Here is a 115,343-nt window from a genome sequence, read left to right as displayed (position 1 = left end):
CACGATATTGTGCATTATCTTTATGAACAATAAGCGCTAACGCATCAACACGATCACCGTTAATCATAATATCAACACGAACCATATCTGCTGTTTGGAAACGTTTAAAACCATAGTCTAATGATGCATAACCACGTGAGGTTGATTTTAAACGGTCAAAGAAGTCTAGCACCACTTCGCCCATTGGGATTTCATAGGTTAAAGCAATTTGATTACCGTGATACACCATATTCGTTTGCACACCACGTTTTTCCACGCATAACATAATAACGTTACCCAAATATTCTTGCGGTACAAGCATATTACATTCAGCGATAGGCTCACGAATTTCACTAATGTTACTAATCGGCGGTAATTTTGCCGGGCTATCGACATAAATTATTTCGCCATTGGTTTGTACAACTTCATAAACTACCGTTGGCGCAGTGGTAATTAAATCAAGATCATATTCACGCTCTAAACGCTCTTGAATGATCTCCATATGCAATAAGCCTAAGAAACCACAGCGGAAGCCAAAGCCTAATGCGGTTGAGTTTTCCGGTTCATAGAATAAAGAGGCGTCATTTAAACTTAATTTACCTAAAGCATCACGGAACGCTTCATAATCATCTGAACTAATTGGGAACAAGCCGGCATAAACCTGTGGCTTCACTTTCTTAAAGCCCGGTAATACTTCGGTTGCACTGTTATGGTGATGAGTTAAAGTATCGCCAACCGGTGCGCCTAAAATATCTTTAATTGCACAAACAACCCAACCTACTTCGCCCGTTTTAAGCTCTGTTGTATCCACTTGTTTTGGCGTGAAAATCCCTAAGCGATCGACATTATAGGATTGCCCTGTACTCATCACTTTGATTTTATCGCCTTTCTTGATCGAACCATTTTTCACACGAACAAGAGAAACAACACCTAAATAGTTATCGAACCAAGAATCTATAATAAGCGCCTGTAATGGTGCTTCAGGATCGCCCTCTGGCGCTGGTATTTTATGGACGATTTCTTCTAATACATCTTCAATACCTACACCAGTTTTAGCAGAACAACGTACTGCTTCCATCGCATCGATACCGACAATATCTTCGATCTCTTCTGCAACACGCTCAGGATCAGCCGCAGGCAAGTCGATTTTGTTTAAAATCGGCACAACTTCTAAATCCATTTCAATTGCGGTATAGCAGTTAGCAAGGGTTTGTGCTTCAACGCCTTGTCCTGCATCGACCACTAATAAAGCGCCTTCACAAGCAGCTAATGAGCGAGAAACTTCATACGAGAAGTCCACGTGCCCCGGCGTATCAATGAAGTTTAATTGATAGGTTTCGCCATCTTTCGCTTTATAATTTAATGTTACACTTTGTGCTTTGATGGTAATACCACGCTCACGCTCAAGATCCATTGAGTCTAACACTTGAGCTTCCATCTCACGATCAGATAAACCGCCACAAGTTTGAATTAAACGGTCTGATAATGTTGATTTACCGTGGTCAATGTGAGCGATAATTGAAAAGTTACGAATGTTCTTCATATTCATCGGGCAATAAATGTCCTGTTTTGTTATAAATTTAATAAAAAGGAGTATGCAACAACTGCCCAAAAATTTAAAATCTATTGTAGGGGCGAATTACATTCGCCCTAAATTCCAACCATTGTTTTTGGGCAAATGTAATTTTCCCCTACAAGATATTTTGTGCAATTGCAGCATAAACTGATAAAAAATGTAATCGACCAATTCTACTTGAAATTACTAAACTTTGAAAGAAAAGCAACTAAAAAAGCCGATTATTCACACGAAATTTGCCACGCTAGCTGGCTAAACAGTAGCGCTAATCGAGCAAGCTCAGGTTGATAAGCGGTCAAATTTTGTTTTTCTTTTGCTGAAATTAACCGCTTGTCCGAATACTGCATTTGCCCATAGCCACATTGTAAAGTTCTCCCTCTTGAAACTTCCAATAAAACGTCATTAAAACGTTCTGTTGGTGGGAACAATACCTCGCTCTTAAGCTCTTGCCCGACAATTTCTATCTTTGCTTTTGTCTCTTTTTGCTTATTAAAGCTATTTTGTCGTAATGCAACACGATCAGCTAAAGTAATATTTTTGCTATTTTTGTCTAAGAAAAGCAAAATACCTTTATTCCAATGATTAGGATCTTTCGCTTCATCATCAGGCAAATAGAGTAATTGTTGCATTTCATCAATTTGGCTATGAGTCACTTTTTCAAATGTTTTACCTTGAAATTTAATGGATTTCGGCACAGAAAATTGTGGTTCGGTAAGCTGACAAGCGGTTAAGAAAAGTGAAAGAAATGCAATTTTAAGTAATGAAAATTTCATTATTGCTCCTCACGCTTAAATACAAGCTCTGTTTCAGTTGAAGCATCTTCATCAAACCAATAGCCACCATAATTGAAAGCTTTTAGTTGCTCAACAGAAGTCGATTGTTCAATAAGCATAAAACGAACCATCATTCCTCGTGCTTTTTTAGCATAGAAACTGATTTGCTTATATTTACCATTCTTCTCATCTAAGAAAATCGGCTTAATAATGGTAGCTTGTAGATTTTTTGTTTTTACTGCATTGAAATACTCATCGGAAGCTAAATTGACTAGTACACTGTCGCCTTGCTCATCAATCGCATCCTGCAATGCTTCTGTAATGCTATTCCCCCAAAAGGCGTAAAGCTCCTTACCTTTCGGATTAGTCAATTTTGTTCCCATTTCTAAGCGATAAGGTTGCATTAAATCAAGTGGGCTTAATAAACCATAAAGCCCAGACAACATACGTAAATGCGTTTGGGCATACTCAATCTGTTCTTTACTAAGCGTTTCTGCCTCTAAGCCCGTATAAACATCACCTTTAAAAGCAAATAACGCCGGTTTTGAATTTTGTTCGTGATGGGTAAGTTCCCATTCGGCAAAACGAGCGACATTCAAACTGGCTAATTTATCACTAATAGACATTAAAGAAGCCAATTCTGCCGGCGAAAATTGTTTACAAATATCGATCAACTCTTGGCTATAAGCGGTTAATTTTGGTTGTGTTTTTGCAAGTCCTAAATCCGGAGAAGGGGTTTCAAAATCAAGTGTTTTAGCGGGAGAAATTATGGCTAGCATTGAATATACCTTTGTTAATAATTTGTATTATTTTATCACTTACGGAACGATAAAAACAGAAAAGGCAGGAATAAATCCTGCCTTCTGCTGATAATACTTTCGTATATCTGAAATACTCGAAATTAACGTTTTGAGTATTGTGGACGACGACGTGCTTTGTGTAAACCCACTTTTTTACGTTCAACGCGACGTGCGTCACGAGTAACGAAGCCAGCTGCACGAAGTGCTGGGCGTAAAGTTTCGTCGTATTCGATCAATGCACGAGTGATACCGTGACGGATCGCACCTGCTTGACCAGAGATACCACCACCTTTAACAGTGATGTATAAATCTAATTTGTCTAATAACTCAACTAATTCTAATGGCTGACGAACGATCATACGTGAAGTTTCACGACCGAAGTAAACGTCTAAAGAACGTTGGTTAATAGTAATGTTACCGCTGCCCGGTTTGATAAATACACGAGCTGAAGAGCTTTTGCGGCGACCTGTGCCGTAGTTTTGATTTGCTGCTGTCATTTTTCTGCTCCGTGATTAGATGTCTAAAACTTGTGGTTGTTGTGCAGCGTGGTTGTGTTCGTTACCTGCGTAAACTTTTAATTTACGGAACATTTCACGGCCTAAAGGACCTTTTGGTAACATACCTTTTACTGCGATCTCGATCACTGCTTCTGGACGACGTGCAATCATTTCTTTGAAGGTTGCATCTTTGATACCACCTACATAGCCAGTGTGCCAGTAGTAGATTTTATCAGTTTCTTTTTTACCTGTTACAGCTACTTTCTCTGCGTTGATAACGATGATGTAATCACCTGTATCTACGTGTGGAGTGTACTCAGCCTTGTGTTTACCACGAAGACGACGTGCTAATTCAGTAGCTAAACGACCTAAAGTTTTACCTGTCGCATCTACTACATACCAGTCACGTTTTACTGTTTCTGGTTTTGCTACAAAAGTTTTCATTAATTAAATACCAAAATTTAAAGTTTAAACCCAATATCTTTTCAGATATTACCTATAATTTTACGGCTAAATCCGACCCCTTCGAGTCTAATCTAGACCAAACTTGTTTGGCGGGAAAGTCCAAACAAAAACAGGGTGTGAGGATTATACAGATTTTATTGACAAAGATCTAATCTTTTCCGCATAAATTTTTGATTTTGTCGCTTACTTCTCATTTTTAAATATTTCGCCTTCCCTATTTCAAAATAAAGTGTTAAAAGTAAGTGAAGTTCAATAACAATAAGGAGTTGATTATGACAGAATGGACAACGGCAGTATGGGGAGCAGTTGGTTCTGCTTTTGTTGTGGGATTAATTATCGGTGTGATTTTTGTGCGCTTTACCAGTCGAAATGTACAAAAGCAGTTAGAGCTTGAAAGTGATTTGAAAGCTATGAAATCAAAAGTGGAAGAACAAAAACATCAATTAGAGCAACATTTTGCACATTCTGCAACATTACTCTCAACCTTAGCAGAAGACTATAAGAAACTTTATACACATCTTGCGCAAAGTTCATCAAAATTACTTCCGGAAGAACAACAAACTGAATTTTTCAAACTCACTCAAAAAGATACGCCCGATGAAAATCAACCTCGTGATTATTCAGAAGGATCTTCCGGGCTACTAAAACACTAGTGTTAAACTCACTAATTAAAGCGCTGATTTTTATACCTAAAAACTTTATCTTCCAACCAACAAGTTACTTTTCATTACCCCTAAATAAAAGGACTAAGTTTTATAAAATACAACCCTTAGTCCTTTTGAATGAAACACAATAATTTAATTTAAAGCACTACTTCGTCAAATCAATCTGATAAATCGCAAATCCTGTTTCATCCGTGCCAACGAATGACATTGGATATTGTGCTTTTTCTGCAATAAAGGCTTTTGCTTTATCGCTTGGCGAAGTTTCAAAGCGTACATCTAATTTGCCTTTAGCGGCAATTGGAGCAATACGCCAGTTTTTGTCTGCAGCTGGACTGACTTGACCGTTGGCTTTACTTTCAGCAGTAATATAATTCGCTAAAATTTGACGGTTTTCATCTGGTGCAGCAAAGACAATATGACTTTCACCTGTGCCAGGGAATTTATTGCTATATGCACGGTAGTTGTTGGTCGCAATTAAGAATTCTGCTTTTGGATCAACTGGTTTACCGTTATAGGTTAAATTCATTACACGGTGAGCTTTATCGTTGATTAACTTACATTCGCCATCATAACGTGCTGGTTGAGTAATATCATATTGATATTGAACGCCGTCAATCACGTCAAAGTTATAAGTGCGGAAACCTTCCCAGTCTAATAGACTTTGTGGCTGTTCGTTCGCTGGATCAATTTGTTTAAACATACCAGCACTGCACTCTAACCACTCTTTTAACTCTTCGCCTGTGACTTTAACCACAACAAGGGTATTTGGATAGAGATATAAGTCAGCTGCGTTACGGAATGTCAATTCACCTTTGTTTACTTCGGTATAACCATTCGGATCATTTTTACGACCGCCAGCTTTAAACGGTGCACCCGCACTTAAAATTGGTAACCCTGCTAACTGCGGCAATCCTTTCACGATATTTTCTACATAGGCTTTTTGTGCTTGGTTCACAATTTGTACTGTTGGGTCATCTTGAACTAAAGCAAGGTAGCTGTACATATTGTCTGTCGCTTTACCGATTGGTTGTGACACGAATTTACGAGTTGCTTCGTGAACAGGTTGTAATAAAGCAGCGACTTCAGGGTGATTTTCTACCGTTGCAGCTTTTTTCTCATTATCATAGATTGGGCGTAGCACGGCTTTACCATCAACCACAAGCCATTTGCCTTTTTGTTTTGCCAGAGTTAAGTCCACAACACTGATATTGTTCGCCCAGTAACCTGCCATTGACTCTGGAATACCTTTCACTGTTCCTTTTTCAATATCCACATTTGGCGATTTTGCAAACTCTTTATTTGGGAATAGGCGGTGTGAGTGTCCAAAAATCACCGCATCAATGCCTTTTACATCAGCAAGATAGAATGCTGAGTTTTCAGCGCCTTCTTTATAAGGCTCATCAGATGGACCTGTATGAGCAAGTGCTACGATTAAATCCGCCCCTGCTTTTTTCAGGATTGGCACATATTTTTCAGCGATTTTCACAATATCACGAGCTTCCACTTTGCCGTCTAAATGGGCTTTATCCCACACCATTACTTGTGGTGGAACGAAACCGATATAACCGACATTTAAAGTATGTTTCACACCATCTTCATCAACCACTTCTTTTTTCTGAATGAAGTATGGTTGGTAAACTGGCTCATCTGTACCTGGTTTAACGATATTCGCATTGATGATCGGGAATTTTGCTTCTTTGATTGCGTCATCAAGGTATTTTAAACCGTAGTTAAATTCGTGGTTACCTAATGTCCCTACATCATATTTCATTAGGTTTAATGCATCAATCGCAGGGTTAGATTTCCCTTCTTTATAACCAACCGCTGCTTGATAGTCCGCAATCGGATTACCTTGAATTAAGTCACCATTATCAACAAGAACGCTGTTTTTAGCCTCTTTGCGAGCTTGTTCAATTAACGTTGCCGCACGAGTAAAACCAAATTTTGTTGTTGGTGCATCTTTGTAGTAGTCAAAATCCGTTAAGAAACTGTGAATATCCGTTGTGCCAATAACACGCAAAGAAACTTTGCTATCGCCTGCAGCAAATGCAAAACGGTTTGCACTAATCGCTAATACGGTGGTAGCACCGATTTGAAGAAAACGTCTTCTGTTCATCATAATGAGTAATCCTTATAGAAATTAAGAAAGGAGTATTATTATAGGGAATATTAGGTGTAAAGACTGAATATTTTTATAAAATTTGTGAACGTTATCACAAAATAGTAGAAAATAGGGAATGAAGTTATCTCCATCCCCTATTTTTTATTCGTACTCTTCTAACCAAATCGTTAAAATTGCTTCTAAAATTTGTTCATTTGATGCTTCCGGATCATCATCAAAATCTTCCATTTCGCAAATCCATTTGTGCATATCGGTAAAACGTACGGTAGTTGGATCTAAATCTGGGTTCATATCATACAGATTTTCTGCGATCATTCTTACATCAGTCCATTTCATTAGTGTGCTGCCTCATTTGCGTGGTTAAGATTATATTTTGGAATTTCAACAACTAAGTCTTCATCACCAATAACACATTGGCAACTTAAACGACTTTCCATTTCTAAACCCCAAGCTTTATCTAACATATCTTCTTCTTGATCCGAGCTTTCATTTAATGAATCAAAGCCTTCACGAATAACCACGTGGCAAGTCGTACAAGCACAAGAACCATCACAAGCGTGATGAATTTCAACCCCTGCATTGTGAGCAACTTCTAATAAGTTTTCACCCGTTTGAGCTTCAACAACCATACCCTCTGGGCAAAATTCTTCGTGTGGAAGAAAAACTACTTTTGGCATAATATCCTCTATATTTTCTGTTTATTGTAGGGGCGGGCACATCGCCCCGCCCCTACCATTCTTTCTATTGATTTTAATTCATCACTTCATCTACCGTTTTACCCGCTAAGGCTTTTTGGATAGATAAATTCATTCGTCTTGCCGCAAATTCTTGCGTAGCAAGATCTAAATCTTTAATGCCTTGTTGAATAGCAAAGCGATCCGTTCCTTTTTTCAAATCCAATAACTGCTGAATTTGAGCTTCAATCGCCTTGAACTCATCAATGCTTAATACTTCTGCTCCATCTTGTTGTAAGGCTGAAATCACGGTGTCAATCGTACGATCTGCTTCAACTCGCTGTTCAGCAAGCTGACGAGCTTCCATATCTTCTTTAGCATTCACCATAGATGACTTAATCATTTGCGTGACTTCTTCATCGGTTAAGCCGTAAGAAGGTTTAATTTGAATAGAAGCTTGTACTTTCGTACTTTTTTCCATTGCCGTGACACTTAACAAACCATCAGCATCCACTTGATATGTAACTCGAATTGTCGCAGCTCCTGCCACCATAGGTGGAATACCGCGCAATGTAAAACGACCAAGTGAACGGCAATCTTCAACTAATTCACGTTCGCCTTGTAGCACGTGCACCGACATTGCAGTTTGCCCATCTTTAGCTGTCGTAAACTCTTGAGCTCGAGCAACAGGGATTGTCGTGTTACGAGGAATAATTTTTTCAACCAATCCTCCCATTGTTTCAATACCTAATGATAATGGAACTACGTCCAGTAATAGCATATCGCTATCAGGTTTATTCCCTACCAAAATATCAGCTTGAATGGCTGCGCCTAATGCAACTACTTTATCTGGGTCGATAGAAGTTAAAGGTGTTTTCCCGAAAAACTCGCCAACTTGTTCACGTACAAAAGGCACTCTCGTTGAACCGCCAACCATAACCACTTCTCTAATTTCTTCGTTTTCAACGTCGGCATCTTTTAAGGCTCGACGGCAAGTCAGTAAAGAACGTCTGACAAGCGGTTGAATAAGTTCATTAAATTGTAAACGAGAGATGTTACCTTGCCAATTTGCAAACTTCACATCAATTTCATCCGCTTGCGAAAGTGCGATCTTGGTTTGAGTGGCTAATGTTAATAACTCACGTTGTTCATTTGCTGTTTGTGGTTTATGACCTGCCTGTTCAGAGATCCAATTTGCTAATAGATGATCAAAATCATCACCACCTAACGCAGTATCGCCTCCAGTGGCTAACACTTCAAATACGCCTCGACTTAAACGCAAAATTGAAATATCGAAAGTACCGCCACCTAAATCGTAAACGGCAATAACGCCTTCCTGCCCACTATCCAAACCATAAGCAATTGCTGCTGCGGTTGGTTCATTTAATAAACGTAAAACATTCAAGCCAGCTAAACGAGCAGCATCTTTTGTGCTTTGACGTTGCGCATCATCAAAGTAGGCTGGTACTGTAATAACCACACCAGATAATTCGCCCCCTAAACGTTGCTCTGCAAATTGATTTAAGTGGCTTAAAATATCAGCAGACACTTCAATCGGGCTTTTATTACCTTGCTTCGTTTGAATAAGAGGTAAACCGTTATCGGTTGCCGAAAATTGATATGGCAGATCAGGATAACGAGCTTGAACATCACTCAAAGAACGACCGATTAAACGTTTCGCAGAAATAATTGTATTCTGTGGATCTATTGAAGCCTGCGCAAATGCTTCTACGCCAACAAGTTTGTGTTCTGTCGCATAATGCACCACTGACGGTACTAATGCTCGCTCTTTCTCATCAAGTAGTACCGTTGCCGTACCACTACGCACACTTGCGACTAATGAATTGGTTGTACCAAGATCAATCCCGACTGCCAAACGATGTTGGTGCGGAGCTGCGGTTTGACCCGGTTCCGCAATTTGAAGTAATGCCATTATTTATTTTTCTCTAGTAAATGATTTCCCTTTTAGGGAGGAAATAGTCCTAATGTTAAATAGTGCTTGTTGATGTTTTGAGGTTGCAAAATCATCAAGAGGTGTTTATTTAATATCCCAGCACGGCAGAGCCGTACTGGGTTACGCATAATTCAGCCCCTTTGGGGCTGAGAATTAGAGTGGCAAAGCCACTCAACTATACATAACCTAGTACGCATTTTGCGTGCTAGGTATAAAACAGCATATTTTATAAGCATAAAACATCAACACGCCTTAATTAAATGTTTATAATTTGTAGAAGATACAACTCTCTCCCCTTGTGGGAGAGAGTTTAAAACTGAGCTTATTTAAAACTTAGTTATGCTACTGAATACCCCATATTTTCAGGTGCGAATTCATTTTGATAATGTCTTTCTACTGGAACGGCAATATGGTTTTCACCGCTTAAAATTTGGTGACCTTGCAATTTTTCAACATCTGCTTGCCAATTATCCCAACGAAGATCTTGATAGAAAGCATTTAAATCGCCGGCTAATGCCCAACCTAAAAATTCAGAGTAACCCAAGTTGGTATTTTGCCAAGCTTTTTTTAGCGGGTGATAATAAAAAACTTTGCCTATATCAGCCCCTAATCCGCCAGCGTTAATTGCAAAATAACCACCTATAGCATCATCAGCGATCAGTAAATGGCTTGGTTGTTCGCCAGATTGTTTAAAAGTTTTACCAAAGTTCCAATCGAAAAGCCCTCTTGGCAGTTTCTCATTACCCGAACCTAAAATACGTAACCAACCGTGATCAATCAACACACCGCCTGTTTCATACACCATTGCACCAAGTGGCGAACGGGTTGAAAGTTGCATGCCAACTAACGCCGCACCAGCATCTTCGGGATAGCTCACTAAAATTTCATAATGATTTTTAGCCTGTGTAAACCAATCTCTTAAAATTAGCCATGCGGAGTTTTTATCTAATAATTCTTCTAAATTTTTCACTATTTATCCTTGTATATTATAATGTCGGGCAATAATATCCGCCCAATTTAACCTATAGTAAAACCAATAATATTCTCGAAATGGTACACCATCTATTGGCAACCACGGTTTATATTTTGTATTAAAATGCAAGATAAGAGGAACATCATCTTCTTGACGGCGAATATATTGAGTTACTCCATTTCTCCGATAAAGATATTCTGCACCAACTAAATAATTTAAGTAAGGATTTAATTCTATCCATTTATTTTGAAATAAGATATTTAATACTTCTTGATCGCCTTCTTCAAGTTTTTCATTAAGTCTATCTGTTAGCTCCAGTGCTTTTAATGTAATTTCTTGTTTGCGCCAAAGTTTATTATTAATTAACAACACGCCGGCATTAAAATGTTTTTTCTGATGAAAATTAAAAGCTATATCATCTAATGATGCAGCAACATAATGATCATTAAGTTCTAAATCAAAAAAGATCGAGAGTGAACCATTTACAACCAAATCACAATCTAAATAAAGAACTTTATCATCATTTACAAATGCTGGAATAAAATATCTAAAAAAGGTCGAAGCAGATGAAATATGAGGTAATGTTTTATATTCTTCAAGTTGATTACAATTTACCTTTACATCAATAATTTCACAATTTATTTGATTTAAATATGTGTTTAAATATTCAAACCACTCTTTTGAGAAATCCCGATTTAACAGAACAATATACAAATTAGCATTATGATAACAAATAGACTTAATCGTTGTTTCTAATTGTTCCGCAAATTTTATATCTGCTGCTAATATAATTGTTTGTTTGTTTGTTTGTTTGTTTGTTTGTTTCACAGTATTCCATATCGGTAAGTTTAGCAATAGCTAATTTAGCTAAAAATTTAACAATTTCTCTTCAACTTTCTCAATCTGAAAAATTAGCTTTTTGAAGTAGCGAAGTTTGTCTGTTAAAGCATTTGCAATCGCCCATTCTGCTTCTTCTAAAGCATTTTCTAACTGTTGCAAAACATACTTTTGTTCCGTTTGAACAAACTTTAAAAAAGAGAACAATTCTTCTTCATTTTGCTGATGCTCTATTGCTTCTAATTTTTCGTGCCATTCCATTTGTTGCATTAGAAAGTCAATATCTTTCATACTTTTTTCTTCTAAATTTTTTTCTTTACCGGTATGAATTTTGATTATTTCTTCAGCCCTTAAAATCGGATCTTTTAAAATTTGTAGCGCTTGATTAACATCTGCAGATTTCTCAATTGCCAAACGTTGTTCTGCCGAAGAATGGTTTGCAAAGTTATCTGGATGGAGCTCTTTTTGCAAATTTAAATAACGTTCAGAAAGTAAAGCTTGATCAAGCTGAAATTGCACGGGCAATCCGAAAAGCTCAAAAGGATTATGCATAACAACCTCTAAACACTAAAACTTTCGCCACAACCGCACTCGTTTTTAACATTTGGGTTGGTATATTTAAAGCCTTCATTTAAGCCTTCTTTTACAAAGTCTAATTGCGTGCCATCGAGATAAGTTAAACTTTTTTCATCGACAATAACTTTTACGCCGTGTTGTTCAAAAACGTGATCATCTTCATTTAAAACATCAACAAATTCAAGTACATAGGCTAATCCTGAACAACCTGAAGTTTTCACACCTAAACGTAATCCAATACCTTTTCCTCGATTTTCAAGGAAAGTTTTTACACGGTTTGCTGCGGCTTCTGTAAGGGTAATTGCCATTATTTCTCCTTAATATAATCAATTCCAAAAGAATTGAAATCGTTTCAATCATTTTGGAAATTACTATAAAAAATTGTAAGCGGTCGGATTTCGCAAATTCTTTGCAAAATACAACCGCTTATTAAATACTACTTACCGTTTTTTTCTTTGTAATCTGCAATTGCTGCTTTAATTGCATCTTCCGCTAAAATAGAACAGTGAACTTTTACTGGCGGTAATTCTAACTCTTCAGCAATATCACTATTTTTAATTGCACCTGCTTCTTCTAAAGATTTACCTTTTACCCATTCGGTAATTAAAGAACTTGAAGCAATTGCAGAACCACAACCGTATGCTTTAAAACGCGCATCTTCAATAATACCTTGATCGTTCACTTTAATTTGTAAACGTAAAATATCGCCACACGCAGGCGCGCCAACCATACCGGTACCAATATCAGCTGCTTCTTTATCGAATGTTCCTACGTTACGTGGATTTTCGTAATGATCGATTACTTTTTCGCTATATGCCATTTTTGTATTCCTCTATCTTTCTGCTTCCACAGAATTTCGTAAGAGTGGAGGTATCCCCACCCTATTTCATATCAATGAAAAATTAGTGGTGGTTCCACTCAATTTTTGATAAATCTACACCATCTTTGAACATTTCCCATAATGGAGAAAGATCACGTAATTTCACAATTGCTTTACGTACGATTTCAATGGTGTAATCAATTTCTTCTTCTGTTGTCCAACGTCCTAATGAGAAACGAATTGAGCTATGCGCTAATTCATCATCACGACCAATCGCACGTAAGACGTAAGATGGCTCTAAACTTGCTGATGTACACGCAGAACCTGATGATACGGCAATATCACGTAATGCCATCATTAAAGATTCGCCTTCAACAAAGTTGAAGCTGATGTTTAAATTGCTATCAACACGTTTGCCTTCTTCCATAGAACCATTTACATAAACTTCTTCAATATCTTTAAAGCCTTTATATAAACGATCACGAAGTGCTTTAATGCGAGGCATTTCAGTTGCCATTTCTTCTTTTGCGATACGGTACGCTTCACCCATACCCACAATTTGATGTACAGGTAATGTCCCTGAACGCATGCCTCGCTCGTGTCCACCACCATGAATAATCGCTTCAATACGAACTCGAGGCTTACGGCATACATATAAACCACCGATACCTTTTGGCCCGTAAAGTTTGTGGCTAGAGAATGACATTAAATCCACTTTTAACTCTTGTACATTAACCGGAATTTTACCGACAGATTGGGTTGCATCAACGTGGAAAATAATTTTCTTCGCACGGCACATTTCGCCTATGGCTTTGATGTCTTGAATCACACCGATTTCATTGTTTACGTGCATCACTGAAATTAAAATCGTATCCGGACGAATTGCAGCTTCTAATTTCGCTAAATCTAACAAGCCATCAGTTTCAGGCTCTAAATAAGTCACTTCAAAACCTTCACGCTCTAATTGACGGCAAGTATCTAATACCGCTTTATGCTCTGTTTTTACGGTGATAATGTGCTTACCTTTTGTTTGGTAAAAGTGTGCTGCACCTTTGATTGCTAAGTTATCAGACTCTGTTGCGCCTGATGTGAAGACGATTTCACGGCTATCTGCACCGATTAAATCAGCAATATGGTTACGAGCGACATCAACAGCTTCTTCCGCTTCCCAGCCGAATTTATGTGAACGAGATGCTGGGTTACCAAAGATACCGTCTTTGGTCATATATTCCATCATTTTTTTTGCAACACGTTCGTCCATTGGCGTTGTTGCTGCATAATCTAAATAAATAGGTAATTTCATTATTACTCCTAAATTTACGACAAGCGGTCGTTTTTTATCGAAATTTGCAATTTAGTGTTTATGAGGATGTTCATGACAATGTGATTTCTCACAATCGTGATCCGAATTCTCTTTAACTAAATCTTCTAGTGAAACAGTATTTAGAAAAACACCGATTTGTTCTTCTAAACGTTCCCACAATGTATGAGTTAAACATTTTGAATCTTTACGGCAATTACCGCTGCCTTTGCATTTGGTCACATCAACATTTTCATTCACAGCCGCAATAATCATACCCACCGAAATATCTTTCGGCGATTTTTCTAATTTATATCCACCGCCAGGACCTCGAACACTATGAACGATACCATCACGGCGTAATTGTGCAAAAAGCTGTTCTAAATAAGATAATGAAATGGCTTGACGATCTGCAATATCTGCAAGGCTAACCGGTTCTTCTTTGCCATGAATAGCAATATCTAAAATTGCCGTTACTGCATAACGTCCTCTTGACGTTAATCTCATAAATTTGCCCTCATTTAAATGGCGTTCAAGAAAGACTTGAAAACGATATTGATTTTGATTGACTTGACTATTTTAGTCAAGTATTTTGGTTTGGTTTAAACTTATTGATTTGAAAGGTTTTACAAATGAGAGTAAAACAAAAAAATAATTCCCTACTATTATAGATGTTTTTTACTTGAGTTTAAACTGAAAAACAGAAGAACAAATTATCTATTTCAAAAATTAAGCAAAGTTCACTCCAACTGGTCGGAACAGCCTGATTTTCCCTATCAAAAGATTGCAATCTCTGCTTTCGCTCCGTAAAATCCGCGAGAATTTTTATCAATCCCTTTAAATATCAATAACAAAGGATCTACAAATGTCTAAATTTTCTAAAACATTACTTGCAACAACTATCGCACTCACTGCAGGTGGTGTAAATGCAGCCGCATTCCAATTAGCTGAAGTTTCAACCTCTGGTTTAGGTATGGCGTATGCCGGTAATGCCGCTGTTGCAGATAATGCTTCTGTGGTTGCCAATAACCCTGCATTAATGACCAAATTCAAACGTTCAGAGCTTTCTGCTGGTGGCGTTTTAATTGATACGGATCTTCATGTAAAAGGTACAACAGCGCAAGGAAATAGTGCAAATCAAAATAATATTGTACCGACATCACTTGTTCCAAATGCTTATTTTGTTACTCCAATCACAGATAAATTCGCATTAGGTTTAGGCTATAACGTGAATTATGGTCTTAAATCTGAGTATTCAAACAATTTTAATGCGGGTTCAATGGGAGGGGAAACAGAATTAGCCGCTCACAACTTTAATGTAAGTGGTGCTTATGATTTAGGTCATGGTTTCAGCTTCGGTGCTGGTGTGAACGCTGTTTATTCTAAAGCTGAGCTTCGCCGTACACTAGGGGATATAACAGAAAGAGCAGACGTTAAAGCTGGTGTAGCTCGTGCTAACGCTGGTGCAGCCATTCTAGAGCGTTTACCTAATCAATCTATGACACTTTCGCAGTTAGTTGCAGCAATTCCTGTTAGCCCAGCTTTACAAGCTGTTGCAGCACAAAATCCAACTGCTGTTAGTGCTTTACAAAGTTTAGCTGCTCGTTCTCCAAATGCAACTGTGGGACAAACCGCCAATTCATTAAGAGCTACAGCAACATCTCTTTCAAGCAAAGAAACGGAACTTATGCGTTTTACTGGCGATGAATGGTCGTTCGGTTGGAATGCTGGTTTAACATACGAACTTAATGAAAATCATCGTTGGGGCTTAGCATATCACTCTGCTATTGATGTTAAATTTAAGGGACATTATCGCAACTCTCTCCAAAATGATCTAGGTACTGTCATTGCAACACAAGGCTCTGAGAGAGAAGGAAAATTAACTCTCAATCTTCCTGCTTACTGGGAGTTATCAGGTTTCCATAAATTAACAGATCGTTGGGCTGTACAATATAGCTGGAAACGTACCGAATGGTCACGCTTAAAACAGTTAGATGCTTATAGCATTGACAACCAGTATCATTATTTACATAAAGATGAAAACTTCCGCGATTCCAATCGTTATGCGTTAGGTACCTCTTTTGATGTGAATACAGATTTAACACTTCGTGCAGGTGTTGCCTTTGACCGCAGTGCAAGCGTAGCAAACCCATCAATCTCAATTCCAGACACAAACCGTGTATGGTATTCAGCAGGGGCAACGTATCGCTTTACCCCGGATCTTTCAGTTGATGGTGGTTTCGCCTTCTTACGTGGTACCAGCTTTAGCTTCAACGAAGATGGCGCAGCATTTAAAACGAAAGCACGTGGCTATCTCTACGGCTTAAATCTTAACTATAAATTCTAACCATAATACGTGAATAAAATTTAAAAGGCGTGTAAACTTAGCTTACACGCCTTTTAATTTTAATGAATGCATGAAATCAACAATTTATTACCATTATTATCAAAGCCCGGTCGGGCGCTTATTATTGCTTGCTCAAGAGTGTGGACTTACCTATATTGAATTTGAACAAGAGCAACAAACCACAGATATCTCATCTTTTACCAAAGCAACGCCGACAAGCGGTCAAGTTTATGAAATTTTTTGCAAAACAACGGAAATTTTAGACCGCTATTTTGCAGGTGCTCCCATAGATTTTTCTCAATTAGATTTTCTCGCCCCTCAAGGTACCGACTTTCAGCACGCTGTTTGGCATATTCTTCGCACCATTCCTTACGGAAAAACAACGAGCTATGGCGAAATAGCTCATCAACTCGGTAAGCCAAATGCTATGCGTGCCGTAGGCGGTGCTGTTGGGCGTAACCCTATTTCAATTTTGATACCCTGCCATCGTGTTTTAGGTAAAAATAGTGCTTTAACTGGCTTTGGTGGAGGCTTGCCAAACAAAAGATTTTTACTTCAATTAGAAGGCATCTCATATCAAAACAAAGGCATTGAGTTTGTTACACCCAAAACGAAAAAATGGTAAAGAAGTGGACAGATCATTCAGTCCATATTTTTTGTAGCTCTGCTAAATCAGATTGCCAAAGTGCGACCATTTGCTCTACCCAAAAGGCGATATGTTCTGTCCATTCTGTTCCATTATCCGTTTGCGCGAGTTGTGCTATTTCTTGTAAGCGTTTTAACCCAACCGAAGCAAAAGCACCTTTCATTTTGTGAGCTTGAGTTGCTAAAATTTGTCTATATTCAGGCGAATCTTCCGTTTTCCATTGCTGAAAAGCATACTGTAATTCAGCAACGTATTCTGGCATTAGCTTTTCAAATAAAGCGAGGTTTGCTTGAACGCCTGATTTTCCCAGAACATTTACCAATTCATCTAACATCGGCTTATTATAAATTTCTTCATTTAGTTGAAGGATCCCTTCAAGCGGTTGTTTTTCTGATTCATTTAACAAAAATACTTCGCCAAAATGCTCATTTAAACAATTCGCTAAGGCTTCTAATGAAAGCGGTTTACGCAACACATCATCCATTCCTTGAGATTGGTATTCTGATTTGGTTTGCATAATATTTGCTGTTAAAGCCACCATTAAAGGCAAATAATCAATTTCTTCATTTTCATAGCGGCGGCGAAGCTCTTGGGCAATCAATGTTCCCGTTGTATCGGGTAATTGAATATCCAATAAAATGAGATCATAACTATGTTGCTCAAATTGGCGATAGGCTTCAGCTCCACTCATCGCAACATCAATTTCACAACCAAATTTTTCTAACATGGCTTTTGCGACAATAACATTAACTTCAACATCTTCCACAAGCAATACTTTCAATCCTAAATGTTGAACTTGAATATCTTGTTCTGCATGTGTAGCTTCCGCTTGAATGGTTAATGTAAATGCTGCCCCCTCTCCTAATTGACTTTCAACGGTTAAATCGCCCCCCATCAACTGAGCAATGTGTTTTGATACGGCTAAACCTATACCACTTCCTTGAGCCTTATTACCATCAGAACGTTCTGATTGATAAAACATATTAAAAATTTTATCTTGCTCTTCTTTGGCGATACCAATACCAGAATCAATAACGATAAATTGAAAACAAGAAGGCGACAGTTGATTAATTTTTAAAGTAATATCCCCTTTTTCTGGCGTAAATTTAACCGCATTACTTAATAAATTCCAAATAACTTGGCTTAAACGAGCATTATCTACATTGATATAATGAGGCAGTTGTTTGGCATACTCTAAGTGAAATTTAATCTCTTTTTTACCTGCCATTAAATTGGCAAAATGATTGATGTCATTGATTAGCTGAATAAACTCAACGGGTTTATTAAATAACTCAATTCTTTTGCTATCAATTTTTTCTAAATCAATAATATCGCTAAAAATATGGCCTAATGATACGGCGCTGATATTAATTGTTTTTAAGTATTCACGCTGTTTAGGTTCAAGCTCGCCCTCTAATAAAATACGGCTTAAACCGATGATCCCATTTAACGGCGTGCGCAATTCATGGCTAATCGTTGCCATTAATTTGGTTTTATCTTGGCTATTCTTTTCTAAACGTTTATTTAAAATAAAATCTTGTTCTCGAAGAGTACCTAATTCATAAATACTCTGTTCAAGTTTTACTCTTGATTTCTCGAGCTTTTCTACAATCACATTAAAGAAATAGATCACAAACGGGGCAGAAATAAGCCCAAATAAAACAGAACGCAAAATATCATGAACAAGAACTTTGCCTAAAAATAAATAATCTAGAAAAATTTGAACAAGAATGGCAAATATACATAATACAACAAAGCCCAAAATTGCCGATTTCGTTTTTCCTAATTTAATGACCCAGTTTACGTAATTTTCAGTACATTTTTTAAAGAGATTCATCTGCATAGATAGAAAAGCTTAAAGGTAGGTAAATAAAATTATAAAGATTTCTGATGATTCCTCAAGCAATAAAAAAGGTGGAAAATTCCGCCCAGACCGCTGACAAACCTCTAGACATCTCTCTAGAGGTTTGATCTAATAGGCATATCGAAAAAAGGAAATGCCTATGCTTAAATGTTGGGCTAGATGCCGGCTATTTTACTGCCCCTATCGCAGAAAGTTTGGTTCGCCGAGAGATTATTGGGTGTTCGGTTATCGCCGTCCGACCAAAGGGAAAAAACTCTACAAACGTTGAGCCAAAACCGTAGAGCGTAGCTTTGCGGACGCCAAGCAACACCGCAATGCCCGTTACAGAGGGTTGTCGAAAGTACAAATGCAATGCTTCCTAGCGGCAATGGCACAAAACATCAAGAAGATAGCCCTTATGCTGTGGGCTTTTTTACGCTTTTTATAGCTCAGCCTTTATCAATATGCGGTAATGGTAAAAATCCACAAAACTGACCGCTTGAATGGCTATCCGAAGTGAAATGCAAAAGAAAGAGATAAAACAGCAAAAAAATAACCCCACCTTTGACAGAAGGTCTGTAAAGGTGCGGTTGTCAGTGGTCTGATAGGTGTTTATATCAAGATATAAACACCTATCTTTGGCTATTTCACCGTATTAATAGTAGAAAGGTCTACTATATGGGTTGATTTCACAATCTGGTAATGCCTCTTGTAACTGAGAAATTAGAACTCCAGTATCAATCCCCGTATTTCTTATCCAAAGCGACTCTAAATTTTTAAGAGGGAATAATTGAACGATCTCTCTAGCAGGATCCTCCAATTCATTATCGCACAAATTTAACATTTTTAATTGAGTCAACTTATCAATACCAGCAGGAAGAGAGCTGGCTTCAAATTGCCCTAAATCAAGTGTAACCATGAACTTCAAATGTGCTAATTTCTCAACACTATCCAATCCCCACGCATCACGAGGAACTGTAATTTTAAACTCACTATCGGGACCTACAAACTCGCCTTCTTCATATCCACCTGTAATCCATACTAGTAACCAATAACCTGCATTATTTACGTCATCAGTACTTCTCTCCGTGAATTTGAATTCAGTATCGGCAAAACTGTCATAGTCACTATCCCATTCCGGAAATGGAACACCTTCTTCCTCAAATACATCTTTAAAACTATACAATACAGTATATTTCAATACATCGGGTAAACTGATCCACCATTCCCAATCCTCATCAGAAACACCATCTGTATTATTATTGGCTTGTTCTACTTCTTTACTTTTTCTCGTAGTATCTACACCATTAATAAAATTGATAAGTCTATGACCAAAATACTGTGTATTCCAGTCTGAATCAAACTCCATTCCTATCTCATTTGCGATGTCTCTTAAAGCTTGTTTTGTATTATCACAAATAATAGAAATACTATCATTTTCAGCTTGTTGTATAACAAAGTTGCCATGTTTGGCGGATTTTTTAATTTCTGACATAATATTTTTCCTTTATAAAAATGCCATTTCAATTTAAACAATAAGATAGCCCCGTTGAATAGGGGCTACCTACGATACAAGAAATCAGCTTGTTATTTTTACTATTTGAAGTTTTTCATTATAAACTTTAACTCGGTTTCCCTTCACTTCCCGTACAAGTACCTCAGTTGTCGTATAACCTACTAAAACTCCTGTTACTATGGTAGGATCGCGATTTTCATCACGATAAATAGCAACTCTGCCATTTTGTTGTTGTATTGCTCGTGCAATAGCCATAAAAAACTCCTATTTTTTATTTTAGCTAGAATGATTTAGTTGTTATGTCAATAACAACTAAAAGCAGTATACTGCTTTGAAAATTTCGATTAAAAAACAAGCGGAAAGATTTATAAAAAAGAGGGAGATACAGACTGTGTGTATCCGCTTAAATACAAGGTTTATGATGTGTATTCTCGCGGGAATAAATACGAGGTTTATGAATATGTGAAGGGCACACTCAGTGTGTCCCCAGACCGCTAACAAACCTCTAGACATCTCTCTAGAGGTTTGATCTAATGGTACAAAATCCACAAAACTGACCGCTTGAATGGCTATCCGAAGTGAAATGCGAGAGAAAGAGATAAAACAGCAAAAAATAACCCCACCTTTGACAGAAGGTCTGTAAAGGTAGGTTTGTCAGCGGGCTGAGCGGAAAATTCCGCCCTCATATCAATATTTATTTAGCAATACCATCAATCCATTGGAATAACTCATCAAGATCGTAATCGCCGCTATGTCCGACTCCCCAAGGTAATGCATAATCCACTTGCTTACCCGACATTTTAAGTTTAATGGCTAGCATTGCACCAATAGCGTGTGAAGTATCACGATCCATAGAGCCGACACGAATTCGCCAGTTTTGGGCTGCCTCTTTATTATCAACATAGTTCATCGCATTAACCATTTTGATAATATCGGCAGAAGCTAACATCGCATTTTCTGCGGTTGAATGTTTTTCGGCAAATGCAGTAAAGTGTTTATTATTGACTTTAGCATCGCCAAAGAAATTATTTTCTCCTGAGCTGAGATCTAATGCATCAAAAGCCGGTGGAGATTTCATGCGTTTTGCTGAGTGAACGTAGCCATGCCAATCAATATCGGTCACTTTGCCATTATCCATTTTAATCCAACTTTCTTTAGTAAGATCCGTACCGTTTTTAACCGCTTGATTCGCACTTTGAACTAACACAGAAACCAAATAATCTTTAAATGAGCCATTAAATATTTTAAACATTTCATAAACCGTTTTTTTGACTTTGCAGGCGGTTAAAAAGTTCAGAAAAAAGCCCAAGTCAAAACTTGAGCCAAAATAAAAAGCATTAAGCGAAAAGTTTTTCTGCATAGAGCAACACAATGGCAATAAGACCTAATAAAATCCCCACGCCATTAAGTTTACTGATTTTTTCTTTAAAGACTAACGCTCCGGTTAAAGCCCCTAAACAGATTACACCTAAATCCATACCGGCAAAAACAATCGTTGGACTATCACTAAAATGCTGATGTGCTTTGATATAAAAGAGAATATTAAAGAAATTTAATACGCCTAATAAAATACCGCCAAAGAAACTCGGTACAGTCCATTGAGTACGTTTAATCATCAAATAACTAAACATAATCGCACAAGCTAACACAAAAGAGATAAAAAGCGTTGTTGGGAAAGCTCCACCCATTTTAGCAATCTGTTTAAACAAAATACCTGTCGTACCATATCCCAACCAAACAAGCGCCAAGAAAAGCATTCCCTTTCCTGCATTGCCCATTTCATTGGTAGGTTTAGAAAGCAAACAGAAAAGCGCAAGAAACGCCACAATGACACCGACAACACGTAAATCACTCAACGTTTCATTAAATAAAAAGACCGCAGCAATAATTTGTAGGAATAACGCTAATCGTTGCGCTGCGTCTGCCCTAACGATCCCGGCATACTCCACTGCTCTTGACATAAAAATAAAGACGGTTGGCAATAAAATCCCCATCGCCAGAAAAATAGGCTGTGCCTCGCTTTGAATAAAAAAGTCTGTAAAACCTAACCCTTTAAAATCGGGTTTAAGTAAGAAATAACATAATCCAATTGCCGTAATATAATTAAATGCAATCGCCTGTTCGATCACAATATTTTTAGCCCGTGCAACTTTAAGTAAGACCGAGACCGATACGCTACATAAAATCGCAAGAATAAGAAATGTCATGCTTGAAAATCTCCTTTTTTAAAATGAAATGGTGTGTATTTTAACGATTTTTGCCAAATAAAATAGTGTTCAAGCGGTCGGATCTCTGCAAAATTTTGCAAAAAACGGCCGCTTGAAAAAGGATTTTTATCTTTCAAATAATCTTCTTTCTAAACTTTCCGGTTGCTCTACCAAAATCAGAATAGAAGCATCACCGCCCCATTCTCTTGGTGCTTGATGAAGTGCTATAACTTTAGGGTGCTGAACTAGCCAGCGAGGGATTTGATCTTTTAATGTTCGAGTCCCAAAGCCTGTCATAATACTTGCACAATACACTCGCTCTCTTTCACAGGCTAAAATTAAAGCCGCCAACTCCCGTTTTGCTTGCTCGCGTGTTAAACCATGTAAATCTAAAAAAAGTTCGGGTTGGAAATCGCCACGGCGTAGTTGTTTTAAAATATAGGGATCAATATCTTCACGTAGATACTTAATTTTTTCATTTTCTTCTTTTAACAACGGCTCATATTCATCCGAGAAGAAAAATTCTGTATCCTTTTGTTCCTGCATTTCTCGTAATTCACTTACTTTCTTACGTGGTGCAGTTTTAGGAATAAAAGTATCTTGCTTTATCTTCTTCGTGCCTTTAATTGCTTCATGAAACAAGGCTAAATCATCATTTTCTAACATTCTGCTCTCCTTAAATTTCGTTATTTTAACATAATAAAAAGGGTTGATACATCTCAGCCAAAAAGCGATAATGCGGCAAATTTTAGTGAAAGGAATACTTATGTATCAACATAATTTAGAACTTCTTGGGGAAATTTCAGCCTCAAGTGCTTTAACTGATTTAAAAACCATTCAAGATATGATGCGTTGGGCATATAGCTATTTCAATGCTTCTGATCTTTATTACGGTCATGGTTATGACAATGCGTGGGATGAAGCTCAGCAACTTGTTCTTAATGCGTTATATTTACCTGCTGATGTGCCAGAAGCAATGTATCAATCTCGTCTAACTGATGTCGAAAAAACACGTGTTTTTCATTTTATTCAAGAGCGCTTAGGTTCTCGTAAGCCGGTTGCTTATTTAACGAATTCATCTTGGTTCTGCGGTTTGGAATTCTATGTTGATGAGCGTGTTATTGTTCCTCGTTCTCCAATTGGCGAGCTAATTAGCCAACAATTTAACGGGCTTATTTCAACCTCACCTAAACGTATTTTAGATATGTGTACGGGGAGTGGCTGTATCGCTATTGCTTGTGCTGTTGCTTTTCCTGACGCAGAAGTAGATGCCGTAGATTTATCTTTAGATGCATTAGATGTGGCGCAAATTAATATCGAACGTCATCAACTTTCTCATCGGGTATTCCCGATTAGCTCGGATCTGTTTAACGATATTCCTCAAGATAAATATGATTTAATTGTGACTAATCCGCCTTATGTCGATCAGGAAGATTTAGATGATATGCCGGAAGAATTCCACTTTGAGCCGGAATTAGCATTAGGTTCTGGTGAAGATGGTTTAAATATTACTAAACGTATTTTAGCTCAAGCGGCAGATTATTTATCCGATAATGGTGTCTTAGTTTGCGAAGTGGGTAATAGTATGATTCACTTAATGGAACAATACCCATCTGTACCATTTAATTGGATTGAATTCCCAAATGGAGGCTTAGGTGTATTCAGCTTAACCAAAGCCCAATTACTTCAATATCGAGATCTATTTATGGTATAAAAGAACAAGCGGTAAAATTTTCTTAAAATCTTACCGCTTGTTTTCTATCTTCGTTACGTATTAGATATATTCAACATCTACAATATCAAATTCAACTTTACCGCCCGGAGTTGTAATTGATACCGAATCGTCCACTTCTTTTCCGACTAAACCACGTGCAATCGGAGAATTTACTGAAATTAATCCTTCTTTGATGTTCGCTTCATCATCGCCAACAATGCGGTAAGTGACTTCTTCATCTGTATCCACGTTTACTAAACTCACCGTTGCACCAAAAATCACTTTACCGTTATTTTGCATTTTAGTGACATCAATAATTTGTGCATTGGCTAATTTACCTTCAATCTCTTGAATACGCCCTTCACAGAAGCCTTGTTGTTCACGAGCGGCATGATATTCTGCATTTTCTTTTAAATCGCCGTGTTCACGTGCCTCTGCAATAGCGTCAATGATTTGTGGACGGCGCACATTTTTTAAAAAATCTAACTCTTCACGTAGTAATTCTGCACCACGCACTGTCATTGGGATTTGTTTCATTAGTTATCCTCTAAAATACTTTACCAAATTTATGATTTACAAATTTGTCGTTTACGAACAGAAATGAAAGGGCTATTATTCAATTTCTAATAAAAAATATCAATAGATTAAATACACAACTATGTTCTTTAAATTCTCACGCTTTCTAAAAAACAGCATTCTTCTCGGGTTATGTTATAGCGCTTGTAGCTCAGCTGAAATCAATACAACGCAGCTACTAAGCTATCTCCCTTCCGGTACTTCAGCAACCTTTATCGCTAAAAATCTTGACACCAATCAGATTATTACCCAACATCAAAGTGATATTTTTATGTTGCCTGCCAGTACGCAAAAAGTCTTTACTGCTTTAGCTGCAAAATTGGCGCTACCGCAAGATTTCCGTTTCCAAACCGCTTTACTGACTAATGGAAAGATTGAAAATAATGTCTTAAAAGGCGATTTAATTGTGAAATTTACGGGCGATCCTGATTTAACAAGCGGTCAATTTTATCAACTTTTTAGCGAATTAAAAAAGCAAGGTATCCAAAAAATTGAGGGAAATTTGCTTTTAGACACTTCGGTCTTTGCTAGCCATGATAAAGCTTCAGGTTGGATCTGGAACGATTTAACCATGTGCTTCAATGCTCCGCCTGCTGCAATCAATATCGATCATAACTGCTTTTATGTAAATTTAAATGCAGACCAACCCGTTGGCGATTATGCAAAAGTAGACGTGCCTTCCGCTTATCCTGTTCAGGTTTTTAGCTCGGCATATATCGTCAGCAAAGAAGATTCGCCTTATTGCCAACTTGATGTGGTGGCGCATGATAATAACCGCTATCAAGTGAAAGGTTGTATGGCGCGCCAGCCTACCCCCTTTGGTTTAAGTTTTTCGGTTCAAGACCCAACAAGTTATGGCGCAAGCATCAGTTTAGCCAATCTCAAAAAATTGGCGATAACCTTTGATGGGCAGGTAAAAGAAGCGCCTCATGCTCAAAAAGGCACTTTGCTCGCAGAACATTTTTCAAAACCACTCCCCGATTTACTCAAAAAAATGATGAAAAAATCGGATAACCAAATTGCCGATGCTCTTTTTAGAACGGTCGCTTATCATCAGCAAAACCGCCCTGCTTCATTCCAATTGGCAAGCCATGTTGTTCGCCATTTATTAAACACAAAAGCGAATATAACCTTCAATAACAGCATTATTGCAGATGGTTCCGGTCTTTCCCGACATAATCAGGTTAGTGCAGAAACCATGCTTCAAGCACTTGAATATATTGCCAAAAATGAAGACAGTTTACAGCTGTTAGAAACATTTCCGATTGCTGGTGTTGATGGCACAATTTCCGGCAGAGGCTCTATGATCAACGAGCCGTTAGTCAAAAATATCATTGCCAAAACGGGATCTTTAAAAGGCGTCTATAATCTTGCTGGTTTTATGAAAAATGCGAAAGGCGAAAGAATTGCCTTCGTTCAATTCATTAACGGCTATTCTACGGGCGATTTAGAAAGTAAAACCAAACGAGCGCCGTTGGTTAATTTTGAACATAATCTGTTTATGGCGCTTTACCAAGAGTGATTACCTCTAAGGAGGTAATCTCATTGTGATAAATCAAATCAATCTCTACAATTATTTGCAGCCTTATAAACGATTCGCTAGAATGCGGTAAATTTTATTTCTGATACTGTATCTGTTTAATTTGTGAGACTTGAATGACCATTCTAGCTTTAGGCATTAACCATAAAACCGCATCTGTTGGATTAAGAGGAAAAGTTGCATTTGACGATCAAAAACGTCAGCTTGCTCTTAGTCAAATTCAGCAACAAGATTTAGCGGAAAGCGTGGTCATTCTCTCGACCTGTAACCGAACAGAACTTTACTTTCATCAACCGAATATCACACCGCGAGAAGAAGAGGCGGCTAACCTCGAATGGCGAGAAAAATGCTTTAATTGGTTTGCGAATATTCATCAACTTGATCATGATGAATTACGCGAATGTATTTATTTTAAACAAAATATGGAAGCTGCTCGCCACCTCATGAAAGTGGCTTGTGGGTTAGATTCACTGATTTTGGGCGAACCACAAATTTTAGGGCAGGTTAAACAAGCCTATCACGATAGCGAGCATTTTTACCAAAAACAACATATCGGCATTTCCAGCAAGCTTTCCCGATTATTTCAACGAACCTTTTCTACCGCTAAACGCGTTCGTTCTGAAACGGAAATAGGTTCGAGTGCGGTCTCCGTTGCTTATGCCGCTTGTGGTCTTGCTCGCCAAATCTTTGATGATTTTGGTAAACTCCGTTTTCTCTTAGTCGGTGCAGGCGAAACTATTGAATTGGTGGCTCGTTATCTAATTCAGCACGGCGCAAAAAACATCATGATTGCGAACCGAACGCATATCCGCGCGGAAATGTTAGCCGAAAAGCTTAATGTTCCAATGCAAATTCTTTCTCTCAGTGCATTACAAGTCGGGTTAAATCAAGCGGATGTTGTGATTAGCTCTACGGGTAGCCCTGATATGCTCATTAGCAAAGAGATGGTAAAAGAAGCCCAAAAACAACGACAATTTGATCCGATGCTATTAGTTGATATTGCTGTACCTCGAGATATTGATGAAAATGCCGGCGATATTGATGGCGTTTATTCTTATAGCGTTGATGATCTGCAAAATATTATTCAACGCAATCTTGCCCAACGCCAACAAGCGGCGGAACAAGCGGAAATGATCGTGGATGAAGAATGTAAATCTTTCTTTGAATGGTTAAAACAACAGCAATCCAGTGATTTAATCAAACGCTACCGCCAAGATGCAGAAACGATCCGCCAAGAATTACTCTCAAAAGCAATGCAGGCGCTCCAGAGTGGGCAAGATAGTGAAAAAATATTAAATGAATTAAGTTATAAACTCACTAACAGTTTATTACATATTCCGACTCAAGCGCTTCAATCAATGGCAAAAGAAGGTAATTCAAAGGGCTTACAAAGTTTTTCTAAAGCACTTAAAGCAGAACAATAATAACTCAAGCGGTCAATTTTTGGTAAATTCTTACAGAAAATCGACCGCTTTTCTGATCATATTTCCGATCTTATCTTGATTTAGTATATAATATGTCAATTTTGCAATACGCAAGAACCCTATTGATAAGAAAGGAATAATATACCTATGACTCCAGTTGTTGCCCTTGTCGGCAGACCTAATGTTGGTAAATCAACACTCTTTAATCGCTTAACTCGCACACGAGATGCTCTCGTGGCAGACTTCCCCGGCTTAACACGAGACCGAAAATATGGCCATGCGAACATTGGCGGTTATGATTTCATTGTTATTGATACCGGTGGTATTGATGGCTCCGAAGAAGGTGTCGAAGAAAAAATGGCTGAACAATCGTTATTAGCGATTGAAGAAGCGGACGTTGTACTCTTTTTAGTGGATGCACGTGCCGGACTATTACCTGCTGATGTGGGTATTGCTCAATACCTTCGCCAACGTGAAAAAACCACGGTCGTGGTAGCCAATAAAACCGATGGCATTGATGCAGATTCCCATTGCGCCGAGTTTTACCAGTTAGGTTTAGGCGAAGTTGAGCAAATTGCGGCGGCGCAAGGTCGAGGTGTAACGCAACTTATCGAGCAAGTTTTAGCACCGCTAGCTGAAGAACTCGGTGGTTCACAAGCGGTTGAAAATGAAGATGAATTTGCAGATCACGAAGAAAATGAGACAACTCAAGATGAGTGGGATCGTGATTTTGATTTCGAAAATGAAGAAGATGCGGCATTATTAGACGAAGCATTGGAAGAAGAAAATACTTCTATTGAAGATAAAAATATCAAAATTGCCATTGTGGGACGTCCTAACGTTGGAAAATCAACTTTAACTAACCGTATTTTAGGCGAAGAGCGTGTTGTTGTTTACGATATGCCGGGCACTACGCGTGATTCTATCTATATTCCAATGGAACGAGATGGGCAGCACTATACAATCATTGATACTGCTGGTGTCCGTAGACGTGGTAAAGTGAACCTTGCCGTGGAAAAATTCTCGGTAATCAAAACCTTACAAGCGATTCAAGATGCCAATGTGGTGCTATTAACCATTGATGCTCGTGAAGGGATTTCAGATCAAGACCTTTCATTGTTAGGCTTTATTCTCAATGCTGGACGTTCACTTGTTATTGTCGTTAATAAATGGGATGGATTATCACAAGATATTAAAGACCAAGTGAAATCCGAGTTAGATCGCCGTTTAGATTTTATTGATTTTGCCCGTGTGCATTTTATTTCGGCTTTACATGGCTCAGGTGTTGGTAATTTATTTGAATCTGTGAAAGAAGCCTATGCTTGTGCGACACAAAAAACATCAACCTCTATGCTTACCCGTATTTTACGTATGGCTGCGGACGAACACCAACCGCCTCTCGTCAATGGCCGTAGAGTGAAATTAAAATATGCTCACCCAGGTGGTTATAACCCACCGATTATTGTGATTCACGGTAATCAAGTTGATAAATTAGCAGACTCTTATAAACGCTATTTATCTAATTATTATCGTAAGAGTTTAAAAATTATTGGCTCGCCAATTCGTATTCAATTCCAAGAAGGTAACAATCCTTTTGCTGGTAAACGAAATAAATTGACGCCAAGCCAATTACGTAAACGTAAACGCTTAATGAAATTTATTAAGAAAAATAAAAGATAAATTTGTCCCTTTTCTCGTTTTAAAATAAGAGAGATGTAAATAAATGATGCAATACTTCCCTAAATTTAATCAAGCTAAAGTATTAGTGCTTGGTGATGTAATGCTAGATCGCTACTGGTTTGGTGCAACAAATCGTATTTCGCCGGAAGCACCTGTTCCGGTGGTAAAGGTTCAGGATATTGAAGAGCGTGCCGGTGGTGCAGCAAACGTTGCAATGAACATTGCCAGTTTGAATGTTCCAGTAGCTTTACATGGTTTAATTGGTCAAGATGATGCCGGAAATGCATTAGATAAGCTACTGAACTCACACAATATTCAAAATCATTGTGTTGCATTAACCACACATCCAACCATTACGAAATTGCGTATTCTTTCTCGTCATCAACAATTATTGCGTTTAGATTTTGAGGAAGGATTCCATAACGTTGAAAGCAGTGATTTATTAAATAAATTAGCGCAAAACATTCAGGATTATGGCGCTTTAATTCTTTCAGATTACGGTAAGGGTACTTTAGAATCCGTCCAAGAGATGATCCAAATTGCTCGTAAAGCCAATGTACCGGTGTTGATCGATCCAAAAGGAACCGATTTTGAGCGTTATCGCGGTGCAACGCTTTTAACACCAAACATGTCTGAATTTGAAGCCGTTGTTGGTCATTGTAAAGACGATGATGAGATTGTCGCTAAAGGCTTGAAAATGATTGCAGACTTTGACTTGACCGCGTTATTGGTAACTCGTTCTGAAAAAGGAATGACGTTAATTCGTCCAAATCAAGCACCTTATCACTTACCGACACAAGCAAAAGAAGTTTATGATGTAACAGGTGCCGGCGATACGGTAATAAGTGTTTTAGCAACTGCTATTGCTGACGGTCGTCCTTTTGAAGAAGCATGTTACCTCGCTAATGCTGCAGCAGGCGTAGTTGTCGGTAAACTAGGAACATCTACGGTAAGTCCGGTTGAATTAGAAAATGCAATTCACCAACGTGCAACAACCGGTTTTGGTATTGTATCTGAAGCAGAATTAAAAGCGATTGTGGAAGAAGCTAAAAAACGTGGCGAGAAAATCGTGATGACAAACGGCTGTTTTGATATCCTGCACCCAGGACATGTTTCTTATTTAGAAAATGCTCGTAAATTAGGTGATCGTTTGATTGTTGCCGTGAATACGGACGACTCTGTTAAACGTTTAAAAGGTGAGGCTCGCCCAATTAATGATCTCGATGCACGTATGGCTGTATTAGCAGGATTATCTTCTGTTGATTGGGTTGTTGCATTTAATGAAGATACGCCTCAACGCTTAATTGGCGAAATTTTACCAAACCTTCTCGTTAAAGGCGGTGACTATAAACCTGAAGAAATCGCAGGTGCAAAAGAAGTCATTAACAACGGAGGCGAAGTTCAGGTTTTGAATTTTGAAAACGGCTGTTCTACCACCAATGTGATTAAAAAGATTCAATCTTTAGCATAATAGTATTATATCTAAGTGAACCTTTTAGTATAATCAAACTCTAAAATGACAATTTTAGTGTTTACACAAGTAGGAAAAGAAAAATGAAATTTACCTCAGCCAAATCTTTATTGGTGGCATTTGTTGCAACATTAGGCTTATCACAATCTCTTTTTGCTGCCGAAGAACGTGTTGTTGCAACCGTTGATGGCAATATGATTATGGAAAGCCAAGTTGCTCGAGCATTAGGGAAAAAAGCAAATACGGAAGCAAATCGTAAAGCTGCTCTTGAAAGCATCATTGATGAAATGCTTGTTCAAAAAGCTATCCAGCAATCTGGTGTAAAAGTGGATTATCGCCGAGTAGATCAAGCAATCGAAGAAATTGCTGCTCGTAATGGTTTAACCTATGGTCAATTACTTGACGCATTAGATTATCAAGGTATTAGTTTGAACCAATATCGCCAACAAATTGCGCAACAAATGATGATGGAAGCGGTACGCCATCAAAGTATTGGCAAATCAATTCAAGTAAACCCAGAGGAAGTTCGAGCTCAAGCACAAGCGCTTATGGCAAAAGATAAAGCTGCAGGTAAATTAAAAGCAGTATCTGGCACAGAACCTCGTATCAGTCATATTCTGATTAAAACAACGCCAGTACTCAACGATGCTCAAGCTAAAGCTAAATTAAATAGCATTATTGCTGACATCAAAGCAGGTAAAACAACCTTTGAAGAAGCAGCAAAAGCAAATTCCGTAGATTATGTTTCTGCTGCTGATGGTGGTGACTTAGGATTCAATTTCTTAGATATCTATGATCCTGCATTTGCTAATGCAGCAGCAAAAGCAAAACAAGGTCAAATTACTGCACCATTTAAATCACAATTCGGTTGGCATATTCTGAAAGTAACCGATTCTCGTCAAGGTGATAGAACAGAAGACGCTTATGCACAAAGAGCGTATGAGCAACTAGCTAATCAACAAGCCGAGGCAGCATCTAAAGATTGGGTAAAAGCATTAAGAAAAACAGCTAATATCCAATATGTGAATGCAAAATAAATTGTCTGATTTCAAGAACCTCGCCTAAGCGGGGTTCTTTCATTATTTAATAAGGATAACGATGAGTCATATTAACTCGAAAAAACATCTTGGTCATACTGCGCGTAAGCGATTTGGTCAAAACTTCTTACACGATATGAATGTCATTCACGGCATTGTTTCTGCGATCAATCCTAGAAATGGACAATACTTATTAGAAATTGGTCCTGGATTAGGTGCACTCACAGAACCTGTTGCTGAACTCGTTGATAAATTAACGGTTGTAGAATTAGACCGAGATTTAGCTGAGCGTTTAAGACATCATCCATTTTTAAATCATAAACTTACGATCATTGAGCAAGATGCGCTTCGTTTCAATTTTCGTGAGTATTTTGAAAGTTTAGATTTGAAAGAAAATGAAGGCGTTCGTGTATTCGGTAACTTACCTTATAACATTTCAACACCATTAATGTTCCATCTCTTTAAATTTCATGATCTCATTCAAGATATGCACTTTATGTTGCAAAAAGAGGTTGTTAAACGCTTATGTGCAGCACCAAACAGCAAAGCCTATGGTCGCTTAACCATTATGGCGCAATATTATTGCCAAGTTATGCCAGTATTAGAAGTGCCTCCAACTGCATTCAAACCGGCACCTAAAGTAGATTCCGCTGTTGTTAGACTTGTGCCACATAAACAAATACCACACCCGGTTAAAGACGTTTATTGGTTAAACAGAGTAACCACTCAAGCATTTAATCAACGTAGAAAAACATTACGTAATGCATTATCTACATTATTTTCAGCAGAACAATTAGAAGCGCTTGGTATTGATTTAAATGCTCGTGCAGAGAATTTAAGCATTGCCGATTATGCTCGTTTAGCCAACTGGCTCTGCGATAATCCACCATTAGTGGATAAAGATATTGAGTTGGTGGATGAAGATATTTAAATTTAAATAGAATAATAAGGTAGGCCATTTGCTTACCTTATTTTTTATCTAAAATATCTCAACGTTTCTTTCGTAAAAAGATAAAAAAAACGCTCTACCGAAGTAGAGCGTTAATTTTTAATATTTATTCAAAAACTAGATTAGCCTTTGTAGTTGTGTACTAATGCAACTAAGTCTAATACTTTGTTTGAGTAACCAGTTTCGTTATCGTACCAAGATACTAATTTAACGAAAGTATCTGTTAATGCGATACCTGCTGCCGCATCAAATACAGAAGTTTCTGTTGCACCGTTGAAGTCAGTAGAAACTACTGCATCTTCTGTGTAACCTAAAACGCCTTTCATTTCATTTTCTGAAGCACGTTTGATTTCCGCACAGATTTCAGCGTAAGTTGCTGGTTTTTCTAAGTTTACTGTTAAGTCAACTACAGATACGTTTGCTGTAGGAACACGGAACGCCATACCAGTTAATTTACCGTTTAATGCTGGTAATACTTTACCTACTGCTTTCGCTGCACCTGTTGATGAAGGAATGATGTTTTGTGAAGCACCACGACCACCACGCCAGTCTTTCGCTGAAGGACCATCTACAGTTTTTTGTGTTGCTGTAGTTGCGTGAACAGTTGTCATTAAACCTTCTTTAATACCAAATTTCTCGTGAATAACTTTTGCTAATGGTGCTAAGCAGTTTGTTGTACAAGAAGCGTTAGAAACGATATCTTGACCTGCATATGCATCAAAGTTTACACCGTTTACGAACATAGGTGTGTTATCTTTAGATGGACCAGTTAAAACAACTTTTTTCGCACCAGCTGTGATGTGTTTACGTGCTGTTGCGTCATCTAAGAATAAGCCAGTTGCTTCAACTGCAACATCAACACCGATTTCATCCCATTTTAAGTTTGCAGGATCACGTTCAGCAGTTACACGGATAGCTTTACCGTTTACTACTAATTGACCATCTTTAACTTCAACTGTACCATTGAAACGTCCGTGTGTTGAATCGTATTTTAACATGTAAGCCATGTAATCAACATCGATTAAGTCGTTGATACCTACAACTTCGATATCATCACGTAATTGTGCTGCACGGAATACGATACGACCGATACGGCCAAAGCCGTTAATACCAATTTTAATTGCCATAGATTTTTTCACCTATATAAAAGTTAAACAAAATTGTTCTATCACTCAAAAGGAGTATCAAGATGTGCTAATTATAACACATACTATTACCGTTTTGACAATAAAAAAGAACAGCTCTCAATATAACAGATAAACGTTCCATGATCTATGTCAAAACTTATAAAATTCTTCTTCGCTTCACGTAAAAAAATTGTAAAATACAACCGCTTATATCTTACAAATAAGTCGCAAGGGGATAATATGATAAAAGATATTGATGAACTTACCGAAGAACAAGTCGAAATCTTGTTAAATAGCGGTACAGAGCAGCCTTTTACGGGCAAATTTTTGAACGAAGATCGTGTAGGTACATACCGTTGCGCGAGATGCCATAATGCTCTCTTCCGTTCAGATACTAAATTTGATGCTGGTTGTGGTTGGCCAAGTTTTTATGAAGCTGTTTCAGACAATGCATTACGCTATCTTGATGATTACAGTTTAGGACGTCATCGTACAGAAATTCGTTGTGGCAATTGTGATTCACATATGGGGCACGTCTTTAATGATGGACCTCCTCCAACGGGATTACGCTTCTGTTTAAATTCCATTGCGCTTAACTTTAAATGGGATAAAACCGGCGAAGAAATTGATGGTTAATTTATATAGATGAAAAGCCTGACACTCCATTTGAAGCATCAGGCTTTTCTATTTGTTGATATAAGAATGTTAAATCAAATAATAACAAATAATTGATGAGAATAAATTATCGCCTACATGTTCTCTGTTACGCTTTACGCCAAATAGTGCCGTTTGGTGTATCTTCTAAAACAATATTCATTGCTTTAAGTTTATCACGCACTTCGTCCGCAACAGCCCAATTTTTATTGGCTTTAGCTTCGTTACGTTGTTTAATTAACGCTTCGATTTCCGCAGCTTCATCGCTATTAGTATCGCCTTGTAAGAAACTTTCCGGATCTTGTTCTAATAACCCCAATACGCCGGCAAGCTCTTTCAAGCGAACTGCTAAGCCATTGGCTTTCGCCATATCTTCAGTTTTCAATTTATTTAATTCACGGGCGATTTCAAATAATACCGCTAAAGCCCCCGGTGTGTTGAAATCATCGTCCATTGCGGTTTTAAAGGCTTCAACATAATGTTCGCCGCCTTCAGCAGCACCTGAAACATCACAACCACGTAATGCGGTATATAAACGCTCTAATGCAGAACGAGCCAAATCTAAATTCTCTACGCTGTAATCTAACAAGCTGCGATAGTGTGCTGTTAAGAAGAAATAACGTAAACTTTCGGCATCATATAACCCTAACATATGGCGGATACTAAAGAAATTGCCTAATGATTTAGACATTTTTTCTTTATCTATGGTTAGCATACCAGTGTGCAGCCAATAGTTCACATAATCGCCACCGTGCGCACAGCAAGATTGGGCAATTTCATTTTCGTGATGTGGGAACATTAAATCCGAACCACCACCGTGAATATCAAAATGTTCGCCTAACTCTTTGCTGTTCATTGCAGAACACTCAATATGCCAACCCGGACGACCATTCCCCCACGGGCTTTGCCAGCTTGGTTCGTTTTCTTTTGACATCTTCCATAAGACAAAATCCATCGGATTTTTCTTCACAGATTTAATCTCAACACGAGCACCGGCTTGTAATTGCTCAAGATTTTGACGAGATAATGCGCCATATTGTTTGAAACTTTCCACATCAAACATCACATCGCCATCTTCTGCTACATAAGCGTGTCCGTTTGCGATCAGTTTTTCAACCATCGCAACAATCTCAGGAATATGTTTGGTTGCGCGTGGCTCAACATCAGGGCGTAAAATGTTTAATGCATCAAAATCTTTGTGCATTTCTGCAATCATTCTATCCACCAACTGATCGCAAGTCTCTTTATTTTCTAACGCACGTTTGATGATTTTATCATCCACATCGGTAATGTTACGTACATAGCGCACATTATAGCCCGAATAGCGTAAATAACGCACAATCACATCAAAGGATACAAAGGTTCGACCGTGCCCAAAATGGCAGAGATCATAAACCGTTACCCCACAAACATACATACCAATTTGGTTTGGGTTAATCGGCTTAAATTCTTCTTTTTCACGTTTTAAGGTGTTATAAATTTTGAGCATAATATCCTCTGAATAAAAATAGAAAATTCAAAAATTTCGCAAAGTTTAGCAAATAAGCGGTCAAATTTAGAGAATTTTTTGCAATTTCTCTTAAACTTTTTAATAATAGCGCCTGAAATTTCTTCCCAAAATGATAAGGAACTTAAAATGATTACATTACACACGAATTTTGGCGATATTAAAATCAAATTAGATTTTGATAAAGCACCGATTACCGCAAAAAACTTTGAAGATTACTGCAAAGAAGGCTTTTACAACGGTACAATTTTCCACCGCGTGATTGACGGTTTTATGATTCAAGGTGGTGGTATGACATCAGGTTTAATCGAAAAACCAACCAAAGCACCGATTAAAAATGAAGCGAACAACCGTTTAAGTAACAAACGTGGCACCATTGCAATGGCTCGTACTTCAGATCCACATTCAGCCAGCTCACAATTTTTCATCAATGTGGCAGATAACTCTTTCTTAGACTATCGCTCAAAAGAGATGTTTGGTCGTGAAGTGGTGCAAGAATGGGGCTATGCTGTTTTCGGCGAAGTGGTTGAAGGTATGGACATCGTTGATAAAATCAAAGAGGTAAAAACCGGTAATAAAGGTTTCCATCAAGATGTTCCAACTGAAGATGTTGTGATTGAATCAGTTAGCGTAGCCTAATCATTTTGACCGCTTGTGATAAACAAGCGGTTATTTTTATGACTACAATCTCATTTATTTTCATTTCAGGGGATTATTATGCAAATCTATCTAGTTGGTGGTGCAGTTCGAGATCAATTATTAGGCTTACCCGTCAAAGATCGTGATTTTCTTGTTGTCGGTTCAACACCGGAACAACTCTTATCACTCGGCTACCAACAAGTGGGGGCTGACTTTCCCGTATTTCTACATCCACAGACCAAAGAAGAATATGCCTTAGCCCGTCAAGAACGTAAGCATGGTAATGGCTATAATGGTTTTATTTGTGATTTTTCCCCTGCGGTAACTTTAGAACAAGACCTTATTCGCCGAGATTTAACGATCAACGCAATGGCACAAGACCCGACAAGCGGTCAAATTTTTGACCCTTTTGGCGGGAAACAGGATTTAGAAAATCGCCTATTACGCCACGTCTCTCCAGCTTTTGAGGAAGATCCTCTACGTGTTTTACGTGTTGCACGCTTTGCGGCTCGCTTCTATTCGTTTGGTTTTCGCATTGCCAAAGAAACGAAACGGCTTATGCGAAAAATGGCAGAAGATGGCGAACTCAATCATCTAACAGCTGAACGTGTTTGGCTCGAAACAGAAAAAGCATTTCAAACGGACTCACCACATATTTATTTTGCTGTTCTACATGAAGTGGGCGCTTTAGCCGTGTTATTTCCTGAAATGGAAAAACTCTTCGGGAAGCCTCAACCAGCACAATATCATCCGGAAATTGATTGTGGTATTCATACGCTAATGGTTATTGAACAAGCGAAACAATTAGCAAAAAAAGCAGAAAATCCAACCGCTTTACTTTGGGCCGCACTCTGCCACGACTTAGGAAAAGGACTAACGCCTGATGATATTTTACCTCACCATTATGGGCATGAAATGAAAGGTATTACGCCAGCTCGTGAGTTATCTAACCGCTTAAAAGTGCCAAGTGAAGTAAAAGATTTTGCGTTATTGGTTACCCAATATCATACACATTGTCACAAAATGGCTGAATTACGCCCTGAAACGGTGTTAAAACTTTTTAACGCCCTCGATGTTTGGCGGAAGCCTCAACGTTTCCAAGATTTTTTACTGGCATGTGAAGCCGATAGCAAAGGTAGACTTGGTTTTGAAGAGCGAGCTTATCCACAAGCAGAATTAGCCCTACACTATTTTCAAGTAGCGAATAACGTAGATGTTCAACAAGTTATTGCGGACGGGTTTGAAAAAGCGGATATCCGAACAGAGTTAAATAAACGCCGGCAATCAGCAATTCGGGATATCAAGCATAATGCTTTCAGTTAAATAACAAAAGCAGATAGTATCATATCTGCTTTCTCTTACCTGCTACTCCCTTAGAGTGAAAGCTCATCGAGAATATGTTGTTTTAATTGGTGCTGTTGTTCTTCGCTCAACGCTTCATGAGATAACGTGCTTACGACAAAGAAATCCTCTACTCGCTCACCAATCGTGGTAATTTTTGCGTTGATCAGCACCAATTCTAACTGATTAAAAATATGGCTGAGTTGTGCCAATAGCCCTTCTCGATCCAATGTAAACAATTCAAAAGCGGTCTGATTTGGTGGCGAATTTGCTAAAAAGCGCACCTTCGTTTTACGTTTAAAAGTTTGGTGTTTAATCGGTTTTTTGATCGCTTTAAATGTTTTACTCGCAGGATCTAACAACACTTTTATCAAAGATTGTTGAATTTGCTCACAACGTATTTCATTCAATGCTTGCCCGTTGCTCTCTGTAACAATAAAACTATCATAGACTAAGCCGTTTTCACTCGTGATAATTTGCGCATCGTGGATGCTAATTTTCTTCTGGCTTAACTCTTGGGCAATACGGGCAAACAGTTGATTTTGGTCTTCACAGTGAATAAAAATTTCGGTTGCCCCTCGAGCATACTCATTCCCAACCAAAACTAATGGTAAGTTCTGCTGTTTTAACAATGATAAAGCGTGCCAAACCAATTGTTTCGGTTTGTTCCGTAAGAAATAACTCGCTGGGCAAGGTTGCCAATATGCCTGCAACCTTTTCCGTTGTTCGGCAGTGAGTGCAAATTTCATCAGTTCAACCGCTTCTAAACGGTTATTTTCTGCCTCTTTTTGGTAGTCTAATTCGGCAACCAGCTGCTGGCTGGTAAATTGATAAAGCTGAGAAAGCAAAGTCCGCTTCCAATCATTCCAAAGCGTTTCATTTGTCGCACAAATATCCGCAACCGTTAAGCAAACCAAATCGCTTAATGCAGTCTGATTTTCAACAACCTCTGCAAAGGTTTTTACCACATTCGGATCGTGAATATCTCGTCTCTGCGCTGTAATTGACATCGTTAAATGTTCTCTGACCAACCACGCCATTTGCTGTGCTTGCGCTTCACTAAATCCGTGTAAGATCGCAAAGTCATACATATCTACTGCGCCCACTTCTGCGTGATCGCCCTCTCGCCCTTTGGCAATATCGTGTAATAAGGCGGCAAGATAGACCAATGTTCGATGATCGCACTGGCTAAATTTTTCATAACATAATGGGTGAGATGACTGCGTTTGGCTATCTAAGAAACTTTCCAACTTTAACATTACCCGAATGGTGTGTTCATCTACGGTATAAATGTGAAATAAATCAAACTGCATTAAGCCGACAATACCTTTCCAAGCTGGGAAATACGCCGTTAAAACACCTAATTGATGCATAGGCACAACGGCTCGCGTCACCATATTCGGCTGCTGAAAAATTTGAATAAAGCGACTTCTTGCTTGATCTAGCTCACAAAGCGGTTGTTTTAATTTTTGTAATGCAATTCTGAGATGGCGTAATGTTGTTGCTTTAACATTTGCATCAGGGTACTTCGTTAAATGATAGAAAAGATCCAATATAGCGTGAGGTTCTTGACTAAAGCAGCGATAATTTTCAGTATCAATGACGTTATTTTGACAAAAGAAATTGCAATCAAGCGGTTGCTTTTCGCCTGTTTTTTGCGGCTCCAACACATCTTGCTCAAAGCTTGCTAATAATAATTGACTTAGTTGAGAAATCGCCTGAGTTGCTTGAAAGAACGCTTTCATCATCGCTTCAACCGGCTGATTTCCTTCGCCTTGATAGCCTAATTGCTCACTTAGCTTTAATTGACGATCAAAACGTAATCGATTGTCGTAACGTTTTAGTTGCATATGTAGTGCAAAACGCATGCGAAATAAGACCGCTTGTGCTTGGCTAAGTGTTTGATATTCTTCGGGATAGAGCAATCCACGATTAAACAACGTCTCAAAATCGTGAATACCATAATGACGAAGCATGATCCATGAGATCAAATGCAAATCACGCAACCCACCCGGACTATGTTTGAGATCCGGCTCCAAATTATAGCTCGTATTATGGTAACGCTCATAACGTTCATTTTTTTCTGCTATTTTTGCTTGGAAAAACGCTTCTATCGCCCAAAAATCATCTTGGTAAAGCTGTTCCATTAAACTTTGCCAAAGTAATTTATTGCCCGTTAAATAGCGACTTTCATACATATTCGTGGCAACAGAGATTTCTGTTTTACCAATTTCAATACATTCTGCCACCGTACGAATACTCGCCCCAACTTGTAATTTCGCATCCCATAGCAAATTAAATAGTGCATTTAATTGAGTATGCGTTGCTTCATCAAGTTCACTTTCTGCTAAGACTAAAATATCAAGGTCAGATAATGGAAACATCTCTCGTCTTCCATACCCACCTACGGCGATCAAAGCTAAATCTGAACGTTGATGAAAGCCAAACTCCGACCAAAGCTGGAGTAAACGGTCATCATAAAAATCACTACGCTCATACAAGAGATTTAGAATATTTTCAACATCAAAATGTGATTTCTGCTGTTCATTAAACTGCAAGAGTTGTTCTTTTAAATTATTCATCATATTTATACAAAAACGGACGCCACAAAGGGCGTCCATAAATTATTTAAGCTTGACCAAATCCTTTCAAACCAACCACGTGTACATACTCTTGGTTATTGGTGATCTTACGCACTAACTTGTAGGTTGTACCTCGTTCTGGGCTGATGTTTTCTGGGGCGGCAATAAGCAACTGCATATCCAAACGCTCACAGAGTTCAAACAAGGTATTGATCGAGGTTGCGTCTAAACGAGCTGCTTCGTCAAGGAAGAGCAAGCGAGCAGGCAGAATATCTTTAGCACGCATACGGCGAGATTCTTCTTCCCAACTTTGCACCACCATTAACAAGATCGACATACCTGTACCAATCGCCTCACCGGTTGAAAGTGAGCTACTTTCAGCACGTTGCCAGCCATCTGCACCACGATCGGTTTCCACTTCAAGATCGAGATAATTACGATAGTCTAACAATTCTTCACCTATAGTTTGCGGTGTACGTTGCCCCATTTCAATATGTGGGTTTACACGTTTATGCAACATCGCTAGTGCTTCAGAGAAACTTAGTTTTTCACTTTCAAACAGATCTTTATGTTGCTCTCGTTCATTGCTTAATGCATTTAACAGCATTGCGTGGGTATCACGAATGTTTACCACCAAACGCACCCCTTTCACCTGACCGAACGCAATATTTTGCAAGCCTTGGTTTAGTTGCAAAATACGGTTTTGTTCACGCTGAATGGTTTTACGTAAGATATTTGCCACACTTTCTGAGCTGATCGCCAATTTTTTCTCACGGCTAGTCAGTTCGTTGGTTAACCGAGATAGCTCGATTTCCATCTGTTCAATCGCATCAATCGGATCGTCCGTTTTGATGATGTCTTGGCGAATACGCTCACGCAAATGCTGATAAACCGAAATAAAGAACGCCACTTTATTTTCAGGCTTACGGCTATCTTCTGACGCACGCAAGCTATCACGTAAGTACTCGTTATCCGCCACAGTTGTTCGCAATGCCCCAAGGGCTTTATCGGAAATCGAACGTAACTCTTCCGCCGATTGATAAGCCAGCTCACGGCGATTTAAGCGTTTTTCTACATCGCTATTGCGAGAGAGTTTCAGAACTAAACACCAGCTGACTTTTGCCTGTACGACCATTTCACGCTGAGCTTTATAATCACGTTCAGCTTTACGTAAAAGACGGGTAAGGTTTTCAATTTCAGCTTCAATCGTACCGAGTTGTTTATCTAAATAACCTTTGCGAGCACGTTGTTGGCTTAAACGTTGTTGTAATTCATCACGGCGTAATCTTGCTCGTTCCTCTGCTCCGGCATCGCCTCTTACACCTAAATCATCAATTTCACGAATAAGCTCTTGAAGCATCTGATTTTTAGCTTCAAAGGAACTACGTAAACGTGTTAAAACTTGGTTATATTCCGTAAATTGTGCTTGAGCCTGACGCAACTGTTCACGGGCTTGTTCACGATTACGTTGTGCTGATTCTAGTTGTGAACGCAATTTTTCTGTAAGACTAGAGCCTTCAACTGTTGCCGTTTCTTCATAGCTAAAATGCACACGGCGCTGAATTACATCTGAAAGCGCAAAAACTTTTTGTTGCAACGCTTTTTGTTGCTCTTTAGCCTGTTGGTAGTCAGCTTCAAGTTGTTCAAATTTACTTGGGTCACTCTTTAATGCCGCTGCAATAGGTTCTAATTGGGTTAAAGCCGAACCAAATTGGCGAATAAAGTATTCATTTTCCTCCGCTTCTGCTAACTGCTCACGGCATACTTCTGCACGCTCTTCAAGTGTTTCATCTGCCAATAAATTAACAAGCGGTAAAATTTTATTTAAAAGTTGCAACTGTCCTTTAGTCGTGTCTAATTGATGACGAAGTTGTTGCTCATCGCCTGATGCTTGATTTAATTCCCGTTCAATTTCAGCACGTTCAGTTGCAATTTCTTGCATAAGAATTTCAGGGTTTTCTTGGAATGCAAGATTTAAATGCGTTCCCACAAATTGGCTAAGATGTTGGTGTAAACGCTGACATTTTTGGACTTCAAAAGCGCTTTCTGCATGTTTTTCTGCCGTTTCATCTCGCTCTGCTTTTAATGTTTCTAAATGTTTTTCTCTCGCGGCACGTCCAAACAACGGTATTTCAGGGAATTTAGAATAACGCCATTGACGTTCTGAAACTTTAACAACGACCCCATCTTTCAATTCTTCTGTACTAAATACCGCATCATCAAAAGAAGAAGGATCGCCCTCGATGAGGTAAAGATCGTCCGGACAATCATCTAATGTCGCTAACTGGTTTTTAACCGCTTCTAAATCACGAACGACAATAGCATGTCTTGCTTCGCCATAAAGCGCTGAAAAATATGGCGCATCATCAAGAGAAACATCATCATATAATTCAGAAAGTAATACTCCGCCAAAACGTTCTGCCAATTGATTTAAACGTGCATCTTCAGAACCATCCGGTTGGCTTAGACGGCTAATTTGCTCATCTAATTGTTGCTCTTTGCGTGCTAATTCATCACGTAATAATGTTGCTTCACGCTCTTTTGACAGCATCGTTTGCATGAATTGCATAACCGATTGGCTTGCCTCAAATTTCTCGCCACATTGCTCTTCTAAACGAGCTAAAGCAGATTGTGCCGTATGCCATGCAGGTGCGTTCTTAGCCAACTGATTATATTGCTGATTTAATTGCTCACGTTGTTGGCGTTGTGTTGAACGCACCTCAACAAATTCAGCTAATTCTGCTTCAAGATCTTCTAAACGCGCTTGTTGCTCTTCAAAATAACTTTCTAAAGATTCTGCATCGGTTAATTCTGTTTGCGCTTTTTGATTGAATTCAGCTAACAAACGTTCTGCGTTTTGTTGTTGATGTAAACGCTGTTCAATCTCATGCAATTTTTGACGTAATCCTACAGCCTGAGCCGCTTGCATTTTCTGTTCTGAAAACGCATTGAGTAATGTTCTAGCTTCTTCCCACGCTTGTGAGCGGTCAATTTCGCCTGAAATTTTGCAAACTAATTCATACGCCTTTTCAAACTGCGTTTTTGCCATATCTGAAACAGATAAGCGCTGCTCTAAATCAAATACCTGATCAGTCAAATCTTCAGTCTGAGCAGCAAATTCAGCATGATAATCTTCCACATTGTGTAAGTCTAAATGCGGTAATCCACAAAGCTGCTTGGCTTTTTCAAGCGCATTGATTGCCTGTTGATATTGCAAAGCTCTTGTTTGTTGAGCATCTAATGCCTGCTGATAATCAGCTAACTGGGAACGGAGTTCTTCAACTTGATCATCCATTTCATCTGCTTGAGCTTGAGCATGTTCTACAGCTTCCGAAACTTCTTCCATCGCCATTTGCTGCTCTTCAATCTTTTCATTTAGCTCTTCTACTTCATCTTGGTAGCGTTCTACTTTTTCTTGATGACGAAGTGCATTCATCACTAAATTTAAATGATCGTTCGCCGAATTATATTCAGCCTCTAACCCGTGCTCTGATTCAGAAATTTCAGCGACTTCTCGACTAAACTCCACTAAACGTTGTTGTTCAAGTTCTAGTTTGGATTTTGAGCTATACCAAGCTTGACGTTGCTCAAGCGCAGCTTGCACATTACCTCTACGTTCATTCGCATGGCGCATATAATCCGCAGAAACATAGTTAGTCGATTCTGTGATCAAACGCTTGAACATATCACGATCAGATTGAGTTACCTTGATCGCCTCAAGAGTCATACGGTTTTCACGTAACGCCGATTCCATATCTTGGAACGCTTGGCGAACGCCCGTATTTTCAGGTAGAAGATAATCACGTAATGATTTGGTAATAACGCTTGAAATACCACCGTAAAGAGAAGCCTCAATCAATTTATAAAATTTGCTACGGTCGCCCGATGAACGTAAACGCTTAGGAATAACACCTAAGTCAAACATAAAGCTATGATAATCTGTAATTGAATGATATTGCTTAAATTGAACTTCACTTTGTTCAAATTTATCTTTAAGTTCATTCAATGCTAATACACGTGCTTTTTCACCTACTTGCTCGGTAAAAACACTAATAACAGACTGGTTTGAAGCTACATTCTGTAAAGAGAACGAACGAATATCGACTTTTTTATCACGCCCAGCAACCTGTTGCAAACGAACCCCAGTTAAAACACGTTGCCCACGAGAGTTAATACTTTCTAATACGGAATAACAAACGCCTGCTTTCAATTTACCGTATAAACCTTTATCACGAGAGCTGGAAGTTGAACCTGCTTCGGTTGTATTACGGAAGTTAAGTAAGGTAAGATCAGGGATTAACGCCGTCACAAACCCAGCCATCGTAGTCGATTTACCCGCCCCGTTACCGCCTGAAAGAGTGGTAACCAGTTCGTCCAAGTCAAAGGTTCGAGCAAAAAAACCGTTCCAGTTAATTAAGGTTAGGGAACGGAATTTGCCACGCACAACAGTATCTTGGCGTTCATTTCGGATAACAGCCGGGGAAATTTGTTCATTATTTTGCAATGTGAAATCCGTGTTTTGCATCAGGATTTTTCCTCTGTTCGATTTAATTCTGTATTAATAATGGTCGCAAGTTGCGTAATTGATGTCGTATTAAGATCAAAGAGTTTTGACGTTCGAGAATAAACTTCAAAATAATCAGGCTTTCCTTCTCTTAAAACTCGTTCCGCATTTAAAGCAAGCTGTGCAACGACAACATCAAAATGCTCTCTTGGTACATACCGAGGCTGAATACCGCTACGTTGTTGTTCTTCTGCTCGCTTTAATGTACTTAGCCAACTGACCTCTTTTGGGCAAGTACAAATCAACACGGCAGTTTTATAGCCTTGCTGCTTAAATAAATTCAGTTCATTTAATGGAATATCGGCGGTACGAAAAGTGCCTTCAATTAACACATTAAAACGGTGCTTAATCGCCTCATTGCGAATACGCTGTACCATTTTCCCAGTAAATTCAGCCGTATATTTTGCCGCTTCTTTTCCATATTTTTGGTAAATTTCGTGATATTGCTGATGATAGGGGCGAAATTCATCTCCATTGATAATCAATAAATCAAAATTTAACCGCTTACTCATTTCAAGCGTACCAAAAGATTTACCGGCACCTGGTTGCCCACCTAGAAGAATAGCAATAGGTTCTTTCTGGGACGTAATGTGATTTTCTGCCATTAAATTTGCCCAAATTTTGGCAAACTTACTTTCGACATCTGCATTAACATCATAATCTTGCATAAGATCGCCCTAGATCAACGGCAAAGAATGATATTTATCGCTAATTTGCTTTACCTGCGTTGAAAGCAGTTGAAAATCGAGTGCATCTGGTTCTGAACGATAAATTTCACTTCTCAATCGGCTTAAATAAATTTGGTCATCATTTAAAGGCAATTCCAAACGTTTACTCAAATCTGCCTGTGCCGTTGCGATTAACTCGATCAAGACATCTTTTTGCATTAAGGTACACATCTACTCTTCCTCACCATTCAATTCTTCTTCATTTGCAAATTCTTCGTCAAAACTGACCGCTTGTTCTTTAATAGCAGTAGGGTTTGTCGCCTCACCATCACGGATTAAACGAAGTTGAGCTTCACGAGGATCGTCCCCTGCTCTCACATCAGCCCCAAAACGGAATACTGACTCCGAAATCACAAATTTTTTGCTGTTTTGATCGCCAACACGAGCAATCATTCCCAAACGACCTAAACGGCGTAATGCCCCACCTACTTTCTCAGCTAGCTTCGCTTTGTCTAAATCCGAACCGGTTGAACGTGGATTTACCGCTTTGAGAAGTTTTGTTTCATCGGCTAAATTTAAAAGCTCTTCATAAGCATCATCTTGGCTAAAAATACCTTGTTGTGCCAAACGTTCTGGACTTAAATAGAGATAACAAAGTACTTTTCCCACTAACATTTCCATTTCAGACATCGCTGAACGAGCAATCAAAGTTGTTGCTTTAGGGCGAAGGTAAAAAAAGCCTTCCGGCGCACGAATAAGCTCAACGTGATAACGGCGATAAAACTGCTCAAGCTCGCTTTGGTAATCCATCAAAAAAGCGTGTTCATCAAGGGCTTCTAAACTAATATGTCGCCCTGCTCTTAATTGACTGTCAAGTTGCGGAAAAATCGGATTAGCAATCGCTTCAGCCAATTTGGTTGAGATAAGTTCTTGGGTGTTTGTCATTGTCGTTCTCTATACTGTATTAATCGTTTCTTACTAAATCCTGTCTAAGAATTTCAGCCCAAACAAAAGGATTTTGTTGCTTTAATTCATCTAAAGATATACTTTTTTCTTGATAATAACGTAAAAAATCCTTTTTTCGTCTGTTTTTAAGCCTATTATCGTTCAAAGATAACCTATTTATTGTTCTTTCCGCATTTTGAGTGATTTCATTATCCATCTGAGGATTAATTAGCACCTCTCCCGTGCCAAAATGAATGTAAAAGAGATTATCTGGCAAACTAAAAGGATCTAACACATCTTCAAAATCACGTTTTTTACTATTTGCACTGCCACAAGCAAAGCGATAGTTATCCCATTCATAAGCCAAATGAGGATATTTAGCCTTAGGCTTAAAATGATCTACCGTACGGTATCCACTAATTTCATCTACTTTTATCGCATAATAAGCACAAACACCATCGTATGCGATATATAAGTCATCTAAGCATTTTTGCCAATAAGAAGGAAGTTCTGAAAATATAGTATTTTCCTGAAGCCATTTAGCGCCTTTTTGACGAACATTCCTATCGAAGTTATCAGGTTCGGGTTGCAATGATATAGGGATCATAATACCCCTCTCTTTTGACAATAAATCAGCCAAGGTGTCCAAAACTCATCTCGTTCATCTAACGCTTGTACTAACTCAACTCTTAAATGATTAATTTCATCAATACTGGCTTTTGGATTTAGCATTAATGTATTCGCCTGATTAATTAAATCTTCATATTCAGGGGCTCGACTACTTGGTAAATTAAAAGCCTCACTTTCTAACCAATTTTCAACCGTACCTTGTTTATCAAACACTCTTTCTGAGACTTCAATACTCCCTTCATTGTTCAAATCAAAATCAATCCATTTATCTTGTTTCTCATTAAAAATAGGCTCTAATGAAGCCATTACCAATGGGGAATGTGTAGCAATAACTAATTGAACATCAATCTCTTTAGACAAACTTTTTATAACATTTAATAGAGAGGGGACAACTTTTCTCTGCCATTTAGGGTGAAGGTGTGCTTCTACTTCATCGACTAAAAAGGTTAAAGACTTAGCAGGCGTTTTCCCTAATAATTCACTGCTCTCACTATGCCTTTTCCAAGCATACACAAGGAAATAAGCTAAAGTAACCATTCGTTTTATGGCTGATGAACAGTGTGGCAAAAGTATTTCTCTGCCATACGGCATTTTAATAGTTGGATAAAGTCGAGAATCGCCCAAACTAAAAGGTTTTAATTCCCCTATTTCTAATTCTTCATTAGTAGCCGAAAGAATGGCTAATACTGATTTTAATTGTTCAAACTCTTTCGTCTTTCCTGTTTGCCAAATTTGCCAGTCTTGTAATAGCCCGTTAAAAAACTGATTATTTTCTTTGTCATTTACTCCTTGCCAAATTTCTTCTTGGGTATAAACAAAAGCCAATTGTCTATTACGAGTAAATGAGCCATCATAACGAAGCATTCCATTATGTTTAGCGAAATTATTCAAATTTCTATCCCACAATGCATAGCTACCATCCGCCATTACATAAATTGCAATATCAGAAAATTCCGCTTTAGCTCTAGACATATCATCAATATCCAAATGTCTAGACCAATACTCTTCTGATTTGTATGAATATATTTCAGTTTGTCCTTTGGTATCTTGAACAGAAATAAATGCACGCTCGGAAATATTTAATGGCTTAGCCACATAACCACTCTGAATACTACGATTTATCTCTTGGGGAAAATGCCCCGAAAGCACAAACCAAAGAATGTCTAACAGAAAACTTTTACCTAAGCCATTATCTCCAGTTAAAACATTCAAACGAGAAGCAATATTTAATTCTAAGAGATCTTTTATACCCACATTCTGTAGCTTTAAATAATCAATCATATTATTTCCTTTAGCCAGTAATACCTTACTAACCTCAACTACCTATTAAACTGGTCAATCACATTCGCTTGTACTTCAGCTCCGTAATCGTTAATAGATTGCCACTCAGGGTAAATGGCGTGATTATCTGAACTTGCCATCCCCAATTTGACCGCTTGATCTACAATAATTCTAGCTATATCAAAATGACGTGATTGCGGATATAAAGCCAACTGTTCACGTAAAATTGCACCAAGGTCAATCGGTTTATTCTGCTCGCGGAAAGGCGCCAAGTGTGCTTGCATAATAGCAATGATTTGCTCTTGGACATCAGTCATAGATTCATATTCCAACTCATGCGGTAATTCACCAACGGCTTCCGCTTCATTTAACTCGCTTTCATCATCACGCAAGTCAAGTAAACTTTCTGCTTTTGCCGTATAAAGCAACCACGGCGACTCAAAATAGTCTTGAATAGATTGGCGTAAACGTTGCCCAAAAACACGATTTTTATCCATATCAATTGCGGTACGGATAAATTTATGGACGTGGCGGTCATAGCCGATCCAGAGATCGATTGCCTGCTGCCCCCAGCTAATAATACGATCCAGTTTATTCTGCAAATTGACGACCAACTGGTCGATAAAATCTAAATCGTGGCGACCAATTAAACAGCTTTGAATTCGCAGAAGTTGCGCTTGTAATTTATCGCCTGCAGCGTTGAGTGTATCTTGTAACTCACGCAAATTGCCTGAGGTTTCATCTAATAAACGCTCACAGCTCATAATTGCTTCGTGCCAGTTTTGGCTTAACAAAGTTGCAATTTGTTCACGAATTTGATGTTGATTTTCGTCCATCATTCGTTGCGAAAGATCAATACTGTCAAAAATTTCCGCCACAGAATATTTTAACGGTGCAAATACATTATTACGCCAAAAACGTTCATCACCGCCTTCTTCTGCTGCGACTGAAGCTCGCTGAATTTCATCGGCAACAATGGAAAGCTGAATAGAAAGTCTTAAGGTTGAAAATTCTCTCTGACGAACATAATAATCAGCCACACCAACGCCAAGCGGTGTTACACGATAAATGGATAAACCTTCCGTAAATTCACTGGAAAAACGGTTCAAAAAACGCTGCTTAACGAGATCATTAATCGCATTGTTGGCTCGCTGAATCAGCGTTGCTTCAGATTGTTCAAAAACTTGTGAAACATAGCGAAAAATATCAATTAGATCGCTTTCCAACAATTCGCCGTCAATTTGTTCATTATTATAAATAGAAATAGCGAGTAAGAAGGCAAGGCGTTCGGGAGGAAGAGAAAGAGAAAATTCTCGCTCTTTCGTCCAAGTAATAAGCTCGGGGATAGTTTGTGCCAATTCTTGTTGCATCATAAAAGAGGGCTTCGTGTAATTTAATTCTAAAAAATGACGTTTATTGTACAGTAAACCGAACAAAATAGAAATCAGAAAAGCAAGCGGTTGTTTTTGATTGATCTTTTGCAAAAATCAACGCAAAAACAACCGCTTAAAAGTGGAAAGTTTAATCTACGATTTCAACCGTAGAATTAATACTTAAGCCTCGAACGAGTTGTGAGCCTTTTCTTGCTCTTTCGCCACGATAATTATCAATATCACTCGGTTTTAACGTGATTTTCCGTTTCCCCGAAACAAAGACTAATGATTGATTAGCTTTAATCAATAACAAGCGAGCCAATAATTCACGACGTTCTTTGGCAGCTTGTGCCGAAATATTGATGATTTTATTCCCCTTCCCTTTAGATAAGATCGGTAGTTCGGCAATAGGGAAAACCAACATTCTACCTGCGCTGCTCATTGCAACCAATGAAACATCTTCTTCATTATCAATAAGTTGTGGCGCAAGCACTTTTGCATTTTCGGTTAAAGAAATCACCGCTTTACCGGCTTTATTTCGAGAAACTAAGTCATCAAAAGTACAGATAAATCCATAGCCGGAATCTGAAGCCATCAGCACTTTTGTTTCAGGCGCTGCCATCAACACCTGCTCAACGATTGCGCCTTCCGGTAAGGTAATTTTACCGGTAAGCGGTTCGCCTTGTGAACGGGCTGAAGGCAAAGAAGTCGGATCAAGTGCATAGGCTCGCCCAGTGCTATCTAAGAAAACGACCGGTTGATTACTGCGCCCCCTTGCGTGTGCTAAATAACCATCTCCGGCACGGTAGCTTAAACCTTCTACATCAATGTCGTGTCCTTTCGCACATCTTACCCAACCTTTCTCAGAAAGAATAACGGTAACATCTTCTGTTGGGGTTAAATCACTTTCTGAAATCGCTTTCGCTTCAGCTCGCTCCACAAGTGGAGAACGGCGAGGATCAGCAAATGTTTTCGCATCTGCCTGAATTTCTTTTTTGATTAATGTGTTCAAACGGCGTTCTGAACCTAAAATTAGACGCAGTTCATCACGCTCACTTTCCAGCTGATTTTTCTCCGCTTGTAGTTCGTGTTCTTCTAATTTTGCTAAATGACGCAAACGTAGATTTAAAATAGCTTCCGCTTGAATATCGCTTAAATTGAAACGTGCCATTAACACGGCTTTCGGCTCATCTTCATTTCGGATAATACTGATCACTTCGTCAATGTTGAGAAAGGCGATCATTAAACCGTCTAAAATATGCAAGCGGTTTAAAATTTTATCTAATTTGTCATTCAAACGGCGAGTAACGGTTGAGCGGCGGAAAGAGAGCCATTCAGTTAAAATGTCATGTAAGTTTTTAACTGCCGGTTTACCGTCCAAACCAATCATATTCATATTAACACGGTAGCTTTTTTCGAGATCTGTGGTTGCAAACAGATGATCCATTAAAGCATCAAAGTCAATACGGTTAGAGCGTGGCACAATCACGATACGAATTGGGTTTTCATGATCCGACTCATCTCGAATATCATCAACCATTGGTAATTTTTTGTTACGCATTTGATCGGCGATTTGCGCAATAATTTTAGATGGCGAAGCCTGATGCGGTAAGGCTTGAATGACAATTTCACCATCTTCTTTGCTCCAAACCGCTCGCATTCTGATTGAGCCTCGCCCCTGCTCATATATTTTGGCAATATCGCTTTTCGGTGTAATAATTTCAGCTTCTGTTGGGTAATCAGGGCCTTGAACAACCGTTAATAAATCGCTCAATGTCGCTTTTGGATTTTCCAATAACATCACACTTGCTTCTGCTATTTCATTGATATTATGTGGCGGAATATCCGTTGCCATACCAACTGCAATCCCTGTTGAGCCATTCAATAAAATATGCGGTAAACGAGAAGGAAAAGTCACCGGCTCTACTTTGGAACCATCAAAATTTGGTTTGAAATCAACTGTGCCTTGGTCTAATTCAGAAAGCAAAATTGCTGCGATTTTGGTTAATCTTGCTTCTGTATAACGATAAGCTGCGGCATCATCTTCTAAACTACCCCAGTTACCTTGACCATCAATCAGCGGATAACGGAAAGTAAAATCTTGTGCCATACCGACCATTGCGCCATAGCAGGCAGAATCGCCGTGTGGGTGGAATTTACCTAATACATCACCGACAGTTCGTGCCGCCTTGGCATACTTTGCCGTTGCATTTAAGCCTAATTCCGACATCGCATAAATAATACGGCGTTGTACCGGTTTTAACCCATCGCCGATAAATGGCAACGCACGATCCATAATAACGTACATTGAATAATTTAAATAAGCATCTTCAGTAAAACGCTTAATAGGCATCTGCTCAACGCCTTCATAATTGATGATTTCGTTACTCATATTCTCTTTATTCCTTCAATTTGAAATATATTTTCTATGATCTGTGGATATTTGTCCATTTGAAAATACAAGCGGTTCTTTTTATGAAAGGTTTTACGTTTTTTTGTAAATGGTAAAATAGTTGGCGATTTTGTATAAAAAAGTCTGTATAATACGTTCGTTTTATTTCAGATTTGTAGAGGCGGCTATCAAAAGTCATCTTTCCAAGTAAGATCATTTTTGCTAGTCGCAATTTTTAGGAAATAAAACAACAATAAAATCCAAAAATTTAAAAGGAACATTCAAAATGACTCCAATCGTCAAACAATTTAAATACGGTCAGCATACCGTAACTTTAGAAACAGGGGCTATTGCTCGTCAAGCAACGGCAGCAGTAATGGCAAGTATGGACGACACTACCGTTTTTGTTACTGTGGTAGCAAAAAAAGAGGTGAATGAAGGTCAAGACTTCTTTCCATTAACTGTAGATTATCAAGAGCGTACTTACGCTGCAGGTCGTATTCCGGGTGGTTTCTTCAAACGTGAAGGTCGTCCATCTGAAGGCGAAACCTTAATCGCGCGTTTAATTGACCGTCCAGTTCGTCCACTTTTCCCTGAAGGTTTCTTCAACGAAATTCAAGTGATTGCAACAGTGGTTTCTGTTAATCCACAAATCAGCCCAGATTTAGTGGCGATGATCGGTGCGTCAGCTGCATTATCTCTATCTGGTGTGCCTTTCAACGGCCCAATCGGTGCGGCTCGTGTTGGTTTTATTGATAACCAATTTGTGCTTAACCCAACTACATCAGAACAACGTTTAAGCCGTTTAGATTTAGTAGTGGCTGGTACAGACAAAGCGGTATTAATGGTTGAATCTGAAGCAGATATTTTAACTGAAGAACAGATGTTAGCAGCAGTGGTGTTTGGTCACGAACAGCAACAAGTGGTGATTGAAAACATCAAAGAATTTGTGAAAGAAGCAGGCAAACCACGTTGGGACTGGGTTGCTCCAGAGCCAAATACGGATTTAATCAATAAAGTTAAAGCATTAGCAGAAGTTCGTCTTGGCGATGCTTACCGTATCACTGAAAAACAAGCACGTTATGAACAAATTGACGCAATCAAAGCGGACGTTATCGCTCAATTAACTGCAGAAGATGAAACCATTTCAAGCGGTAAGATTGTAGATATTATTACCGCATTAGAAAGCCAAATCGTGCGTAGCCGTATTATCGCAGGCGAACCACGCATTGACGGTCGTACCGTGGATACCGTGCGTGCATTAGATATTTGTACTGGCGTTTTACCTCGTACGCACGGTTCAGCGTTGTTTACTCGTGGTGAAACACAAGCATTAGCGGTTGCGACATTAGGTACAGAGCGTGATGCACAAATCATTGACGAATTAACAGGCGAAAAATCAGATCGCTTCTTATTCCACTACAACTTCCCTCCATATTCAGTAGGTGAAACAGGTCGTATCGGTTCGCCGAAACGTCGTGAAATCGGTCACGGTCGTTTAGCGAAACGTGGCGTGTTAGCAGTAATGCCAACGGCAGAAGAGTTCCCGTATGTTGTGCGTGTGGTTTCTGAAATTACCGAGTCAAACGGTTCTTCATCAATGGCTTCTGTATGTGGTGCTTCTCTTGCGTTAATGGATGCCGGTGTGCCAATCAAAGCAGCTGTTGCGGGTATTGCAATGGGCTTAGTGAAAGAAGAAGAGAAATTTGTGGTACTTTCAGACATCTTAGGTGATGAAGACCACTTAGGCGATATGGACTTTAAAGTGGCAGGTACTCGTGAAGGTGTAACTGCATTACAAATGGACATCAAAATTGAAGGGATCACCTCTGAAATTATGCGTATCGCATTAAATCAAGCAAAAGGTGCACGTATGCACATTTTAGGCGTGATGGAACAAGCGATCCCTGCACCACGTTCAGAAATTTCTGACTTCGCACCTCGTATTCATACAATGAAGATCGATCCGAAGAAAATCAAAGATGTGATCGGTAAAGGTGGTGCGACAATTCGTGCATTAACCGAAGAAACCGGCACATCAATCGACATTGATGATGACGGCACAGTGAAAATTGCGGCAACAGACAACAACGCCGCAAAACGTGTGATGGAACGTATCGAAGAGATCGTTGCAGAAGTCGAAGTGAATGCGATCTACAAAGGTAAAGTAACTCGTGTGGTTGATTTCGGTGCATTCGTGTCTATCCTTGGTGGTAAAGAAGGCTTAGTGCATATTTCTCAAATCACTGAAGCTCGTGTAGAACGTGTTGCAGATTATTTATCTGTTGGTCAAGAAGTTCAGGTGAAAGTGGTAGAAATCGATCGTCAAGGTCGTATCCGCTTAACGATGAAAGACTTAAATAACGAAGCCACAGAGACAACTGAAGAAGCTCAAATTCAAGAAGAACAAGCTGAAATCTAATTTATGCTTATCAACCTCTTGAAAAAGAGGTTGATTTCTTTTCTTTCGTAGGGCTGTTTACTAATGTTACAACAGACTAAAGTTTTTCGATTTTTATTACTCTGCTTTTTATCGGCTTTTTTTCTAACCGGTTGTATTAGTAATCGTAATATATCGGAAATGATTTCAACAGATAAACTTGCACTGGCTGAATTAAATCCTCAACTTCGTTTTGAACAAGAAGTTATGGTGGTACGCCTAACACAGGTATTGCAAGAGGCAAAATTATCTGATTTGGAAATGGCAGATCTTTATTTTGAACGAGGCGTTTTATACGATAGTTTAGGATTATGGTCTTTAGCCCGTTATGATTTCAATCAAGCTATTTCGTTAAATCCCAAAATGGTAGCCGCCTATAATTACATAGGTTTATATCTTTTGCTTGAAGATGACTATGATAGCTCAGTTGATGCTTTTAATGCCGTATTAGAACTCGATCCGCAATATGCTTACACCTATCTTAATCGTGGTTTGGCATTTTATTATAGCGGTCGTTATTCTGAGGCAGAACGTGATTTTCTCCATTTTTATAATGAAGATAAATCCGACCCATATCGAGCATTATGGCTTTATTTCAATGAATTGGAAATTAAACCGCAAGAAGCGAAAAACAACCTGATTGAACGTTCAAAACTACTCTCTCAAGAATTTTGGGGTGTAAATATTGTTCGTTACTTTCTAGGTGAACTGTCATTGAAACAACTTAGGGCAAAAATTGAAGCACAAGCGCAGCCTAACACTGCCACTTATGCCGAAATTTTAACCGAAACTTATTTTTATCTAGCAAAACAAAAACTCAAATCGAATCAAAAAGATGAGGCAATTAGCCTTTTCCGTCTTGCTCTTGCAAATCAAGTGTTTAACTTTGTTGAGTATCGTTTTGCCCTGTTCGAACTCTCACAACTTCGTAATAACGAAAGTTTAAACGGAATTCGAACTCCCACTGTTGTTGGGGAATAATTAGGACGATTAAAGCGGTCATTTTTGCAAAAAATTTTACAAATCTAACCGCTTACTGTAACAGGTTAATAAAGCATTGATTTGCTTTCTATATATTTTTCTTACCTAAAAAGCTCAACAATATAATTTTTATTTTTAGTGAAATGCCAATATCCATTAATTCTCTTCCTCTTTAGCAAAGAGGGGATTAAGTTATGGAAAAGCATTATCTAAAACAACCCTTTTTGGAATTTTATGACTGAAACAAATTTAACTTTTGCCGACTTAGGCTTACCACAATCTATCCTTGACGCTGTAAATGAGATGGGATTTGTTACCCCTTCACCTATCCAGCAGGCTTGTATTCCACACCTCTTAAATGGTCGTGATGTATTAGGAATGGCACAAACAGGAAGTGGTAAAACAGCGGCATTTTCTCTGCCTATTCTTGCGCAAATTGATCCTGAACAACGCCATCCTCAAATGTTGGTTATGGCGCCCACTCGTGAATTAGCGATTCAAGTCGCAGATGCATGTGAGCAATTTACCAAAAACATGCGTGGTATTCGTACCGTTACCATTTACGGAGGTCAGCGTTACGATATTCAAATCCGTGCATTAAAAAATGGCGCACAAGTTGTGGTGGGAACACCAGGGCGTATTCTCGACCATATTCGCCGTGGTACACTTGATCTATCGGCACTTAAAGCCATCGTACTTGATGAAGCAGATGAAATGCTACGTATGGGATTTATTGAAGACGTAGAAACGGTAATGGCTGAATTACCTGAAGATCACCAAACGGCACTTTTCTCTGCCACAATGCCAGAGCCAATTCGCCGTATTACCAAGCGTTTTATGAAAGATCCGCAAGAGGTAAAAATTCAAGCGTCCCAACGTTCTGCACCGGATATTGCCCAAAGCTACTGGTTAGTTAATGGCTTCCGTAAAAATGATGCGCTTCTACGTTTCTTAGAAGTAGAAGATTTTGATGCGGCAATTATCTTTACCCGTACTAAAACCGGAACTATTGATATTGCGGAACTTTGTGAACGTAATGGCTACCGTGCGGCAGCACTCAATGGCGATATGACACAGCAATCTCGTGAACAAGCGTTAGATAAACTCAAATCAGGTCGTTTAGATATTATTGTCGCAACGGATGTGGCAGCACGTGGTATTGATATTGATCGTATTAGCCTTGTTGTGAACTATGATATTCCATTAGATGCAGAATCTTATGTTCACCGTATCGGTCGTACCGGTCGTGCCGGACGTTCTGGTCGTGCATTATTATTTGTTGAACCACGTGAACGCCGCTTACTTCGTAACATTGAACATCTCATCAAAAAACCAATTGATGAAGTGGCTATTCCAAATCACGAAATCTTAATGGAAAAACGCCGTGCTAAATTCAAAGCACGTATCGAAAAACAACTTGAACATCACGATTTAGAAAAATATCGTGAACTGTTAGAAGATTTATTTACTGCTGATCAAGATCACGAGGAACTTGCGGCGGCAATGATGATGCTACTTCAAGAAAAACAAAAACTTATTCTTCCGCCAGATCCGGTTATCAAAGCTGCTCGTGGTGAACGTGGTAAAGGTCGTGAAAACCCACGCTCTGCGGAACGCCGTGGTAACGGTCGTGAGCACCGTGATAACAATGGTGTAGCAATGGATCTCTATCGTATCGAACTAGGTCGTGAAGACGGTGTTGAAGTGCGTCACATTGTTGGAGCAATTGCCAACGAGGGTGATATTAACAGCCGTTATATCGGACACATCAAGTTACACGATAAATACTCAACCATTGAATTACCGCAAGGTATGCCAAAACACTTAGTACAACACTTTGCGCAAAAAGCCCGAGTATTAAGTAAGCCTATGCAAATGTCTTTCTTAGGTCCTGCAGGCGGTGCAACAAATGCGAACCCTTACGAAGATAAAGGGGGACGAGGTAAAGGACGTGGTGGCAGAGATGGTCGCCGTGATGAACGAGGCTTTAAAGATCGTAAAGAAGGCGGATTTAAAGAAAAACGTTTTAATGAGCGTGGTCGCCGATAATCATTTATCTAGTAAATCATATTGTGATATGTGTAGGGGCGAATTACATTCGCCCTGATATTCTCGCAATGTTTCGGGGCTAATGTAATTAGCCCCTACAAATTATTTTATATTGTTACATTATATCAATAAGACTAGTGAAAAACTATGTTCATTCAACCCACCCAATCCCATTGCGATTTAACCTTAACGGAGCAGGATTTTTACTTTATGCAATATGCCTTATCCCTTGCGGATAAAGCAGAACAAGAAGGTGAAATTCCCGTTGGTGCTGTTTTGATTGATAAAAACGGGAAAATACTTGGTGAAGGTTGGAATCGTTCGATTATCCTTTCTGATTCCACTGCTCACGCAGAAATTCAAGCAATCCGAATGGCTGGAGAACAATTGCAAAACTACCGCCTTTTAGACACAACACTTTATGTGACTTTAGAGCCTTGTACAATGTGTGCCGGTGCAATTTTACATAGCCGTATCGGGCGTTTAGTTTTTGGAGCATCGGATTACAAAACAGGGGCAATTGGCTCACGCTTTCATCTTTTTGAAGACTACAAAATGAACCATTTTTTACAAATTCGTGGCGGAGTAATGCGTGATGAATGTAGTCAAAAAATCAGTGCATTCTTTAAAAAGAGAAGACAGGAACAAAAACAAAAGGAATAAAAATGGCAACTTACATTGTTGGCGATTTGCACGGCTGTTTCAAAGAGTTACAAGCCTTGCTCGCTCAAGTTTCTTTTAATCCACAAAATGATGAACTTTGGCTAACCGGCGACCTTGTTGCACGAGGCGAAGACTCACTGGCTTGTCTTCGTTTTGTTAAATCGCTTGGAAATAAAGCGCAAACGGTTCTCGGTAATCATGACTTACATCTACTCTCTACCCTACTAGGGATTAAAAAAGTTAAGCCGTCCGATCATGTTGATAGTATTTTTACTGCCGAAGATCGTGAAGAATTGCAAAACTGGCTTCGAAATCAACCGCTTGCTATCCAACATCCTCAGCATGGCTTTGTTCTGGTTCATGCTGGCATTAGTCCGGAGTGGGATCTTCAAACCACCTTTCGTTGCGCTAAAGAAGCCGAGCAAGTTTTAAGAAGCGACCATTATGCGGATTATATTGCTCAAATGTATGAAAATACGCCTAACCACTGGGATGAGCAACTTACCGGTATTGAACGTTGGCGTTATATCGTTAATGTTTTTACCCGCATGCGTTTTTGTTATACCGACAAGCAGTTAGATTTTGCGTGTAAATTACCTATTGAAGAAGCGCCTTCTGAGCTAAAAGCTTGGTTTGAATTAGATAATCCTCTTTTTGCACAAGAGAACATTATTTTTGGACACTGGGCAAGCCTTATGGGGAAATCAACACGCCCTAACATTTATGCATTAGATACAGGCTGCGCATGGGGGAATCATCTCACCATGTTACGCTGGGAAGATAAGCAATACTTTACTCAAACGAGATTCCGATAAAAATCTGCACCCTTTCGGTGCAGATTTTGTTTTTAAGCATTAGCTTTCCATTTTCCATTAACCGCTGTACCAATCACTTTAAATTGTGCATTGAATGCCGTTAGATTAGCGATTTTACCTACTTCAATCGAACCAAGTTTTTCCTCAACCCCAATTGCTCTGGCTGGATAAAGATTACACATTCTTAATGTTTCATCAAGTGGAATCCCCACTTCAATAACCGCATTTCGAATCGACTCTATCATGGTAATAGCAGCGCCACCTAATGTTCCTTTTTCATCAAAACATTTACCATCTCGCACATAAACGGTTTTCCCGACAAATTGGAATTGTTCGATATCTGAACCAGCTGCCGCCACTGCATCGGTTACAATACAGAGCTTATCGCCTTTTACTCGTTTGGCAATGTTGATATTACCATAAGTCACATGTAAGCCATCAACGATAATGCCGGCATAAACATCACCACTATCCAACACGGCACCAACAACGCCCATTTCTCGCCCTGAACTAATGGGCGACATAGCATTATGTAAGTGCGTTGCAAAGGTTGCACCTTGTTTAAAGGCTTGCTTAGCTGTTTGATAATCGGCATTAGAATGCCCGATAGAAATGACAATACCAGCATGAACAAAGCGTTCAATATGTTTCGCTGTTGGATTTTCGGCTGCCAACGTGATTTTCTTAATCACATCTGCATTTCGGCATAAATATGCCACCATGTCATAGTTTGCTTCACGGATATATTCTGGTCTATGAACCCCTTTTTTCGCAATGCTTAAATAAGGACCTTCCAAGTGTAAGCCTAATGCTTGATTATCGTGCTTCTCAAGATAATCACGCATGACATTAATCGCTTGCTTCATGCCTTCATCAGGCGCAGTAATAAATGTTGGTAAGAAACTCGTTGTGCCGGATTTCAAATTGGTTTCCTGCATAATCTCCAGCGTTTTGACGGTTGTTTCTTCATTGAACATTACGCCCCCACAACCGTTAAGTTGCAAGTCAATAAAGCCAGCGGTTAGATTTGCGCCTTGTAAATCAACAATCGGAAGATCTTTAGGTAAATCTTTCTCAAAAACGACCGCTTCTATTTTGTCATGTTCAACAATTACCGCATGCTGATAAAGCACATCAAAGCCTGTGTAAATAACACAATTCGTTAATGCATATTTCATCTTAATTCTCCAGAAAACTTGCCGTTATCTCAGCAAGAACATATCAATACCGCAATAATACGCTATCTCGCTACGTTTTTCTCCAGTTGTTTAAAGTATTTCACGGTTTTTACTTTAAGTTCTTGAGTTGCCGGCTCATCACAAACCACAATGGCACGTTTATGTAGTTGCAAAGCTGAGACTGTCCAAAAATGATTTACTGCGCCCTCTACACAAGCCTGTAACGCTAAGGCCTTATTGTAGCCGGTTACGAGAATCATCACTTCTTCCGCATCTAACAATGTTCCAACTCCAATCGTTAAGGCAAATTTGGGTACCTTATTCACATCATTATCAAAAAAACGCGAATTTGCAATGAGCGTATCTTCGGTTAGGGTTTTGATCCGTGTGCGAGAAGAAAGCGAAGAGGCTGGTTCATTAAAGGCTATATGTCCATCTACCCCCACGCCGCCCATAAACAAATGGATTTTGCCATAGTGACGGATTTTTTCCTCATAACGTTCACATTCTGCATTAACATCTTCTGCCATGCCATTCAGTAAATTGATATTTTTGGGTTGAATATCAATATGATCGAAAAAATGTTTATGCATAAATGCGTGGTAACTTTCCGGATGTTCAGGTGGAAGCCCTACATATTCATCCATATTGAACGTCACCACATATTTAAAACTTACTTCTCCGGCTTGATAAAGTTTAATCAGTTCTTGATATGTTTTGAGTGGCGTTCCCCCTGTTGGCAAGCCCAGTACAAAAGGATTTTGTTCAGTTGGTTGAAAATGGTTAATACGATCTGCGATATAACGAGCAGACCATACCGCAACATCTTCTGCCGTATCTAAGGGAATTAAACGCATTTGATTTTCCTCCTGAAAATTATAAATATGTCGCTTTTAAATGTTTAGCCACTTCAATTTGTTTGTCTGTTAATTTTGCCGTCATTGGCTCTCGACAATACCCAGCCTCAATACCTTCTAACTTCAATAGTTCTTTTAAGGTAAGGTATAACCCATTTGCTAAAACACCTTCAATTAAGTCATTCGTTTCATGTTGAAGTGCGAGAGCTTCATTCAATTTTCCAGCTCTGGTTAAATCAAAAATTTGTCTAGCGCGTATGCCATTCACGTTAAAGGTAGAACCAATCGCACCATCAACGCCTAATGAAACCGCCGGTAACATCATTTCATCAAATCCAGCCCAAATGAGATGATTTGGATAGGCTTTTTTCAGACGTTCTAGTAAATAGAAATCTCCAGCGGTAAATTTAACGCCAATAACTTTAGGATTTTGGTAAAGTTCGCCAAATTGTTCTATGCCCATATTTACCCCTGTTAGGAATGGGATAGAGTACACGATCATATTGTTGCCAGTCTCCGCAATGATGGTGTCGTAGTAATGTTTAATTTCAGCAAAACTGAATTTATAGTAAAACGGTGTGACCGCAGATAAACTGTCATAGCCTAATTCGGTTGCATATTTGCCTAATTCAACCGCTTCTTTTAAATTAACACTGCCCACTTGAGCAATTAAGGCTACTTGATCTTTAGCTTCCTCTTTAGCGATACGGAAGATCTCTTTTTTCTCCTCCGTAGAAAGCATAAAGTTTTCGCCCGTAGAACCGCCCACATATAATCCATCCACTTTCATTTTATCTATATTGTGACGAATAATTTGGCGTAATCCTTTTTCATTGATCGTACCATCTTCGTTAAATGAGACGAGTAATGCGCTAAAAATACCAGTTAAGTTTTTCATAAAATATCCCCTAATGTTTAAAACTATTGATTCATTTCTGCCCATTTCGCCGCGCCAATTAAACCGGCATCGCCGGCATAACGCGCTTTCACAATAGGGCAATGGTAAATAGACGGTAAGGCTTGCATGAATTTTTCCACCAAAGACAAATAGCCTTCTGCTAATCCAACACTTCCACCGATAACGATTTTTTGTGTATCTAAACCTATTTTTAAATCCGCAATTAAATTTGCGATCGCTTTTGCAGATCTTTCAACTAATTGAACCGCTTGTAATTCTTGCTGACGGAAGCGTTCAAAGACTTCTTTCGCTGAACAAGGTGCTTCCCAGTTTGCGGCTGCGGCTTCAATCGCTCGTCCTGATGCAATTGCCTCGACACAACCAGGTCGCCCACAACCACAAATCGGTCCATTCGGATCGGCTAACGTATGTCCTAAATGCCCTGCGATACCGTGAGGTTCACAGAGCAACTGTCCATGTTGAATAATGCCTCCACCAACCCCTGTAGAAACTGTGATAAAGACAAAATTCTGAATTTCTTCCGGATCTTCGTGTTGATATTCTGCACAAACTGCTGCTTGTACATCATTTAACAGAAAGATAGGTTTATTGGTTAATTGCGCCAATGTTTCTTTCAACGGGAATTCTGCTAATCCACCTAAATTTTTAGGATTTAATGCAGTTAAAATACCTTGGTTAATAATCCCAGTTGAAGCCACCGAAATCACATCAAATTGTCCTTGATACTGAGCGACAAGTTCGGCTAATACGGCTTTCATTGCGCTACTTTCTTTTGATTGCGGTGTGGTAATTTGCATTCGTTGAGACAGCTGGTTATTCTCGACTAACGCTGCTGCAATTTTGGTTCCACCAATATCTATTGATAAACATCGCATACTAGCCTGCCTTAGTGCTTTCCGCAGATTGAATCGCTTTTGCAAACCAACTCACAATATGTTCAAGGCGCGTTAAAGCAGAACCAACAGTTACTACATCCGCCCCAATTTCTATTGCTTTTTGAGCTAATTCCGGTGTGTTATAACGCCCTTCTGCCATCACAAAACAGCCCGCTTTTTTTAGGTCGATAACAAGTTGATAATCAGGCTCATCGGGAACGGCTCCTCCGGTATAACCTGACATTGTACTTCCAACAATATCAAATCCCAATTGCTGACAATATAGCCCCTCTTCTAAATTGGAGCAATCCGCCATTGCTAAACAACCTTGTGCGTGAATACGCTCTACCGCTTGTTTAATCTCCACGGGGCGAGTCCTAAAGGTTCCATCGACAGCAATAATATCTGCCCCAGCTTGAGCTAACGCATCAATATCTTCTAAATAAGGTGTAATCCGCACTGGCGAATCAGGCAAATCTCGCTTCACAATACCGATAATCGGCACAGTAATATAAGGACGGGTTGCTTTTAGATTTTCAACACCTTCCATACGAATACCTTTCGCACCACCAACAACCGAAGCCATTGCCATTGCCGCCACAATTTCCGGTTTATCCATTGGTCCATCATCAACCGGTTGGCAAGAAGCAATGAGTCCATTTTGAATTTGAGCTAGAATTTTTTCTTGGGATTTATACATATCCCCTCCTCTTTATTTGGATAGTGAAAAAATGTTCAAGATTTTTCAGCGATTATATGCCTTTTGAAATTTCACTCCATTATTTTTTTCTAAAAATGTGAAGTAGATCTCAAAAATGAAATAAAGCTCCAATAAAAGATTGAAAAATGAATTTTTTGTTCTATTATGAATAAAAAACAAGCATCCACTTGTTTTTCTTCCTCAATATTTTTATGCAACTTCTATGAAAGGAGCACACTATGAAAACACAATTTGAACTCAATGAATCTCGTCGCCATTTTATGAAACTGCTGGCAGGCGCAAGTGCCGGCTTGGCTTTTAGTGGCACCTTAGGCACATTCTCAGCAGAGGCTTTTGCAAGTGCTCCTGCTGGTTCAAGTATTGAAGCAGGGATTGCTTACCCAATCTCTACTGGCTTTGACCCTCTAACTGCAAGTGGTGCATCTTCACAAGCGGCCAACTTACATATTTTTGAAGGCTTGGTAGATTTACACCCAGCAACTCGCCAACCTTATCTTGCGCTTGCAGCTAAAGATCCAGAGATGAAAGATGATGTGACCTATCACGTCACATTAAGAGATGGTGCCGTTTTCCACGATGGAAAACCAGTAACAACGGAAGATGTTGTATATTCTTTTGAACGTGTACTTGATCCGGCAAAAGCTTCGCTATTTGCACAATTCATTCCATTTATTGAGTCCGTAAAAGCACTTGATGATAAAGTAGTGGAATTTAAATTGAAATATCCATTTGCGTTATTTAAAGAGCGTTTAACCATTGTCAAAATTGTGCCGAAACATATCGTAGAAGCAGGACAATCTGCCTTTGATGCGAATCCGATCGGCTCTGGTCCATACCGTTTTGTTTCTGCCACAAAAGATGACCGCATTGTTTTTGCTGCTAACCCAGCATACAACGGTATTTATCCCGCTAAAGTCGAAAAAATGACATGGTTCTTATTAGCAGATGATGCTGCTCGTGTCACAGCGCAAGAATCTGGTCGTATTCAGGCAATGGAATCTGTGCCTTATTTAGATGCTCAGCGCTTAAAACGTAAAACTGAAGTTCAACCAGTACAATCTTTTGGATTACTCTTCTTAATGTTTAACTGTGAAAAAGCGCCATTTAATAATCCGAAAGTGCGCCAAGCGTTACATTATGCGATAGATACTCAAAAACTGATTGATATTGCATTCTTAGGTAATGCAAAAGCAGCAACATCTTATGTTCAAGATACGCACCCTGATTATGTCAAAGCGACTTCACAATATGATTTTGATAAAGCCAAAGCAGAAGCATTATTAAAAGAAGCCGGTGTGACAGAATTAAAATTCCAACTTTTATCCACAGATCATACTTGGGTTAAAGAGTGCGCACCACTTATTTTAGAGTCTTGGAATGCCTTAAAAGGTGTAAAAGCAACACTTCAACATCTTCAATCTGGTGCATTATATGGTGCTCACGTTGATAAAGGTAACTTTGAAGTCGTTATTGCCCCAGGAGATCCATCTGTATTCGGTAATGACTTAGACCTCTTACTTAGCTGGTGGTATCGCGGTGATGTGTGGCCAAAACGCCGCTTCCGTTGGTCTAATACACCAGAATATGCCGAAGTACAAAAATTATTAGACGAAGCAGTCAGAGCTAAATCTCATGAAGAAGCCAAAACCGCTTGGACTAAAGCGATCAATATTATTGCGGAACAAGTTCCACTTTACCCAATTATCCATCGCAAACTACCAACGGCTTGGAATGCAAAAGCCTTAACAGACTTCCAACCATTACCAACAACAGGTCTATCCTTCCTTGGAGTGGGTCGTAAATAGTCATCCATATGGGCGTAACTCGCTTACGCCCTTTTTGCAAAAATCTTCAACAATTTGACCGCTTGTTTTTCTAAAACCATAGGAGAAAAACATGGAAATTATCCTTCGCCTCCTCTTCCGCCGCCTAATGGCTTTGCCCGTTATGATACTTGGCGTAACCGCTTTAGTCTTTGTTGTCTTGCAATTTACTCCAGGTGATCCTGCAACGATAGCTTTAGGCGAAAGTGCTAGTGAAGCCGCCAAAGAAATCTATCGAGAACAACATGGCTTAAATGACCCACTGATTGTTCAATATCTGCGTTTTTTAGGCAATTTATTCGTGCTCGACTTTGGTATGACTACACCACCTGAACAGCCGATCGTAAATATGATTGCTAAAGCATTCCCTCTTACATTACAGCTAACATTTATCGGTGTGATTTTTGCGGCGATTGTCTCTTTTAGCTTAGGAATTACTGCAGCACTTTATCGTGATCGTTGGATAGATCAAGTTATCCGTCTGATTTCTGTGGCTGCCGTTGCAACCCCTTCATTTTGGCTTGGGATTTTACTCATTCAATATTTTTCTCTGAAATTGGATTGGTTACCTTCTGGTGGTTTTGTGCCTTTTAGTGAAGATCCGCATGAGTATTTCCGTTCAATGATTTTACCTTCACTCGCCCTTGCTGTTCCTGTTTGTGCCTCACTGATTCGTGTTGTACGAACCACAATGGTAGAAGAAATGGATAAAGATTACGTACGTACAGCAATTGGTAATGGCGTCCCTTACGCAACGGTTATTCGCCACAATGTTTTACGCAATGCGTTAATTACACCGGTTACCGTATTAGGTTTGCGTGTCGGCTATTTGCTAGGCGGAGCCGTTGTTATTGAGCAGATCTTCGACCTTCCGGGTATGGGAAAACTCATCTTTAATGGCATTGTGAATCACGATTTAAATCTGGTTCAAGGCGTTGTCTTAACCATTGCTTTTACCTTCGTACTGGTCAATATCATTGTCGATATTCTCTACTTACTCATTAACCCTAAAATTCGGAGTCTATAATGTTTCGTCAAGAATTAGCCGCTCGGCTTGCAAATGGCGGTGCAAGATTCAGAGCCTTACCAACCAGTTCAAAAATCGCCTTTATCTTTATTCTTTTTGTGGCGGTCGTTGCAATATTGGCTCCGATAGTTGCTACTTATGATCCATTACAAACGATTCGCCCTGTTCAAGCGCCAAGTAGCGAATTTTTATTCGGAACTGACCGCTTGGGACGTGATATTTTCTCGCGCATGGTTTGGGGAGCCAGAACCTCACTCTTTATTGGTCTAGGTGCTGTGGGTGTCGCTATCATTTTCGGAAGTATTTTAGGTGCGACAGCAGCAACAGCCGATAAATTAGGCAATGAAGTTATTATGCGCTTGATGGATATTCTAATGGCATTCCCAGGCATTGCACTTGCAGCGGTATTATTAGCTACCTTTGGCAATTCCGTCCCCGTCATTATTATTACCATTGCGGTAGTTTATACCCCTCAACTCGCTCGAGTCGTTCGCGCTAACGTCATTTCACAATGGGAAGAAGACTACGTTCGTGCAGAACGAGTATTAGGTGGAAGCCGTACTTATATTTTATTAAAACATGTGGTTCGCAATACTGCTGCTCCCGTTTTAGTCTTTGCCACGGTCATGGTTGCGGATGCCATTGTTTTTGAAGCCTCACTCTCCTTCTTAGGTGCTGGCGTTCAACCACCTTTCCCATCTTGGGGGAATATCTTATCTGAAGGTCGCAATCTTGTATTAAGCGGATTCTGGTGGGCGACAACCTTTGCGGGTATCTTCATTCTCCTTACGGTACTTGCACTAAATATCTTAGCTGAAGGCTTAACAGATGCTCTTGTGAATCCAAAACTCAAACGTCTTACAAAAACGAAAGATGATGTAGCCAAACCGCTCTCTACAGATGTGCAAGAGGCAATGGCAGAAACATTAGCGTTAAAACGTTATTTAAATCAATTACACCAAAAAGAACTTACTCGTACTGATCGCATGCAGTTACAAAGTGAGGCAAAACCAATTTTACAAGTGAAAAATCTCTCTATTCGCTTCCCAAACCGTTATGGCGAGATTCCATTAGTTGATGAAATCAGCTTTACCGTTCACGAGGGCGAAACAATGGGGTTAGTCGGTGAATCCGGTTGTGGTAAATCCATTACTGCCTTCTCGATTATGGGATTATTACCAAAATCAGCCCAAATAAGCGGTCAAATTTTATTTACGGATCGCAGTGGTAAACAACATGACTTACTTAAATCAGAAGAGCTCAATGCTTTACGAGGTCATGAAATCGCCATGATCTACCAAGATGCATTAAGTGCTTTAAATCCATCTATGCGAATAAAAGATCAAATGGCACAACTCATCAGCCGTGGAGGCAAACAATCTGCTGAAACCTTATTACAATGGGTTAAACTTGATCCTGAAAAAACGTTAAACCGTTATCCACATGAACTTTCAGGTGGACAACGCCAACGTGTCTTGATCGCAATGGCTTTAGCTCGAGAACCTAAATTACTCATTGCGGATGAACCGACAACCGCTTTAGACGTTGTGGTTCAAGCCGAAGTCATTAAATTATTAAATGAATTACGTGAAAAATTAGGCTTTGCTATGGTCTTTGTAAGCCATGACCTCGCACTTGTTGCACAAATGGCACACCATATTACCGTGATGTATGCAGGACAAGTCGTTGAATCTGCGCCAACCTCTGCACTATTGGCCTATCCAACCCACGAATATACACGAGGATTGCTTGGTTCAGTGCTTTCTACGGAAGTTCGGGCAAAACGTTTGTATCAAATACCGGGTAGCGTGCCTTCGCCATTTGATTTTGCAAAAGGCGACCGATTTGCAAGTCGCTCTCTACGTCCTGAGGCAAATCCGGAACAACGTTTACCATTAGTGCCAACAGACGATCATCCTCAACATTTATGGGCATCCCATTTGAACGAGGCAAAATAGGAGGACAATATGAGTATGAAAGTATTAAAAGAACAACCCATTATTGAGTTATCCGATATTGTTGTAGAATTTGCTTCTCGTGATGGTACACTGTTCAATCCTAAAAAATTCACAGCAATTGATCATGTCAATTTATCGATTTACGCAGGCGAAACCGTTGGGCTGGTTGGGCAATCGGGCTGCGGTAAATCGACATTAGCAAATGTGATGATCGGGCTACAAAAACCGACTTCAGGAACCATTAAATTTAATGGACTACAAATGAAGTATGGTAGCGCAGAAGCTAGGAAACAGTTTGGACGTCAGGTTTCGGTCATTTTCCAAGATCCTGCCACAGCGCTCAATCCAAGAATGAGGGTATTAGATATTTTGAAAGATCCTATGGATATCCATAATGTCTTACAACCCAAAGAACGTGAAAAACGTGTTTATGAACTGCTTTCTCGTGTTGGGCTCCCTCGTTCCGCTGCTCAGGTAGAACCCACTCGCCTTTCCGGCGGACAAAAACAACGTGTTGCGATAGCCCGAGCATTAGCATTAAGTCCTAAATTGATTGTGGCAGATGAACCTACTTCAGCATTAGATGTGTCGGTACGTGCGCAAGTATTAAATCTACTTGCCGATCTTAAGAAAGAACTCAATCTTGCGATGGTCTTTATTTCTCACGATTTACAAACTGTTCATCAAGTTTCGGATCGGATTGTCGTCATGAATGGTGGAAAAATTATTGAAACAGGCTCTGCGGATGTGGTGTTTAACAACCCAAAAGATAGCTATACCAAAACATTAATTCAAGCAGCACCTTCTTTGCTATAAATATCCCCAACAAAAAATGGTTGCTAAACTTTTTACTAGCAACCATTTTACTCCTCCAAAATTTTAACTTTGGATAATTTATGCTTTACGGCGATTTGCCATCACTTTCCCGATTTCACTCAATTTTTCGGCTGAAATATATTGGCGACCGAGTTCGAATAACGGCTCTTCTAGTGAAATATGCAAATCATAGCCGGAAATAAACCGCTTGATCAATTCCACATCTACTTCCACGATTTCATCGTTAATCAATGCTGTTAATTGGGTAGAGAGTGCATCCCAATTCTGGTGCAAATGAATATGCTGCGATTCTAGTTCATCAATTTGTGTTTGCGCTTCGGGGTAAACCGCAAGCAAGGCCGGGAAAAAATCAAGTTCTTCATCTTCGTGATGAAGGGGAGCTGATAAATTAAAATAATTCAAAATTTGCTGAACATCATTTTTAACGATCTGATTTACACCATTTTGTGTTAAATAATTCGGTAAAATTTGAAGCTGTTTGCAGAAGCGTTTTACCTTACTGTGGCAGGCATAAAGCATTTCGATCGGTTCAGCCCAGCTCGCAAATTGTTGTGGCGCAAATTGTTCCATATTTTCTCCTTATGAAAAAAGTGGCGTAAAAATACGCCAGCTTTTCTTTATTCGCCTTTTTGTAAAGGTGGGACTTCTTTACCAATTTTGGCATAAAACTCAACAACAAAATCATCAAAGCGATCTTCTTCTATTGCTTGACGAATTTGTGCCATTAAACGTTGATAATAACGTAAATTGTGAATGGTATTTAATCTCGCGCCTAAAATCTCACCACATTTATCTAAGTGGTAAAGATAGGCTTTCGTATAATTTTTACAGGTATAGCAATCACATTCCGGATCTAATGGCGATGTATCGCTTTTATATTTCGCATTACGGATTTTCACTACGCCATCGCTCACAAACAAATGCCCATTTCGAGCATTTCGTGTCGGCATAACACAGTCAAACATATCAATACCACGGCGTACACCTTCAACTAAATCTTCTGGTTTCCCTACCCCCATTAAATAGCGAGGTTTATCCGCAGGCAATAATGGCGTAGTGAATTCTAAAATGCGATGCATTTCTTCTTTTGGTTCACCAACCGCTAAACCGCCTACTGCATAGCCGTCAAAACCTATGTTTACTAAACCTTCTACTGAAATTTTACGTAATTCCTCATAAGTACCACCTTGCACAATACCAAATAATGCTCGTGGATTTTCTAACTCATCAAAACGATCGCGGCTACGTTTTGCCCAACGTAACGACATTTCCATAGAATTTTTGGCATAATCAAAAGTTGCCGGATAAGGAGTACATTCATCAAAAATCATCACAATATCCGAGCCTAAATCATATTGGATTTCCATTGATTTTTCTGGTGAAAGGAAGATTTTTTCGCCACTGATTGGATTTTGGAATGTTACGCCTTCCTCTTTAATTTTGCGTAATTTACCTAAACTAAAGACTTGGAAACCGCCACTATCGGTTAAAATCGGACCGTGCCATTGCATAAAATCATGCAAATCGCCGTGCATTTTCATCACTTCTTGTCCTGGGCGAAGCCAAAGATGGAAGGTATTTCCTAACAAAATTTGAGCGCCAGTGGCTGCAACTTCTTCAGGCGTCATACCTTTTACTGTGCCGTAAGTGCCAACCGGCATAAATGCCGGGGTTTCTACGTGAAATTCGCCTTTCGGACGATTGAACGTTAAACGTCCACGACGAGCATTACCGCTCGTGCATTTTAATTCATACTTCATAAAGCTCCTTATAGATAAACAGTCTATAAATACAAGCGGTTAATTTCCGCTATCATTTTACTTAATTAAAAACGAATGCCTGTGCCGAGTCCTAAACCGACTCCCACACCATTCGAACCACCACCGGCATTAACACTGCCTGAAAAACTACAACCTGCTAAAATACCAGCAATAAGCAGGCCAAACAGTATTTTTTTCATATTAAGGTTTCCTTAATTGATCAGAACTTGTTATAGTCCTCATAGTCTAAAAGTTGTCATTTTACCTGTTTTTTAAGCCTAAACCTAATTTTTAGAGAAATCTTTATGAAACTTTTACATAAATTAAGTATTTTACTTTCGATAGGCGTAGTTGCTTCTGTCGCCTCTGCAAATTTATTGAGTATTTCCGAGCAGGAGATCAATCAGTATTTACAAACTCGTGTTGCTGAAAAAGTCCCATTAGAAGATCAAGTTGGTATCCCCGGACTTTTTCAACTTGACTATAAATTGCACGGTTTAAACACTCGAATTGGACAAACCAGTGAGAAAAAAGTAGAAATCCAAGGGGTTGTTGATGGTATCCTTATCGCAAAAGGGAAAAAATATGATGCGCAAATTACGTTAAATATGGATACCACGCCTTATTACGATCCCGAAAAAGGTGCACTTTATTTAAAAGATGTGCGTTTATTAAGCTGGAAAGCTTCACCTGAAAAATACCAAGACGAGTTACAAATGTTCTTACCTTTGTTATCAGATGGGTTAAGTAGTTTATTAAATCATAATCCCGTCTATACGCTTGATGAAACAAAAACCAAAGAAGCATTAGTCAAAAAATTTGGGAAAGCCATTGTTGTTGAAAAAGGCTTGCTGCGTTTAGAAACCTCTGTATTTTAATTTAAAGGATCACAATGAAAGATATTGAACAACTCTTTGCCAATAATCACGCTTGGGCAACTCAAATGAAAGATGAGCAATCGGATTATTTTAAAGAGCTTGCCGAACACCAAAACCCAACCTATTTATGGATTGGTTGTTCTGATAGCCGTGTACCGGCAGAAAAATTAACAGGATTAGGACCTGGCGAACTTTTTGTTCACCGTAATGTAGCAAATATGGTTATCCATACTGATCTTAACTGCCTTTCGGTTGTCCAATATGCAGTTGATGTGTTAGACATTAAACACATTATTATCTGTGGACATACAAATTGCGGGGGAATTAAGGCCGCCATGGGAACAGTTGAAGATTATGGGCTAATTAGTAACTGGCTTCTGCATATTCGCGATCTGTGGTTTAAACATGGCCATCTTCTCGGTAAATTATCCCCTGAACAACGTGCCAATATGCTCACACGTTTAAATGTGGCTGAACAAGTTTATAACTTGGGACGTAGTTCCATTGTTAAGACAGCGTGGGAAAGAGGAAAATCGCTTTCACTTCATGGCTGGGTTTATGATGTCAATGATGGCTTTTTAATCGATCAAGGTGTAATGGCAACAAGCCGTGAAACACTTGAAATCACTTATCGTAATGCCATTGCGAAGTTAATTAGCGAAGCTGATGAACTTGCTAATCGAGAATTAGCAGAAAAAGAAACCGCTCAAGATAATCAAAAACAAACGGATTTTATTGCTGAACAATCACTTTCTGAATAGTTCAGCTTACCTTAATAAACGCTAAAACTTGATATAGATCACGTTTTAGCGTTTTTAACCTCATTTCTTTCTTAAAAATACAAAAAACATCAAAAAAATTTAAATCTTTTTATTTTATAAAATTTGGTTCAATATACTCATTTATCGTTTACCTTTAGATTTTTATTTATAAAACACTAAATAAAACATATTTTTAGCATATTACTCCAAATAACTATCCAAGACCACTTATAGACAAATGTAAAAAACTTTTGCACAATGCATACCAAACACAACGCATAACAAATCAAGCGTTGCTTTCTCTTATCTCAACTTTTTCGGATGTTATTCGGAGGATTCAATGAAAAAACTTTCTGGTGCAGAAATGGTCGTACAGTCCTTGTTGGACGAAGGCGTTGAATACGTATTCGGCTATCCAGGTGGCTCGGTTTTAGATATTTATGATGCAATACACCAATCAAGCCTTAATCACGTATTAGTCCGTCATGAGCAAGGCGCTGTCCATATGGCTGATGGCTATGCTCGCTCTACGGGTAAGGTCGGTTGTGTGCTGGTGACTTCAGGCCCTGGGGCAACCAATGCGATCACGGGAATTTTAACCGCTTATACCGATTCTGTGCCACTTGTGATCATTACCGGTCAAGTACCGTCATCCCTTATTGGTACCGATGCTTTCCAAGAGTGCGATATGATTGGGATTTCTCGCCCTGTAGTAAAACATAGTTTTATGATCAAAGATCCGCAAGAAATTCCGGAAACAATTAAAAAAGCATTTTACATTGCCTCAACAGGACGTCCAGGACCGGTTGTCATTGATATTCCAAAAGATATGGTAAACCCAGCTAATAAATTTGCTTATGAATATCCAAAAGAGATTGCTTTACGTTCATATAATCCAACAGTACAAGGACATAAAGGGCAAATTAAAAAAGCATTAAAAGCATTATTAGTTGCGAAAAAACCGGTTCTCTTTATTGGTGGTGGCGTAATTTCTGCCGAATGTTCTGCCGAACTCACTGAATTTGCACAAAAATTAAATTTACCGGTAACCAGTTCGTTAATGGGCTTAGGCGCTTATCCAAGCTCAGATAAACAATTCTTAGGTATGCTAGGTATGCACGGTACATACGAAGCTAATAACGCAATGCATGAGAGTGACTTAATTCTTGGCATCGGTGTACGCTTTGATGACCGTACAACCGCAAATTTAGCGAAATATTGCCCAAATGCAAAAGTTATTCACGTAGATATTGACCCTGCTTCTATTTCAAAGACGGTACAAGCCTATATCCCGATTGTAGGTTCGGCTAAGAATGTATTAGACGAATTCCTTGCTTTACTTGAAGATGAAAACCTTGCAAAAAATCAAACAGATTTGACCGCTTGGTGGCAACAAATTGATGAGTGGAAAGCGAAAAATTGCTTAAGTTTTGAAGAAAGTAAAGAAGTCATTAAGCCACAACAGGTTATTCGTCTTATTCATAAACTCACGAATGGCGATGCCTATGTTGCTTCCGATGTAGGACAACACCAAATGTTTGCTGCATTACACTATGGTTTCGATAAGCCTCGCCGTTGGATTAACTCAGGTGGTGCGGGGACAATGGGCTTTGGCTTACCTGCAGCGATTGGTGTGAAATTTGCCCACCCAGAGGCAACGGTTGTTTGTGTCACCGGCGATGGTTCTATCCAAATGAATATCCAAGAACTTTCTACGGCAAAACAATATGATACACCCGTTGTCATTGTGAGTTTAAATAACCGCTTCTTAGGTATGGTAAAACAATGGCAAGACATTATCTATCAAGGTCGCCATTCTCAAGTTTATATGAACTCATTACCGGATTTTGCAAAATTAGCCGAGGCTTATGGTCACGTTGGAATTACAATCGACCACCCAAGCGAGTTAGAAGAGAAATTAACCCAAGCCTTCTCGATTAAAGATAAATTAGTCTTTGTTGATGTAAAAGTAGATGAAACCGAACACGTTTACCCAATGCAAATTCGTGGCGGTGCGATGAATGAAATGATTTTAAGCAAAACGGAGCGTACAGATGCGTAGAACATTATCAGTTTTACTCGAAAATGAATCGGGTGCTTTATCTCGCGTTGTAGCACTTTTCTCTCAACGTGGTTTTAATATTGAAAGTCTGACCGTTGCCCCAACCGATGATGAAAGTCTCTCTCGTATGACTATTGTTGCAAACGGTGATGAAATTGTACTTGAACAAATCGAAAAACAACTACACAAGTTAATTGATGTTTTTAAAGTGATCAATTTAAGTGCTTGTGAACACGTTGAACGTGAAATTATGTTGTTGAAAGTCCGTGCAACAGGCTCAACCCGCGATGAATTAAAACGTATGGTCGATATTTTCCGTGGGCAGATTGTTGATATTACGCCTAAGCTTTATACCATTCAATTATCGGGGACAAGTGAAAAACTTGACGCTTTTGTTGATGCGGTTAAAGCAGAAACAACCGTAATTGAAATTGTTCGCTCAGGCTTAATCAGCCTTTCTCGTGGTGAAAATAACTGTTTATAAACAATGTAATGTCCCCTATACGAGCCGTATAGGGTTACCAATCTGAGCCCGCTCTGCGGCTCTTTTTTCAGCCCCAGCGGGGCTGGGCTTAATGAACCTAGCACGGCTCGTGCTAGGTTATGTCTCAAAATGAACTTTGTCAGCAATCTGAATTGTTTATAAAAAATGTTCCCTCTTTCAAATGAAAGAGAGTTTTTTAATCAAAATCAAATCCCCAAAAAAGCCCATTTAAAAAGACTCTTTAGAATATTTTTAAATGGGCTTTCACCTTGGTAGGCTTTGCGGTGTTTTGCATTACGCTGATGGCTGCCTTTTCCTTTTCGATTACGTTCCACTCGTTGTTTAAATAACGGATCTGTCACTAATGCTTTAATTGCGCTTTGCTTAATTTCACCTCGTTGGTGTTCATAAGATAAATGCGGAAGTGGTTTCATTTTTTTCGTCATTTCTCTTTCCTCTGTTAAAAATCACTGGATATTTTGTCAAAAAATCTCGGCATTGTATATAAGAATAATGAAAAGTTAGGTATAATCTTGCAACTTATTCGTAATAAGCGGTTCAAAGATAATAAGATTTTGCAAATACAGAGGTTTTTATGAAAAAAGAAGAAGTTGGACACAATTTCTTAGCCCGTTTAGGAAAAACTCGCTTACGTCCGGGCGGTAAAGTGGCAACCGATTGGTTAATTGCAAATGGCGATTTCAATAAAAATAAAAAAGTGCTTGAAGTTGCCTGCAATATGGGAACAACGGCCATTCAACTCGCAAAAGATTATGGTTGCCAAATTATTGGTATTGATTTAGATGAAGAAGCACTCGAAAAAGCACGAGAAAACATCAAAGAAAATGGAGTTGAAGAACTTGTTCAAGTGCAACGTGCCAATGCAACAAAATTGCCTTTTGATGATAACTCATTCGATATTGTGATTAACGAAGCGATGCTAACCATGTTACCGATGGAAGCTAAAGAAAAAGCAATCCGTGAATACTTGCGTGTATTAAAACCAAATGGTTTTCTACTCACTCATGATGTGTTACTGAATACCGATGATGTTGAAAGTGTCATCAATGAATTACGTGAAGCGATCCATTTAACGGTTTCTCCACTAAAAAAAGAAGATTGGAAAGCTCTTTTCCATCGTTGTGGATTCCGCAATGTCGATACTTATTCAGGCGAAATGTCTTTATTATCGCCAAAAGGATTAATTCACGATGAAGGTGTACTCGGTGCAATGAAAGTAATTGGTAATGCCTTAAAGCCGGAAAATCGCGAAACTTTTACCAAAATGTTTAAAACCTTTAACGATCCCGAACACAAAATGGGATTTATTGCAGTTTGTAGTCAGAAATAGATTTTATGCTTGCACTCTTTAAAGAATGGTACACACAAAAATTTAATGATCCCCAAACAGTTGCCTTACTAGGTATTTTACTTTTTGGCTTTGGTATCATCTACTTCTTCAGTGGGCTAATTATGCCCCTGTTAGTTGCGATTGTGCTTGCTTATTTATTAGAATCGCCAATCCGTTTCTTAACAGAAAAGCTGCATTTTCCTCGATTACTGAGTGTTCTCCTTGTATTTGGGGGAACGGTTTCCATTGTCGCTTTTTTGTTAGTCGTTATGGTGCCGAGTTTATGGAATCAAGCGGTCAATTTTATTCGTGATTTACCAAATATGTTTAACCTACTCAATGAGTGGGTTCAAGCACTCCCCGAACATTATCCGGAACTCGTGGATTATGCGATGTTAGACGGAATGATGTCTTCCTTAAAAACGAAGATTTTAGGGTATGGTGAATCATTATTAGCGATCTCGGTAAACTCTATTATCAGTTTAGTCGGATTAGGCATTTATGCTTTTTTAGTGCCATTGATGGTCTTCTTTTTATTGAAAGATAAACCGATTTTCTTACGTTCTTTCATTAAAATGATGCCGAAAAACCGCCGGTTAGCGACTCGTGTTTGGATTGAAATGCAAGGGCAAATCGCCAATTATATTCGAGGAAAATTCCTCGAAATTTTAATTGTCAGTGTAGTTACCTATATCATTTTAATTTTCTTTGATTTACGTTATCCGCTATTGCTCTCAGTAGTAGTGGGGTTATCCGTATTAGTGCCTTATATTGGTGCGGTCATCGTAACCATTCCGGTTGCCTTAATTGCTTTGTTTCAATTTGGCTTATCGCCGGATTTTTATTATTTATTACTCGCTTTTGTTATTAGCCAGTTGCTAGACGGTAACCTTGTGGTACCATTTTTATTCTCTGAAGCCGTAAACTTACATCCATTAACCATCATTGTCGCTGTGCTGATCTTTGGTGGCTTGTGGGGATTCTGGGGAGTCTTTTTTGCGATACCTTTAGCAACTTTAGTGAAAGCAGTTATCAATGCATTACCTTCTAATGAATAGTTCGTCATTTTTAATAAAAGGATTATCCAAATGACCTCTCCCCCTAGACATCCTCATTTAACGGATCTAAGTGTCGTAGCACTCGGTGGTGGTCATGGTTTAGGGCGTGTATTATCTGCCTTATCCTTTTTGCGAGAAAACCTGACCGGTATTGTGGCAACTACCGATAATGGTGGATCTACCGGTAGAATTCGCTCACAGCAAGGTGGAATTGCATGGGGAGATCTACGCAACTGTTTAACTCAAATTATTGTAAAACCCACCGTTGCCTCTGCACTATTTGAATATCGCTTTCCTGGTAATGGTGAATTGGGTGGGCATAATTTAGGTAACTTAATCCTTAAAGCGTTAGAAAATATGCAAATTCGACCGCTTGAAGGACTTAATTTAGTTAGAGAGCTTCTTCATGTTCGAGCCTTCTTGATTCCCATGTCTGAAACGCCCGTAGATCTTGGTGCTTATCTGACAAATCAGCAGATTATTGGCGAAGTTGCTGTGGATGCTTTAGAAGAGCTACCTCAAGGTTTATTTCTTGAACCCGAAATACAAGCAACACCCGAAGCGCTTTTAGCGATTGAAAAAGCTGATGTCATTTTGTTAGGCCCGGGAAGTTTCTTTACCAGTATTATGCCAAATTTGTTAATCCCAGCTTTAGCAAAACGCATTAGCCAAAGTTCGGCTAAAGTCATTTTTATTGATAACATTGGGATTGAACACAGTATCGTAAGTAATTTGACGCTTGCGGATAGAATTCAATGGGTTGAGAAAGCAATTGGCTGCCAGCGAGTGAATGGTGTGATCACCATCCCAACTGAAATGACTCCATTACCCGAACATCTTTGTGTACTACGCCGCGATTTATCGGCTGAAGATGTTTATTATCGACATGATCGCTACAAATTAAGTAAAGCGATCAACGATTTAGTTGCATTAATTTCATAAACAAAGCGGTCGATACCGCTTTATTTTTTCTTAGTTTATAAAAGGATAATATGTTAGTTTCCGATTTTCATTTTGATTTACCTGACAATTTGATTGCCCGTTACCCAATGCCTGATCGCAGTGCAAGCCGTTTACTCTACTTAAATGGCGAAACAGGGGAATTTGCTGATCAACATTTTACGGATTTACTTGAGCATTTACACGAGGGCGATTTGCTTGTTTTCAATAATACCCGAGTTATTCCGGCGCGACTTTACGGTCGAAAAATCAGCGGTGGAAAAGTCGAAGCGTTAATTGAGCGAGTATTAGATGAACATCGCTGTTTAGCCCACGTTCGTGCATCGAAAGCCCCGAAAGAAGGTACACAGCTTATTTTTGGCGAAGATAAACTTGGCGAGGGAAATGGCTTAGTTGCAACCATGGCTGCTCGTCACGATACGCTTTTTGAATTACATTTTGAGAGTCAAAATAACCTCTTTGATCTCCTTCAATCGGCCGGTCATATGCCACTACCGCCCTATATTGATCGCCCTGATGAAGATGCCGATCAAGAGCGCTACCAAACCGTTTATAGTAAAGTACTTGGCGCAGTGGCTGCCCCAACGGCTGGGCTACACTTCGATAATACGATGTTAGAAAAACTCAAGGAAAAAGGCGTCAATACCGCATTTGTTACCCTACATGTCGGAGCAGGTACATTCCAACCCGTTCGTGTTGAAAATATCTTGGATCATAAAATGCATGCTGAATATGCCGAAGTTTCACAAGACGTTGTCGATAAAATTTTGGAAACAAAAGCCAAAGGCAAGCGAGTGATTGCAGTAGGCACAACCTCTGTTCGCTCTATTGAAAGTGCCGCGCAAGCAGTCAAAAATAGCGATACGTTAATTGAACCATTTTTCTCCGATACCAGTATTTTTATTTACCCAGGCAAAACATTTAAAGTGGTTGATGCTTTAGTGACAAACTTTCACTTACCTGAATCAACCCTAATTATGTTAGTTTCTGCATTTGCAGGCTATAAAAATACGATGAATGCTTATCAGCATGCGGTGGAATCACAATATCGTTTCTTCAGCTATGGCGATGCGATGTTTATTCAGAAAAATCCTCGTGCGACCGAAGATCTCCCAACCTCATGAAAATTTATGGATTAACCATTGATGCTCACACCCGTTGTGAGCATTATCACTCTCCTCTCGATATTATCGCTATCAAATTCAAATGTTGCGATAAATTTTATCCTTGCTATCAATGCCACAATGCTTGTGAAAATCACCCGATTCAACGTTGGGCAGTAGATGAATTTCATGAACAGGCGATTGTGTGCGGAAATTGCTATCAAACATTAAGTATTACCCAATATACTCAAGTCACACAATGCCCCTACTGCGCCTCAGCATTTAATTCTGGCTGTAAAAAGCATTATGCAATTTATTTTGAATGGGAAACCTTTGATTCAAAATAGCCTTGATACCAAGCAGAAAAAGCATTTCGCCCGGTTTCCACCGTCCAATGGTCTTGATGAAATGTTACTCTAATCATGCCTTCTTTTGCGGTATTCAGTAACGGCACCTGATAACGCTGTAACCGCTCAACTATCGTTTTATTTGGCATTTTCCATGGATTCCACCGCCCTGTCGAAACCACTGCAAGCGTTGGACGGGTTTTCGATAATAAAACCTCGCTCGTACTGGTTTTACTCCCATGATGAGCAATTTGGAGAAAATCAATCTGTCCTAATGAGGAAGAAAAAATCCGTTCTTGTTCCACGCCAGTATCTCCCGTTAATAAAAGTGTAAAGCGGTTAATTTTGACAAGTAAAATGCAAGAATTTTGGTTTCTTGCTTTTTCTACACGCTGTGAAGGATAAATTGCCATAAACTGAACCTCGCCAAATTGCCATTTATCGCCAGCCAAACAAGATTGCGGTTGAACATCCGCATAGGTTAATTGGCTACTCGAAAATAATTTTGCATGTGGGTAAGCCGTTAATAAGTCCAATACACCGCCAGAATGATCATTATCATCATGGCTAAGAAAAATGGCTTGAACTTGAATATTACGCCGTTTCAAATAGGGCAAAATTTCAAGTTTTGCCATAGAGTTCTTTTGTTCTCCCTCCCCCCAACTCACGCCGGTATCGTAAAAAATTGCTTGTTTTTGACCGCTTTCATCTTGATAAACAATGGCTTGTGCTAATCCCTGCCCCACATCAAACGTAATCCACTCCACGGGTGTTTCTCGCCATGAATAAAAGCAAAAAACAACATAAGCACTACTAAGAACAGCAATACCTTTGTATAAGAAAGATTGAGTTTTTTGGCTATTTTTCATATAAAACCCAAATAGCACTACTCCATTGATGAATAATATTTGTCCTTGCTGCCAAAAGCTTAGGTCATACCATGCATTTGATAAAGGCTCAAGTAACCATAAACTAAATTGAACAATGTAATCCGCCAATGCCCATGTGCTAAATAGATTATCCGTTAATAATGTGAATAAAATAATAGGAACTAACACCATACTATATAGTGGTACTATCAGCATATTCGCAGGCAAACTCAAAGGTGATGTCCCTGCAAAAAAGAAAAATTGCACAGGCGAAAAAATCAACCAAATGCCCATTTGTAGATGTATCAATGAAACGATAACTTTGCCAATTTTATGCTGCGTTTGGGAGAAAGGTATCCAAGAAAATTGCGCTAATGGAAAATAACGATACCATAAAATTAACGATAGTACCGCTAAGATCGATAGCCAAAAGCTGTCTGATAAAATGGCAACCGGTTCAAACACCAGCAATAACGCAACAACTCGCCACCAGATTTGTAACGAGGTATAACGTCTTCGAAAAAATTGGCAAGATAGAAGCACGGTCATGGCTAATAATGCCCGAAGTGTTGGCGCTGAAAAGCCAGCTAAATAGCTATATTCAAAGGCAATTACAAAGCCAAAGAGCCGAGGAAAAAGATAAGAATATCCCAAAGAAATACCTATCCGCCCTTTTAATAAACACCATTGAACACCTTTTGCCAGCCAAAATCCAAATGCCATCGCCAAAGCAATATGTAGTCCTGAAATCGCAATTAAATGAGCCGTTGCTGTTTTTTGAAAAGGTAGCCAATGTTCATTCTTCAACCAAGCACGTTCTCCAAAAGCCAAGGCAAGCAATAACCCTTGACTGTCTAGCTCTGCTGTTTGCTGGTAACTACGATTCAACCATAGTGTTCGGAAAGGCGTATCAAATTCTTCAAGTAACTCTGCTTTTCTGACAGTGGCAATCCCATCAATATGGTTAGCAAAATACCAACGTTGTCGATCAAAGTTTCCCAAGTTATATCTTCCTGAGATCGGACGAAGTGTAAAATCAACGGTATATTTTCGATGCAAATATAATGGTGTTTTAGCTTGCCATGTTAAATAAATTTGCTGATCGTTCGCTAATTTACCAATGGCGGTTTGATACTCTTGTTGCTTTAAAATTTTAACAATCTCAATCGTCTCTTTCACTTTAGAGGCTGGCTGACTCTCTGCTATTTTCACAGTGTAGGAAATGGATAAGTAACTTATCCCCATCAGTATCCCTAATCCCATATGCCAGTAATGTTTCCTTATCAGATTAAACAAAGCCCATATGAAAGCTAAAAGCACGATAAATGATAAATAATCACGAGGAAGAAAAAGAAGTGGTAAGAAAGAAATACTTAAATAAATGGAAAAACGATCTAAGTTCATAGTGATAGGGCAACTTTTTCTAACAGTATGCCTTTTATTTTTAAACCTTGCTGAAAAAATATTTTAATTTTCGAGCGAGATCGCAAAAATTTTTCCCAAAAAGAAAAAAGACGATATTAAATCGCCTTTTTGCCAAAAAATAGTTATTTATGCCTGAATAATTTTCGCAAAGCAAGCGGTTAATTTTTCAAGATCTTTTACACCTTTTGCACTTTCAATGCCAGAATTAAGATCAACACCTAAACAACCTTGTGCTAAAGCAGAATCGAGATTATCTAAATGAATACCTCCGGCTAAAAGTGATTTGTTTTTCAGCTCTTCAGGAATGATAGCCCAATTAAATGATTTCCCTGTCCCCCCTTGTTGAGAGCCAGATTGACTGTCTAAAATGAAACGACTTACTAATGGATTATCAACAAATGTCCAAGAATCTGCATTTATATCAATAGAACATGCTTTCCAAATTTGTGTTTTGCCTTCCAGACGTTCCGCAAGTTCTGCGATATATTGCTCATCTTCCTGCCCATGCAATTGAACCGCAAATAATTCAAGCTGTTTTGCTATTTTTTCCACAAATTCAACCGCTTGATTTTGAAATACGCCAACATATCGTAATGGTGCATTAACCACAAGTTCTTGCGCTTGACGTAAAGAGAGCTGTCTCGGCGAACCTTCTGCAAAAATCAATCCGCCATATAAAGCGCCCTGTTCATAGACCGCTTTAACATCTTGTGTGCGAGTTAATCCGCATACTTTATTTTCGCCATATATCACCGAACGAACCGCATTATTGAGATCTGCACTTCCCATTAAACTGCTGCCGATCAAAAATCCATGCGCAAAAGGTTTTATGGTTCTGATTTGTTGATGATCATAAATACCCGACTCTGAAATTAATCGTACATTTTCCGGAATTTGGTCACGATATTTTTCAACTAGTCGAACAATGCGATTCATATCAATCGTTAATGTATGTAAATCACGGTTATTAACACCAATAATTCTTGCGCCAAGGGATAATGCTCGCTCAAATTCTTGCTCTGTGCTGGTTTCTGTTAGTACGCCCATACCTAATGAATGAGCTAACTCAGACAACATTCTATATGTTTCATCATCTACGACAGATAACATCAATAAAATCGCATCGGCATTGTAATAACGAGCTAAATAAACCTGATAAGGCGAAATAATGAAATCTTTACACAGAATAGGTTGTGTCGTTTGCTGTTTTACCTGATCAATGTAACGAAAATCCCCTTGAAAATATTGTTCATCCGTCAAAACAGAAATCGCAGATGCATAATGTTTATAAACTTGAGCAATCGCATCTAAATCAAATTCCGCCCGAATCAATCCTTTCGAAGGCGATGCTTTCTTACATTCTAAAATATAGGCTGGGATTTGATGAGTTCCCATCGATAATTGACCATAAAAATCCCGATCCGCAGGTTTTAATGCCTGTTTAAAATGAGCTAAAGGAAAACTCTGTTCTTTATTTTGAACCCAAATGGCTTTATCTTGAACGATTTTTTGAAGAATGGTTGGTTGTTGAGATTGCATATTTATCCTTCTTTTATTGTTATTTAGCGGAAATCTGAGAACATTCCAAAAAGTTTACTCTAATCATCTTACAATAGAAAGAAAAAAGAAAATAGCCTAAAATAGCCACCTAAATTTTTACCACATTGAGGAAAAAGATGAAAACGAAGGTAAAACAACTTTTAATTGAATTACAAGAAGCGATGCACCATCATCAATTATGGGAAGCTACGCCTCCAAGTGCTGAAGCATTAGCAAACAACCAACCGTTTTGTGTTGAAACACTTACGCCAACACAATGGCTTCAATGGATATTTATTCCAAGAATGCATGCATTATTAGAACAGGGCAATGAACTTCCACGCAATTTTTCAATTACAGCTTATTTGGAAGAATCACTAAAAAATGAACCTTATTTAAGAGCCCTTCATCAACCATTATCACAAATGGAAGCGCTGCTAAAAAGCTAATATGATGCTAGAAATTCTTTATCAAGATGAAGATCTTATTGCGATCAATAAGCCGGCAGGTATGTTGGTTCATCGTAGTTGGTTAGATAAGGCGGAAACCGTTTTCGTCATGCAAACGCTTCGAGATCAAATTGGGCAACACGTTTTTCCGATACATCGTTTAGATCGCCCGACATCTGGTGTATTACTTTTTGCACTCAATAGCGACATGGCGCGAACGATGTGCGAATTATTTGAAAATCATCAAGTAAAAAAAGGCTATCTTGCTATCGTCAGAGGTTATTTAGAAGGAAAAGCGAGAGTTGATTATCCATTGAAAGTAATTTTAGATAAAGTAGCCGATAGATTTTCACAAGAAAAAGAACCGCAAGAAGCGATTACAGATTATCAAGGTTTAGCGACAGTCGAAATGCCTTATCCTGCTGGAAAATTTCAAACAGCTCGTTATTCGCTAGTTGAACTACAGCCACAAACAGGGCGAAAACATCAATTAAGACGACATTTAAAGCACCTTTTTCACCCGATTATGGGCGATACAAAATATGGTGATTTACATCAAAATCGTACGTTAGCCGAGCAATCCGGTGTTGAGCGATTAATGTTGCATTCACATTTTATGCAATTTCAGCACCCTAAAACCTTGCAAAAAATAGAAATAAAAGCGCCGCTTGATCAGCAATGGCGTCAATTATTTACATTCTTTAATTGGAACTTTACACATTTTTATTAGACAAATGGAGAACAATATGGATAATGCTCTACTCTCATTAACTCATGAGCAACAACAAGAAGCCGTAGAAGAGATCCAAAAATTAGCCCAACAAGGTATGAGTATGGGCGAGGCAATTCAACTCGTAGCAAATCAATTACGAGAAAAATATAAACAATCGAATTCGGAGAAAAGTGAATGAAAAAATTATTAGTTTTAGCCATTAGCATGATATCAGCAACAACGATGGCTACTGAAGGTAAGAAGAATGAGGAACCAAAAGCATTTGATGGCAAGCCGGCAGTTGCTTTGCGTGTTATTGATTTTAATGGTAAAGCTCCCCGTGTTATCAAAGGTAATAAACTCTCTATCAGTAAAAAACAACAACTTTGTTGGTCATCTATCAATGTGCCGGTATCTGGAAAAGTTCGTGTTGCAGAAGTTTTTTATGCACCAGCAGCAACTGACTTCAGTTCACCAGGTATGACAATCAACGCTTCAGCAGATAAAAAAGAATTTTTAATTGTTGGAGATGTTGTTGCTACTAATAATGAACATGTAACCCGTTGTTGGCAATTTGATTCTAAAGATCCGATTGGCGCTTATCGAATGGAAGTTCAGATTGGCGATGTCGTATTTAAAAATTTAGCTTTTGAAATTGTAAAATAATTGAACGTAAAAATTAGGGGAATCACATGATTCCCTAATTTTTTATACCGATGCCAGTAACTGCGCTAAGTTATATTCAAGATACTCTGCACTTTTCAAATAATACTGTAAAGTTTCTTTATCTCTATGTGGGAATAATGGGAACACCTGAAAAAATTGTTCAACCATTTGCGGATCATGGACTTCACGTAAATAATCAGCTAATTTCTGTTCTAAGATATAGCCCTTTTCTTTACTTAGCGCTTGTTCAACTTCTGCTCTAAAACGCTCCGTATGCCCAACCAAATAACCTCGCTGCGCTTTACTCAAACTACTCAGCCACATGCCATCTCGTTTAGGCATTTGCACTAATAATGAAAAAATATCATTTAAATTACCTTCCAATAATTCAAACTCTAACTCGCAAATAGGGGCCGAACCGATCTCGTTTTTAATTTCGCCTTGATCAAGAGCTACTTCAATTTTGGTATTTTGATATTGGATAAGCCACTTGTGGCGAATAAAGTCAGTACTGAATTTTGCAACTAGCTGTTCTGAGATTTGCTCTGCTTCCGGAATTTGCAAATTAAAATGCGAATTTAACCGCTTGAAGTCTGGATCTTTAGACTCCAAAGGAAGATTATATTCAGGGCGAACATGCAGACCACCAATGATTTCCCCTTTCATTTTTAAGGTCATTTCATAATTGCCATTATAAGTCCGCACGCGAAATCCCATCTGATTTTTGGCAAAATACTGTTCAGCGGTATCAAAATACGTATTCCCAAGCGAGTTGGTTTGAATCTCAATCACATTTTGTTGCGCTAACCAATTTTTTATTGGTGTTATATTTTCAGGTAAGAGCATGATCTTTAATTCAATTTCATTTTGCATAGAATTCCCATTTTTTGATAAACGCATTTTTGGTATGATGATAACGTTATTTTAGCAAGAAAAATTTATCCATGTTTAATAAAATTCAACATAAGCTTCACAACTTCGTGCAACGTGGCTTAGATAATCATTTAAGACTCGCTGTAACCGGTCTAAGTCGAAGTGGCAAAACTGCTTTCATCACGAGTTTAGTCGATCAACTGTTACATATCTCAAAAAGTGAGAATCCACATCTTCCTCTTTTTGCTCCTGCTCGGCAGCAACAAATTATTTCCGTTAAACGTGTAGAACAAGGTGATTTAACCATTCCTCGTTTTGAATATGATAAAAATCGTCAGTGTTTTGAAGCCAATCCACCAAGTTGGTGTCCATCAACAACGGGGATCAGCGAAATTCGCTTGGAGATTCGTTTCCAGCGTAAAGAAGGTCTGTTAAAACATCTCAAAGAAACCGGTGTACTTTACCTCGATATTTTTGATTACCCTGGCGAATGGTTATTAGATTTACCGTTACTTACCCAATCTTTTAAAGAGTGGTCAGAAGCTCAAAAGCAAGTTCATCACGGTAAACGTGCAGAACTTGCGGAAGAATGGCTACAAGCGGTCAAAAATTTAGATTTATTTGCAAAAACAGATGAAAATCAACTTGCCGAATTAAGTGAAAAATACACCGCTTTCTTGTTAGCTTGTAAGTCTCAGGGAATGCAATATATCCAACCCGGTCGCTTTGTGTTGCCAAATGAAAATAGCAAAGGTGCTCCCGTATTTCAATTTTTCCCACTCCTAAATTTATCTGAACAAGAGTGGCAAAAATTAGAAACAAGTGATGAGAACAGTACGTTTAAGACGTTAAAAAAACGCTATCAACACTATCAACAAAAAATTGTAAAACCGTTTTATGAAAACTATTTTTCACAATTTGACCGCCAAGTGATTTTAGCGGATTGCCTCACACCTCTTAATCATGGCTATGATGAATTTTTAGAAATGAAAATTGGGTTGCAACAACTCTTTAAACACTTTCATTACGGAAATCGAACGTTATTCCATCGCTTGTTTTCATCCAACATCGATAAGCTTCTGTTTGCGGCAACCAAAGCCGATCATGTTACACGAGATCAGCTTCCCAATTTAGAGAGCTTAATGCGCCAGCTTGTACAAGAAGGTGGGCGACATGCAGAATTTAAAGATATTGAAATTGCTTATCAAGCCATTTCAAGCGTGAAAACAACCGATTCAGTTATCGTTACCCAACAAGGAAAACAAATTAAAGCCATTCGGGGCATTCGTTCAAACGATAAAAAACTGATAACCATGCATGCAGGTACTGTGCCAAGCCGTTTACCCGAAGCAAATTATTGGCAATTTAATACCTTTGAATTTGATCAATTTGCTCCAAAACAAATCGCTTTTGATGAGGCTATTCCCCATCTTCGAATGGACGCTGTATTGCAGTTTCTATTGGCGGATATGTTAGATTAAGGTAGAATTCCATTTATTTTTTTAGAAAAATTCATTATGAGTAAAAAACCAAAAGTCGCTTCAAATACAATTGCATTAAATAAACGGGCTAGACACGAATACTTTATTGAAGAAGAGGTTGAAGCAGGATTAGAATTGCAAGGTTGGGAAGTAAAATCGCTACGTGCAGGTAAAGCTAACATCGGCGATAGTTATGTTACTTTTAGAGATGGACAAGCCTTCTTATTTGGTGCAACCATTACCCCGCTTAATGTGGCTTCAACACATATTGTGGCAGACCCAACTCGCACACGAAAACTTTTACTGAACCGCCGAGAGCTTGATTCACTTTTCGGAAAAGTTAATCGAGATGGCATGACTGTTGTGGCATTATCCCTTTACTGGAAAGCCGCTTGGGCAAAAGTGAAAATCGGTGTCGCAAAAGGGAAAAAATTACACGATAAACGTGAAGATATTAAAGATAGAGAATGGCAACTTGCTAAACAACGCATCATGAAAAATGCCAATCGTGGTTAAGAAATATTTTTATTAAAGTAAAGAGACTTAGGGACAACATATGATCGACCAAAACTTACTTCGTACAAATTTAGATGAAATCGCTCAAACACTTAAAATTAAGCGTAACTTTACGTTAGATGTTGAGCGAATCAAATCATTAGAAGAGCAACGTAAAACACTTCAGGTTAAAACAGAAACCTTGCAAGCTGAACGTAATGCCCGTTCAAAAAACATTGGTGCAGCAAAAGCTCGCGGCGAAGATATTTCCGTATTACTTGCTGAAGTTGATAATATGGGCAATGAACTAACCGAGGCGAAAAATGCTTTAGATCAAGTTCAAGCAGAAATCCGTGATATTCTTCTTGCTGTGCCTAACTTACCGGCGGAAGAGGTGCCTTTAGGTAAAGACGATAGTGAAAATTTAGAAGTGGCTCGCTGGGGGGAACCTCGTCAATTTGATTTTGAAGTGAAAGATCATGTGACTTTAGGCGAAAACCTAGGTGGCTTAGACTTCGCCGCAGGCGTAAAATTAACGGCAAGCCGCTTTGTTGTGATGAAAGGTAAACTTGCTCGCTTACATCGTGCGCTTTCTCAATTTATGTTAGATTTACATACCGAACAACACGGCTATGTTGAGACAAACGTACCATTTTTAGTAAATCACGACACCCTATTTGGAACAGGTCAATTACCAAAATTCGGCGAGGATTTATTCCATACTCAGCCATTAACAGGACAAGATCCGAACGAAACACAGCGTCCTTTCAGTTTAATTCCAACCGCAGAAGTGCCGGTAACCAACTTAGTGCGTGATGAAATCATTGATGAAGAAACATTACCGTTAAGATATACCGCTCATACGCCATGTTTCCGTTCTGAAGCCGGTTCATACGGACGTGACACTCGTGGTTTAATTCGTATGCACCAGTTTGAAAAAGTGGAAATGGTGCAAATTGTTGCCCCTGAAAAATCAATGGAAGCCCTTGAAGAATTAACCGGACACGCTGAAAAAGTATTACAACTCTTAAATCTACCGTATCGTAAAGTATTACTTTGCACCGGAGATATGGGATTTGGTTCAGCCAAAACTTACGATTTGGAAGTATGGCTACCAGCACAAAATACTTACCGTGAAATCTCGTCTTGCTCAAATATGTGGGATTTCCAAGCTCGCCGTATGTCAGCTCGTTGTAAAGCGAAAAATGATAAGAAAACTCGTTTAGTGCATACATTAAATGGTTCTGGCTTAGCCGTAGGACGTACTTTAGTGGCCGTGTTAGAAAACTATCAAAATGCGGATGGTTCTATTACAATCCCTGAAGTATTACGTCCGTATATGGGTGGGCAAGAAGTGATTAAAGGTTAAATAATATTATAAAGCAATCGCTTATGTGATTGCTTTTCTTATATATTAAGGAATGCAAAATGGAAAATCAAACACAAGAAAAATTAGAAATAATCAATAAAGCAACGGAATTAAACCAATTTATTAAATCGATTATCAATGATAATAAAGAGCTTAATTTTATTGATATAACAAAAATCCAAAAAATAGCAAATTTAAATGAAACATTATTAAATAAATTAACAAAAGATGAGCTAGAAATCGCTATTATCGGCTTAGAAAAAGCAGGAAAGTCAACTTTTGCCAATGCTTTAATTGAAAGTAACATATTCCCATCAGCTGCAGAACGTTGTACATATACAATTACCCGTCTTACTTACGGTGAGGATAGAGCTATTGTAACATTCTATACCGAAGAAGAATTTAATGAACGATTTATTGATTTACTCAATACTATCAAGTATCCAAATATTGATAAAAATACCTTAAAAACCTTAAAAATAGAAGACTTTACCCATTATTTTAATTCCTTAGAAGAAAACCAACCTGAGTTATATAATACTCATAAGGGCAAAGCTGAAATAGAAATTAAAGATATCCTTTTAAATAAGGATAAATTGTTATTAGATAAACCGCAAAAAGTATTTTTAGGTGATGAAATTCTATCTCAAGAATTTAAAAGTTATATTACCGGGAATAATGATGATAGAAGCAAACCTTATAGCGTAAAAAGTATCGATATTCAATCCTCAAAATTAAGTCAATTAAAAAATGCTGTTATCTATGATGTACCTGGCTTTGATTCAACAACCCAATTACATACAGAACAAACAACTGAACGACTAAAATCAGCTGATGTAATTATTTTAATTACAAATGTTGGACAAAACCCTAATATACAAGGTACTGTACTTAATATTTTAAAAGAACAAGTTGATGAAGATGGATTAAAATTAAAAGAAAAACTATTTATTTTTGGTAACAAAAAAGATACTGCGAATACTTTAGAACAGGCCAATAATAATCATCAAATATTATTAAAAGATGTTATTAATCTCGGTATAGGTACAGAGTCTACCGTCTGCACAGGTTCAGCGTTAAAATATTTATCTTTGAAAAATATTGCAGAAGATAAGTATAAAAATAACTTTGACATTGAAGATAATATTCATGCATTTAGAGAGCTAATCATAAAATATCATCAGACTGATCGATTCAATCTTGTTAAAATGAAGTTGAAAAATGTAAAACAAGATTTTATTAAAGAAATTCAAGTGCAACTCCATAATCATCAACTAGAAAGTATGCCATCATCTGAAGAAGATGCTAAACATTATATTTTTACTAAAGCTAGCACTGAGCTTCAAAGTAAATTTAAAAAGGCTATTAGCAACATTAGAACCCAATTAAAAGCTGAAATTATTGGTTTTGATAATAAACCAAACAGAACGCTTACCGAAAAACTACAAAATAGATTTGATGAGAAGTCAAACTTCCCACAAATTACTGAAAGTAATCTTGATGAGATCATTAGAGAAACAGATAAAAGCGTATCATTAGAGCTTAATGAAGCAACAAATCCTTATCTAAGAAATAAAATTTCAACACAAATTAGACAAAATATTTCTGATGTAATTCGAGACTTCTTCGAACAAAATGGTAAAGAAAAAGAAGCTCAAATTATTGAGAATTTACTGAATGAACTGAATCCTGAAAGAAACATAGCTGTTAGAAATGAACTCATTCAATTTATTCAGAATGTTAGAACAGAAAATATCTATAGTCATGAAAAATATGAATATCTGTTTGAACGTTTCGCTCGAAATCTATTTGATATTTTCAATTATAGCCTAGGCTCTAATGCAAGAACGCAGAAATTTAATAACGCCAAAAAAGACTTTATTTATCTTGATGCTTATTACTGTGAAGATAAAGATGAAGACTTTAAGCTAATTTCTTTATTACTAACCCAGAAGAGTGAAGATGAAAGTACAATAGAACTCATCCTAACAAAAATATACCAAACTATTGGTGATTGGATTAAAAATGATACATTTTATATAGATAAAGCAAAAGAGACTATCGGTGTTTTAAAAAACTTCTTTGCAAAAGGATCAGATTCAGAGAAGAAAGAAGAATCGATTATTACAACTAAAAAACTATTTGATTTAGTAGATGCTAAAGATATTGTCAAACACGCTAACAAAAGTGCAACAAAAACAGAAATTCTACATGAAATCAATACTGACATTACCAATATTAAAGATATTATCCGCAATGCTGTCATTAAGGCTATGGATATAGAAACTGTATTTTTTAACAGTTTCGATAAGCAATTATCAACTCTGCAAGAAGCTACTGAGATAGATAATTGCCAATATAATAGATATCAGGCATTAATAAACAGAGTTATTAGTATTAATTACTCTCACGAACTATCTAATATTGCCAAAGCTATCGAACAAAACCATAAGAAACGTGAATTCTTGTCAAAACTAAGAGAATTTGTTAGTCGAGCAACCACAATTTGTTGATGTGAGTAATGGAGGTAAAAAGAGGTATAGTAGACACAAATGTATTACTCACTTTTTTGCCTACTTTACCTCTTATTTTGAGTAGAATACGTATAAAAGTAAAAAAGAGTTAATAAGGATCTATAAAAAATCATTATCAACTCTTTCATCTACTCTTAAATATCTAACTGCGCATATAACGCATTGCTTTCGATGAAGTCACGGCGAGGTTCAACTTCATCGCCCATTAAGGTGCTAAACAATTTATCTGCAGCAATGGCATCGGTAATGTTCACTTGCAACATTTTGCGAGCAACCGGATCCATCGTAGTTTCCCATAATTGCTCTGGATTCATCTCACCTAACCCTTTATAGCGTTGGATAGTTAAACCTTTACGAGATTCTTTCACTAGCCAATCTAATGCTTCCGCAAAACTGCTTATCGCTTGGCGGCGTTCGCCTCGCACCACATAAGCACTTGGCGATAATAAATCGTTAAGTTCATGACCTAATGCGGTAATACGTCCATATTCATTACTTGTCATAAAGTTAAAGTCTAAGCGATAAGTCGTATCCATACCGTGAGTTGTCACAATAATTTCAGGCTCATAAATTTGGCGCTCTTCATTAAAGAAAACGCCGGCACGATAGAAACTTCCACCCGTTTCTTTTGCCATCAATTGTGTCATCAATTGCTCATTCCAAGCGGTTACTTTTGCTTGATCTTTTGCCAATTCCGTTGAAAGTGCCGGTGTATAAATCAACTCATTTAATATGGATGCTGGATAACGGCGAACTAAACGTTCAAATAATTTTTGTACGTCATTATATTGCGTAATTAAGCTTTCTAGCGCAACGCCACTTAATGCCGGAGCATCTTCGCTCACAAATAAGCCGGCACCTTCCAATGCAATATCAATTTCATATTGAGACATTTCATCGTTATCTTGAATATAACGCTCTTGCTTGCCTTTCTTCACTTTGTAAAGCGGTGGCTGTGCAATATAAATGTAACCGTTTTCAATCAATTCCGGCATTTGGCGATAGAAGAAGGTTAATAAAAGCGTACGAATATGCGCGCCATCAACGTCCGCATCGGTCATAATAATGATTTTGTGATAACGTAATTTTTCAATGTTGTAGTCATCACGTCCAATCCCCGTTCCTAACGCAGTAATTAGAGTTGCCACTTCTTGTGAAGAAAGCATTTTATCGAAACGAGCTTTTTCTACATTTAGAATTTTACCTTTTAACGGTAAAATTGCTTGGTTTTTACGATCACGACCTTGTTTTGCCGAACCGCCCGCAGAGTCCCCCTCCACTAAGTAAAGCTCAGAAAGTGCAGGGTCTTTTTCCTGGCAATCTGCTAATTTACCCGGTAAACCGCCTAAATCTAACGCACCTTTACGGCGAGTCATCTCACGAGCTTTACGCGCTGCTTCACGCGCTCGAGCCGCATCAATAATTTTGCTAACGATATTTTTTGCATCATCCGGATTTTCAGCAAGGTATTCCGCTAATGCTTCATTCATTGAACTTTCTACTGCACCACGCACTTCTGATGAAACGAGTTTATCTTTAGTTTGCGATGAGAATTTTGGATCTGGTACTTTAACTGAAATAACAGCAACTAAGCCCTCACGAGCATCATCACCTGAAGCATCGATATTAGCATCTGCTTTTTTCAGTACACCACTGTTATCCATATAGTTTTTTAACGCACGAGTTAATGCTGCTCGGAAACCTGCTAAGTGCGTACCACCATCTCGTTGTGGAATGTTATTGGTAAAACAGTACACATTTTCGTTATAGCTATCATTCCATTGTAATGAGACCTCAACACCAATACCGTCTTTCTCGGTTGAAAGATAGAAAGGCATGTTGTGGATATGTGTTTTACCTTCGTTTAGATATTCCACGTAGGCTTTAATACCACCTTCGTATTTGAAATGCTCTTCTTTACCATCACGTTCATCAACTAAACGGATTGATACACCTGAATTTAAGAATGAAAGCTCACGTAAACGTTTTGAAAGAATTTTGTATTCAAATTCCGTTTTGTTTTTGAAAATATCTAAACTTGGCCAAAAACGAACCATGGTTCCTGTTTTATCGGTGTTTCCGATTACCGTCAATGGTGCATTAGGTTCACCAAGGCTATAAAATTGTTCATGAACATGCCCTTCACGGCGAATCGTTAATTGAAGTTTAGAAGAAAGGGCGTTTACTACCGATACCCCTACACCGTGCAAACCGCCCGATACTTTATAAGAGTTATCGTCAAATTTCCCACCTGCGTGAAGTACGGTCATAATTACTTCGGCTGCCGAAACACCTTCTTCCGGGTGAATTCCTACCGGAATACCACGACCATCATCTTGTACTGAAACGGAATTATCGGAATGAATAGTTACCACAATATCTTGGCAATAGCCGGCTAATGCTTCATCAATCGCATTATCTACGACCTCAAATACCATGTGGTGTAACCCCGTGCCATCGTCTGTATCGCCGATATACATCCCCGGACGTTTACGTACAGCATCTAAGCCTCTTAAAACTTTAATACTTGAAGAATCATAGCTTTGTTGGTTTTGTTCAGACATTCCTAATCCCTAAAATTTATAAAACGGATAACGGTAAACAGGCAAAAAAACCTGACCGAAAAATTATGCAGATTATAACAGAAAATCCATCGAAAAGCGAAAAATAGACAAAAAACAACCGCTTGCCATCAATGACAAGCGGTTGTTTTTGATATCAAATTTACAGTTTTTCCACTAACTCAACAGCATAACCGATATAAGTTGCCGGTGTCATCTGTTTTAAGCGATCTTTCTCTGCTTGTGGCAATGCCAATCCATCAATAAATTGACGCATCGCTTCGCCATCTACACGTTTGCCACGGGTTAGCTCTTTAAGTTTTTCATACGGTTTTTCAATACCGTAACGGCGCATTACCGTTTGAATTGGCTCTGCTAATACTTCCCAGTTTTGATCCAATTCATCTCGCAAGTGTTGTTCATTCACTTCTAACTTGCTAATTCCTTTTAAAGTAGCTGCATAAGCGATTAACGCATAACCCAAACCTACACCCAAATTCCGCAATACGGTTGAGTCGGTCAAATCACGCTGCCAACGAGAAATTGGTAATTTTTGCCCTAAGTGGTTCATGATCGCATTCGCTAAACCTAAGTTACCTTCTGAGTTTTCAAAGTCAATTGGATTAACTTTATGTGGCATCGTAGAAGACCCAATTTCACCTGCAATGGTACGTTGTTTAAAGTGATTTAACGCAATATAGCCCCACATATCACGGTCGAAATCAATCACAATCGTATTAAAGCGAGCGACACAATCAAAAAATTCCGCAATGTAATCGTGCGGTTCAATTTGAGTGGTGTATGGGTTCCAAGTTACGCCTAAAGATTGCGTAATAAATTCTTGGCTGAAAGTGTGCCAATCTACATCAGGATAAGCTGATAAATGAGCATTGTAGTTCCCCACTGCCCCATTGATCTTCGCTAAAATCTCTAAGTTTTCTAACTGTTTATATTGACGTTTCAAACGATATGCCACGTTTGCCATCTCTTTACCAATAGTGGTTGGGCTTGCCGGCTGACCGTGCGTACGAGAAAGAAGCGGAATATTTTTGTAACGATGAGCCAATTCCACAACAGCATCAATCACTTTTTTCCATTCAGGTAATAAAACTTCTTCACGAGCCGTTTTGAGCATCAAGGCGTGAGAAGTGTTGTTAATGTCTTCAGAAGTACAAGCAAAGTGAATAAACTCATTGATTTTTTGCAGTTCAGGCAAGGCTTCACATTTCTCTTTTAAGAAATACTCAACCGCTTTCACATCGTGATTTGTGGTGCGTTCAATCGTTTTAATACGGTTCGCATCTTCAATGGAAAAATTTTCAACAATGCTGTTTAGGTAATCGTTTGCTTTTTCAGAAAAAGCAGGAACTTCGTTAATTTGTGCGTGAGCTGCCAATTTTTGTAACCAGCGCACTTCGACTGTTACACGAAATTTAAGTAAGCCAAATTCACTAAAAATAGGGCGAAGTGCAGCCGCTTTATCTTGATAACGACCATCAATTGGGGATAACGCTGTTAAAGCCGTCAGTTCCATTCAGATTTCTCCGTAAAATAATTAAAAAAACTGGGCAAGAATATAGCATTTTTCCCAAGAAATTTCATTAGTTAGTTGAGATATTGTCAATTTACTTATAAAAAAAGACCGCCGAAGCGATCTTTTTTCATTAACTAAGCAAATACACCGCCTGATAAGGCTCCAGCTCAATGCCATTTTCAACTTGGGCGAGATTTTGGTAATTGTTTAACAAAATCTGACCGCTTGTTTCTAACCTAACCACTTGTTTTTCTGCACTTAAATTTGCCATCACCGTCAATTTTTCCGTTGCGTTAGTGCGTTGATACGCCCAAACAGACGGGTGTTGTGGCAGTAAATCTTGGTAATCGCCATCAGTGAGCACCGCTAATTTTTTGCGTAAGGCAATTAACGCTTGGTAGGTGTAAAACACGGAATTTTTGTCCGCAAGTGCTTGTTCTACGTTGATTTCATTGTAATTGCGTGCCACATCAATCCACGGTGTGCCGGTTGAGAAACCGGCATTTTTCGAGCTATCCCACTGCACCGGTGTGCGAGAGTTATCACGGGATTTTTGTGCGAGGATCTTGATAATCAGCTCATCACTCACGCCCTTTTCTTTCAGCTCCGTATAGGCATTTAAGCTTTCTACATCACGATATTCTTCAATGGTAGCAAAATTCGGGTTGGTCATTCCGATTTCTTCCCCTTGATAAATATAAGGCGTGCCTTGCATTCCGTGTAGCAACATCGCTAACATTTTTGCCGAGGTGGTGTGGAGTTCGCCTTCATCGCCAAAGCGTGACACAATACGCGGTTGGTCGTGGTTGCACCAAAACAACGCATTCCACGCTTTGCCGTGCATTCCCTGTTGCCAGTAGTTGAAGATCGATTTCAATTCCACATAATCAGGTTTGGCGTACGTCCATTTTTCACCGTTCGGGTAATCCACTTTTAAATGGTGGAAGTTGAAGGTCATCGACAATTCCGAACCGTTCAAATTGGCGTATTGTTGGCAATGTTCCAATTTAGTGGACGACATTTCGCCTACGGTCATTAAGCCGTATGGCGTTAAAGCGTTTTGGTTAAGCATTTGTAAATATTGATGAATTTTCGGGCCGTCCGTATAAAAACGGCGTCCATCGCCTTCAAAATCATCTTCAAATTGTTCAGGTTTGGAAATCAAATTCACCACGTCCAAACGCAAGCCATCAATGCCTTTTTCCGCCCAGAATTTGCAAATATCAAATAATTCTGACCGCAGTTTTGGGTTTTCCCAGTTTAAATCCGCTTGTTCAGGGGCGAATAGGTGCAGGTAATATTTTTGCGCCTTGTCCGACCATTTCCACGCCGAACCGCCAAATTTGGATTTCCAGTTGGTCGGTTGCTCTTTCCAAATATAATAATCGTGATATTCGCTGTTTGGATCTTCGCCTTGTTTGAACCATTCGTGGAAGGTGGAGCTGTGGTTGAACACCATATCCATCACGATACGAATATTGCGTTTGTGTGCCTCGGCAATCAGTTGCTCAAAATCCGCCATCGTGCCGTAACTTGGGTCGATATTGCGGTAATCGGCAATGTCGTAGCCGTTGTCGATTTGTGGCGAAACATACATCGGCGTAATCCAAATGCCGTCAATGCCAAGGGTTTGTAAATAATCAAGGCGTTTGATAATCCCTTGAATATCGCCCGTGCCGTTCCCTGTCGCATCTTGGAATGATTTTGGGTAGATTTGGTAAATTACCCCGTTTTGCCACCAGTTTTTGTTGTTCATTTTTATTTTCCTAACATTATATGCGGTTGGATTTTGAAAAATTTTTGCAAATTCAACCGCACTTTAATTATTCCACTTCGCCCTTCAACGCTTTACGTTTGTACACCACCATTGTTAATGCAATCGGTACGATGATTGCCACTAACATTGCCACCGCAAAGGTTGCCCAGAATTGGTGTTGGATCGATAAAATACCCGGTAAACCACCCACGCCGATACTGCCGGCTAACACGCCGTTGAAACCGCAGATTAACGCCGCGCAAGCAGAGCCAATCATTGCGCATAACATTGGGAAACGGTATTTTAAGTTGATCCCGTACATTGCCGGTTCGGTTACGCCGAGGTAGGCGGATAATGCCGCTGGTAATGCTACCTCACGTACGGTCATTTTTTTCGTCATCATAAAGACTGCCACTACTGCAGAGGCTTGAGCGATATTCGATAAAGCGATTAAAGGCCAAACCGGTGTGCCGCCAATGCTTTGGATCATTTGCATATCAATCGCAAGGGAAGTTTGGTGAACGCCTGTCACTACTAACGGTGCATACAAGAAACCGAATAATGCCGCCCCGATTGGTGCAAATTCGCCTGTCATTGCTGCTTTCACCACATAAGCTACGCCGTTGTCGATTTCACGACCGATAGGGCCGATAACCGTATGTGCAAGGAAAACCGCTAAAATAATGGAAACCACAGGAACGATGATTAAATTTAAGAAATCAGGTACGATTTTGGTCATAAAGCGTTCGATGTAAGAAAGCGTTAAACCTGCCATAATTGCTGGGATCACCTGCGCTTGATAGCCCACTTTTTCAATGGCGAACCAACCAAAATCCCAAGTTTCAGGCAGTTGAGAGCCTAATCCATATGAGTTCATTAGCTGTGGCGATACTAGGGTAATCCCTAACACGATGCCTAAAATTGGCGAAGTGCCCATTTTACGTGCAATCGACCAACAAATGCCCACCGGTAAGAAATGGAAAATCGCCTCACCGATAAGCCACAAGAACGAGTGCATACTTGCCCAAAACGCACTGATTTCTACCAGCGTTTTGGTGCCGTCTTCAAACATTTTGATGTCGCCAATCACATTGCGGAAACCTAAAATCAAACCGCCGCTGATCAAGGCTGGCAACAACGGAATGAAAATATCCGCCATATGAGAAATCAGACTTTCATACCATTTTTGATTTTGGCGTGCTGCCGCTTTCACTTGCTCTTTGTCCACACTCGCCAAACCGGTTTTTTGCAACAAGATTTTGTAGTAATCGCCCACTTCTTGCCCAATCACCACTTGATATTGACCGCCGGTTGAAAAGTTCGCTTTAACCATTGGCAAGCCTTCAATTGCTTTCGCATCAACCTTGCTTTCGTCATTTAATACAAAACGCAAACGAGTAATACAATGTGTTACGGTCGCAATATTTTCACGACCACCGATATATTCCACAAGTTTGTCGATATTCTGTGGATCGATTTTTTGTTTAGCCATAAGAAAATCCTTTGCTGGATAAGAGAATTAAAATTGGTGCTGATTATAGATTGTTCTCTATTTAAATCAATGGGAACGTTCCCAATTTATGGATCACTTTTAAATTTTGTGATCCTGATCACATATTTCTAAATCAATTTAAAGGGAATTTTGTGATGTACTATCGCTGTTTCGCTATTTTCTAGCTGGTTGAGCAATAAATTCACAGCGGTAACACCTGCTTGTTCATAGCCGAAGTCAAGTGTGATGAGTTGAGGCACAAAGGCTTGTAAAATGGGATTTTGCCCGATACAAGCAAGCGGTAAATTTTTCTGATTTTCTTGCAAATACTTAGCTGCCCCCACGGCTAAACCTGTGGTAGCACACACTAAAATAGAAAGAGGAAATGACATCAAGGAGCTAATTTGCTGATACCCACTTTCAATAGATAATTCGCCTTTTGCGAGATAAGGCGTAAGCTGATGTTGCTCACAAAAGGTAAGATAAGCTGCCGTCCTTTTTTTTCCGGTGGTTTCATCACTATCAACAATCCCTAAATAACCAATTTTGCGGTGTCCTTGTTGATACAAATGTGATAGCAATGCCTTCATCGCATTTTCATCATCATAATAAACAGCACTAAAAGGTTTATAGGCTCTCGCCACCGTAACCATTGCTTTCTTCCAGCCTTTAAGATGTTTTTCTTTTAACGCTGAAAACCCAAACAAAATCACGCCATCAACTTGACGCTGTTGAAAAAGAGCCAGCTCTTGCACAACCCGTTCCGGTTTAAATTGACTTTCAACAATAAGCGGCGTGAAATTTTGCGCATATAACTCATTCAAAATACGACTGAGCGTTTGCGATTCAGCACTCGAATTCAACCGTGTAACAATAATGCCGATCACTTTTTCCGTGGAACCTCGCATTGCACGAGCGGTTCTATCCGGTGCAAAATTCAGTTCATTAATGACCGCTTGTACCCGTTCTCTCGTTTTTGGGTTTACATTTGGCGATTGGTTAAGCACCCTTGAAACCGTGGATTTTCCCACACCGCAGCGGGCAGCAATATCTTTAATGGTTAATTTCATAAAAGCAAAGCATCCATAAATCTTGAGCGTGATATTCCTTCTCACGCCAATAGAAAGTTACAGAGATTGATATAATTGTTGAACTTGACGAAGGAGTTTTCGGCGAGAAAATAAAAATTGCCAACGGTTTCCGCCAACCTGTTGCCATAAAATCCCCGCACGAATACCGGCTAATAATGCTACACGAATTTTATGCTGAATATCGGGGCGAACTAAATAATCCTGCATACCTAACACGTGAATTTTATTGCCTAGCGGACTGATAATATCGCTGTAAATAGACGCTAAATTGGCTATCATTTGATCCGCCATCACGTCCCCTTCATAAAGGGATAACTGACGTTCAATTTGCTGTAAACGTTGAATAAGCTGCGATTTTGCTTGCGGATTTTTATCCAATTTTTGACTTAACGCTAAAAGGCTAACCCAATAACGCCCAATTTCGGTATCCAGTTTACCATTTCCGCCACCTAATTGAGCGAGTGCTGTTTCTAAGCCCTGTTTTAAATTTTGGAGGGAATTGCCATACACCACAAGGGTTGATTCAGGCTGTGTAACCAGTAAACTTTTCACTAATACGCTAAAGTTCTCGCGATCTTTTGCCATTCCTTGATGAGCAAACTGCTGAACCAAGCTCGCAGCTTGACAAACCGCTGCATAGGCGATTGCAATATCTTGATAGTTTTTTGCCATAATTATTCTATTTAAAGGGAAATAAAGTTACGTAGAAGCGAAATATTTTTCGCCCTGATACTACATCATATCAAAAAGCTAAAGCAGTTGCCCGTTATCTATACGATAAACTTGATCAAACTTTTCAATACCTTTTAAACGGTGTGTGATCATCAATAGCGTCCGATCCGCACAATGGGTTAAAATTAAATCAAGAATTTGTTGCTCTGTTTCTCGATCTAGTCCTTCCGTTGGCTCATCAAGCAAAACTAACTCTGCTTTACTTAGTAATAAACGGGCTAAACCTAAACGGCGTTGCTCGCCGCCTGATAATGGTCTTCCACCATCACCAAGCCATAAATTAAGCCCTTCTGTTTCAAGCAGATACAACAGTCCAACTTTTTCAAGCACATCAAATAGCTGTTCATCGGAGGCTTGATTATTCCCCATTCGCAAGTTATCCGCCAATGTTTGACTAAAAATATGCACACGCTGGCTCAAGGTAACAAGGTGTTCTCTAAGGGTATTTTCTGAAAAATCAGCGATATTGCAATTTCCAAGGAAAATATGACCGCTTGTCGGATCGTAGTTGCGATTAAGTAACTGCAAAATGGTTGATTTACCACTCCCCGTTTTTCCTAACAAAGCGACCTTTTGCCCTTTTCGTAACGTGAATGAAATCTGTTTCAAGACCGATTGTGAGCTATTAGGGTAACTGAAATCAACATTTTCAAAACGAACAAGCGGTTGATTTTCTTCAATATTTTGCCATTGTGCATTGCCATTAAATACTACTGTCGGTGTTTGTTCCATTACATCATTTAAACGAGTTGCAGCCGTAATCAGTTGCCCTAAATGTAAAAAAGCAACGCCAATCGGCATTAAAATTTCTGCTGATGCCATCACACAGAAAATCACTAATGCAATTAACGCTTCAGGCTGTTCGGCATCCGGCACATTTATTGCGGTGGAAACCAAATAAACCACGACACAAACTAAAATACCGTTAATAAAGGTTAAAAATGCATTAGACAAGCCGCCTAATTGGCTCTCTTTACTTTGTGCATTAAGCCAAACTTTCTCCGTGTCTTGGAGCTTTTCGGTCGCTTGTTGAATAGTGCCAAAGAGTAAAAACTCCGCATTTAGTTGAATCCACTCAATGAATTGGCTACGGTAATTCGCACGAGCCTGAATTACCGTTTTCCCGATTTTTTTGCCTAAGTGATAAAAAGCAACCGGAACAATAAACAATAATGCAAACAGCGTACCGCAAATTATCCACGCTAAATCCGCCGAAATAAACGAAAGCCCAAACGCCATAAAGAGAATAACCATAACAGCGCTAATAAATGGCAACACTAAATTCAGATAAAGGGTGTCTAATGTATCAACATCAGCAACAAGACGATTTAACAATTCGCTATTTCTAAAGCGATTTAGACCGCTTGGACTTAATGGAATTAATTTGCTAAAAACTTTAACACGCAAATCTGCAAGTACTCGGAAGGTAACATCGTGCGTTACCAAGCGTTCAAAATAACGGGAAACCGTACGTCCAATCGCTAAACCTCGTACACCTGAAGAAGGATAGAAAAAATTAAAAGCTATCGCTGAGCCTACTAAGAATGAAGCGGCTAAAAACCACCCCGATAAGCTTAATAACCCGATACTGGCTGATAATCCTGTAATTGCGAGGATAATACCAAGCATTAAACGACCTAAATGGGTACGATAAAGTGAGAAAAATGGGAAAAGAGATTTCATAAGATTTATTAGTTAAAGAAAGGGCTTAAAACCTTATACCATAAGGCTTTAAACCCTTAGCTGATTTTCTATATTCTATAACGTTTTTGCGAGCGTTTTAATATATTCTTTAAACTGTTTACCAAATTTATCATGGCGTAAACTATACTCAACAAAAGCTTCCATATAGCCTAATTTATCACCACAGTCAAAAGTACGGCCAGTCATATTAAATGCTTCTACCGTTTCTTGTTCAATTAACATATCAATTGCATCAGTTAATTGAATTTCATCACCAACACCCACAGGTGTTCTTTCTAACAGATCCCAAATGTTAGCAGAGAAAACATAACGCCCTACCACAGAAAGATTTGATGGCGCATCTTCTTTTGCAGGTTTTTCTACAATACGATTGATTGTAGCTGTTTCACCAGCATTGATTTCAACACCACCGCAATCAACTACACCATAGTTACTTACTTCATCCATTGGTACTGGTGCTACCATAATTTGGCTATTTCCTGTTTCTTTGAAACGTTTAATCATTGCCGCTAGATTTTCTGTTTTTTGATTTGCACTAAAATCTGCAAGAATAACATCTGGCAATACAACAGCAAAAGGTTCATTACCTACAACAGCACGTCCACATAAAACCGCATGCCCTAAGCCTTTAGCATTACCTTGACGAACGTGCATAATTGTCACATCTTTCGGGCAAATAGAGCGTACTTCATCTAATAATTGACGCTTAACACGTTTTTCAAGCATAGTTTCCAGCTCAAAAGAAGTATCAAAGTGGTTTTCGATAGCATTCTTAGATGAATGTGTCACTAACACAATATCTTTAACGCCCGCAGCCACACATTCATTTACAATATATTGAATTAATGGTTTATCCGCAACCGTCAGCATTTCTTTTGGAATGGCTTTAGTTGCAGGTAACATACGCGTGCCTAAACCAGCGACAGGGATAATAACTTTCATATTTATTCCTTTATTTGTTGTAAGATAAATTAACCGCTTACATTATAATGCAAGCGGTTAATTTTGCTAAAGATTTTACATAATTTAATGATTATTGACGTAACAATGCCAAAATCTCATCTGTTTTTTGTTGCATCAGTTGCTTATCGCCACGCGTTTCTAAATTCAAACGCACAACGGGTTCGGTATTAGAGCTTCTTAAGTTAAAACGCCAGTTTTCATATTCCACACTAATACCGTCTAAAGTTTCAATTTTAGCGTTAGAATATGCTACTTTAACTCGCTCAATAGCTGCTTTTGCATCACTTAATTTACTATTGATTTCGCCTGGAGACGGATATTTTTCTAATCTATCTCCTACTAATTGACTTAAAGACTTACTGCTCGTGCAAAGTAGTTCTAAAGTAAGCAACCAAGGAATCATACCACTATCACAGTAGAAGAAATCACGGAAGTAATGATGGGCAGACATCTCTCCACCGTAGATAGCATCTACTTCACGCATTTTTTCTTTAATGAATGAGTGGCCAGACTTAGACATCACAGGAACACCACCTGATTGGGTAACAAGCTCCTCTGTGTTCCAAATTAAACGTGGATCGTAGATAATACGAGCCCCTTTATTCTTCGCTAAGAAAGCTTCTGAAAGTAAACCAACCACATAGTAGCCTTCAATAAAGCCACCTTTTTCATCAAACAAGAAACAACGGTCAAAATCGCCATCAAACGCAATTCCCATATCCGCATTATTCGCTAAGACTGCTTTAATAGAGTCCTCTCGATTTTCATGCAAAATAGGGTTAGGAATACCATTTGGGAAATTACCATCTGGATTGTTGTGCACTTTAACAAATTCTACTGGAACTTGTTTTGCCTTAAATTGTGCTTCAATCGCATCAATGATATGCCCTGCGGCACCATTACCTGAATTGATTACTAATTTTTTAGGCGTGAGTTTTGTTAAATCAATATAAGAAAGAAGATGCTCAACATATTCGCCTTGTACTGATTTTTGCGTATAAACACCACGTTTTTCTACAGCAGGAAAATTGTTTTCTTCCGCTAAGCGCTGAATATCCGCTAAACCGGTATCCGCACTAATTGGACGAGAGCCCTCACGCACCAATTTCATACCGTTATAATCCATGGGATTATGACTTGCAGTCACCTGAATACCGCCATCGGTTTTCAAGAATGAGGTCGCAAAATAAACTTCTTCCGTCCCCGTTAAACCTAAGTCAATTACATCCACACCAGAATCGAGCAATCCATTAGTAACAGCGCTTTTCAGTTCATTACTAGTTAAACGAACATCGCCCCCAACAACTACTGATTTAGGTTTTAAAAATTGCCCAAATGCTCGACCAATTCGATATGCGATATCAACGTTCAGCTCTGTGCCTAACTGACCACGAACATCGTATGCTTTAAAGCATGTTAATTTACCCATAGAATATTTCCTTTTTATTGATGGACATCATCATTCCTGTTCAGGTGTATTTTCCTCAGCTTTTTTAATTCGTTGATAAATTTCTTGTCTGTGTACTGAAATTTCCTTAGGTGCATTCACCCCTAATTTTACTTGATTACCGCGTACACTTAGTACGGTAATTTCAACATCGTCTCCTACGAATAAACTTTCTCCTGTCTTCCGAGTTAAAATAAGCATCTTTACCTCCAAGATAAAAGCCCTTAGATATTTGGGCTGGCAAGGCGGATTCATTCTACCTTGCCTTTGTTATATAAGATTATAATTTTGCTTGAATCCATTCTTGTGCAAAGTTAAGTGCTTTTGCTAAATTTTGTGGTTCTGAACCACCAGCCATAGCCATGTCGGGACGACCACCGCCTTTACCTCCAACACATTTAGCCATTTCGCCAACAAGTTCTCCTGCTTTAATCTGTGTGGTTAAATCAGAACTCACGCCAACAATTAAATTCACTTTTTCATCTACTACTGTTCCTAATACTACAATGGCGCTTCCAAGTTGGTTTTTCAAGTCATCAACCATTGTTCTTAGTACTTTAGGTTCAGCATTTTCTAATTGTGTTACAACAACATTTACACCGTTAATTTGTTTAGCTTGTTTTGCTAAATCAGCCCCAGCTTGAGAAGCTTGCTTCTCTTTTAATTGTTGCAACTCTTTTTCAAGACGTTTTGCTTTGTCTTGAAGTTGTTGGATCTTTTCGACAAGATTTGTACTATCTGCTTTTAATAATTCGGCAGAATGTTGCGTCATTTGTTGCAAATTATGCAACCAAGCTAATGCGGCTTCGCCTGTGATAGCCTCAACACGGCGAACACCTGCAGCAACCGCACCTTCAGAAGTAAGCTTGAATAAGCCAATATCTCCTGTACGTTTTACATGTGTACCACCACATAGTTCAATTGAGAAAACAGACATATCAACAACACGCACAATATCGCCATATTTCTCACCAAATAACGCCATGGCACCTTTCGCTTTAGCTTCTTCAATGCCCATTTCTTCGATCACAACTTGGATGTTCTCACGAATTTTTGCATTAACAATACGTTCGATTTCTTCAAGTTGCTCTTTAGTGATTGCTTCCGGTTGAGAGAAGTCAAAACGTAAGCCCTTTTCATTCACTAATGAACCTTTTTGCATTACATGTGAGCCTAAAACTTTACGTAATGCTGAATGTAGTAAGTGTGTTGCTGAGTGATTTAGCTGAATACTATGACGGCGTTCTGCTGCAACTTCAGCCGTTACTTTATCGCCAACTTTTAATTCGCCGGCTTCAAGTTGCCCAATATGACCAAAGACTTGACCATATTTTTGTGTATCTGCAACATTAAATTGGCAAAATTCTGTTGAAATTCGACCGCTATCACCAACTTGACCACCCATTTCTGCATAGAACGGGGTTTGATCTAAAATAATGATGGCATTTTCGCCGGATTTAATCACATCAACAGCATTACCATTGCTGAATAATCCCACAACGGTTGCTTCAGCAGTTAAATTGTCATAACCAATAAAATTGGTCTTACCGTCCACTTTAATGACATTATTATAATCAACACCAAAGTTACTGCTTGCTTTTGCTCTTTCACGTTGAGCTTGCATTTCTGCTTCAAAGCCAGCTTCATCAATGGCAATATTACGCTCACGGCAAACATCTGCCGTTAAATCTAATGGGAAGCCGTAAGTATCGTATAACTTAAATGCTACATCGCCCGAAAGGGTTTTATTCTCCACTTTTGTTAAAGCGTCTTCTAATAACGCCAACCCACGTTCAAGTGTACGAGCAAATTGCTCTTCTTCTGCTTTTAACGTTTTTTGAATATGCGCTTGTTTTTGAGCAACAATTTCACCGGCGTGTCCCATTACTTGGGCTAAAGTAGGCACTAATTTATAGAAAAAGGCTTCTTTAGCACCCAAAATGTTTCCATGACGAACGGCTCGGCGAATAATTCGGCGTAATACATAACCTCGACCTTCATTTGAAGGCACAACACCATCAGCAATTAAATATGAGCAAGAACGAATATGATCTGCAATAACTCGTAATGACTTGTTATCTAAATCTTTAACGTTTAATAACTCTGCAACCGTTTTAATTAATGTTTGGAAAATATCAATTTCATAGTTTGAGTTTACGTGCTGCATAACTGCCGTCATGCGCTCTAAACCCATTCCCGTATCCACCGATGGTTTTGGTAATTTTTCCATTGTGCCATCTGCTTGACGGTTAAATTGCATAAATACAATGTTCCAAACTTCAATGAAACGATCCCCATCTTCCTCAGGCGTACCCGGTAAACCACCCCAATATTTATCGCCATGGTCATAGAAGATTTCGGTACAAGGACCGCAAGGACCAGTATCCCCCATAGCCCAGAAATTATCTGAAGCATATGGAGCGCCTTTATTATCGCCAATACGAATAATGTGGTCAGCAGGTACTCCTACGATTTTATGCCAAATATCATAGGCTTCATCATCCGTTTCATATACTGTGACATATAATTTTTCTTTAGGTAAACCTAACCATTGTGGAGACGTTAAATATTCCCAACCGAATTGAATAGCATCCTGTTTGAAATAATCACCAAAGCTAAAATTCCCCATCATTTCAAAGAAAGTATGATGGCGAGCGGTATAACCTACGTTTTCTAAGTCATTATGTTTACCACCGGCACGAACACAACGTTGTGCCGTTGTTGCTCGTGTATAAGGACGCTTTTCTAAGCCAAGAAAAACGTCTTTAAATTGGTTCATTCCCGCATTAGTAAATAATAATGTCGGATCATTTTCCGGCACAAGCGAACTACTATCTACAACTGTATGTCCCTTGCTTTGGAAAAAATCTAAAAAGGATTGTCTGATTTCTGATGTCGTTTTCATCCTAATAAGGCTCTTGATTTAAAATTAAAATAAATTCATTACATATCTATAACTAATCTATTCTACACTTTTTATCACTATTTTGCTAAATTGAATAGTAAAAAAATACTAATTTTTCAAAAAATAACCGCTTGAAGCATCACACTTCAAGCGGTTGTTATTATTTAGATGATTAACTATTCACTTTCGAGCGGAACAACAAGCATATCAACTGCTACACTGTTCATCACTTGACGAGTTGAAGACATAAATTTACTCCAAAAGTCTTGATGATGCCCCGTCACAAGTAAATCAACATTATGTTTCTCAACTGCTTCTTCTAAAACTTGAGAAAAATCACCTGTACCGTTTAAGCGTTCTGCAACTGGATAATCTATTTTTGATGCTAATTCATCTAATGCCTTATTAGTTTCTACTGAAACACTATCTTGTACAGCAGACATATTAATATCAATTAATCCGGTATAAAGATCCGAAAAATTTACATCTACATGAATAATAGATAATTTAGCTCCACATTTTTCTGCAATTCCAGCACCTTTACGTAATAAAACAAGGCTTTCTTCTGAAAGATCAACTGCAACTAAAATATGTTTGTACATAATAGACTCCTTGTTGTGTCTGTATCTTTTTTATTGGTTATATGATATCAAACTCTTTTGAAGAAAAATGAGAGCTACTTCTCATTTTTGAAATTTTGTTAAAATTCTAATGGCATATTTCAATTAAAAGAGCTTGTTATAAAACTATACTTTCTTCCCTTGAAAATAAATGGTAAGATTTGCTCTAAATCAAATTTTAGTCAAATTAACACGGAATGAGTATGAAAATTGTGTCTGATTCAAAAATTTCAGGAAGAACAGCTTGCACGATTCACTGCCAAAACTGTAGTATTAGCCAACTTTGTTTGCCGTTTACTTTAAGCGAACATGAACTCACGCAGCTTGATAATATTATCGAACGTAAAAAGCCTGTTCAAAAATCACAAATTATTTTCCAATCCGGAGATGAACTCCGTTCTATTTATGCTATTCGTTCTGGAACCCTAAAAAGTTACACCCTCAGTGAAAATGGTGAAGAACAAATTACGGCTTTCCATTTACCGGGTGACCTAATTGGTTTTGATGCCATTATGAATATGAAACATGTAGGCTTCGCTCAAGCGCTAGAAACGGCTATGATTTGCGAAATCCCGTTTGATATTTTAGATGATCTTGCAGGTAAAATGCCAAAAATCCGCCATCAAATTATGCGTTTAATGAGTAATGAGATCAAAAGCGATCAAGAAATGATTTTATTACTTTCCAAAATGAGTGCAGAAGAAAAATTAGCGGCATTCCTATATAACCTATCACAACGCTTTGCTGCTCGAGGATTTTCTGCTCGAGAATTCCGTTTAACAATGACAAGAGGCGATATTGGGAATTATCTTGGTTTAACTATTGAAACAATTAGCCGCCTTCTCGGCCGCTTCCAAAAAAGTGGAATGATTACAGTTCAAGGAAAATACATCACGATCAATAAAATGGATGAATTGATTGAAATGGCTGGAGGAGCAAAAAATCAAATCCCGATAAAAGATATCAGTCATTGTTGTGGTTAAATTATAGTATAATTGGAGAATTATAAATAAAGGGAAGTAAAAACTTCCCTTCAGACTGCTGAGCGCACTTTTATGTGCGGTCAGTTTTTGCTTCATAAGGTTATCGGACAAAAAGCGGTAACAACGCAAGTATCGCCCAAATTGTTTTTACGATAAAAAAACCTAGCACTTAGGCTAGGTTAAATTGTTTATTGAGAAAGTTCTTTAATTTCCTGCTCGCTTAGACCTAATCTTTCCCAAATAGCATAATAATTATCATCTAAAGCAAGTTGTACAGCCTCTTTAAATTCGCGAAAATTTGCAGGATAAATAGGATATTCATCATCTGATAATGGATAATCTTCACAACACGTCCAAATAGCCCAATGAGTTAAACCGCTAAGCCCATTTAATTCAACAAGGTTATTATTCCAAATCCAAGTTATCAATAGAAGAAAATAATCTACTCTGTTCTTCCCATCTAGAAGATCAATGCAATGTTGCTTAAAATCTAATTTTGAATGAGATGACTTCAAATAAGAAACCGCATTAACTGCTTTATCCCATTCTTGTTTAGCAAACTCTTCTTTTGTCATCGTAAATATCCACTTTTCAAATAATTAGATAACTGAAACCGCTTCATATCAGGCTTATCCTTAGGAATAAACGCAGTAACAAAATTTCCATCTTTATCTATTACTGCCGCCATTCCAGTGATTTTATTGTAAAAAACTCGTGAACCCTCTAATCTATATCGCCCAAGTTCAATTGTTTCAACATTATTTAAATGCTCAATAATTATTTCTTGGTACTGTTTCAACATTTTAGGATTTTTTTAGTATTATCAAAGCCAAAATCTTCAATATGTTTAAATTTTCTATCTAACTGCTTTCTTGTAAATTTTATCCCTTTTAATACAAATGTATCAACTTCTGGATAAATATAATTTGGATCAAATTTGCAAGCAAAATTTGCCACAAAAGCGGAAGATTACTTAATTGATGAAGTGATTATGAAGCTTGTTGATTTAATCGATCCGCAATAGAAAAACCGCCCTCTTGGCGGTTTTTTAATGCCTATTTAACTCGAGCGGTGGCTTGATACAAAATAGGAGGATAGCAGTTACAATATTTTTCAATTAAGCCACCAACAGTATAAACCTCTTCTAAGGCATAAAGCAAAGGTTCGAATCCTTTAGGGCGTGCCATTGTTTTATTTACCCATAACCAATCTATTATAATTTGCAAAATACTCTCTAAAAATAACCGCTTACCATTCAAAACAAAGCGATTTTGCGGTAAAATCCCTATAATTTTTTCATCATTAAATTAAAGGTTCATATTTATGCAACAACAATATAACCCAAGTGAAATTGAACCCAAAGTTCAACAATTCTGGGCAGAAAATAAAGTTTTTAAAGCTGTTAAAGATGTAACAAAAGAGAAATACTATTGTCTTTCAATGTTGCCATATCCATCAGGCAAGCTACATATGGGGCACGTGCGTAACTACACCATCGGTGATGTAGTTTCTCGCTATCAACGTATGATCGGTAAAAATGTGTTACAGCCAATGGGTTGGGACGCTTTCGGTTTACCGGCAGAAGGTGCCGCAGTGAAAAATAATACGGCACCGGCAAAATGGACGTATGAAAATATCGAATATATGAAAGGTCAGCTCAAAATGTTAGGCTTTTCATACGATTGGGATCGTGAGGTAACAACTTGTCGTCCGGAATACTATAAATGGGAACAATGGTTCTTTACCGAGCTTTACAAAAAAGGTTTAGTGTACAAAAAAACCTCAACAGTAAACTGGTGTCCGAATGATGAAACGGTTTTAGCCAATGAGCAGGTTCACGAAGGTTGTTGCTGGCGTTGTGATACCCCTGTGGAACAGCGTGAAATTCCACAATGGTTTATTAAAATTACCGATTATGCAGAAGAGTTATTAAATTGCTTAGACAACTTACCGCAATGGCCGGATCAAGTAAAAACGATGCAACGCAACTGGATTGGTCGTTCTGAAGGGGTAGAAATTACCTTTAAAATTGCAGGTTCAAATGCCACTTTACCTGTTTATACTACTCGTCCGGATACATTCTTTGGCGTGAGCTATGTCGCAGTGGCTGCGGCACACCCATTAGCAGAATTAGCGGCAGAAAATAATCCGGCATTAGCAGAATTCATTAAAGAGGCGAAAAATACCAAAGTAGCAGAAGCAGAATTAGCCACAATGGAGAAAAAAGGCATGGCAACAGGACTGTTTGCTATCCATCCATTAACTGGTAAGGAAGTGCCTGTTTGGGTTGCTAACTTTGTGTTGATGCATTACGGTACCGGTGCGGTCATGGCGGTTCCAGGGCACGATGAGCGTGATTTTGAATTCGCTCAAAAATATGGTTTACCAATTAAACAAGTTATACAACCGATTGATGGTTCTGAATGGGATTTCAGCAAAGCCGCTTTTACCGAACACGGTAAGCTTGTTAATTCTGCTGAATTTGATGGTTTAGAATTCGAAGCAGCATTTAATGCCATTGCCGATAAATTAGAAGCAATGGGCGTAGGCAAACGCCAAGTGAATTTCCGTCTGCGTGACTGGGGCGTTTCTCGCCAACGTTATTGGGGTGCACCAATCCCAATGATGACGTTAGAAGATGGCGAAGTGGTTACTGTACCATTAAAAGATTTACCGGTTATTCTACCTGAAGATGTGGTAATGAACGGCGTTCAAAGCCCGATTAAAGCCGATCCAAACTGGGCGAAAACCACTTATGAAGGCAAACCGGCATTAAAAGAAACGGATACTTTCGATACCTTTATGGAATCTTCTTGGTATTACGCACGCTATACCTGCCCACAATATCACGAAGGCATGTTAGATTCTGATGAAGCAAATTACTGGCTACCAGTGGATCAATATATCGGTGGTATCGAACACGCAACAATGCACTTGCTCTACTTCCGTTTCTTCCACAAATTATTGCGTGATGCAGGCATTTTAAATTCAGATGAACCTGCCACTAAATTGTTGTGTCAAGGTATGGTGCTTGCCGATGCGTTCTACTACACCAGCCCAACTAACGAGCGTATTTGGGTTTCGCCAACACAGGTTACTTTAGAACGTGATGAAAAAGGTCGCATCATTAAAGCAACCGATCCGGAAGGTCGTGAGCTTGTTCATAGCGGTATGACTAAAATGTCGAAATCGAAAAATAACGGTATCGACCCACAAGAAATGGTAGAGAAATATGGCGCAGACACCGTGCGTTTATTTATGATGTTTGCTTCGCCTGCTGAAATGACGCTTGAATGGCAAGAATCTGGCGTAGAAGGTGCAAAACGCTTCTTAGGTCGTGTGTGGAATTTAGTCTATGAATACGCGAAATCGCCTGCAACGGTTGCATTAGATGTGGCTTCATTAACCAAAGCACAAAAAGAATTACGCCGTGATGTGCATAAAACCATCGCAAAAGTGAGCGATGATATTGGTCGCCGCCAAACCTTCAACACCGCTATCGCTGCTGTAATGGAGTTGATGAATAAATTGACCAAAGCACCACTTGAAACAGAACAAGATCGTGCGGTAATGGCAGAAGCACTAAGTGCAGTGGTACGTATGCTTTACCCAATCACACCACACATCTGTTTTGAATTGTGGCAAGCATTAGGCAATGAAACCACTATCGACTTCGCTCCTTGGGTTGTGGCTGATGAAGCCGCAATGATCGAAGATGAAAAACTGGTTGTGGTGCAAGTAAACGGCAAAGTTCGTGGTAAAGTGATGGTTCCAGCAACAGCTTCAGAAGATGAAGTAAAAGCAGCAGGGCGTGCAGATGCGAACGTGGCAAAATTCTTAGAAGGGCAAGAGATCATCAAAGAAATCTACGTGCCGTTTAAAATGCTGAATTTTGTGGTAAAAAACGCATAGTTCAGAATGATGGGATAATTCCCAAATAGATGAATAAACCAAGCGGTCAAATTTTCAAATTTTTTTGCAAAAATGATCGCTTGTTATTCAAGCTACATTCTCAAAATGGAGAAATCCTATGTTAAAAAAAATTGTTCTTTTATCAGTATTTGCTCTTTCTGCTTGCGGTTGGCACTTCAAAAATAATGAAATTTTGCCCGAAGAACTCCGCACGCTCACTTTTGAAAGCGCAGATCCACATAGTGATATGGCTCGTATTTTACGTAATCAATTACAGCTTAACGATGTCAAACTTGTATCCAAACAAGACGGAATTTCAAAATTACGCTTAGTTGGCGCTTCAAGCGATAGCAAAGTTGTATCTGTTTTTAAACAGGCTCGTGAAGCGGAAAAACTCCTTACGTTAAATGTCCAAGCAATTGTTGATGTACCGAAAAAAGGAGCTTATCCTTTAGAAGTATCTGTTCATCGCACATTCTTTGATGATTCACGTGCTGCATTGGCTAAATCAGCCGAAAAAGAGATGATCATGAAAGATATGTATGAACAGGCTGCTCGCCAGCTTATTATCAAAATGACAAGTTTGCATAAAGAATTAAACCAAGCAAAATAATGAGATAAAATCTATTCCTATCTCAGATTACTGACAAACCTTTTTAT

General features: G+C 38.8%; 102 protein-coding genes and 2 pseudogenes (1 of these 104 running past the window's edge). 43 read left to right on the top strand and 61 right to left on the bottom strand.

Annotated elements, in window-relative coordinates; all coding sequences use genetic code 11:
- From lepA to rplM, 5 genes are all read right to left on the bottom strand, one after another.
- Nucleotides 1–1,522, bottom strand: partial view of a translation elongation factor 4 gene (gene lepA / locus AM305_RS08380; protein WP_005824931.1) — the 5' portion only. The gene continues 272 nt to the left of window position 1, outside the view; the window shows 1,522 of its 1,794 coding nt (coding positions 1–1,522); it begins with the start codon at nucleotides 1,520–1,522; the stop codon falls past the left edge of the window.
- 254 nt (nucleotides 1,523–1,776) lie between these two features.
- Entirely contained in the window at nucleotides 1,777–2,328 is a 552-nt protein-coding gene (locus AM305_RS08375; protein WP_005824928.1) for a hypothetical protein, read from the bottom strand.
- Complete coding sequence (yaaA, locus tag AM305_RS08370) at nucleotides 2,328–3,107, bottom strand: peroxide stress protein YaaA (RefSeq protein ID WP_005824926.1); 780 nt, start codon at nucleotides 3,105–3,107, stop codon at nucleotides 2,328–2,330. Before yaaA ends, AM305_RS08375 begins: the two co-directional genes overlap by 1 nt.
- A 122-nt stretch (nucleotides 3,108–3,229) precedes the next feature.
- Nucleotides 3,230–3,625, bottom strand: a complete 396-nt coding sequence (gene rpsI, locus AM305_RS08365) for a 30S ribosomal protein S9 (protein ID WP_005708818.1) — start codon at nucleotides 3,623–3,625, stop codon at nucleotides 3,230–3,232.
- Between the two features lie 15 nt (nucleotides 3,626–3,640).
- The gene (gene rplM / locus AM305_RS08360; RefSeq protein WP_005596850.1) at nucleotides 3,641–4,069 is read right to left on the bottom strand and encodes a 50S ribosomal protein L13; all 429 of its coding nucleotides are present in this window, start codon (nucleotides 4,067–4,069) and stop codon (nucleotides 3,641–3,643) included.
- A gap of 293 nt (nucleotides 4,070–4,362) precedes the next feature.
- On the opposite strand from rplM, the gene AM305_RS08355 reads away from it, so the two are divergent.
- Complete coding sequence (locus AM305_RS08355; RefSeq protein WP_005824923.1) at nucleotides 4,363–4,743, top strand: Z-ring associated ZapG family protein; 381 nt, start codon at nucleotides 4,363–4,365, stop codon at nucleotides 4,741–4,743.
- A gap of 157 nt (nucleotides 4,744–4,900) precedes the next feature.
- Here AM305_RS08355 and cpdB read toward each other — a convergent pair whose 3' ends face one another.
- The 11 genes from cpdB to AM305_RS08300 all read right to left on the bottom strand — a co-directional run bounded on the left by cpdB (nucleotide 4,901) and on the right by AM305_RS08300 (nucleotide 14,518).
- Nucleotides 4,901–6,874 carry a 2',3'-cyclic-nucleotide 2'-phosphodiesterase gene (cpdB, locus tag AM305_RS08350; RefSeq protein WP_005824921.1) on the bottom strand — a complete coding sequence of 658 codons (1,974 nt, stop codon included), beginning with the start codon at nucleotides 6,872–6,874 and terminating at the stop codon, nucleotides 4,901–4,903.
- 144 nt (nucleotides 6,875–7,018) lie between these two features.
- On the bottom strand, nucleotides 7,019–7,213 hold the full coding sequence (iscX, locus tag AM305_RS08345) for a Fe-S cluster assembly protein IscX (RefSeq protein WP_005818965.1): 195 nt from the start codon (nucleotides 7,211–7,213) through the stop codon (nucleotides 7,019–7,021).
- Complete coding sequence (fdx, locus tag AM305_RS08340; protein ID WP_005818964.1) at nucleotides 7,213–7,554, bottom strand: ISC system 2Fe-2S type ferredoxin; 342 nt, start codon at nucleotides 7,552–7,554, stop codon at nucleotides 7,213–7,215. Before fdx ends, iscX begins: the two co-directional genes overlap by 1 nt.
- Before the next feature lie 73 nt (nucleotides 7,555–7,627).
- Nucleotides 7,628–9,484, bottom strand: a complete 1,857-nt coding sequence (hscA, locus tag AM305_RS08335) for a Fe-S protein assembly chaperone HscA (RefSeq protein ID WP_005824918.1) — start codon at nucleotides 9,482–9,484, stop codon at nucleotides 7,628–7,630.
- A 358-nt stretch (nucleotides 9,485–9,842) separates the two neighbouring features.
- Entirely contained in the window at nucleotides 9,843–10,475 is a 633-nt protein-coding gene (locus tag AM305_RS08330) for a DUF2625 family protein (protein WP_005824916.1), read from the bottom strand.
- 3 nt (nucleotides 10,476–10,478) lie between these two features.
- Nucleotides 10,479–11,306, bottom strand: a complete 828-nt coding sequence (locus AM305_RS08325) for a glycosyltransferase family 8 protein (protein WP_005824914.1) — start codon at nucleotides 11,304–11,306, stop codon at nucleotides 10,479–10,481.
- A 39-nt stretch (nucleotides 11,307–11,345) separates the two neighbouring features.
- Nucleotides 11,346–11,867, bottom strand: coding sequence for a Fe-S protein assembly co-chaperone HscB (gene hscB / locus AM305_RS08320; RefSeq protein ID WP_005824912.1), 522 nt, complete (start codon nucleotides 11,865–11,867; stop codon nucleotides 11,346–11,348).
- Nucleotides 11,868–11,875: 8 nt separating this feature from the next.
- A complete protein-coding gene (gene iscA, locus AM305_RS08315; protein ID WP_005821060.1) occupies nucleotides 11,876–12,199 on the bottom strand; it encodes an iron-sulfur cluster assembly protein IscA in 324 nt (107 codons plus the stop codon).
- 128 nt (nucleotides 12,200–12,327) lie between these two features.
- Entirely contained in the window at nucleotides 12,328–12,711 is a 384-nt protein-coding gene (gene iscU / locus AM305_RS08310) for a Fe-S cluster assembly scaffold IscU (protein ID WP_005821062.1), read from the bottom strand.
- An 82-nt stretch (nucleotides 12,712–12,793) separates the two neighbouring features.
- Complete coding sequence (locus AM305_RS08305) at nucleotides 12,794–14,014, bottom strand: IscS subfamily cysteine desulfurase (RefSeq protein ID WP_005824909.1); 1,221 nt, start codon at nucleotides 14,012–14,014, stop codon at nucleotides 12,794–12,796.
- A 51-nt stretch (nucleotides 14,015–14,065) separates the two neighbouring features.
- Complete coding sequence (locus tag AM305_RS08300; RefSeq protein ID WP_005824907.1) at nucleotides 14,066–14,518, bottom strand: Rrf2 family transcriptional regulator; 453 nt, start codon at nucleotides 14,516–14,518, stop codon at nucleotides 14,066–14,068.
- 358 nt (nucleotides 14,519–14,876) lie between these two features.
- Here AM305_RS08300 and AM305_RS08295 point away from each other — a divergent pair, with 358 nt between their 5' ends.
- On the top strand, nucleotides 14,877–16,358 hold the full coding sequence (locus tag AM305_RS08295; RefSeq protein WP_005824905.1) for an outer membrane protein transport protein: 1,482 nt from the start codon (nucleotides 14,877–14,879) through the stop codon (nucleotides 16,356–16,358).
- A 70-nt stretch (nucleotides 16,359–16,428) separates the two neighbouring features.
- Complete coding sequence (locus AM305_RS08290) at nucleotides 16,429–16,983, top strand: methylated-DNA--[protein]-cysteine S-methyltransferase (RefSeq protein WP_005824903.1); 555 nt, start codon at nucleotides 16,429–16,431, stop codon at nucleotides 16,981–16,983.
- A gap of 13 nt (nucleotides 16,984–16,996) precedes the next feature.
- Here AM305_RS08290 and AM305_RS08285 read toward each other — a convergent pair whose 3' ends face one another.
- Nucleotides 16,997–18,841: an ATP-binding protein gene (locus tag AM305_RS08285; RefSeq protein ID WP_035294301.1), complete on the bottom strand. Its 1,845-nt coding sequence runs from the start codon at nucleotides 18,839–18,841 to the stop codon at nucleotides 16,997–16,999.
- 271 nt (nucleotides 18,842–19,112) lie between these two features.
- On the opposite strand from AM305_RS08285, the pseudogene AM305_RS12045 reads away from it, so the two are divergent.
- Nucleotides 19,113–19,295, top strand: a pseudogene (locus AM305_RS12045) (transposase); the annotation flags it as partial.
- A 207-nt stretch (nucleotides 19,296–19,502) separates the two neighbouring features.
- Here the strand turns inward: AM305_RS12045 and AM305_RS11860 are convergent.
- From AM305_RS11860 to smrB, 5 genes and pseudogenes are all read right to left on the bottom strand, one after another.
- Nucleotides 19,503–20,342 carry a hypothetical protein gene (locus AM305_RS11860; protein WP_005824897.1) on the bottom strand — a complete coding sequence of 280 codons (840 nt, stop codon included), beginning with the start codon at nucleotides 20,340–20,342 and terminating at the stop codon, nucleotides 19,503–19,505.
- An 84-nt stretch (nucleotides 20,343–20,426) separates the two neighbouring features.
- A complete protein-coding gene (locus tag AM305_RS08270; RefSeq protein WP_005824895.1) occupies nucleotides 20,427–20,618 on the bottom strand; it encodes a hypothetical protein in 192 nt (63 codons plus the stop codon).
- A 439-nt stretch (nucleotides 20,619–21,057) separates the two neighbouring features.
- Nucleotides 21,058–21,600: pseudogene (locus AM305_RS08265) on the bottom strand (nicotinate phosphoribosyltransferase); the annotation flags it as partial.
- Between the two features lie 100 nt (nucleotides 21,601–21,700).
- Nucleotides 21,701–22,570 (bottom strand): DMT family transporter, encoded by an 870-nt coding sequence (locus AM305_RS08260; RefSeq protein ID WP_005824891.1) that lies wholly within the window; start codon nucleotides 22,568–22,570, stop codon nucleotides 21,701–21,703.
- A gap of 126 nt (nucleotides 22,571–22,696) precedes the next feature.
- Nucleotides 22,697–23,236 carry an endonuclease SmrB gene (gene smrB / locus AM305_RS08255; RefSeq protein ID WP_005821076.1) on the bottom strand — a complete coding sequence of 180 codons (540 nt, stop codon included), beginning with the start codon at nucleotides 23,234–23,236 and terminating at the stop codon, nucleotides 22,697–22,699.
- A gap of 100 nt (nucleotides 23,237–23,336) precedes the next feature.
- Between smrB and prmB the strand changes: the two genes are divergently transcribed.
- On the top strand, nucleotides 23,337–24,284 hold the full coding sequence (gene prmB / locus AM305_RS08250) for a 50S ribosomal protein L3 N(5)-glutamine methyltransferase (protein ID WP_005824888.1): 948 nt from the start codon (nucleotides 23,337–23,339) through the stop codon (nucleotides 24,282–24,284).
- A 60-nt stretch (nucleotides 24,285–24,344) separates the two neighbouring features.
- On the opposite strand, the gene greA is transcribed toward prmB, so the two are convergent.
- Entirely contained in the window at nucleotides 24,345–24,821 is a 477-nt protein-coding gene (gene greA, locus AM305_RS08245) for a transcription elongation factor GreA (protein ID WP_005824886.1), read from the bottom strand.
- Between the two features lie 121 nt (nucleotides 24,822–24,942).
- Between greA and dacB the strand changes: the two genes are divergently transcribed.
- From dacB to rsmA, 6 genes are all read left to right on the top strand, one after another.
- Entirely contained in the window at nucleotides 24,943–26,382 is a 1,440-nt protein-coding gene (dacB, locus tag AM305_RS08240) for a serine-type D-Ala-D-Ala carboxypeptidase (RefSeq protein ID WP_005824884.1), read from the top strand.
- A 134-nt stretch (nucleotides 26,383–26,516) separates the two neighbouring features.
- Nucleotides 26,517–27,824, top strand: coding sequence for a glutamyl-tRNA reductase (gene hemA / locus AM305_RS08235; protein WP_005824883.1), 1,308 nt, complete (start codon nucleotides 26,517–26,519; stop codon nucleotides 27,822–27,824).
- 147 nt (nucleotides 27,825–27,971) lie between these two features.
- Nucleotides 27,972–29,504, top strand: a complete 1,533-nt coding sequence (gene der / locus AM305_RS08230; protein WP_005824881.1) for a ribosome biogenesis GTPase Der — start codon at nucleotides 27,972–27,974, stop codon at nucleotides 29,502–29,504.
- Nucleotides 29,505–29,547: 43 nt separating this feature from the next.
- Nucleotides 29,548–30,975, top strand: coding sequence for a bifunctional D-glycero-beta-D-manno-heptose-7-phosphate kinase/D-glycero-beta-D-manno-heptose 1-phosphate adenylyltransferase HldE (gene hldE, locus AM305_RS08225; RefSeq protein ID WP_005824879.1), 1,428 nt, complete (start codon nucleotides 29,548–29,550; stop codon nucleotides 30,973–30,975).
- 83 nt (nucleotides 30,976–31,058) lie between these two features.
- Nucleotides 31,059–32,012, top strand: coding sequence for a peptidylprolyl isomerase (locus tag AM305_RS08220; protein WP_005824877.1), 954 nt, complete (start codon nucleotides 31,059–31,061; stop codon nucleotides 32,010–32,012).
- A gap of 61 nt (nucleotides 32,013–32,073) precedes the next feature.
- Nucleotides 32,074–32,943, top strand: a complete 870-nt coding sequence (gene rsmA, locus AM305_RS08215) for a 16S rRNA (adenine(1518)-N(6)/adenine(1519)-N(6))-dimethyltransferase RsmA (protein WP_005824876.1) — start codon at nucleotides 32,074–32,076, stop codon at nucleotides 32,941–32,943.
- A 140-nt stretch (nucleotides 32,944–33,083) separates the two neighbouring features.
- On the opposite strand, the gene gap is transcribed toward rsmA, so the two are convergent.
- Nucleotides 33,084–34,088: a type I glyceraldehyde-3-phosphate dehydrogenase gene (gene gap / locus AM305_RS08210; RefSeq protein WP_005821093.1), complete on the bottom strand. Its 1,005-nt coding sequence runs from the start codon at nucleotides 34,086–34,088 to the stop codon at nucleotides 33,084–33,086.
- 240 nt (nucleotides 34,089–34,328) lie between these two features.
- On the opposite strand from gap, the gene msrB reads away from it, so the two are divergent.
- Nucleotides 34,329–34,724, top strand: a complete 396-nt coding sequence (gene msrB, locus AM305_RS08205; RefSeq protein ID WP_005824874.1) for a peptide-methionine (R)-S-oxide reductase MsrB — start codon at nucleotides 34,329–34,331, stop codon at nucleotides 34,722–34,724.
- 127 nt (nucleotides 34,725–34,851) lie between these two features.
- On the opposite strand, the gene cysS is transcribed toward msrB, so the two are convergent.
- Complete coding sequence (gene cysS, locus AM305_RS08200) at nucleotides 34,852–36,231, bottom strand: cysteine--tRNA ligase (RefSeq protein ID WP_005824873.1); 1,380 nt, start codon at nucleotides 36,229–36,231, stop codon at nucleotides 34,852–34,854.
- Nucleotides 36,232–36,378: 147 nt separating this feature from the next.
- Here cysS and AM305_RS08195 point away from each other — a divergent pair, with 147 nt between their 5' ends.
- Nucleotides 36,379–36,888, top strand: coding sequence for a peptidylprolyl isomerase (locus tag AM305_RS08195; protein ID WP_005824872.1), 510 nt, complete (start codon nucleotides 36,379–36,381; stop codon nucleotides 36,886–36,888).
- Nucleotides 36,889–36,966: 78 nt separating this feature from the next.
- Nucleotides 36,967–38,211, top strand: coding sequence for a multifunctional CCA addition/repair protein (locus AM305_RS08190; protein ID WP_005824871.1), 1,245 nt, complete (start codon nucleotides 36,967–36,969; stop codon nucleotides 38,209–38,211).
- A 50-nt stretch (nucleotides 38,212–38,261) separates the two neighbouring features.
- On the opposite strand, the gene glnD is transcribed toward AM305_RS08190, so the two are convergent.
- The 9 genes from glnD to parC form a co-directional block, all read right to left on the bottom strand.
- Nucleotides 38,262–40,811 (bottom strand): bifunctional uridylyltransferase/uridylyl-removing protein GlnD, encoded by a 2,550-nt coding sequence (gene glnD / locus AM305_RS08185; RefSeq protein ID WP_420196308.1) that lies wholly within the window; start codon nucleotides 40,809–40,811, stop codon nucleotides 38,262–38,264.
- A gap of 46 nt (nucleotides 40,812–40,857) precedes the next feature.
- Nucleotides 40,858–45,336, bottom strand: a complete 4,479-nt coding sequence (gene mukB, locus AM305_RS08180; protein ID WP_005824869.1) for a chromosome partition protein MukB — start codon at nucleotides 45,334–45,336, stop codon at nucleotides 40,858–40,860.
- Nucleotides 45,336–46,043 (bottom strand): zeta toxin family protein, encoded by a 708-nt coding sequence (locus AM305_RS08175; protein WP_005824868.1) that lies wholly within the window; start codon nucleotides 46,041–46,043, stop codon nucleotides 45,336–45,338. The genes mukB and AM305_RS08175 overlap by 1 nt, the downstream gene beginning before the upstream one ends.
- Before the next feature lie 9 nt (nucleotides 46,044–46,052).
- On the bottom strand, nucleotides 46,053–46,274 hold the full coding sequence (locus tag AM305_RS08170) for a hypothetical protein (RefSeq protein WP_005824867.1): 222 nt from the start codon (nucleotides 46,272–46,274) through the stop codon (nucleotides 46,053–46,055).
- The gene (gene mukE, locus AM305_RS08165) at nucleotides 46,275–46,988 is read right to left on the bottom strand and encodes a chromosome partition protein MukE (RefSeq protein WP_005824865.1); all 714 of its coding nucleotides are present in this window, start codon (nucleotides 46,986–46,988) and stop codon (nucleotides 46,275–46,277) included.
- Nucleotides 46,989–47,007: 19 nt separating this feature from the next.
- Complete coding sequence (locus AM305_RS08160; RefSeq protein ID WP_005824863.1) at nucleotides 47,008–47,595, bottom strand: HNH endonuclease family protein; 588 nt, start codon at nucleotides 47,593–47,595, stop codon at nucleotides 47,008–47,010.
- Complete coding sequence (locus AM305_RS08155; RefSeq protein ID WP_005824860.1) at nucleotides 47,592–48,899, bottom strand: AAA family ATPase; 1,308 nt, start codon at nucleotides 48,897–48,899, stop codon at nucleotides 47,592–47,594. The genes AM305_RS08160 and AM305_RS08155 overlap by 4 nt, the downstream gene beginning before the upstream one ends.
- A gap of 38 nt (nucleotides 48,900–48,937) precedes the next feature.
- A complete protein-coding gene (gene mukF, locus AM305_RS08150) occupies nucleotides 48,938–50,269 on the bottom strand; it encodes a chromosome partition protein MukF (protein WP_005824858.1) in 1,332 nt (443 codons plus the stop codon).
- 151 nt (nucleotides 50,270–50,420) lie between these two features.
- Nucleotides 50,421–52,664 (bottom strand): DNA topoisomerase IV subunit A, encoded by a 2,244-nt coding sequence (parC, locus tag AM305_RS08145; protein WP_005824856.1) that lies wholly within the window; start codon nucleotides 52,662–52,664, stop codon nucleotides 50,421–50,423.
- A gap of 286 nt (nucleotides 52,665–52,950) precedes the next feature.
- On the opposite strand from parC, the gene pnp reads away from it, so the two are divergent.
- From pnp to apaH, 5 genes are all read left to right on the top strand, one after another.
- Nucleotides 52,951–55,086, top strand: coding sequence for a polyribonucleotide nucleotidyltransferase (gene pnp, locus AM305_RS08140; RefSeq protein WP_005824854.1), 2,136 nt, complete (start codon nucleotides 52,951–52,953; stop codon nucleotides 55,084–55,086).
- Nucleotides 55,087–55,149: 63 nt separating this feature from the next.
- Nucleotides 55,150–56,085, top strand: coding sequence for a lipoprotein NlpI (gene nlpI, locus AM305_RS08135; protein ID WP_005824852.1), 936 nt, complete (start codon nucleotides 55,150–55,152; stop codon nucleotides 56,083–56,085).
- A 234-nt stretch (nucleotides 56,086–56,319) separates the two neighbouring features.
- Complete coding sequence (locus AM305_RS08130) at nucleotides 56,320–58,134, top strand: DEAD/DEAH box helicase (RefSeq protein ID WP_005824850.1); 1,815 nt, start codon at nucleotides 56,320–56,322, stop codon at nucleotides 58,132–58,134.
- Between the two features lie 147 nt (nucleotides 58,135–58,281).
- The gene (gene tadA, locus AM305_RS08125) at nucleotides 58,282–58,797 is read left to right on the top strand and encodes a tRNA adenosine(34) deaminase TadA (protein ID WP_081453550.1); all 516 of its coding nucleotides are present in this window, start codon (nucleotides 58,282–58,284) and stop codon (nucleotides 58,795–58,797) included.
- A gap of 2 nt (nucleotides 58,798–58,799) precedes the next feature.
- Nucleotides 58,800–59,612 carry a bis(5'-nucleosyl)-tetraphosphatase (symmetrical) ApaH gene (gene apaH / locus AM305_RS08120; protein ID WP_005824846.1) on the top strand — a complete coding sequence of 271 codons (813 nt, stop codon included), beginning with the start codon at nucleotides 58,800–58,802 and terminating at the stop codon, nucleotides 59,610–59,612.
- 32 nt (nucleotides 59,613–59,644) lie between these two features.
- On the opposite strand, the gene nagA is transcribed toward apaH, so the two are convergent.
- The 5 genes from nagA to AM305_RS08095 all read right to left on the bottom strand — a co-directional run bounded on the left by nagA (nucleotide 59,645) and on the right by AM305_RS08095 (nucleotide 64,141).
- Nucleotides 59,645–60,790: an N-acetylglucosamine-6-phosphate deacetylase gene (nagA, locus tag AM305_RS08115; RefSeq protein ID WP_005824844.1), complete on the bottom strand. Its 1,146-nt coding sequence runs from the start codon at nucleotides 60,788–60,790 to the stop codon at nucleotides 59,645–59,647.
- Between the two features lie 62 nt (nucleotides 60,791–60,852).
- Entirely contained in the window at nucleotides 60,853–61,647 is a 795-nt protein-coding gene (gene nagB, locus AM305_RS08110; RefSeq protein ID WP_005824842.1) for a glucosamine-6-phosphate deaminase, read from the bottom strand.
- Nucleotides 61,648–61,666: 19 nt separating this feature from the next.
- Nucleotides 61,667–62,545, bottom strand: a complete 879-nt coding sequence (gene nanA / locus AM305_RS08105) for an N-acetylneuraminate lyase (RefSeq protein ID WP_005824840.1) — start codon at nucleotides 62,543–62,545, stop codon at nucleotides 61,667–61,669.
- A 23-nt stretch (nucleotides 62,546–62,568) separates the two neighbouring features.
- The gene (locus AM305_RS08100) at nucleotides 62,569–63,441 is read right to left on the bottom strand and encodes an N-acetylmannosamine kinase (RefSeq protein WP_005824837.1); all 873 of its coding nucleotides are present in this window, start codon (nucleotides 63,439–63,441) and stop codon (nucleotides 62,569–62,571) included.
- 1 nt (nucleotide 63,442) lies between these two features.
- Nucleotides 63,443–64,141, bottom strand: coding sequence for an N-acetylmannosamine-6-phosphate 2-epimerase (locus AM305_RS08095; protein ID WP_005824836.1), 699 nt, complete (start codon nucleotides 64,139–64,141; stop codon nucleotides 63,443–63,445).
- Between the two features lie 239 nt (nucleotides 64,142–64,380).
- On the opposite strand from AM305_RS08095, the gene AM305_RS08090 reads away from it, so the two are divergent.
- The 4 genes from AM305_RS08090 to AM305_RS08075 all read left to right on the top strand — a co-directional run bounded on the left by AM305_RS08090 (nucleotide 64,381) and on the right by AM305_RS08075 (nucleotide 69,786).
- Nucleotides 64,381–65,967, top strand: coding sequence for an ABC transporter substrate-binding protein (locus tag AM305_RS08090; protein ID WP_005824834.1), 1,587 nt, complete (start codon nucleotides 64,381–64,383; stop codon nucleotides 65,965–65,967).
- A 91-nt stretch (nucleotides 65,968–66,058) separates the two neighbouring features.
- Nucleotides 66,059–67,012, top strand: coding sequence for an ABC transporter permease (locus AM305_RS08085; protein ID WP_005824830.1), 954 nt, complete (start codon nucleotides 66,059–66,061; stop codon nucleotides 67,010–67,012).
- Nucleotides 67,012–68,970, top strand: a complete 1,959-nt coding sequence (locus AM305_RS08080) for a dipeptide/oligopeptide/nickel ABC transporter permease/ATP-binding protein (RefSeq protein WP_005824828.1) — start codon at nucleotides 67,012–67,014, stop codon at nucleotides 68,968–68,970. Before AM305_RS08085 ends, AM305_RS08080 begins: the two co-directional genes overlap by 1 nt.
- Nucleotides 68,971–68,979: 9 nt before the next feature.
- Nucleotides 68,980–69,786 carry an ABC transporter ATP-binding protein gene (locus tag AM305_RS08075; RefSeq protein ID WP_005824826.1) on the top strand — a complete coding sequence of 269 codons (807 nt, stop codon included), beginning with the start codon at nucleotides 68,980–68,982 and terminating at the stop codon, nucleotides 69,784–69,786.
- A gap of 78 nt (nucleotides 69,787–69,864) precedes the next feature.
- Here AM305_RS08075 and AM305_RS08070 read toward each other — a convergent pair whose 3' ends face one another.
- From AM305_RS08070 to AM305_RS12460, 3 genes are all read right to left on the bottom strand, one after another.
- On the bottom strand, nucleotides 69,865–70,377 hold the full coding sequence (locus AM305_RS08070) for a hemerythrin domain-containing protein (protein ID WP_005824824.1): 513 nt from the start codon (nucleotides 70,375–70,377) through the stop codon (nucleotides 69,865–69,867).
- A gap of 47 nt (nucleotides 70,378–70,424) precedes the next feature.
- On the bottom strand, nucleotides 70,425–71,567 hold the full coding sequence (gene tgt, locus AM305_RS08065; RefSeq protein WP_005819613.1) for a tRNA guanosine(34) transglycosylase Tgt: 1,143 nt from the start codon (nucleotides 71,565–71,567) through the stop codon (nucleotides 70,425–70,427).
- Between the two features lie 65 nt (nucleotides 71,568–71,632).
- Entirely contained in the window at nucleotides 71,633–71,767 is a 135-nt protein-coding gene (locus tag AM305_RS12460; protein ID WP_005824822.1) for a lipoprotein, read from the bottom strand.
- Nucleotides 71,768–71,872: 105 nt separating this feature from the next.
- Here AM305_RS12460 and AM305_RS08060 point away from each other — a divergent pair, with 105 nt between their 5' ends.
- The 4 genes from AM305_RS08060 to ilvN all read left to right on the top strand — a co-directional run bounded on the left by AM305_RS08060 (nucleotide 71,873) and on the right by ilvN (nucleotide 75,752).
- A complete protein-coding gene (locus AM305_RS08060) occupies nucleotides 71,873–72,445 on the top strand; it encodes a YceB family lipoprotein (protein WP_005824821.1) in 573 nt (190 codons plus the stop codon).
- Nucleotides 72,446–72,459: 14 nt separating this feature from the next.
- Nucleotides 72,460–73,206, top strand: a complete 747-nt coding sequence (can, locus tag AM305_RS08055) for a carbonate dehydratase (RefSeq protein ID WP_005824819.1) — start codon at nucleotides 72,460–72,462, stop codon at nucleotides 73,204–73,206.
- Nucleotides 73,207–73,546: 340 nt separating this feature from the next.
- Complete coding sequence (locus AM305_RS08050; protein ID WP_005824817.1) at nucleotides 73,547–75,268, top strand: acetolactate synthase 3 large subunit; 1,722 nt, start codon at nucleotides 73,547–73,549, stop codon at nucleotides 75,266–75,268.
- Entirely contained in the window at nucleotides 75,261–75,752 is a 492-nt protein-coding gene (ilvN, locus tag AM305_RS08045; RefSeq protein WP_005824815.1) for an acetolactate synthase small subunit, read from the top strand. Before AM305_RS08050 ends, ilvN begins: the two co-directional genes overlap by 8 nt.
- Nucleotides 75,753–75,958: 206 nt before the next feature.
- Here the strand turns inward: ilvN and AM305_RS08040 are convergent, their stop codons facing one another.
- A complete protein-coding gene (locus tag AM305_RS08040) occupies nucleotides 75,959–76,198 on the bottom strand; it encodes an alternative ribosome-rescue factor A (protein WP_005824814.1) in 240 nt (79 codons plus the stop codon).
- A 149-nt stretch (nucleotides 76,199–76,347) separates the two neighbouring features.
- Between AM305_RS08040 and AM305_RS08035 the strand changes: the two genes are divergently transcribed.
- The 5 genes from AM305_RS08035 to AM305_RS08015 are packed head-to-tail and all read left to right on the top strand — an operon-like array spanning nucleotide 76,348 to nucleotide 80,571.
- On the top strand, nucleotides 76,348–77,103 hold the full coding sequence (locus tag AM305_RS08035; RefSeq protein WP_005824812.1) for a class I SAM-dependent methyltransferase: 756 nt from the start codon (nucleotides 76,348–76,350) through the stop codon (nucleotides 77,101–77,103).
- Between the two features lie 5 nt (nucleotides 77,104–77,108).
- Entirely contained in the window at nucleotides 77,109–78,161 is a 1,053-nt protein-coding gene (locus tag AM305_RS08030; RefSeq protein WP_005824810.1) for an AI-2E family transporter, read from the top strand.
- A 30-nt stretch (nucleotides 78,162–78,191) separates the two neighbouring features.
- Nucleotides 78,192–79,103 carry a gluconeogenesis factor YvcK family protein gene (locus AM305_RS08025; protein ID WP_005824808.1) on the top strand — a complete coding sequence of 304 codons (912 nt, stop codon included), beginning with the start codon at nucleotides 78,192–78,194 and terminating at the stop codon, nucleotides 79,101–79,103.
- 50 nt (nucleotides 79,104–79,153) lie between these two features.
- Complete coding sequence (gene queA, locus AM305_RS08020) at nucleotides 79,154–80,245, top strand: tRNA preQ1(34) S-adenosylmethionine ribosyltransferase-isomerase QueA (protein WP_005824805.1); 1,092 nt, start codon at nucleotides 79,154–79,156, stop codon at nucleotides 80,243–80,245.
- Nucleotides 80,242–80,571, top strand: coding sequence for a CHY zinc finger protein (locus AM305_RS08015; protein WP_005824803.1), 330 nt, complete (start codon nucleotides 80,242–80,244; stop codon nucleotides 80,569–80,571). The genes queA and AM305_RS08015 overlap by 4 nt, the downstream gene beginning before the upstream one ends.
- On the opposite strand, the gene AM305_RS08010 is transcribed toward AM305_RS08015, so the two are convergent.
- Together AM305_RS08010 and trpCF are read right to left on the bottom strand one after the other, a co-directional pair.
- Nucleotides 80,538–82,844, bottom strand: a complete 2,307-nt coding sequence (locus tag AM305_RS08010) for a DNA internalization-related competence protein ComEC/Rec2 (RefSeq protein WP_035294274.1) — start codon at nucleotides 82,842–82,844, stop codon at nucleotides 80,538–80,540. The two genes, AM305_RS08015 and AM305_RS08010, sit on opposite strands and share 34 nt — an antisense overlap.
- 147 nt (nucleotides 82,845–82,991) lie before the next feature.
- Nucleotides 82,992–84,404 carry a bifunctional indole-3-glycerol-phosphate synthase TrpC/phosphoribosylanthranilate isomerase TrpF gene (trpCF, locus tag AM305_RS08005; protein WP_005824799.1) on the bottom strand — a complete coding sequence of 471 codons (1,413 nt, stop codon included), beginning with the start codon at nucleotides 84,402–84,404 and terminating at the stop codon, nucleotides 82,992–82,994.
- A 137-nt stretch (nucleotides 84,405–84,541) separates the two neighbouring features.
- Between trpCF and AM305_RS08000 the strand changes: the two genes are divergently transcribed.
- From AM305_RS08000 to AM305_RS07990, 4 genes are read left to right on the top strand one after another with little or no spacing between them, the layout of a single operon-like run.
- Complete coding sequence (locus tag AM305_RS08000; protein WP_005824797.1) at nucleotides 84,542–84,853, top strand: YqcC family protein; 312 nt, start codon at nucleotides 84,542–84,544, stop codon at nucleotides 84,851–84,853.
- A gap of 1 nt (nucleotide 84,854) precedes the next feature.
- On the top strand, nucleotides 84,855–85,583 hold the full coding sequence (gene truC / locus AM305_RS07995; protein ID WP_005824795.1) for a tRNA pseudouridine(65) synthase TruC: 729 nt from the start codon (nucleotides 84,855–84,857) through the stop codon (nucleotides 85,581–85,583).
- A 16-nt stretch (nucleotides 85,584–85,599) separates the two neighbouring features.
- Nucleotides 85,600–85,764: a YoaH family protein gene (locus AM305_RS12040; RefSeq protein WP_005824794.1), complete on the top strand. Its 165-nt coding sequence runs from the start codon at nucleotides 85,600–85,602 to the stop codon at nucleotides 85,762–85,764.
- Nucleotides 85,761–86,231, top strand: a complete 471-nt coding sequence (locus AM305_RS07990; RefSeq protein ID WP_005824792.1) for a hypothetical protein — start codon at nucleotides 85,761–85,763, stop codon at nucleotides 86,229–86,231. The genes AM305_RS12040 and AM305_RS07990 overlap by 4 nt, the downstream gene beginning before the upstream one ends.
- A gap of 42 nt (nucleotides 86,232–86,273) precedes the next feature.
- Here AM305_RS07990 and AM305_RS07985 read toward each other — a convergent pair whose 3' ends face one another.
- Nucleotides 86,274–87,104: a CYTH domain-containing protein gene (locus tag AM305_RS07985; protein ID WP_005824791.1), complete on the bottom strand. Its 831-nt coding sequence runs from the start codon at nucleotides 87,102–87,104 to the stop codon at nucleotides 86,274–86,276.
- 71 nt (nucleotides 87,105–87,175) lie between these two features.
- Between AM305_RS07985 and AM305_RS07980 the strand changes: the two genes are divergently transcribed.
- Genes AM305_RS07980 through AM305_RS07965 form a run of 4 tightly spaced genes read left to right on the top strand, consistent with a single transcriptional unit; the run spans nucleotide 87,176 to nucleotide 92,962 of the window.
- Nucleotides 87,176–88,585, top strand: a complete 1,410-nt coding sequence (locus AM305_RS07980; RefSeq protein WP_005824789.1) for a YcjX family GTP-binding protein — start codon at nucleotides 87,176–87,178, stop codon at nucleotides 88,583–88,585.
- 33 nt (nucleotides 88,586–88,618) lie between these two features.
- Complete coding sequence (smpB, locus tag AM305_RS07975; RefSeq protein WP_193594285.1) at nucleotides 88,619–89,101, top strand: SsrA-binding protein SmpB; 483 nt, start codon at nucleotides 88,619–88,621, stop codon at nucleotides 89,099–89,101.
- Between the two features lie 40 nt (nucleotides 89,102–89,141).
- Nucleotides 89,142–90,449 (top strand): serine--tRNA ligase, encoded by a 1,308-nt coding sequence (gene serS / locus AM305_RS07970; protein ID WP_005824786.1) that lies wholly within the window; start codon nucleotides 89,142–89,144, stop codon nucleotides 90,447–90,449.
- A gap of 59 nt (nucleotides 90,450–90,508) precedes the next feature.
- Complete coding sequence (locus tag AM305_RS07965) at nucleotides 90,509–92,962, top strand: dynamin family protein (RefSeq protein WP_005824784.1); 2,454 nt, start codon at nucleotides 90,509–90,511, stop codon at nucleotides 92,960–92,962.
- Between the two features lie 155 nt (nucleotides 92,963–93,117).
- On the opposite strand, the gene gyrB is transcribed toward AM305_RS07965, so the two are convergent.
- The 12 genes from gyrB to AM305_RS07905 all read right to left on the bottom strand — a co-directional run bounded on the left by gyrB (nucleotide 93,118) and on the right by AM305_RS07905 (nucleotide 109,770).
- A complete protein-coding gene (gene gyrB, locus AM305_RS07960; RefSeq protein WP_005824783.1) occupies nucleotides 93,118–95,547 on the bottom strand; it encodes a DNA topoisomerase (ATP-hydrolyzing) subunit B in 2,430 nt (809 codons plus the stop codon).
- A gap of 160 nt (nucleotides 95,548–95,707) precedes the next feature.
- Nucleotides 95,708–97,078 carry an adenylosuccinate lyase gene (gene purB / locus AM305_RS07955; RefSeq protein ID WP_005824781.1) on the bottom strand — a complete coding sequence of 457 codons (1,371 nt, stop codon included), beginning with the start codon at nucleotides 97,076–97,078 and terminating at the stop codon, nucleotides 95,708–95,710.
- Between the two features lie 130 nt (nucleotides 97,079–97,208).
- Nucleotides 97,209–98,834 (bottom strand): alpha,alpha-phosphotrehalase, encoded by a 1,626-nt coding sequence (gene treC / locus AM305_RS07950; RefSeq protein ID WP_005824780.1) that lies wholly within the window; start codon nucleotides 98,832–98,834, stop codon nucleotides 97,209–97,211.
- Between the two features lie 67 nt (nucleotides 98,835–98,901).
- Nucleotides 98,902–100,326, bottom strand: coding sequence for a PTS trehalose transporter subunit IIBC (treB, locus tag AM305_RS07945; RefSeq protein WP_005824778.1), 1,425 nt, complete (start codon nucleotides 100,324–100,326; stop codon nucleotides 98,902–98,904).
- Between the two features lie 128 nt (nucleotides 100,327–100,454).
- Nucleotides 100,455–101,396 carry a LacI family DNA-binding transcriptional regulator gene (locus AM305_RS07940; RefSeq protein WP_005824776.1) on the bottom strand — a complete coding sequence of 314 codons (942 nt, stop codon included), beginning with the start codon at nucleotides 101,394–101,396 and terminating at the stop codon, nucleotides 100,455–100,457.
- 57 nt (nucleotides 101,397–101,453) lie between these two features.
- The gene (gene hflD, locus AM305_RS07935; RefSeq protein ID WP_005824775.1) at nucleotides 101,454–102,089 is read right to left on the bottom strand and encodes a high frequency lysogenization protein HflD; all 636 of its coding nucleotides are present in this window, start codon (nucleotides 102,087–102,089) and stop codon (nucleotides 101,454–101,456) included.
- A 78-nt stretch (nucleotides 102,090–102,167) separates the two neighbouring features.
- Nucleotides 102,168–103,832, bottom strand: a complete 1,665-nt coding sequence (cydC, locus tag AM305_RS07930) for a heme ABC transporter ATP-binding protein/permease CydC (RefSeq protein WP_035294272.1) — start codon at nucleotides 103,830–103,832, stop codon at nucleotides 102,168–102,170.
- A gap of 75 nt (nucleotides 103,833–103,907) precedes the next feature.
- A complete protein-coding gene (gene galU, locus AM305_RS07925; RefSeq protein WP_005824771.1) occupies nucleotides 103,908–104,795 on the bottom strand; it encodes a UTP--glucose-1-phosphate uridylyltransferase GalU in 888 nt (295 codons plus the stop codon).
- A gap of 91 nt (nucleotides 104,796–104,886) precedes the next feature.
- Nucleotides 104,887–106,245, bottom strand: a complete 1,359-nt coding sequence (locus tag AM305_RS07920) for a phosphohexomutase domain-containing protein (RefSeq protein ID WP_005824770.1) — start codon at nucleotides 106,243–106,245, stop codon at nucleotides 104,887–104,889.
- A 30-nt stretch (nucleotides 106,246–106,275) separates the two neighbouring features.
- Nucleotides 106,276–106,464: a carbon storage regulator CsrA gene (gene csrA / locus AM305_RS07915; protein WP_005824768.1), complete on the bottom strand. Its 189-nt coding sequence runs from the start codon at nucleotides 106,462–106,464 to the stop codon at nucleotides 106,276–106,278.
- Between the two features lie 79 nt (nucleotides 106,465–106,543).
- Nucleotides 106,544–109,168: an alanine--tRNA ligase gene (alaS, locus tag AM305_RS07910; RefSeq protein ID WP_005824767.1), complete on the bottom strand. Its 2,625-nt coding sequence runs from the start codon at nucleotides 109,166–109,168 to the stop codon at nucleotides 106,544–106,546.
- 176 nt (nucleotides 109,169–109,344) lie between these two features.
- The gene (locus AM305_RS07905) at nucleotides 109,345–109,770 is read right to left on the bottom strand and encodes a universal stress protein (RefSeq protein WP_005824766.1); all 426 of its coding nucleotides are present in this window, start codon (nucleotides 109,768–109,770) and stop codon (nucleotides 109,345–109,347) included.
- A 221-nt stretch (nucleotides 109,771–109,991) separates the two neighbouring features.
- On the opposite strand from AM305_RS07905, the gene AM305_RS07900 reads away from it, so the two are divergent.
- Nucleotides 109,992–110,771 carry an FNR family transcription factor gene (locus AM305_RS07900; RefSeq protein ID WP_005824764.1) on the top strand — a complete coding sequence of 260 codons (780 nt, stop codon included), beginning with the start codon at nucleotides 109,992–109,994 and terminating at the stop codon, nucleotides 110,769–110,771.
- Nucleotides 110,772–110,959: 188 nt separating this feature from the next.
- Here AM305_RS07900 and AM305_RS07895 read toward each other — a convergent pair whose 3' ends face one another.
- The 3 genes from AM305_RS07895 to AM305_RS12455 form a co-directional block, all read right to left on the bottom strand.
- Complete coding sequence (locus tag AM305_RS07895; RefSeq protein ID WP_005824763.1) at nucleotides 110,960–111,346, bottom strand: hypothetical protein; 387 nt, start codon at nucleotides 111,344–111,346, stop codon at nucleotides 110,960–110,962.
- A complete protein-coding gene (locus tag AM305_RS07890; protein WP_005824761.1) occupies nucleotides 111,343–111,573 on the bottom strand; it encodes a colicin D domain-containing protein in 231 nt (76 codons plus the stop codon). Before AM305_RS07890 ends, AM305_RS07895 begins: the two co-directional genes overlap by 4 nt.
- A 253-nt stretch (nucleotides 111,574–111,826) precedes the next feature.
- Nucleotides 111,827–111,997, bottom strand: a complete 171-nt coding sequence (locus AM305_RS12455; RefSeq protein WP_160162329.1) for a hypothetical protein — start codon at nucleotides 111,995–111,997, stop codon at nucleotides 111,827–111,829.
- A 97-nt stretch (nucleotides 111,998–112,094) separates the two neighbouring features.
- On the opposite strand from AM305_RS12455, the gene leuS reads away from it, so the two are divergent.
- Both leuS and AM305_RS07880 read left to right on the top strand, forming a co-directional pair.
- The gene (leuS, locus tag AM305_RS07885; RefSeq protein WP_005824757.1) at nucleotides 112,095–114,683 is read left to right on the top strand and encodes a leucine--tRNA ligase; all 2,589 of its coding nucleotides are present in this window, start codon (nucleotides 112,095–112,097) and stop codon (nucleotides 114,681–114,683) included.
- A 118-nt stretch (nucleotides 114,684–114,801) separates the two neighbouring features.
- Nucleotides 114,802–115,296 (top strand): LPS-assembly lipoprotein LptE, encoded by a 495-nt coding sequence (locus AM305_RS07880; protein ID WP_005824756.1) that lies wholly within the window; start codon nucleotides 114,802–114,804, stop codon nucleotides 115,294–115,296.
- Nucleotides 115,297–115,343 lie beyond the last annotated feature (47 nt).

This window comes from Actinobacillus minor NM305 (assembly GCF_000175195.1).
GTDB lineage: Bacteria > Pseudomonadota > Gammaproteobacteria > Enterobacterales > Pasteurellaceae > Haemophilus_A > Haemophilus_A minor.
Note: the sequence above shows the minus strand (reverse complement) of the source record. Positions and strands in the feature narration are given on the sequence as shown.

Excerpts from the sequence above, each read along its gene's own strand:
- AM305_RS08285 (WP_035294301.1), bottom strand. The coding sequence starts at position 18,841 with ATGAATCTCTTTAAAAAATGTACTGAAAATTACGTAAACTGGGTCATT.
- can (WP_005824819.1), top strand. The coding sequence starts at position 72,460 with ATGAAAGATATTGAACAACTCTTTGCCAATAATCACGCTTGGGCAACT.
- AM305_RS08305 (WP_005824909.1), bottom strand. The coding sequence starts at position 14,014 with ATGAAATTACCTATTTATTTAGATTATGCAGCAACAACGCCAATGGAC.
- dacB (WP_005824884.1), top strand. The coding sequence starts at position 24,943 with ATGTTCTTTAAATTCTCACGCTTTCTAAAAAACAGCATTCTTCTCGGG.
- smrB (WP_005821076.1), bottom strand. The coding sequence starts at position 23,236 with ATGTTAGAAAATGATGATTTAGCCTTGTTTCATGAAGCAATTAAAGGC.
- apaH (WP_005824846.1), top strand. The coding sequence starts at position 58,800 with ATGGCAACTTACATTGTTGGCGATTTGCACGGCTGTTTCAAAGAGTTA.
- serS (WP_005824786.1), top strand. The coding sequence starts at position 89,142 with ATGATCGACCAAAACTTACTTCGTACAAATTTAGATGAAATCGCTCAA.
- AM305_RS08300 (WP_005824907.1), bottom strand. The coding sequence starts at position 14,518 with ATGAGATTAACGTCAAGAGGACGTTATGCAGTAACGGCAATTTTAGAT.
- nagA (WP_005824844.1), bottom strand. The coding sequence starts at position 60,790 with ATGAAATATGCATTAACGAATTGTGTTATTTACACAGGCTTTGATGTG.
- AM305_RS08130 (WP_005824850.1), top strand. The coding sequence starts at position 56,320 with ATGACTGAAACAAATTTAACTTTTGCCGACTTAGGCTTACCACAATCT.
- pnp (WP_005824854.1), top strand. The coding sequence starts at position 52,951 with ATGACTCCAATCGTCAAACAATTTAAATACGGTCAGCATACCGTAACT.
- rplM (WP_005596850.1), bottom strand. The coding sequence starts at position 4,069 with ATGAAAACTTTTGTAGCAAAACCAGAAACAGTAAAACGTGACTGGTAT.
- AM305_RS07990 (WP_005824792.1), top strand. The coding sequence starts at position 85,761 with ATGAAAAAATTATTAGTTTTAGCCATTAGCATGATATCAGCAACAACG.
- AM305_RS07985 (WP_005824791.1), bottom strand. The coding sequence starts at position 87,104 with ATGCAAAATGAAATTGAATTAAAGATCATGCTCTTACCTGAAAATATA.
- iscX (WP_005818965.1), bottom strand. The coding sequence starts at position 7,213 with ATGAAATGGACTGATGTAAGAATGATCGCAGAAAATCTGTATGATATG.
- AM305_RS08220 (WP_005824877.1), top strand. The coding sequence starts at position 31,059 with ATGAAATTTACCTCAGCCAAATCTTTATTGGTGGCATTTGTTGCAACA.
- AM305_RS08270 (WP_005824895.1), bottom strand. The coding sequence starts at position 20,618 with ATGGCTATTGCACGAGCAATACAACAACAAAATGGCAGAGTTGCTATT.
- treC (WP_005824780.1), bottom strand. The coding sequence starts at position 98,834 with ATGAACAACAAAAACTGGTGGCAAAACGGGGTAATTTACCAAATCTAC.
- hldE (WP_005824879.1), top strand. The coding sequence starts at position 29,548 with ATGATGCAATACTTCCCTAAATTTAATCAAGCTAAAGTATTAGTGCTT.
- AM305_RS12040 (WP_005824794.1), top strand. The coding sequence starts at position 85,600 with ATGGATAATGCTCTACTCTCATTAACTCATGAGCAACAACAAGAAGCC.
- AM305_RS08000 (WP_005824797.1), top strand. The coding sequence starts at position 84,542 with ATGAAAACGAAGGTAAAACAACTTTTAATTGAATTACAAGAAGCGATG.
- hscA (WP_005824918.1), bottom strand. The coding sequence starts at position 9,484 with ATGGCATTACTTCAAATTGCGGAACCGGGTCAAACCGCAGCTCCGCAC.
- AM305_RS07900 (WP_005824764.1), top strand. The coding sequence starts at position 109,992 with ATGAAAATTGTGTCTGATTCAAAAATTTCAGGAAGAACAGCTTGCACG.
- trpCF (WP_005824799.1), bottom strand. The coding sequence starts at position 84,404 with ATGCAATCTCAACAACCAACCATTCTTCAAAAAATCGTTCAAGATAAA.
- hscB (WP_005824912.1), bottom strand. The coding sequence starts at position 11,867 with ATGCATAATCCTTTTGAGCTTTTCGGATTGCCCGTGCAATTTCAGCTT.
- AM305_RS08100 (WP_005824837.1), bottom strand. The coding sequence starts at position 63,441 with ATGCGATGTTTATCAATAGATATTGGTGGAACCAAAATTGCAGCAGCG.
- nlpI (WP_005824852.1), top strand. The coding sequence starts at position 55,150 with ATGTTACAACAGACTAAAGTTTTTCGATTTTTATTACTCTGCTTTTTA.
- rpsI (WP_005708818.1), bottom strand. The coding sequence starts at position 3,625 with ATGACAGCAGCAAATCAAAACTACGGCACAGGTCGCCGCAAAAGCTCT.
- AM305_RS08095 (WP_005824836.1), bottom strand. The coding sequence starts at position 64,141 with ATGTATAAATCCCAAGAAAAAATTCTAGCTCAAATTCAAAATGGACTC.
- gap (WP_005821093.1), bottom strand. The coding sequence starts at position 34,088 with ATGGCAATTAAAATTGGTATTAACGGCTTTGGCCGTATCGGTCGTATC.
- AM305_RS08355 (WP_005824923.1), top strand. The coding sequence starts at position 4,363 with ATGACAGAATGGACAACGGCAGTATGGGGAGCAGTTGGTTCTGCTTTT.
- AM305_RS08040 (WP_005824814.1), bottom strand. The coding sequence starts at position 76,198 with ATGACGAAAAAAATGAAACCACTTCCGCATTTATCTTATGAACACCAA.
- AM305_RS08090 (WP_005824834.1), top strand. The coding sequence starts at position 64,381 with ATGAAAACACAATTTGAACTCAATGAATCTCGTCGCCATTTTATGAAA.
- AM305_RS08030 (WP_005824810.1), top strand. The coding sequence starts at position 77,109 with ATGCTTGCACTCTTTAAAGAATGGTACACACAAAAATTTAATGATCCC.
- AM305_RS08160 (WP_005824863.1), bottom strand. The coding sequence starts at position 47,595 with ATGATCCCTATATCATTGCAACCCGAACCTGATAACTTCGATAGGAAT.
- purB (WP_005824781.1), bottom strand. The coding sequence starts at position 97,078 with ATGGAACTGACGGCTTTAACAGCGTTATCCCCAATTGATGGTCGTTAT.
- treB (WP_005824778.1), bottom strand. The coding sequence starts at position 100,326 with ATGGCTAAACAAAAAATCGATCCACAGAATATCGACAAACTTGTGGAA.
- AM305_RS07940 (WP_005824776.1), bottom strand. The coding sequence starts at position 101,396 with ATGAAATTAACCATTAAAGATATTGCTGCCCGCTGCGGTGTGGGAAAA.
- AM305_RS08070 (WP_005824824.1), bottom strand. The coding sequence starts at position 70,377 with ATGGAACAATTTGCGCCACAACAATTTGCGAGCTGGGCTGAACCGATC.
- queA (WP_005824805.1), top strand. The coding sequence starts at position 79,154 with ATGTTAGTTTCCGATTTTCATTTTGATTTACCTGACAATTTGATTGCC.
- mukB (WP_005824869.1), bottom strand. The coding sequence starts at position 45,336 with ATGCAAAACACGGATTTCACATTGCAAAATAATGAACAAATTTCCCCG.
- cpdB (WP_005824921.1), bottom strand. The coding sequence starts at position 6,874 with ATGATGAACAGAAGACGTTTTCTTCAAATCGGTGCTACCACCGTATTA.
- AM305_RS08175 (WP_005824868.1), bottom strand. The coding sequence starts at position 46,043 with ATGCAAGATTATGATGTTAATGCAGATGTCGAAAGTAAGTTTGCCAAA.
- der (WP_005824881.1), top strand. The coding sequence starts at position 27,972 with ATGACTCCAGTTGTTGCCCTTGTCGGCAGACCTAATGTTGGTAAATCA.
- galU (WP_005824771.1), bottom strand. The coding sequence starts at position 104,795 with ATGAAAGTTATTATCCCTGTCGCTGGTTTAGGCACGCGTATGTTACCT.
- AM305_RS08260 (WP_005824891.1), bottom strand. The coding sequence starts at position 22,570 with ATGACATTTCTTATTCTTGCGATTTTATGTAGCGTATCGGTCTCGGTC.
- AM305_RS07895 (WP_005824763.1), bottom strand. The coding sequence starts at position 111,346 with ATGACAAAAGAAGAGTTTGCTAAACAAGAATGGGATAAAGCAGTTAAT.
- AM305_RS08075 (WP_005824826.1), top strand. The coding sequence starts at position 68,980 with ATGAGTATGAAAGTATTAAAAGAACAACCCATTATTGAGTTATCCGAT.
- AM305_RS08015 (WP_005824803.1), top strand. The coding sequence starts at position 80,242 with ATGAAAATTTATGGATTAACCATTGATGCTCACACCCGTTGTGAGCAT.
- AM305_RS07880 (WP_005824756.1), top strand. The coding sequence starts at position 114,802 with ATGTTAAAAAAAATTGTTCTTTTATCAGTATTTGCTCTTTCTGCTTGC.
- AM305_RS08035 (WP_005824812.1), top strand. The coding sequence starts at position 76,348 with ATGAAAAAAGAAGAAGTTGGACACAATTTCTTAGCCCGTTTAGGAAAA.
- alaS (WP_005824767.1), bottom strand. The coding sequence starts at position 109,168 with ATGAAAACGACATCAGAAATCAGACAATCCTTTTTAGATTTTTTCCAA.
- nagB (WP_005824842.1), bottom strand. The coding sequence starts at position 61,647 with ATGCGTTTAATTCCCTTAGATACGGCAGAAGATGTTGCGGTATGGTCT.
- AM305_RS08170 (WP_005824867.1), bottom strand. The coding sequence starts at position 46,274 with ATGTGTACCTTAATGCAAAAAGATGTCTTGATCGAGTTAATCGCAACG.
- greA (WP_005824886.1), bottom strand. The coding sequence starts at position 24,821 with ATGAAACAAATCCCAATGACAGTGCGTGGTGCAGAATTACTACGTGAA.
- AM305_RS07920 (WP_005824770.1), bottom strand. The coding sequence starts at position 106,245 with ATGGGTAAATTAACATGCTTTAAAGCATACGATGTTCGTGGTCAGTTA.
- msrB (WP_005824874.1), top strand. The coding sequence starts at position 34,329 with ATGATAAAAGATATTGATGAACTTACCGAAGAACAAGTCGAAATCTTG.
- fdx (WP_005818964.1), bottom strand. The coding sequence starts at position 7,554 with ATGCCAAAAGTAGTTTTTCTTCCACACGAAGAATTTTGCCCAGAGGGT.
- AM305_RS08050 (WP_005824817.1), top strand. The coding sequence starts at position 73,547 with ATGAAAAAACTTTCTGGTGCAGAAATGGTCGTACAGTCCTTGTTGGAC.
- gyrB (WP_005824783.1), bottom strand. The coding sequence starts at position 95,547 with ATGTCTGAACAAAACCAACAAAGCTATGATTCTTCAAGTATTAAAGTT.
- iscU (WP_005821062.1), bottom strand. The coding sequence starts at position 12,711 with ATGGCATATAGCGAAAAAGTAATCGATCATTACGAAAATCCACGTAAC.
- AM305_RS08155 (WP_005824860.1), bottom strand. The coding sequence starts at position 48,899 with ATGATTGATTATTTAAAGCTACAGAATGTGGGTATAAAAGATCTCTTA.
- AM305_RS08295 (WP_005824905.1), top strand. The coding sequence starts at position 14,877 with ATGTCTAAATTTTCTAAAACATTACTTGCAACAACTATCGCACTCACT.
- mukE (WP_005824865.1), bottom strand. The coding sequence starts at position 46,988 with ATGACAAACACCCAAGAACTTATCTCAACCAAATTGGCTGAAGCGATT.
- AM305_RS08290 (WP_005824903.1), top strand. The coding sequence starts at position 16,429 with ATGAAATCAACAATTTATTACCATTATTATCAAAGCCCGGTCGGGCGC.
- leuS (WP_005824757.1), top strand. The coding sequence starts at position 112,095 with ATGCAACAACAATATAACCCAAGTGAAATTGAACCCAAAGTTCAACAA.
- AM305_RS11860 (WP_005824897.1), bottom strand. The coding sequence starts at position 20,342 with ATGTCAGAAATTAAAAAATCCGCCAAACATGGCAACTTTGTTATACAA.
- hemA (WP_005824883.1), top strand. The coding sequence starts at position 26,517 with ATGACCATTCTAGCTTTAGGCATTAACCATAAAACCGCATCTGTTGGA.
- AM305_RS08195 (WP_005824872.1), top strand. The coding sequence starts at position 36,379 with ATGATTACATTACACACGAATTTTGGCGATATTAAAATCAAATTAGAT.
- AM305_RS07905 (WP_005824766.1), bottom strand. The coding sequence starts at position 109,770 with ATGTACAAACATATTTTAGTTGCAGTTGATCTTTCAGAAGAAAGCCTT.
- AM305_RS07965 (WP_005824784.1), top strand. The coding sequence starts at position 90,509 with ATGGAAAATCAAACACAAGAAAAATTAGAAATAATCAATAAAGCAACG.
- prmB (WP_005824888.1), top strand. The coding sequence starts at position 23,337 with ATGTATCAACATAATTTAGAACTTCTTGGGGAAATTTCAGCCTCAAGT.
- cydC (WP_035294272.1), bottom strand. The coding sequence starts at position 103,832 with ATGAAATCTCTTTTCCCATTTTTCTCACTTTATCGTACCCATTTAGGT.
- AM305_RS08080 (WP_005824828.1), top strand. The coding sequence starts at position 67,012 with ATGTTTCGTCAAGAATTAGCCGCTCGGCTTGCAAATGGCGGTGCAAGA.
- nanA (WP_005824840.1), bottom strand. The coding sequence starts at position 62,545 with ATGAAAAACTTAACTGGTATTTTTAGCGCATTACTCGTCTCATTTAAC.
- iscA (WP_005821060.1), bottom strand. The coding sequence starts at position 12,199 with ATGGCAATTACCCTTACAGAAGCCGCAGCAAACCGTGTAAAAACTTTC.
- AM305_RS08190 (WP_005824871.1), top strand. The coding sequence starts at position 36,967 with ATGCAAATCTATCTAGTTGGTGGTGCAGTTCGAGATCAATTATTAGGC.
- tgt (WP_005819613.1), bottom strand. The coding sequence starts at position 71,567 with ATGAAGTATGAATTAAAATGCACGAGCGGTAATGCTCGTCGTGGACGT.
- ilvN (WP_005824815.1), top strand. The coding sequence starts at position 75,261 with ATGCGTAGAACATTATCAGTTTTACTCGAAAATGAATCGGGTGCTTTA.
- AM305_RS07890 (WP_005824761.1), bottom strand. The coding sequence starts at position 111,573 with ATGTTGAAACAGTACCAAGAAATAATTATTGAGCATTTAAATAATGTT.
- AM305_RS12460 (WP_005824822.1), bottom strand. The coding sequence starts at position 71,767 with ATGAAAAAAATACTGTTTGGCCTGCTTATTGCTGGTATTTTAGCAGGT.
- glnD (WP_420196308.1), bottom strand. The coding sequence starts at position 40,811 with ATGAATAATTTAAAAGAACAACTCTTGCAGTTTAATGAACAGCAGAAA.
- truC (WP_005824795.1), top strand. The coding sequence starts at position 84,855 with ATGATGCTAGAAATTCTTTATCAAGATGAAGATCTTATTGCGATCAAT.
- AM305_RS08060 (WP_005824821.1), top strand. The coding sequence starts at position 71,873 with ATGAAACTTTTACATAAATTAAGTATTTTACTTTCGATAGGCGTAGTT.
- cysS (WP_005824873.1), bottom strand. The coding sequence starts at position 36,231 with ATGCTCAAAATTTATAACACCTTAAAACGTGAAAAAGAAGAATTTAAG.
- AM305_RS08085 (WP_005824830.1), top strand. The coding sequence starts at position 66,059 with ATGGAAATTATCCTTCGCCTCCTCTTCCGCCGCCTAATGGCTTTGCCC.
- rsmA (WP_005824876.1), top strand. The coding sequence starts at position 32,074 with ATGAGTCATATTAACTCGAAAAAACATCTTGGTCATACTGCGCGTAAG.
- AM305_RS07980 (WP_005824789.1), top strand. The coding sequence starts at position 87,176 with ATGTTTAATAAAATTCAACATAAGCTTCACAACTTCGTGCAACGTGGC.
- tadA (WP_081453550.1), top strand. The coding sequence starts at position 58,282 with ATGTTCATTCAACCCACCCAATCCCATTGCGATTTAACCTTAACGGAG.
- mukF (WP_005824858.1), bottom strand. The coding sequence starts at position 50,269 with ATGCAACAAGAATTGGCACAAACTATCCCCGAGCTTATTACTTGGACG.
- AM305_RS08025 (WP_005824808.1), top strand. The coding sequence starts at position 78,192 with ATGACCTCTCCCCCTAGACATCCTCATTTAACGGATCTAAGTGTCGTA.
- csrA (WP_005824768.1), bottom strand. The coding sequence starts at position 106,464 with ATGCTTATTTTAACTCGGAAGACAGGAGAAAGTTTATTCGTAGGAGAC.
- hflD (WP_005824775.1), bottom strand. The coding sequence starts at position 102,089 with ATGGCAAAAAACTATCAAGATATTGCAATCGCCTATGCAGCGGTTTGT.
- yaaA (WP_005824926.1), bottom strand. The coding sequence starts at position 3,107 with ATGCTAGCCATAATTTCTCCCGCTAAAACACTTGATTTTGAAACCCCT.
- parC (WP_005824856.1), bottom strand. The coding sequence starts at position 52,664 with ATGAGTAACGAAATCATCAATTATGAAGGCGTTGAGCAGATGCCTATT.
- AM305_RS08010 (WP_035294274.1), bottom strand. The coding sequence starts at position 82,844 with ATGAACTTAGATCGTTTTTCCATTTATTTAAGTATTTCTTTCTTACCA.
- AM305_RS08375 (WP_005824928.1), bottom strand. The coding sequence starts at position 2,328 with ATGAAATTTTCATTACTTAAAATTGCATTTCTTTCACTTTTCTTAACC.